Source organism: Streptomyces sp. HPF1205 (assembly GCF_020400825.1).
In the GTDB taxonomy this organism is placed as follows: Bacteria; Actinomycetota; Actinomycetes; order Streptomycetales; family Streptomycetaceae; genus Actinacidiphila.
This window is the reverse complement of record NZ_JAINVH010000024.1, coordinates 1-115,343: the sequence shown is the minus strand read 5'-3', so window position 1 is coordinate 115,343 and position 115,343 is coordinate 1. Positions and strand designations below refer to the sequence as shown.

Here is a 115,343-nt window from a genome sequence, read left to right as displayed (position 1 = left end):
GTGCAGGCTGCGGGTGTGGTCGACCTCGCGCACCTGCCCGGTCAGCGTGCAGTTCACCACCAGACGCGGGTCGGCCGACGAGGCGCCCAGCCGCAGTTCCAGGTCGCCCGGTTCGACGACGCGCCGCCCGTCGCGGCCGGTGAACGACGCCAGATCGGCGGGCACGGTCAACAGGACCCGCGCCGCCTCACCCGCGGCCAGCGGCAGCCGGTGGTAGCCGATCAGCCGCTGCACGGGCTGCACCACGGAGGCCACCGGGTCGTGCAGGTACACCTGCACCACCTCGGCGCCCGCCCGGTCGCCGGTGTTGCGGACGGTGAAGGCGGCCCGTATCTCCCCGTCGGTCTCCGCCTGCCCGGCCTCCACGGACAGGTCCGTCCAGTCGAAGGTCGTGTACGTCAGGCCGTGCCCGAAGGGGAACGCCGGCGTCGGGTCGATGCTCGACGACTCGCCGGCCTGGCCGAGCCGCGCGGCCAGATAGGTCGACGGCTGCGCGCCCGGCAGGCGCGGGACGCTGACCGGCAGCCGGCCGGAGGGGTTGACCCGCCCGGACAGGATGCCGGCGACGGCGGTGGTGCCCTCCTCGCCGGGGAAGAACGCCTGCACGACGGCGGCCGCCTCACCGACCGCCCGGCCCAGCGCGTACGGGCGCCCGGCCAGCAGCGTCAGGACCACGGGAGTGCCCGTGTCCAGCAGGGTGTCGAGCAGTTGCTGCTGCACGCCGGGGAGGGAGAGCGACTCGGCGTCGCAGCCCTCGCCGCTGGTGCCGCGGCCGAACAGCCCGGCCCGGTCGCCCAGCGCGAGCACCACCACGTCCGCGTCCCGCGCCAGCGCCGCGGCCTCCGCGATCCCGCTGGTGCTCAGGCCGTCGACACTCACGCCCTGCGCCGTGACGACCTCGCTGTCCGGGAACTCGGCGGCCAGCGCCTCGCGCAAGGTGGGCAGTTCGATGCCGGCCGGCATCTGCGGGTGCTGGCTGCCGACGTGCACGGGGAAGGAGTAGCAGCCCAGCACGGCGGTCGGGGTGTCGGCGTTGGGGCCGATCAGCGCGATCCGGGCGGGCCGGGCCAGCGGAAGGATCCCGTCGTTGCGCAGCAGCACCACGCCCTGCTCGGCGATCTCCCGGGCGACGGCCCGGTTTTCCTCCGAGTCCAGGGTCACGCTGCCGCGCAGCGCCCGCGGGTCCTCCTCGTCGGCGCCGGCCAGCGCCTCGGGCACCGGGTTCCAGTCGGCGTCGAGCAGTCCGAGCTGCGCCTTTTGTGCCAGCACCCGCCGCAGCGCCCGGTCCACCACCTCCTCGGAGACCTCGCCGTCGGCGATCGCCTTCAGCAGCGGTTCGCCGAAGGCCTTCACCGTGGGCAGCTCCACGTCGACGCCCGCCGTGAGCGCGGCGCCCGCTGCCGCGCCCAGCGAACCCGCGACCCCGTGCAGCGTGGACAGGAACGCGACGCCGAAGTAGTCGGCGACCACCGTGCCGGTGAAGCCCCACGTCTCGCGCAGCAGTCCGTGCAGCAGCCCCTCGTCGGCGTGCGAGGGCACGCCGTCGGTGTCGGTGTAGGCGCTCATCACCGACCGGACGCCGCTTTCGCGTACCGCCATCTCGAACGGCGGCAGGATCACGTCCGCCCGCTCGCGCGCGCCCATGCCGACCGGCGCCAGGTTGCGGCCGCCGCGGGAGGCGGAGTAGCCGGCGAAGTGCTTGAGCGTGGCCACGATCCCCGCCGACTCCAGCCCCTGCACGTAGGCGGTGGCCACCGTGCCGACGAGGTACGGGTCCTCGCCGATGGTCTCCTCCACCCGTCCCCAGCGCGCGTCGCGCACCACGTCCAGCACGGGGGCCAGCCCCTGGTGGACGCCGACCGCGCGCATGTCCCGGCCGATCCGGACCGCCATGGCGCGGATCAGGCCGGGGTTGAAGGTGGCGCCCCACGACAGCGGTACGGGGTAGGCGGTCGCGCCCCAGGTGGCGAAGCCGGCCAGGCACTCCTCGTGCGCGACGGCCGGTATGCCGAAACGGTTCGCCGCGGCGATTCTCCGCTGCGTGCGCAGCAGCGACAGCGCCCCCAGCGCGGGGTCCACCGGCGCGGTGCCGAACGACCGGGTGAGCTGTCCCAGGCCCTGCGGCAGCAGGGCCTCCAGGGACACGGCCTCCTCCATCTCGTGCTGGTACGGGGCGACTTCACCGCCCTCGTCCGAGGCCCCCACCCACACGCCGAAGAGCTGGGCGACCTTCTCCTGCAAGGTCATCTCGGCGATCAGGGCGTCGGCCCGGGCCTCGGGCGGCAAGGCGGGGTCACGCCAGGCGGGGGCAGCGGAATGTGTGTCTTCGACCACGGTGTCGGTCACTTTCCTCCGACGCCCATGAGCCCCTGGACCAGGGCACGGCGGGCGAACAGGTAGACGATGAAGATGGGCAGCATCGACAGGACCACCGCGGCCAGCAGGCCGGGGATGTCGATGCCGTGCTCGGTCTGGAAGTTGTAGAGGCCCAAGGTGACGACCTTGGAGGAGTCCGACTGGGTGAGCACCAGCGGGAAGAGGAAGCCGTTCCACGCCTGCAGCGCGGAGAACACCACGATCGTCGACAGGCCGCCGCGGGACAGCGGGAGGACGAGCTGGAAGAACACCCGCCACGGCGACGCGCCGTCCATCGCCATCGCCTCGTACAGGTCGGAGGTGATGTCGCGCATGACGCCGGTCAGCACCAGGGCGCACACCGGCATGGAGAACGCGGCGGTCGGCAGGATCACCCCGATGAGGTTGTCGTACAGGCCGGCCTTGCTGATCACGAAGAACATCGGCACGATCACCGCCTGCGCGGGGATGGCGAGACCCAGCAGGAAGAGCCGGAACACACCGGTGGTGACGCGGCCGCGGCTGCGGACGATGGCGTACGACAGCGGCGGCACCAGCAGCAGCACGATCGCGACGACCGCGACGGTCACCACCAGCGTGTTGAAGAAGAACCGTCCGAAGCCGTTGCTGAAGTCCTGCGTGTAGTTGTGCAGCGTGAAGTGCTTGGGGAAGGACAGCGGGCCGCTCGCCGTGTAGTCGCTGCGGCTCTGCAGGGTCGCGGCCAGCATCACGTACAGCGGCAGGCCGACCAGGAACAGCCAGACCAGGGACCCCAGGCCCGCGAGGTAGTTGGGACGGCGTTTCACAGGCCCTCCACCGAGCTGCGCATCTTGTCGTAGCCGGACACCCGGACGACGATCAGGGAGATGACGGTCGCCGCCAGTACCAGGACGAGGGCGATGGCCGCGCCGCCGCCGTAGTCGTAACTGGTGAACGCCTGCTGGTACATGTAGTAGGCGCTGATGGTGGTGTCGGTGCCGGGACCGCCCTGGGTGAGGATCAGCACCGTGTCGAAGGTGGTCAGTCCGCCGACCACCATCAGGATCATCGACGTGACCATGGTGTTGCGCAGCTGCGGCAGCGTGATGTGCCAGAACTGCCGGATCATGCCCGCGCCGTCCATCTGCGCGGCCTGGTAGAGCACCGGCGGGATGGCGCGCGTCGCCCCCTGGTAGATCAGGGTGTGGAACGGTGTGTACTGCCACGCGCTGACGCAGACCAGTACGCCGATCGCGCTGGTCTGCTTGCCGAGCAGGTTGCCGTCGCCGAACAGCCACTTGGCCTGGGCCGGTACCCCGAAGTTGGGGTCGAGCAGGGCCCGCCACAGCACGGAGACCGCGGTCGCCGACAGCAGCAGCGGAACGAAGTAGACGGCCGACAGCACCGCACGGTTGCGCTGCGGGCCGGCCGCCCACACACCGAGCAGCAGGCTCAGCGGAGTCTGCACGAGGACACCCAGGACCGTGATGATCACACTCAGCCACAGGCTCTGGATCATCGTGTGGTCGTGGATCAGGGCCCGCCAGTTGTCCAGGCCGGCCCACTGCGGGGAGCCCAGGCCGTCCCAGCTGGCGAAGGAGAGCACCGCCACGAGGATCAGCGGCACGACGGCGAAGAGAACGAAGAACAACGTGGCGGGGACCGCCCAGGCGAAGCCCGGGCGGGTCACCCGGGCGCCGGACCGGTTCGCGGACCGGCGCCCTTCCACGGTGGTCACGGTGGTGGTCGCGGTGGTGGTCATGTCGCTTTCCAGGCTCAGGAGTGCGGCAGGGCCTGCATGGCCTTGATGAAGCCGTCGGCGTCGATCTTCCCGTCGAAGAACTCCTGGATCGCCTGGTGCATCGCGGTGCTGGCGGTCTGCGGGTACGCCTGGTCCCACGAGAGCTGGAACGAGGGAGCCTTCTTGACCAGGTCGAACTGGTACTGCGCGTAGGTCGGGTTGGCCGCGGTGTTCAGGAAGTTCGGCGTGTTGGTCGTGGTCGGCAGGTTGCCGATGGCCAGCTGCGCCTTCACGAACTCGTCGGAGTACTGCAGCTTGAGGAACTGGGCGATGGCGTCCGGGTACTTGGTCTTCTTCAGCACCGAGTAGAAGTTGTTGGTGTTGCCCACCACGTCGTTCGGGTCGCCCTTGCCGCCGTTGACGGTCGGGAAGGAGCTGTAGCCCAGGTCGGACTTCGCGAAGGCCGGGTTGGCGTCCTGCTGCGTGGAGTACTCCCACGAGCCCATCAGCTCGAAACCGGCCTTGCCGGTGGCCAGCAGCGCCGGTGAACCGCCGTCGGTGAACTTCACCGAGTCGTAGTTGCTGCCGAACGCGCCCGCGTCCACCAGCTGCTTGAGCATGGCCAGGGCCTTACGGCTGTCGGCGCTGTCCCAGACGCTCTTGTCGCCGGACAGGGCCTTCTCGAACAGGCCGGGGCCCGCCACGCGGTCGTAGGCGTACTCGAACCACATCAGCGTCGGCCACTGGTCGCCGCCGCCGAGCGCGATGGGCGTCTTGCCCTTGTCCTTGAGGGTCTTGACCGCGTTCAGCAGGTCGTCCCAGGTCTGCGGCTGGGACACGCCGGCGTCGGCCAGCACCTTCTTGTTGCTGAACAGCATGACGGGCTGGGTGCCGCGCATCGGGACGCCGTAGGACTTGCCGTCGACCATCGCGCTGTTGAACACCGACGGCAGGAAGTTGTTCTTCAGGCCGGGGTCCTTGGCGATCATGTCGTCCAGCGGCAGGAGCAGGCCCGCCTTGACGAAGGGCTGGATGCTGCCGCCGCCCCAGTTGAAGAAGACGTCCGGGGCCTGCTTGGTGTTGATGATCGTCTGCAGCTTCTGCTGGTAGTCCGCGCCCGGGATGGTCTGCAGGACGGCCTTGACCTTGGAAGTCTTGTTGAACGTGTCGACGATCTGCTTCTCGACCTTGTTGGTCGCGTCCCCGTAGACGAGAACCTTGAACGTACCGGAGCCGCTGCCGCCGGAGGAGCCGCCGCCGCACGCGGCAAGTGTCAGCCCGAGGGCCAGCGTGACACCGCCGGCCGCGGCGCGGGAAAACCAAGCGCGCTTCTTCATCGTCCAGCCTTTCGAAAAGTTTCGGCAACGCCGCCGAAATTTGCTGCGCGCTGTGACGCTAGGCCGCGGCCGAATGGGGGTCAACCCTCGGGCCTCGGGTTATTGAAGCGTTACCTGGAGATGTGCCGTACGCTGCGGGCTCATGGATGCTGAGGAACGACCGGGCAAGGTGACCCTGGCGCAGATCGCCGAAACTGCTGGTGTCTCAGTGCCGACAGTTTCGAAAGTGCTGAACGGCCGACAGGACGTATCGGCCCCCACCCGGCAGAAGGTCGAACGCCTGCTGGAGGCCCACGGCTACCGCCGCTCGACCCGCTCGACCCCGGAAGTGCCGCTGATCGAGATCGTCTTCCACGAACTGGACGCGATCTGGGCGATGGAGCTGATCCTCGGTGTCGAGCAGGTCGCGCGGACCAGCGGGGCAAGCGTGGTGCTCACGCAGAGCGGCACCCGCCACGCGCCCGGCCCCGAGTGGATCGAAGGGGTGCTCAGACGCCGCCCGCTGGGTGTGATCCTGGTCTTCTCCGCACTGCCCAAGGCTTACAAACAGCAGCTCAGATCCCGGTCGATCCCGTTCGTGATCATCGACCCGGCCGGTGACCCCGAGCCGGACGTGCCCTCGGTGGGCTCGGCCAACTGGTCCGGCGGCCTGGCCGCCACCCGCCACCTCATCGAGTGCGGCCACCGCAGGATCGGCATCATCACCGGGCCCGAGGACATGATGTGCTCACTGGCCCGGCTGGACGGCTTCCGTTCCGCGATGGCCACCGCCGGCCTGGAGGCCGATCCGTCCCTGGTCGCCTACGGCGACTTCCACGTCGAGGGCGGCTACGACCGCGCGCTGGCCATGCTGGAGCGCCCCGACCGGCCCACGGCGGTGTTCGCCGGCAGCGACCTGCAGGCCATCGGCGTCCTGGAGGCCGCCGCCGGCCTCGGCCTGCGCATCCCCGAGGACGTCTCGGTGGTCGGTTACGACGACGTCGCCGTCGCGAAATGGTCCCGCCCGGCGCTCACCACCGTCCACCAGCCGCTGCGGAAAATGGCCGAGGCGGCCTGCGAGATGCTGTTGCGGCTCCACGCGGGGGCCAGCGCCACGACCCGGATGGAACTGGCCACCAGCCTCGTCGTGCGCAGGAGTACGGCGGCGCCGCCGCGGTGACCGGGAGCGGGCGGGCCAGGGCCGCGCGGGCGGTCCGCCCGCGGTCAGCCGCCGAGCTCCGGATCGTCGAACGACCAGCCCAGGGCCTGGAACCGGGGAACGAACCGCTCGACGGCCGAGACCGTCTGACCGCGGTCGCCGCCCCCGTCGTGCATGAGGATCACCGAGCCGGGCGCCGCGCCGTCGGTCAGCCGCCGCACCAACTCGTCCGTGCCCGGCGGCTCCCAGTCCCCGATCGCCAGCCGCCATCCCAGCGACCACATGCCCAGGTCCCGGGCGACCTCGGGGCTGCGGCCCCAACTCCCGTACGGGGCACGGAAGTACGGGATGGGAACGCCGGGCACGGCGGCCCGGATCGCGGCGTTGGTCCGCAGCAGGTCGGCGCGGATCCGCTCGGGCGGCCACCCGCTCATGTCGTCGTGGTGCATCGAGTGATTGCCCAGGACGTGGCCGCCGGCCGCGATGGCCCGCACCACCTCCGGGTGGGCCAGCGCGGGGTCGCCGCACAGGAAGAACACCGCGCGGACACCGTGCGCGCGCAGGACCGCGAGCAGCCGGGTGGTGTCCGGCGGGTTCGGGCCGTCGTCGAAGGTCAGCGCCAGACGGCGGCCCGGGTGCCGGGTGGCGTCCAGTACCCGCGCACCCGTGCGGGCGTCGGCCCGCCCCGAACCGTCCCCGGCCGTCCCGGAAGTCGTCACGCCACTCCTCGCGGCCCAATGGGCCCGCCCGCGTGCGCGCCCTGTTGCCGCGCCCTGTTTCCCTCGCCCTGCTGTCCGCGCCCTGCTGTCCGCGCCCTGTCCGAAATGCCGGAGCCGGACGGACAGCAGGCGCGGTCGCGGCAACCGTCAAGCGGCGGACGACGCACCGCCGCAGCCGGCCGACGGTCACCTTACGGCAGGGGACACGGCCTCGGGAAGCGCTTCGAGGACGGGGTCCGCCGCGACCTGCGCCCGGTGCTTCCCGTCGCCGCCCGGTGACCCGCCGTCCGCCCGGGCCCACCGGCCCGCGGCCCCGCGGCCGGCCGCCCGCCCCCGCTGCCGTCGCCTCGATCGCCCCTGCTCCGCCTCCTGACGCCCGCCGTCGGCCGGAACTCCCGCCGCCGGGGGAGAACCACCGGGGGAGAAGTCCCTGCCGCGGCCCTTGTCGAGGCCGGTGGCCCGTGGCTAGTCTCGCCCGCAGCATTGAAGCGCTTCGATATCAGCGCTTCGGTCGCGGTGCGGTGCGCCGCGGTGTCCACCACGTACGAGAGGCACAGCCGTCATGAGCGTCGAGCCCAACCGCGGGGCCGCCGGGGGAGCGGGGGCCGCGGGAACCGCGGCGAGCCAGGGCGCGGACGTCGCAACCGGGGGACTGGTACAGCGGCTCGGCGGGCGGCTCGCGTTCGGCGGGGACTACAACCCCGAGCAGTGGGACGAGGCCGTCTGGCGCGAGGACGACGCGCTCATGGCCAGGGCCGGCGTCAACCTCGTCACGGTCGGGGTGTTCTCGTGGGCGCTGCTGGAGCCGGAGGAGGGGCGCTACGACTTCGGCCGGCTCGACGCCCACCTGGACCGGCTGCACGCGGCGGGCGTCGCGGTCGACCTGGCCACGCCCACCGCCTCACCGCCGCCCTGGTTCACCCTCGCGCACCCCGACGCCATGCCCGTGACCGCCGACGGCGTGCGGCTGGTCCACGGCAGCCGGGACACCTACTGCCTGGCCGCCCCCGCCTACCGGGAAGCCGCCGTACGCATCGCGACCGCGCTCGCCGAGCGGTACGGCGACCATCCCGCCGTCGCCATGTGGCACGTGCACAACGAGTACGCCACCGTCTGTTACTGCGACCACGCGGCCGCGGCCTTCCGTACCTGGCTGCGGCGGCGCCACGGCACGCTCGACAAGCTCAACGACGCCTGGGGAACCGCCTTCTGGAGCCAGCGCTACGCGTCCTGGGACGAGATCCTGCCGCCGCGCGCCACCCAGTGGCACCGCAACCCCGCCCTGACGCTTGACTACCGGCGGTTCTGGTCCGACCAGGCGCTGGCCGGCTACCGCGAGCAGCGCGAAGCCATCCGCGCGCACAGCCCCGGCCGCCCGGTGGTCACCAACCTCATGGTGCCCGAGTACCAGGTCCTGGACCTGTGGGCGTTCGGCCGCGAGGTCGACTTCGTCGGCATCGACCACTACCCGTGCGGGCCCGGCATCGAGGCGGCCGCCGACATCGCGTTCGGCGGGGACCGCGCCCGCTCCTTCGGCGGCGGCCGGCCGTGGCTGCTCATCGAGCAGGGCACCAACACCCTCTACAGCGGCGACCGTGTCCTGCCCAAGGAACCGGGCGACGTGCTGCGGCACTCGGTGGCGCACATCGCCCACGGTTCGGAAGGCGCCCTGTTCTTCCAGTGGCGGCAGTCCAAGGCGGGCGCCGAGATGTGGCACTCGGCGATGGTGCCGCACGCCGGCCCCGACTCCCGGATCTTCCGCGAGGTCACCGGGACCGGCGCGGCCGTGTCCCGGCTGGCGGAGGTGGCCGGTTCGCGGGTACGGGCGAGGGCCGCGGTGCTGCACGACTCGGACGCCTGGTGGGCGCTGGACGTCCAGGGCACGCCCTCGGCCGAACTCGACTACCACGGCGCGCTGCGCCGGGCCCACCGCGCCCTGTGGGACGCCGGCGTCACCGCCGACTTCGCCCACCCCGCGGCCCCCGGCCTCGACCGCTACCCGCTGCTCGTCGCCCCCGCCCTCCACCTGCTGTCCGAGACCGCGGCCGCCGCCGCCCGGGAGTACGTGCGCGGCGGCGGAACGCTGCTGGTGCAGCACTTCAGCGGTGTCGTCGACGAGCACCACCAGGCCTGGCTCGGCGGCTACCCGGCGCCCGCGCTGCGGGAGGCGCTGGGGATACGGGTGGAGGAGTACCGCCCGCTCGCCCAGGGCGAGGTGCTGCGGCTGTCCGACGGCTCCACCGGCACGGCGTGGAGCGAGAGCGTCGAACCGGCGGGCGCGACGCCGGTGACCACCTACACCCACGGGATGCTCGCCGGCCGCCCCGCACTGACCCGCCACTCCTACGGCCGGGGCACCGCCTGGTACCTCTCGACGCGCCTGGACGACACCGCGTACGGCGACCTGATGGTCCGCCTCACGGTCGAGGCAGGCGTGCCGCCCGAGCTGACGCCGCCGCTGCCCGGGGTCGAGGCGGTGCGCCGCTGGTCGCCGGACGGCACCCGCGCCTGGCTGTTCCTGCTCAACCACACCGACGGGCCGCTGCCGGTTCCGCAGGCGCCCGGCGGTCACGAGCTGCTGACGGGACGCCAGGTCGCGCCGGGCGAACTGCGGCTGCCCGCGCGGGGAGCGGCCGTACTGCGCCAGGAGCCGTGACCCGCCCGCGCCCGGCCCGGTCGCCCGGCGGTGTCCCGCGCCCGGTGGCGCCCGCGCGCAAGGCGGCGCGATCCGTCAGCCCCGCCACAGCTCCGGGCGCTCGGCCAGGCGGTCGAGGAAGATGCGCTGGCCCGTGACGAGCTTGTCGCGGGCCTCGGGCAGACCCAGCCAGGCGGCCCGGTCGATCTCGGGGAACTCCTGAAGGCGGCCCGAGCCCCGCGGCCACTCCATGGTGAACGTGCCCGGCACCATCCGGTCCGGGTCGAGGTCGGCCCGCAGCGCCCACACGGTGACGACCTTGCCGCTCGGCTGCCTCGCCTCACCCAGCGGGATCAGCTCGCCGTCCGGCACGGGAAGTCCCAGTTCCTCCTCGAACTCCCGCCGCGCCGCCGCCCGCGGCTCCTCGTCCGGCCCGTACTCGCCCTTGATCACGCTCCACGCGGCCGCGTCCCGCCGGGCCCACAGCGGCCCGCCCATGTGCCCGAGGAGCACCTCCACCTCGTCGCCGTCCGTTCCGCGGAACGGCAGGATCCCGGCGCTGCGTTTGCTCACCACACCCTCCAGTCTGCCCCCGTTTCGCGCTCCCGTCCGGTCCGGGCCGACGGTTGCGTCCGGTCCTTCGGCGGTGCGGTCCGTGCCGCCGTGCGACTCCCGTCCGCCCGGTCGGGGCCGCGCGCCGCGCCGAATCGGGCGTCCGGGTGCGAAAGGTGCGGCCGTGCGAGTGGGCGCAACACCGGTTCCCGCCCGCCTCATTGACACACCGTCGGCATCCGCGTTCTACTCGTCGCTCGTGCGGGTTGGCAACGTTGTCAGATCGCCTTGTCGCCGACAACGTTGTCGATCGGGGACGCCATCCGTCCCCTGGCGACGCCATGCGCGAAGCACGAACTGCGGAGGCAATCTGTGGTCAGACAACGGCGTTCGAGTGCGGGTGGTTCCCGCGGCCGAATCCGTCGGCGACTGGCCGTGGTGTCCGTCCTGGGCATCGCGGCCCTGCCGCTCACTTCCCCCGGCAGTGCCCACGCGGCGGCCGGAACCGGAACGGTCAAGGACCCGGCGTCCTTGGTGAACCCGCTCATCGGGACTTCCGGCGCGGTGAACACCTTCCCCGGTCCCGACATGCCCTTCGGCATGCTCCAGTGGGGCCCGGACACCACTCCCCACCGCACGCAGGGCGGCGGCTACGAGTACAACGACAGCAAGATCTCCGGCTTCAGCCTCACCCACGTCTCCGGCCCCGGCTGCGACGTGGCCGGCGACGTGCCCATCCTCCCCGTCACCGGCGCCCTGTCCGGCAACCTCTCCTCGACCGCGGCGCCGTTCAGCCACGCCGACGAGCAAACGGGTATCGGCTACTACTCGGTCACCGACGCGAACGGTGTGCGGACCGAACTGACCGACACCACACGGGCGGGCCTGGGCCGCTTCACCTTCCCCGCCGGCGCCCGGGCGAACCTGCTGCTCAAGCTGAGCAGCGGCGCGAGCCAGGTCGACGGCACGCGCGTGAAGGCGGTCAGCGACCACGAGGTCAGCGGCTCGGTCGACAGCGGGCACTTCTGCGGCGCCGCCAACCGCTACACGCTGCACTTCGACATCAAGTTCGACCAGGCGTTCACCGGCAGCGGCACCTGGGTCGGCGACACCATCGACCCGGACGCCACCGCGCTGAGCCTGGGCCGGCCGCAGCAGACCCTGACCAGGCCGCCGGCGACCACGCACCACGAGAAGCACTTCACCGTGCCGGGCCGCCCCGCGCCGACCGTGCACGGCACCTCCACCGGCTCCCCGAACACCGGCTCCCCGAACACCGCCTCTCCGAACACCGCCTCCCCGAACGCCTCCGCCCCGGTCACCGGCGCCAACGGCATGTACCTCACCTTCGACACCTCGAAGGAGCGCACCGTCACGGCGGCCGTCGCCGTCTCGTACACCAGCGACGCCGGCGCGTCCGCGAACCTCGCCGCCGAGGCCAGGAGCTGGAACTTCGACGCGATGCGCGAGGCCAACCACGACGCCTGGAACGCCCTGCTCGGCCGGGTGCGGATCGGCGGCGGCAGCCGCGACCAGCAGACGCAGTTCTACACCGCGCTGTACCACGCCCTGCTGCACCCGAACACGTTCTCCGACGTGGACGGCCGGTACATGGGCATGGACAACCAGGTCCACACGCTCGCCAGGGGCCAGCGGGCGCAGTACGCCAACTACTCCGGCTGGGACACCTACCGCTCGCAGACCCAGCTCATGGCCATGGTCGCGCCCAGGCAGGCGAGCGACGTCGTCACCTCGATGCTCAACGGCTACGACCAGACCGGCCTGCTGCCCAAGTGGGCCTCCAACAACGGCGAGAGCTACGTCATGGTCGGCGACCCGGCCGACGGCATCATCGCCGACGCGTACGCCTTCGGCGCCCGGGACTTCGACACCGCCCACGCGCTGGAGGCCATGGAGCACGAGGCCACCGCGCCCAGCCGCAACCGCCCCGGCCAGTCGGTGCGCGACGCCATGGGCTACCTCCCGCTGGACGGGACCGGATGGGGGTGCTGCAACTTCTACGGCCCGGTCTCCACGCAACTGGAGTACGACTCCGCCGACTACGCCCTGGCGTCCTTCGCCAAGGCGCTGGGCAAGGACGCCGACTACCGGAAGTTCGCCACCCGCGCCCAGGACTGGATGAACGCCTTCAACCCGCAGACCGGCTACATGCAGGGCCGCGACAAGGACGGCCGGTTCGCCGGCGGCTTCACCCCCGGCACCTCCAGCGGCTTCGTCGAGGGCACCTCGGCGCAGTACACGCCCATGGTGCCCTTCGACCTCGCCCAGCTGATCACGGCCCGCGGCGGCGCCGCGGCGTACTCCTCGTACCTCGACAGCCTGCTGAGCGACATCACGGACCCCTCCGGGACCAACGCCGACCTGAGCAATGAGCCGAGCGTGGAGATCCCCTGGGAGTACGACTACCTCGCGCAGCCGTGGAAGACGCAGGACGCCGTGCGCCAGGCGCAGCGGAAACTGTACTTCAACGCGCCGGTCGGCTCCTTCGGCAACGACGACCTCGGGGCGATGAGCTCCTGGTACGTGTGGTCGTCGCTCGGCATGTACCCGGAAACCCCCGGCACCGACACGCTCGTGCTGGGCAGCCCCGCCTTCCCCGTCGCGCAGGTCACCCTCGGCAACGGACGGCAGGTGCGGATCGACGCCCCGCAGGCCGCCCCCGACGCGCCCTACGTGCAGTCGCTCGCCGTCGGCGGCGCCGCCTGGGACCGCTCGTGGCTGACCTTCGCCCAACTGGGCCGCGCCGGCACGCTGGACTACACGCTCGGCACCGCGCCGAACACCTCGTGGGCCTCGGCGCCCGACTCGGTCCCGCCGTCCGACACCACGGGCGGCGGCCGGGTGCTCGCCGCCACCGGGCCGTCCAGCGACGGACTGATCATCGCGCCCGGCGGCGCCGGACAGGGCGTGCTGAAGCTGACGAACCTCGGCGACCGGCCCGTCACCGTCGACTGGGCCGCGACCGCCCCCTCGGGGGTGACCCTGGGCGCCTCCTCCGGTTCCGTGGCCGTCCCGGCCGCGGGCAGCGTCCAGGCCCAGGTGCCGGTCACCGCCGGCGACAGCGAGGGCGCGTACCCGGTGTCCTTCACCCTCACCGACCACGCCACCGGCACACGCCTCGGCGAGGCCGACCTGCGCGTGGCGGTCGCCAAGCCCGGCGAGCTGTGGCCGTACCAGAGCAACGAGGGCGTGTACGCCGACGGCGCCCAGTTCACCGGCGGATTCGACGACGGCGGGTGGGCGTACTCGCAGAACGCCCTGGCCGCGGCCGGCGTCACCGGCGGCAGCACCGTCACCGCGGACGGGATCTCGTACACCTGGCCCGAGTCCGCCGCGGGCCGGCCGGACAACATCGAGGTGGCGGGGCAGACCATCGCCCAGCCCGCGGGCAGCTCGGGCGCCTACCTGGGGCTGCTCGGCGCCGCGGCCGACGCCCCCACCGACGGCTCCGGCGTCCCCGGCGAGCTGACCGTCACCTACACCGACGGGACCACGGCGAAGGCCACGGTCACCTTCTCCGACTGGACCCTGAACGGTGGTTCCAGCAAGCCCGTCGCGGGCGACACCGAGGCCGTGACCACCGGCTACCGCGACACGGCGAGCGGCGGCCGCGACACGGTCACGGCGTACGTCTTCGCCGTACGGGTGCCGCTCGATCCCGCGAAGACCGTCGCCTCGCTGACCCTGCCGGTCACCGGCGCCTCGGGCACGGTGCACCTGTTCGCGATCGGCTACGGAAAGTGAGCGGGCGCGCCGCCGGGTGACCGGCCCACCGCAGGGCCGTCCGATGGACCGGAGCCCGCTCCCCGCGACCCACACCGCGCGGGGAGCGGGCTCCTGCCGTGCCGCCAGGGGTTTCCGCACGGGGCCGCGCCGGCCCGCGGACAGGGCCCGGCGCCGCTCCCGGGCCCGGTGCGCCGCTCCGGCGCGCCGGGCAGTCCGGTTACGGTGGAGCGATGAGCCCAGCACGATGGACCAGGACGGCCGAGGCCGGCGAGGCGAGTGAGGCGAGCGAGGAGGCGGACCGGGTGCGGCCCCCGGTCCCCGACCGGCCGCTGCACCCGGTCAAGCGCGTGGCACTCGGCACCGCCGGGGGAGTGCTGGTGCTGGTCGGGGCGGCGCTGCTGGTGCTGCCGGGGCCGGGCCTGCTGCTGGTGCTCGCCGGAGTCGTCCTGCTGTCCCGGGCCGTCCCGGCCGTGCGCCGCTTCGAGGAGCCGCTGCGGGTACGGGCGGTCCAGGCCGCCGAGGCGAGCGTGGCCTCGCCCTGGCGCGTCGCGGGCTCGGCCCTCGCCGGACTCGGGCTGCTCGCCGCGGGCGTCGTCTGGGGTGCCAGGGTGGTGCGGGGCCTGCCGTTCGCCGGCTGGAGCACCGGTTCGAGCCTGATCCTGTCCGGCCTGATCCTGCTCGGCCTGCTGGTGTGGAGCCACCGCCGGGTGCGGTGACGCCCGCCCGCCCACCGGGCGGTGCCCCGCCGCGGGGGTCAGGCCGGCCCGGTGCTTTTGAAAGGCGCGGGCGCGTCAGGCGGGGGCCTGCGCGAGAGTGACGACCGTTCCGCTGGTCCTGGCCCGCTCGGCCGCCCACACGACCCGGTGGCTGGCCAGGCTCGTCGCCGCGTCCGAGGTCAGCGCGGACGGGTCGGACTCCGCCACGGCCCGCAGGAAGGCGGTCGTCAGGCCCTCGTCGCCGCCGCCGTGGCCGCCCGCGGCGGAGGGGCCGCCGGCCGCGGTCGCGTCCAGCGACTCCTCGGTGCCGGTACGGAAGTCGACCAGGCGGATGGTCCTGCCGTCGCTGTCGGCGTAGCCGTGGGTGCCGAACAGACGGGTGCGGCGGTGGTCCATCGGCGTGAACGCGTTCATGGTCAACGAGCAGGTGGCGCCGTCCGCGAACTCCATGGTGACGACCTGGTGGTCGACCACGTCGTTGTCGCAGGCGTAGACGCAGCGGCCGTACGGCCCCGTGCGCAGCGCGTGCAGGACCCCTTCCTCGGTCCGGTCCTCGGTGACCGCCGACAGCGGCCACACCTCGCGCCGCGGGTTGCCGAGGCAGCCCAGGTACAGGCGCTTGGCCGAGTACGGGCAGGAGGACTCCACCGGGCAGTCCAGGCAGCGCCCGGCCGCGCCCGCCGGGGCGTCCTCGGGCCGGAAGTGGGTCAGCCCGCCGAACGAGCTGACCCGGACCGGCGCCTGCCCGAACAGGTACATCAGCCAGTCCACGTCGTGGCAGCACTTGGTCAGCAGCATGGGCGCGGAGGTGTCGCTGCGCCGCCAGTTGCCCCGGACGAACGAGTGCGCCTGGTGCCACCAGCCGACCGGCTCCAGGTGCTGCACGCCGACCAGACGACCGATCCGGCCCTCGTCCAGCAGCGACTTGAGCGTGCGGGTGTGCGGGGTGTACCGCAGCACATGGCAGACGGCCAGCATCACCCCGGCCCGCTCGGCCGCCTCCGTGATCGCCGCCGCCTCCGCCTCGGTCGGCGCCATCGGCTTCTCCAGCAGCAGGTGATAGCCCTGACCGGCCAGGGTGATCGCCGGCGCGGCGTGGTCCCGGTCCTGCGTGGCGACGACGGCCGCGTCGGCAAGCCTGCCGTCCGCGGCCATCTCCGCCCAGCCCGCGTACACCCGCGCCTGGGGTATGCCGAACTCCCGGGCCGCCGCGGCCCGCCGACCCGGGTCGGGCTCGGCGACCGCGACCAGCCGGCCCGCGCCCGAGGCCACCGCGAGACGGGCATACGCCCGCCCCCGGATGCCCGCTCCCACCAGCGCCAATGTCACCTGCGGCATTCGCTTCCCCTCTTCCTCGTCACCGATCCGCTCCGCCACCGGGCCGCCTCGGCGCCGGCCCGCGCGCCCGGACCCTTGCCCGTCGCGCACGTCCCGGACCCGCCCCACCGCCCGTACCACAGGCTCATTCATGCCCGGGATTCGCCCGGTTGAGCGCGGCCGCCCCCGGTGACGGTCCGGCGGCGGGCGATCGACCCCCGACTCGCGCGGGGCGCCGCACGGTTCGCCGCGCGGCCGGTACCGGGCCGCGCGGCGCGGGGCAGTCGTGGTCAGGGCCGGTCGTGGCCCGGGGCGGTCGCCACGCGGTCGCGGCCGGCGGCCGTCAGGAGGGCAGGACCCACTTCTGGTTGGCGGTGCCCCCGCAGTCCCAGATCTGGACCTGGGTGCCCGCGGTGGTGGACCAGTCCGTGTCGTCCAGGCACTTGCCGGACTGCGGGTTGTACAAACTGCCGTCGGACCGTGGGATCCAGACCTGCGCGGCGGTGTTGTTGCAGTCGTACAGGTCCACCTTGGTGCCGTCGGCGGTGCCGCCCGCGTACACGTCCAGGCACTTGCCCAGGACGTGCAGGGTGCTGCCCGCCTCGACCACGGTCCACTCCTGCGCGGCCGTGCCGTTGCACGTGTAGACCTGCACGGGGTTGTAGTTCGCCGTGCTCGCCGACCGGTCGTCCAGGCACAGGCCCGCGTAGCCGGTGATCGGGCCGGTCCCGCTCGGCGGCGGGTTCCCGCCGCCGCCCGTGGTGGTGTAGGCGGCCACGTAGCCGACGCTCATCGTGCCGCCGGAGGTGGTCCCGGAGCCGGGCGAGGTGCAGCCGCACACGCCGTTGGGGAAGCCGCCGCCCATGGCGAGGTCGAAGATGATCATCAGGTTGTGGTCGAACGCCTGCTGCCAGGTCGCGGCGCCGACCTGGCCCTCGCCGACGCTGAAGTACGCGTTGCCGTCGAGGTAGAAGGTGATCGACTCGTTGGAGGTGTCGGTGCGGTCGAGGACCATCGAGTACGTGTGGTACCCGCTCTGGCACCCGGAGCAGGCCCGCAGGCCGCTGCCGATGCCGTTGCCCTCGTTGCACACCCCGCCGGGGTAGGTGCCGCAGTGGATCGTTCCGGCCACCTGCGACAGCGCGTTGACGTCCTCCATGATGTCGATCTCGCCGTTCTCCGGCCACTGCCCCTGGCCGAGCATCCAGAACGCTGGCCAGTAGCCCAGGCCGTTGCCGGGATCCGGCTGCTGGATGGACGCGGTGACCTCCAGCTTGCCGCCGGCCGGGGCGCCGACCACCGCGTTCGGGGTGCGGATCCGGCCCGAGGTCCAGTTGCCGCCGCTGCCCAGGGCGGTGATGTCCAGGTGGCCGCTGCCGTCGAGGTGCACGTTGGCGGTCGAGTTGGTCATCGTCTCGATCTCGCCGGTGCCGAAGTTCGAGCCGGGCCCGGTGTCGTACGTCCACTTCGATCCGTCGGGCGCGCTGCCCGCCGCCCCGGAGAAGTCGTCGCTGAACACCGTGGACCACCCCGAGGGCGGGGCGGGCACGGTCACCGCGTGCGCCGCCGGGGCCCCGCCGGCGAACAGCGCCAGCACCCACAGGGCGGCGAGCGCCGCGGCCGATCCGATACGTCTCATGTGCGGCTCCAATGACAGGTGGGGGACGGCCCGCGCGGTGATCCCTCGCGGGCGGGGCAGGGGGCGTGACCAGATTGAAGATGTGTCCATGCCAATCGTCAAGGCTTTGAGAGCGCTTTCCGGTCACATTGGTCCGGACCTGATCGCCGGGGTTTCGTGCCCGGGTGCCCGGCAAGGCGCCCATATGGAGACAAAACCCCCGAGCTTCCCCGCTTCCTCGCGGACGCGGGGCACCCGGCGGCGGACGGGGGCCGTCACGGGAGAAAGGAGCGATCATGGCCACGCAGAGCAGGATGACCGCGCGCGACCTGATGTCCGAGGGCGGCGTGCAGTGCGTGGGCGAGCACCAGTCGATCCTGGACGCGTCGAGGATGATGCGCGACATGGCGGTCGGCGCGCTGCCCATCTGCGGTGACGACGAGCGGCTGAAGGGCATGATCACCGACCGGGACATCGTGGTGAAGTGCGTCGCGGCGGGCGAGGACCCCTCGCGGATCACGGCGGGCCGGTTCGCCGGGGAGCTGTACTGGATCGACGCCAAGGCGGACGCGACGCGGGCCCTGGAGACGATGGAGCGCCACCGCGTCAAGCGGCTGCCGGTGATCGACGTCGACAACGGCCACCGGCTGTGCGGCATGATCACCGAGGCGGACCTCGCCAGGAGCCTGACCGACCAGCAGGTCGCCGAGTTCGCCAGCCAGGTGTACGCGGCAGCCTGAGGCAGGTGCGGGCGGCAGCCCGAGCCGGTGCATACGGCGGCCCGAGCCGTGCCGAGGGCAGCCCGATCCCGGGCGCCGCCCCGTCGCCGGCCGTTCGGCGGCCGGCGACCGCTCACAGCCGGTAGGCGCGCAGCGCGTTCTCCCGGCCGACCATGGCGATCACCCGCCGCGCGTCCGGCTCCGACCAGTCGCCGGCCGCCACCCAGGCACGGGCGGCCGCCGCGGCGGCCCGCCGCCACAGGGCCGCGCCGAGGAAGTGCAGTTCGGGCGGACCGAAGGCGTCCGAGGAGTAGAGCAGCTTCGCGAACGGGGCGAGCTCCAGCGACTCGGCGACGACGGCCGGGGCGCGGGCGCCGACCTGATTCACCGCCAGGCCGACGTCGCAGTACACGTTCTCGAAGGCCTGGGCCAGCCAGCCCGCCCCGCGGTGGTACGGGTAGCAGTGCAGCAGCATCACCGGTACCGCCATGACGTCGGGCCGGCGCAGCAGGCCGAGCAGCAGCAGCGGGTCGGCCCGGCGCAGGTCCAGGTCCCGGTCGCCGAGGCCCGTGTGGATCTGCAGCGGCAGCCCGAGCCCGACCGCGCAGTGCACCCCGAACCGCACCAGCACCGGGTCGGCCAGTCTCGGCGCGGGCCCGGCCGCCGCCAGCCAGCGCCGCGCCGCTTCCCGTACGTCGGCGTCCCGCGGCCGGCTCCAGTCCAGGTCGAGACCGGTGCGGTAGGCGGCGATCGTCTTCACGCCCACCGCGTCGCGGCAGGCCGCGCGCAGCAGGTCCCGGTAGTCGTCCGCGTACGAGGCGGCGCTCGTGCCCGCAGCCGCCAGCGTCTCGGCGAGCGCCTCCAGCCGCACGATCCGGTGGGCCGCGCCGCCGCCCGTCCGTGCCAGCTCGGCGGGGGACAGCAGCCGTTCGCCCTGGTGCTCGGTGTCCACCAGCCAGTGGTCGACCCCTGCCGCGGGCAGCAGCCGCGCGGCCACCGCGAGGTCGCCCAGCTCGGCCCGCCGGGCCCAGTACGCGTCGGCGCTCGCGTGGGCCGGCAGGTCCAGCAGCGGCGCGCACCTGGCGCGCACCGCGAATCCCACCTGGGAGTCGAGCTGGGTGGTGCCGGGTGGGACGGGCCCGGGCGAGCCCTCGTTGAGCGCCTCCTCGAACTCCTGCCGGGTCAACGTCTCGGCGAAGGCGCCGTGCACGTGGTGGTCGACCAGCGCCAGGCCGGCGGTGAACTCCTCCAGGGGCACGCCGCACCACCGGGGCCCCGCGCCCGTGCCCGGCGGGCCTACGACGACCACGCGAACCGGAAGCGTTCGGCCAGGACCGCCGGGCCCAGGTCGCCGTATGCCTCCGCCTCGTGGCGGCGGACGGCCAGCAGCGCGGCCACGATGTCCTCGCCGAGCAGGGCCCGGGCGGTCGCGGAGGCCTCCAGCGCGTCCAGGGCCTCGGTCTGCCCGGCGGGCAGCCGCCGCGCCGCGGGGTCGTCCGCCGGGTCGACCGTGGTCTCCGGGGGCAGGACGGCATCGCGCGCGATGCCGTCCAGGGCGAGCCCGAGCACCACGGCCGAGGCCAGGTACGGGTTCGCCGACGGGTCGCCGCTCTTGACCTCCACGCTGGCGCCGTGCGGGCTGCCGGGCGTGGCCGCGACCAGCCGCACGGCCGCCTCGCGGTTCTCCAGGCCCCAGCAGGCGAAGGCGCCGGACCAGCGGCCTGGGGCCAGCCGCCCGGCCGACAGCAGCGAACCGCTCAGCACGCCGGTGACCTCCGGCAGCCCCTCCACGATCCCGGCGATCGCCGCCCGCCCCTCGGCGGTCAGCCCGTGCGGCCCGTCCCCGCCCGACAGCAGCGGCCGGCCGCCGCGCTCCAGCGACAGGTGCAGGTGGGCGCCGTTGCCGGGGCCGTCGTGGAAGGGCAGCGGGGAGAACGAGGCGAGCAGCCCGTGGTCGCGGGCCACCCGCCCGGTCAGCAGCCGGGCCAGCACGACCTCGTCGGCCGCCCGCAGCGGGTCGCGGGGGGCCAGGGACAGCTCGAACTGCCCGGTGCCGTACTCCGCGTGCAGCTGCTCGACGCCGAGCCCCGCCTCCTCCAGGGCGCGGGACAGGTCCACGAGGAAGCCGCCCTCCCGCAGCACCGAGCCCAGGCCGTACGCCTGCCAGTGCCGGTCGGACAGGGCGGGATCCTCGCCGTCGGTGAGGACGAACTCCAGCTCGTGGCCGGCCCGCACGGTCAGTCCCGACGCCTCGGCCCCCGCCTGGAGGCTCCGCAGCCTCCCGCGGGCGCAGTTGGGCGACGGCTCGCCGTACTGGTCGAAGAACTCGGCCGGGGCCCACGCCCAGCCCTCGCCGATCACCCGCGCCGCCGCCAGGTCGGCCCGCAGCCGCAGGTCGCCGACGACGCCGAGTCGGTCGGTGAAGGCGATCGCGTTGTCGGCGCAGAAGACGTTCCAGGTCGGCGAGGCGCCCATGCCCGCGGTGTGGAAGACCCCGGCCCGGCGCAGCGGGACCGTCTTGGCCCGGGCCACGCCGGCCATGTCCACCACGGAGCCGGCCAGCAGCCGCACCCCGCTCTCGGTGAGTCGTTCCAGGCGCGTGGCCAGTTCGGCGTCGGTCAGCACGGGCATCGGGTCGGCGATCGGCACGAGGTCTCCTTCCGGCGCGCCCCACGGGTGCACACGCGGCACACTAGCCAATCCCACCCGTCCCGGCGGCGCAGGCGCCCCCGCCCCGTCCCGGACCCGCGCCGTCGGACGTCTCGCGTGGCCAGGAGCGGGCCGTAACCCTCCCTCACGAGAACCGGCATGCTCGCGCGGACGTCAACCATGAACCTGGTCGCTCGTGATTGCCTGTGAGTGAACGAGGCTGACGCCCCGCCAGTCGCATGATCGGGCGTACGACACGCACGACGAGGTGGACGCCGGTAGGCCGACTCACCGGTCGCGCCGAGGAGTCGACCGGCGTACGCCCGGGTGCGCGGCGGGTACCGGGCGCCCGGCGCGTCCCCCGGGCGCCCCGGGACGGCGCCCGAGGCGGTCTGTGCCGACGACCGCGGACGTCCTACGCTTCGGCCATGGCGACTTCGCGGAGCGTGAGCGCGGACGGACAGGGTGTGGCCGTGGTGATCGGCGGCGGGCTGGCCGGGCTGCTGGCCGCCTGGGCGCTGCGCGGGAGCGCGGAGCGGATCGTGGTGGTGGAACGCGACCGGTACCCGGCGCGCCCCGACTTCCGGCCGGGCACACCGCAGGGCCGGCACGCCCACCTGGTGCACGAGGGCGGCCGCCGGGCGCTGGAGGAGCTGATGCCGGGGATCGGCGCGGAACTCACCGCCCGCGGCGCCCGGCCGGTGGGCATGCCCGGCGAGCTGACCTGGCTCAGCCCCGTCGGCTGGATGCCCGCCTTCGACTCCGGCATGGCCTTCCTCGCCTGCACCCGCCCCGTCCTGGACCACGCCGTGCTCGACCGCGTCCGCGCCGAGCCGTCCATCGAGATCCGCGAGGGCGCGACGGTCGAGGGCCTGCTCGGCGGTCCGGCCGGGGTGACCGGCGTACGGCTGCGCGCCGGGGACGACGCCGCCTCCGGGACCGACATCGCCGCCGACCTGGTCGTGGACGCCTCCGGACGCACCTCCCGAGTCCCGGACTGGCTGTCCGGGATCGGCTGCGAACCGCCCCCCGAGGAGCGGGTGGACGCCGGCGTCGCCTACGCCAGCAGGCTCTACCGCAGGCCGCCCGAAGCGCCCGGGCGGCCTGCCCCGGCCGGCGCCCCCGGGCCCGGCCGGATCCTGCCGGCCGTCTACGTGCAGACCAGCGCGCCGCACGACCCCACGTTCGGCGTCCTGCTGCCGGTCGAGGGCGACCGCTGGATGGTCACCGTCGGCGGCCTGCGCGGCGCCGAACCCGCGCCCGGGGAAGAGGGGTTCGCCGCCCAGCTCGCCAAGCTGCGCGACCCCACCCTGCGGGAGCTGGTGGCGTCGGCGGAACCCGCGGGCGAGGTGCGCGGGTTCCGGCCCGGGCCGTGCGTACGGCGCCACTACGAACGCCGCTGCCCGCCGGGGCTGGTGGCGATCGGCGACGCCGCCTGCACCTTCAACCCGGTGTACGGGCAGGGCATCTCCACCGTGGCGGCCGGCGCCCTGGCGCTGCGCCGCGCGGTACGCCGGCACGGCACCGGCCCGGCCGGCGCCCGGCGGGCCCGCCGGGGCATCGCCGCGGCGGCCGCAAATGCCTGGCTCATGGCCGGCAGCGAGGACGTGCGCTTCCCCGCCACCACCGGCGGCCCCGGCGGGTCGGTGGTGCGCCTGCAGCACAAGTACCTCGACCGGGTCCTGGCCCGGGCCGCCGTGGACCCCGCCGTCTGCGCCGCCTTCGTCGCCGTGATGTCACTGACCCGGCCGCCCGCCCACCTGTTCCACCCCAAGGTGCTGTGGCCGGTGCTGCGCGGCCCCCGGTCATGACGGCCGCGCGCGCCGCGCGGCGGCTGCCGGCAAGCCCTAGGAACGGGCGCCCAGCGACCTGACGCCCAGGTCGAACAGGCCGTCCAGGACGAGATCGACCCCGACGGCCGCCAGCAGCAGGCCGATCAGGCGGGCCAGCAGTTCGATGACGGTGTGGTGGGTGCGCCGCAGGAGGGCGCCCAGCGCGAACACGCAGACCAGATCGACCGCGATGACCGTGACGTACGCCCCCACGACGGTGGAACGCCAGCTCCAGGCGTCCCGCTCGGTCGCCTCGATCAGCACCGCGGTCAGGGCCAGCGGGCTCACCACGTACGGCATCAGCAGCTCGCGCACCCCGCTGCTCAGAGCCGGGGTCTCCTCCTCCTCCGTCCCGGGGCCGATCCGGACGCCGAGCACCAGCCCCACCGCGTACAGGAAGAAGATCACCCCGCCGGCCAGCGCCAGCGCGGGCGTCGAGAGGTGGAACAGCTTCAGCAGCCACGGCGACGCGAACCCGGCCACCACCCCGACGAGCACGGCTCCCGCCGACGAGACCAGCGCGATGGCATAGAGCTCGCGCTGCGAATGGAGCCGGGCGAGCCCCGCGAACGCGAGCAGCACCTTCGGCGGGCCGATCACGGAGAAGAACGTGATGAACGCGGCGGAGTACGTCAGGGTGATCATAAGGGGCATCATGGCCACCGCCGGTGGCCGCGCGCGGCATTTGCGGCTCCGGGCCGAGCGAGCCGCCCGCCGCCGCAAACGCCGCGGCCGGCGCCGGCCGATCGCCGGGAGCGCGCGCGGGGCGCGCTCCCGGCGGGCGCAGGCCCGCGCGCCCCCCGGCGTCGCGGCGAACCCCGCCGCGTCAGCTCAGCGTGGCCGCGCTCGGGTCCCAGTCCGCCGGGAGGGGCGCCACCGCCGGGGCGCCCGTATCGAGGCCGACGAATCCGTGCTGTTCGCTGGAGACGATCACCGACGACATCAGCTCCAGGACGTGCTGGGCGAGCTCGCCCGACGCGCGGTGCGGGACGCCGCCGCGTATCGCCCTGGCCATGTCGAGGACGCCGATGCCGCGCCCGGCGGTCGTACCGGTCACCGGCAGGTCGCGCCAGTCCTCGGCCGTGAACTCCCTGACCCGCAGCGGTCCGTCGAAGGTGTTGGGATCGGGCAGCGACAGCGTCCCCAGCGTGCCGGTGATCTCGATCATCCGGCGCGGCACCGAGGAGTCGAAGCTGAACGTCGCCGACGCGCTCGGGCCGCTCGCGAAGTCCAGCAGGGCGTGCACGTGCGTGGGCACCTCCACCGCGAACTCGGTCCCCGCCCTGGGGCCGGAACCGATCACCCGCCGCTCCCGGGCCCGGCGGGCCGTGGCGGCGACCCGCGTCGCCGGGCCGAACAGCGCGGTCAGCGCGGTCAGGTAGTACGGGCCGATGTCGAACAGCGGCCCGGCGCCGTACTGGAAGAGGAACTCCGGACTCGGGTGCCAGCTCTCCGGGCCCGGCCCCTGGGTCACCGCGGTCACGCTCACCGGTTCGCCGACGACCCCCTCGCGCACCGCGCGTATCGCCGACTGCAGGCCCGCGCCGAGGAACGTGTCGGGCGCGCTGCCGACCCTGAGCCCGCGCGACAGCGCCTCGGCGAGGATCTTCGCCCCGTCGGAGGGCGCCAGCGCCAGCGGCTTCTCGCCGTAGACGTGCTTGCCGGCCCGCAGCGCGGCGACGGCCACCTCGGCGTGCGCGGCGGGGACGGTCAGGTTGACCACGATCTCCACCTCGGGGACCGCCAGCACCGACTCCAGGTCGCCGGCCACGGGTATCCCGAACGCCGCCGCCTGGGCGCGGGCCCGCTCGGTGTCGAGGTCGGCCACCGCCAGCACTCTCACGTCGGGGAAGGTGCTCAGCGCCGTCAGGTACGCGGTGCTGATCACACCGGCCCCGACCAGCGCCACCCCCACAGGTCCCGAACCCGTGCCCGCGGTCATCGCGCGCCCTCCAGAGCGGTCAGGTAGGCGTGGCTGTCGGCGACGGCCTCGAAGACGTCGCCGGCGCAGTCGTCCAGCTCCACGATGCGTACCGCCTCCGGCGCGGCCGCCAGGATCGACGGCACGTCGAGGACGCCCTTGCCGACCGCGGTGTGCGGCGCGTCCTTGACACCGGGACCGTCCTTGACGTGCAGGGACAGCACCCGGTCGCCCAACGCGCGCAGCAGCCGCGGCACATCGGCGCCGCCCACGTGCGCCCAGTAGGTGTCGACCTCCAGGAACACCTCGGGCGCGAGCAGCTCCGCCAGCACCTCCAGCGCCGTGCGTCCCTCGAACCGCGGCTCGATCTCCCACCAGTGGTTGTGGTAGCCGATCCGGACACCGCGCGGGGCCGCCTTCTCGGCGAACCCGTTGAGCAGGTCGGCGGTGCGCCGCAGGCCGTCGAGGGTGGTGAACTCCTCGTGGGCGATGCCGCCCGGGATGATCGCCAGGTCGGTGCCGACGGTGGCGACCGCGTCGAAGACCTCGCCGGCGTCCTTGTCGAACAGCGCGTAGGCGTGCGTGCCGGTGACGGTGATGCCCAGGTCGTCGGCGACCTTGCGGAAGCCCGCCGGGTCGGTCGTCGGGTCGTACGGCTCGACCGCCCGGTAGCCGATCCGGGCGAGCCGGGCAAGGGTGCCGTCGCGATCGGCGGCTATCCGTTCCCGCAGGGTGTAGAGCTGGATGCTGAGGGGTGTGGCCATCGAAGCGGTGCCTCCTGGATACGGCATGGCGGTGGGAGCCCGGAGCCCGGAGCCGGGAGCCCCGGGAGGGGACGCGGGCGCGGGTGGACGGTGGCGGGGGCGGTGGCGCCCGCGGCGGACAGGGGCGGTGCTCAGCCGACGATCAGTGGGCTCAGGGTGCGGTGGGCGATCTCCAGGCCCTGGGTGACCCGGTGCACGTCGCCGCTCCACACCGGGTCCTCGTGCTCCACGGACAGCACCCCGGTGAAACCGCCCTCGTACAGGGCGTCGACGATCCGGCGCCAGTCCACGTCGCCCAGGCCCGGCACGCGGTAGCGCCACCAGCCGCTGTCCCAGCCGTCCTCGCGGGCCACCGCGCGGCCGAAGAAGCCGTAGCGGTCCCGGGCCCGCGGGTCGAGCTGGGCGTCCTTGGCCTGGGCGTGCGGGATGCGGTCGACGTACGGCCTGAGGGCCGCGACCGGGTCGATGCCGAGCCACATCAGGTGCGAGGGGTCGTAGTTGAGGTAGAGGCCCAGGTCGAACATCCACTCCCACAGCTCGGGGGAGTAGGCCAGGTTGCCGGGGTAGCCGTCGGGGTGCCAGCCCTCCATCACGCAGTTCTCGATGATGATCTTCACCCCGAGCTCGCCGGCGTACTCCACCAGCGGCGGCAGCACCCGCTCGCCCAGCGCCAGGTTCTCCTTGACGCTCAGCCCGGGATGGCGGCCGATGAAGGTGCCCACCGTCTCCACGCCGAGCAGCGCCGCCACGTCGACGCAGGCGCGCACGTGCGCGGCGATCTCGCCCCTGCGGGCCTCGTCCGGGTGCAGGTTGTTCTCGTAGTACGCCACCGAGGACAGCGTCAGCGCGTGCTTGTCGAACAGGGCGCGCACGTCCTCGGCCGCGCGCGCGTCGAAGCCCGCCACGTCCAGGTGGCTCGCCTCGAAGTCGCGGGAGCCGGTGGACGGCCAGGCCGCGACCTCCAGCGCCTGGTAGCCGTGCCCGGCGGCCCAGGCGGCGATCTCGTCCAGCGTGAGCCGCGGAAGGCAGGCGGTCAGGAAGCCCAGCTTCATCTCAGGAGACCTCTTTCCAGGTCCGGTCGGCCGCCGAGTCCAGGACGGCCTCGGTGAGGCGCACCATGCGGGCGGCGTCGTCGAAAGTGGGATGGCGTACCGGGCTCCCCCCGCCGATGGCGGCGTGGACGTCCCGGACGAACGCGGCGAAGCAGTCGAGGTAGCCCATCGGATGGCCGCCCGGGACCACCGACAGCCGGGCCGCGTCGGGCGACAGGACCGCGGGGTCGCGCAGCACCGCCGCGTTCTCGCCGCGGCCGCCCACGAACAGCGACTCCGGGTTCTCCTGGTCGAAGGCCAGCGAGGCGCGCGTGCCGTCCACCTCGAACCACAGCCGGTTCTTGCGGCCGGGCGAGATCTGGGACACCGTCACCGAGCCGGTGGCGCCGCGGTCGGTGCGCAGCAGGAGCTGCACCACGTCCTCGGTGCCGGGGGTGCCGCCGTCCCGGGGCACGGCCCGGGTGAGCGCGGTGACCTCGGCGATACGGTGGCCGGTCACCCACTCCACCAGGTCGCACCAGTGCGAGCCGATGTCGGCGAACGCCCGCGACGGGCCGCCGGCCGCCCGGTCCACCCGCCAGTTGGTGTCGCCGGGCAGCGAGAGCCAGTCCTGCAGGTAGTGGCCGTGCACCAGCCGGATCTCACCGGTCCTGCCGTCGGCCACCCGCGCCCGCGCCTCGGCCGCCATCGGGTGGTAGCGGTAGACGAACGGCACGGCGGCCACCCGCCCGCTCGCCGCGGCCAGCGCGGCCAGCGCGTCGGCGTCCGCCGCCGAGGTGGTCAGCGGCTTCTCGCACACCACGTGCTTGCCCGCCCGCAGCGCGAGTTCGGCCAGGCGCGCGTGGGAGTCGTTGGGCGTGCAGATGTGCACCACGTCCACCTCGTCGCTGGTGACCAGCTCCTCCGAGGACGCGAACGCCCGCGCCACGCCGAGGGTGGCCGCGGCTTGCCTCGCCCGCGCCGGAGTCGACGCGCTGATCCCCGCCACGGGCGCGCCCGTCCGGCGGACCGCGTCGAGGTGGACGCGCCCGATCATGCCGACCCCGGCGATGCCGGTGCGCGGCGGCCCTGCTGTCCGGTCCACAACCGCCCTCCATTTCTGCTGCCTGAAACGCTAGCCAGCAGGGATTCGGTTGACAATGGCGGGAATTACGCTAACTTCTGTCATAAATATGGGGCTCGGACCGGTCGCGGAACACGCGCCGGGCGGCGCCGCGTCAGGGAGGCGGAGACGGGTGGGCGTGACGGACCAGCGGGACCGGCCGGGCTGGGCCGACGGGCCGTACGCGGACACCCGGGCCGACCGCGCGGACCCCGCGGAGCGTGCCGACAGGGCGGGGGGCAACAGGGCCGACAGGGGCGACCGGCAGTTGACCGCGCTCAGCGAACTGGCCCGCCTGGTCGCGGACGGCGCCACCCGGCGCAGCCAACTCGTCACCGCCACCGGCCTGTCCAGGGCCGCCGTCGCCCAGCGGGTGGACCTGCTGATCGGCAAGGGCCTGCTGGTGGAGACCGGTACGGCCGCCACCGGGCGCGGCCGGCCGCCGCTGACCCTGCGGCTCGCGTCGGACAGCGCCGTGGTGTGCGCGGTCGACCTGGGCGCCACCCACAGCACGGTCGCCGTCGCCGAACTCGGCGGCGAGGTGCTGGCCGAGGCCACGCAGGAACTCGACATCGACGACGGCCCCGAGGCCGTCCTGACCCGCCTGCACGAGCAGCTCGGCCGGCTGCTGGCCGCGAGCGGCCGTCCCGCCGGCCACGTCCGCGCGATCGGCATCGGCGTCCCCGGCCCGGTCGAGGCCAGCACGGGCACGGTCGTCCGCCCGCCCATCATGCGCGGCTGGGACGGCTACCGGGTGCCCGACTTCTTCGCCGGCCGGTACGACGCCCCCGTACTGGTCGACAACGACGTCAACATGATGGCGCTCGGCGAGTACGGACACCGGCCCTCGGCCGCCCACCTGCTCTACGTCAAGGTCGGCACCGGGATCGGCTGCGGCATCGTCTCCGGCGGAGTGGTGCACCGCGGGGCCAGCGGCGCGGCCGGCGACATCGGGCACATACGGCTGCCCGGGCATGACGACGTGCTGTGCCACTGCGGCAACACCGGCTGCGTGGAGGCCGTCGCCTCCGGCGCCGCCATCGCCGCGACGCTGCGCGAGGCCGGGCTGCCGGTGGCGCACGTCGCCGACGTGGTCCGGCTCGTCGCGGCCGGCGATCCGCTGGCCCGCCGTCAGGTACGGCTGGCGGCCCAGCGGATCGGCGACGTGCTGGCCTCGCTGGTCAGCTTCTACAACCCCGACACGATCGTCCTGGGCGGCTCCATCGCCAGCCTCCACGACGACCTGCTCGCCGACATCCGGGCCGCCGTCTACCGCCGCGCCCTTCCGCTGGCCACCCGCACCGTCGCCATCGAGACCACCCTCCTCGGCCGCCGCGCCGGCATCGAAGGCGCCCGCCGCCTGGCCGTGCGCCACCTGCTCTCGCCCGAGGGGCTGTCCCGCTTCCTGAGCTGACCGTCTTCCCGCGCCGGCTGTCTTCCCGCGCCGGCCGTGCGGCGCCGCCCGGCCGGCCGCCTCAGCCGGGCAGGAGCAGGTGCGTGGCGTACGAACTCCAGGGGCGCCACAGGGAGGCGCTCGCCTGCGTGGGGTCGAGCAGGACGTCGGGGTCGCCGAGCGCGCGCATGCGGATGTACGCCGCGGCCCACGGGCTCACCCCGGGAAGGGCGAGGAGCAGCCGCTCGGCCTCCGCGCGGTCGGCCCCCGGGTCGAGCCGGACGGCGCCGTCGGCGAGGGCCCTCGCCAGGGCGCGCACGGCGGACGCGCGGGCGGGCGACAGGCCCAGGTCTTCGAGGCCGGCCGCCGTGAGGGCGCCGGCGTCCGGGAAGAGGTGGGTGAGCGCGCCGCTCGGACGCGGCAGCGGTTCACCGTACCCGGCCACCAGATCCGCGGCGAGCCGCACGGCCCGCGGCGCGGGCAGGCCCTCGGTCAGCACGACCCGCAGCGCCAGCTCCTGCGGATCGGCCGCGCCCGGCGCCCGGAGCCCCGGATGCGCCGCCACGAGCGGCGCCAGGCCCGGGTCCGCGGACAGCCGCTCGGCCACCGCGTACGGGTCCGCGTCCAGGTCGAACAGCCGCCGCATCCGCTGGCTCGCCGTGGTCAGGTCCCGCAGGTCGCCCAGGTGCAGCGAGCACTCCAGCCAGCCGCCCGCGCCCGGCCGTTCCGCGACCTCCGCGATGCCCGGCGCGTGCGGCAGCCGCAGCGTGCGCCGGTAGGTGCGCCGCCCGGGCTCGCCCGTGACCTCCTCGACCCCGGGCACCGCCCGCGCCGCGAGGAAGCCGAAGACCCGCGCGCCGTCGTACGGTCCCCGGTGGGCCAGCCGCAGCGGCACGCCCGCCGCCCCGTCCGGCCCGGCCCGCAGCGCGCGCCCGGGCCGCGCGGCGCGCAGCTCGGTGGGGGTGGCCGCGTAGATCTCCCGGATCGTCTCGTTGAACTGCCGGACGCTCGCGAAGCCCGCCGCGAAGGCGATCTCCGCGGCCTGCATGGACGTGGTCTGCAGCAGCACCCGCGCGGTGTGCCCGCGCTGCGCCCTGGCCAGCGCGATCGGGCCGGCGCCGAGTTCGGCGTTGAGCTGCCGCTGCACCTGCCGGGCGCTGTACCCCAGCCGGGAGGCCAGGCCAGCGACGCCCTCGCGGTCCACCACCCCGTCCCCGATCAGCCGGACCGCCCGGCCCACCACGTCGGCCCGCGCGTTCCAGTCCGCGGAGCCGGGAACGGCGTCGGGCCGGCACCGCCTGCAGGCCCGGAAACCGGCGCCCTGGGCGGCCGCGGCCGTGGGGTAGAAGCTGACGTTCTGCCGCTTCGGGGTGATCGCCGGGCAGCTCGGACGGCAGTAGATCCCGGTCGTCGAAACACCGAAGAAGAACACCCCGTCGAACCGCGCGTCCCGGCTGCGCACGGCCTCGTACCTGCTGTCCTCGGTCGTCATGCTCCCAGTATGGGACGGTCCGGGACCAGGCTCTAGCGGATTTCGGACGCCGGGTCCGCCGGCGGCAGGGCCGCGTCGGGGCCCGGCCGGCGCACCCGTACCGCCGGCGGGCCCGGCTACCGCGGCCGCACCGCCCGCGGGCCGACCACCGCGGCACCGGACGCGGTGACGCGGGCGCGCAGCTCGCGGTCGGCGGTGGCGACCAGGCAGGGGCGGCCTGGCGCGGCCGACCCCGCGGCGGCGGCCAGCGCGGCGATCAGGTCGTCCCCGCTTCCCGCGGCCGACTCCACGCGCACGCCCGGGACGGACGCGATCCCGCGGGCCGCGCCCTCCACCACCAGGACCACCTCCAGCGGGGTTCCGACGGCCCACCCCGGAACGCCGCCCGCGGGCAGCCCCGAGGTGGCGAACCCCGCCAGGGCGTCCCGCAGGCGTTCCGCGGCGGCCCGCCGGTCCCGCCACCAGCCGTCCGGCACGGAGCCGACCACGTTGGCGCCGTCCACGACGAGCAGCGGCCGCCCGGTCACCGCGCCACCGCGCCCGGGCGACGGCCCCCGTGACGCACGGTCATGAGGCGCCCCCGGCCGGCAGGTGCGGGAAGACCCACTCGGTACGGGTACGGAAGACCTCGCCCGGCCGCAGCGTCGTCGACGGGTACTCCGGGCGGTTCGGCGAGTCCGGCAGGTGCTGGGTCTCCAGGCACACCCCGCCGTACCGCGTGTGCGGGCGGCCGTCGGCGCCGCTCAGCGAGCCGTCCAGGAAGTTGCCCGTGTAGAGCTGCAGGCCCGGCTCCGTGGTGCGGACCTCCATCGTCCGCCCGCTGCCGGGGTCGCGCAGCACCGCGGCCGTGCGCGGGGCGGCCCCGGCGGCCGGACGCAGCACGTAGCAGTGGTCGTAGCCGCCGGCCGCCGCGATCTGCGGGTCCGGGTCGGTCAGCCCCGGTCCGATCACCCGGGACGAGGTGAAGTCGAAGGCGGTGCCGGCGACGTCCCGCTCCGGCCCCAGGGGGATGGACTCGTCCGTGACCGGCAGGAACCGGTCGGCGTCGATCCGCAGCTCGTGCCGCGCTATGCCGTCCGTGCCGTCCCCGTGGCCCGCGCCCGCGAGGTTGAAGTAGGCGTGGTTGGTGAGGTTGACGATCGTCGGCCGGTTCGTACGCGCCTCGAAGTCCAGGGCCAGGGTGCCGTCGGCGGCGAGCGTGTACGTCGCGGTGACCAGCACCTCGCCCGGGAATCCCATGTCGCCGTCCGGGCTGCGCAGCGTCAGCCGCAGCGCCCCGGGGAGCGGCTCGGCCGCCCACACCCGGCGGTGGAAGCCCTCCGGGCCGCCGTGCAGGGTGTGGCCGCGGTCGTTGACGGGCAGCTCGTACCGCGTGCCGTCCAGGACGAAACGGCCCTCCGCGATCCGGTTCGCGTACCGCCCGATCAGCGCCCCGAAGTAGGGGCTGCGGTCCTCGTACTCCTTGACCTCGGACAGCGCCAGCACCACCGACGCGGGCCGTCCCTCCCGGTCGGGGACGTCCAGGGCGTGCAGGATGCCGCCGAGGGTGAGGACCCGGGCGGTCACCCCCGAGGGGGAGGTGAGCCGCCAGACCTCCACCGGCTCGCCGGCGGAGGTCCGGCCGAAGGACTCGGCGGTCGGGAGCGGGGCGGTGAGCGGCATCGGCGTTTCCTCGGTGTCGTGGCCGGCGGAGTGGACGGCCCCTGCGCACCGGGCCGGTCCCCGCGTAGCATGCCCGGTCCGGGCACCGTTCGGCGAGAGCGCCCGACCGGGCCTTCGGCGGCGACCGCCGCCGGCTCGCACGGTGAGCGGGGCGGTCGCCTCCCCGGTCGCGGGGGTGCGCCCCGGCCGCCCCCCGCTCGGGCGCCGCGGCCCTGCACTCGGCACGCGCAAGCGGTCGGGGGTGGTCCACGGCGGGGTGCGGCGCCCGCAGGCCTCATCCGCCGCACCGCGCGCACCCCCGTCCAGTGGTGAAACCGAGGTCGCCACCGGCGACTGCGCTCGGCACGCGGCGCTCAGCACTCGGCCGGGGTCCTCCACGGGAACCTTCCCGGCCGCCCGGCTCAGGTCAGCGGACCGGGGGAGGGCACGGGGTTCGGCTCCGGGGAGGGCGGCACGGGGCTGGGGCCGGGCGGCGGCGGCACCGGAGGCGGCTCGGGAGACGGCGGTACGGGGTGCGGCTCGGGACTGGGCGGTACCGGATCGGGCGCCGGTCCCGGCGGCACCGGGTCGGGGCCCGGGGAGGGCGGCACGGGGCCGGGCGCGGGCGGGGTGGGCGCCGGATGCGGCTCGGGGGCCGGCCCGGGATCCGGCCCCGGTGCGGGTTCGCCAGGGTGTCCCCGCGGGGCCGGTGCGGGGAACGGCTCGGGACGCGGCTCGGTCATCGCTTCTCCCCTGAGGCTCTCGTGCGGGCGCGGACTCGCCCACGCGGCACCCTCGCGTGTACCCGCCGCCCACCCGCCCATGCCGCGTCCGTACGGGTGAGCCGCGCCCGCCGACCGCACCGTCCGCCCACCTGCCCGTATCGACCCCTGCCCGCCCGTACGGCCTCTACCGCCCCGTACCGCCCCGTACCGCCCTGCCCCGTGCCGCACGCGCGCCCGCGGCCCGGCCCCTCCCGCCGCACGCCGGTCCGCGTGCGGCGGGGCCCGTGCTCCTCGCGCGCGCTCCTCGTGCGGGTGAACCACTCCACGCCCCGCAACCGCTCCCTCGCACGCCGGGGTCCCATCCGGCAGCCGGACCGAGGGACGACGGAAGGAGCCGGTGGTGGCGGACGTACGGGACGAGTGGGCGCAGCGGCGGGCCACGCGGCGGCGAGGGCCCGCGCACGTCCTCATCACCGCCAGGGACGAGGGCAGCCCTACCGCGTGTTCGGCGCCCTCGTGGAGTGCTTCAGCCGGATCGAACCGCCCTGCCCGCGACCGGCGGGCCCGGGCCCGGTGGCGTCCGCCGCGGTCGCGCCGACGCTCGGTACGGGCCCGGCCGCTCCGGCCCCCGACCTGCCGGAACATTCGGTGCATAATGGCGCTGATGCCAGGAGAACGGCCCAAAGCTATCCTGGGGATTCGTCCCGCGGACATCGCGGTCCCGGACCGCAGGCCCGCCCCCGGAGCAGGCGCATGAGTGCTGAGAACCGGTCCACGCCGCCCGTGCGGTCGACCCGGCCGACCCGCCCGGGATACGACCCCCGCGTCGGCCCGTCGCCCGACAGGCGCCGGCCCGAAACCGAACTCGGACCGTCGCAGCGCCTGGCGCTGAGCGGTATGGGCAGCTTCGACTGGGACCTCGACCGGGGGATCTTCGACCTCGACGAAGCCGGCCTCGACGTGTTCGACCTGCGGCCGGAGGAGTTCGACCGGCGGCCGGACTCGCTCGTACTGCGGGTCACCCCGGAGGAGGGCGCCCGGCTCGACCGGGCGCTGCGCAGCGCCCTGCGGTCGGGCGGGCGCAGCTACGGCGGCTACTTCCAGATCACCCGCCGCGACGGCGTCAAGCAGTGGGTGCACACCCAGGGCACGATCCTGCGCGACGAGACGGGCAACGCCCACCGGCTCGTGGGCATCGTCAGGGACGCCACCGACGAACTCGCCCGGACCTCCGCCGGACTGCCGGCCAGGGACGACGAGGGCGACGGGCCCGGCCTGTCGTCGCTGGTCCGCCGCACCACGGAGGCGCTGTCGCACGCCGTCACCGTCGAGGACGTCACCGCCGTGCTCACCGGGGCCGGCGGACTGGAGCGGTTCGGCGCCGACGGCATGGTCCTGGCCCTGGCAGAAGGCGGCAGTCTGCGGGTCGTCGCCGTCAGCGGCGAGCCCATGATGGGCTTTCGCGGGCTGGCGATGCGGCGGCTGGACGAGTCGCTGCCGCTCGCCCACGCCGTGATCACCCAGCAGCCCCTGTTCGTGACGTCGTTCGCCGACCTCGCCGAGCGGTTTCCGCTGCTGCGCCCCTACCTCGACAAGGTCGACCTCGACGCGGCCGCCTTCGTGCCGCTGATCGCCCAGGCCCGGGCCATCGGCGCCATGGGCCTGTTCTACCGCAAGCGCGACGAGTTCACCCCCGAGCAGCGGGCGCTCATCGGGACGCTGGCCGGCATCCTCGCCCAGTCCCTGCAACGGGCGATCCTCTTCGACCAGGAACGCGAGTTCGCCACCGGCCTGCAGGCGTCGATGCTGCCCCGGCACATCCCGCGGTTCGAGGGCGCCGAGATCGCCGTGCGCTACCACGCCGCCCGCAGCGGACGCGAGGTCGGCGGCGACTGGTACGACGTGGTGGCCCTCCCGCAGCACCGCGTCGGCCTCGTGGTCGGCGACGTCCAGGGCCACGACACCCATGCCGCCGCCGTGATGGGACAGCTGCGGATCGCGCTGCGGGCGTACGCCGCCGAGGGCCACCCGCCCTCCACGGTGCTCGCCCGCGCCTCCCGCTTCCTGGCCGAACTCGACACCGAGCGCTTCGCCACCTGCGGCTACGCCCAGCTCGACCTGGCCTCCGGCACCATCAGGGCGGCGCGCGCCGGGCACCTGGGCCCGCTGATCCGGCACGCCGACGGCCGCACCGGCTGGCCGGGCGTCCGCGGCGGCCTGCCGCTGGGCCTGGCCACCTCCCTGGACCTGCAGGAGTTCCCCGAGACGCAGCTCGACCTGATGCCCGGCGAGACCCTGGTGTTCTGCACCGACGGCCTGGTGGAGGAACGCGGCGCGGACATCACCATCGGCATGGAGGCCCTCGCCGACGCCGTCCACCACGGGCCGCAGCGCGTCGAGGAACTCGCCGACCACATCGCCGACAGCCTCTGGCAGCGCTGGGGCTCGGAGGACGACGTCGCCCTGCTCCTCCTGCGCCGCGCCCCCGACCCCGGCGCCACCCGGGCCCCCCGTATGCACGCCTACGTCCACCAGGCCGATCCGGAGGGCCTGGCGGAGACCCGCGAGGCCCTGCGGCAGGCGCTGTCGGCCTGGGCGCTCGGCCATCTCGCCGACGACGTGGAACTCGCCGCCGGCGAACTGCTCGGCAACGTGCTGCTGCACACCGAGGGCGGCGCCGTCCTCACCCTGGAGGTGCTGCCCGAGCCGGTGCGCAGGCTGCGGCTGTCGGTCCAGGACCGCTCCAGCGTGTGGCCGCGCCGCAGGTCGCCCGGAGAGTCGGCCACGTCCGGCCGCGGGCTGCTGATGATCGACGCACTGGCCGCGCGGTGGGGTGTCGAGCCGCGCGGCGACGGCAAGGCGGTCTGGTGCGAGTTCGCCCTCGCGGCGGCGACCCGACCCAGGGCCGGCCGCCGCCGCGAGTCCTGACCTGACGCCGGCGCGTCAGCTCACGTCGAGCGCCGTGTCGTCCACGACGAAGGACGTCTGCAGCTTCGAGCCCTCCGTCCCGGTGAACTTCACCGTGACGGTCTGCCCGGCGTACGCGCTCAGGTCGAACGAGTGCTGGGCGTAACCGGTGCCGGCGTCGGCGTTGGAGTACGTCGCCAAGGTGCTCAAGATGGTGCCGGAGGAGTTGAGCACCTGCACCTTGAGCGTGTCGTAGGCCGTGCTGCCGGTCTCGGCGGTGTCGATGTGCAGCCAGAACGAGAACACGGCCTTGCAGCCCGCCGGGATCGCCGCCGGCTGGGAGAGCGTGTCCGTGGTCGCCGTGCCGTACCCGTCCAGCCACGCCTTGTACGAGCCGCTGTGCGCGGGCTCACCGGAGCTGTTGGTGATCACGCCGGAGCTGGCCGACCAGGAGACGGCGCCCGACTCGAAGCCGGGGTTGAGGAGCACCTGTGCGGGCGTGCACGTCCCGGTGGTGGGGGGAGTGGTCGGCGGGGTGGTCACGCCGCTGCCCCCGCTGGCCAGCCACGCGGTGGCGTTGAGGGCGAGGGCGGCGTCGGTGCCGGCCGGGTCGTTCCAGCCGTCGTAGAGGGTGTTGCCCGACTGGCCCGTGCCGTCGTCCGCCGGCGAGGAGTCGCCCCAGATCGCCACCCGGCCGCTGCCGAACGAACTGGTGACGAAGAAGGCGCCCGTGTTGCCCGAGTACCCCGTCCGGTACAGCAGCCCCTTGACGGCGGGGTTGTCGGCCGGCTTGAGCGTGAAAGTGGTGCCGTCGCGCAGGATGCTGCCGGTCACCGTGCCGAACGGCCCGTGCAGCACCGGATCGGAACTGTCGCTGACGGCACGGGGGTTGTCGGTGCTGATGTCGAGCAGGTCCACCGAGAAGCCGAACGGGTCGGTGTTGTCGACACCGTTGCTGGTCAGCAGGTCGTTGATCACGCACGGCGAGTCGCAGCCGTCGTTGTTGCGGTCGCTGCCGTTGTGGTCGGAGATCAGGAACAGCCCGCCGCCGTTCTGCACGAACTTCATCACCGCGGTCTTCTCGGCGGCGCTGAGCTTCACGTTCGGCTCGTCCACCACGAAGGTGTCGAACTTGCTGAGGTCCTGCGCGTTGGACGAGTCGCCGTAGGTGATGGTGCGGCCGGAGGGCAGCGTGTCCAGGACGTAGCCCCCGGACTTCTGCAGGGCCACGCCCCACGAGGACAGCGCGCCGGTCCAGTCCGTCTCCGCACTGGGCGACGGGTTCTGGGCGAGCGGGTCCGGCTGGCTGGTGCTGATGATCCAGTCGGCGTTGCCGGCCGTCTCGGCCTTGGTGTTGTCGAACAGCACGTGGTGCGTCGTCGCGGCGGCCGGCGCCATGGCGCCCGCGGTGCCCGGCGACGCCTGGGCGCTGCCGGCGGCGATGCCCGCGGCTCCCAGCGCGAGTGCGCCGAACACCGCGCTCGCGCCGATCAGGGCGCGGCCGCGAACGGTACGGAGACCAAGCATCCGTTTACCTCCAGGTGGGGCGGTGGGTGAGGGTTCGGGGAACGATTCTGCGCGCGTAGAACCTGTCATGTATGTGCCAGGCGTTACCGAAGAGTGAACGCTGCGGGGCGGGCCGAGTCCAGAGGCCGGTTGCGCCGGGCGGGTGCCCGGGCGCCGCGGGGCCGCGCAGGGTCGGCGCGCACCGGCCCGTACCGGGGCAGGATGGACGAGGCCGGGGACCGGGGCGGGTATGGACCCGCCGCGCCCCGGGTACGTGCACAGCGCCCGGTCGTCCCTCGGTCACCAGGAGGTAGCCGTCATGCCCATCGCCACCGTGAACCCCGCGACCGGGGAGACCGTCAAGACCTTCGAGCCGCTGGACGAGCAGGGCGTGCGCGAGCGCATCGCCAAGGCGGAGAGCGCCTTCCGGGCCTACCGCACCACCGACTTCGCCTCCCGGGCCGCGCTGCTCACCTCGGCCGCCGACCTGCTGGACAAGGAACGCGACGAGATCGCCCGCACCGTGACCACGGAGATGGGCAAGACCCTCGCCGCCGCCCGTGCGGAGGCCGCCAAGTGCGCCAAGGCGATGCGCTGGTACGCCGCCAACGCCGAGCGCCTCCTGGCCGACGAGCATCCCGCACCCGCGGACGTCGAGGACAGCGGCGCCCACCGCGCCTACGTCCGCTACCGCCCGCTGGGCGTCGTACTCGCCGTCATGCCGTGGAACTTCCCGCTCTGGCAGGTGATCAGGTTCGCCGCCCCGGCCCTGATGGCCGGCAACACCGGACTGCTCAAGCACGCCTCCAACGTCCCGCAGACCGCCCTCTACCTCGGCGAACTCTTCCACCGCGCCGGATTCCCCGAGGGCTGCTTCCAGACGCTGCTGGTCGGCTCCGGCGCCATCGAGGGCATCCTGCGCGACCCCCGGGTCGCCGCCGCCACCCTCACCGGCAGCGAGGGCGCCGGGCGCGCGGTGGCCTCCGTCGCGGGCGACGAGGTCAAGAAGACCGTCCTGGAACTCGGCGGAAGCGACCCCTTCGTCGTCATGCCCTCCGCGGCCGCCGAACTCGACCACGCCGTCCACACCGCCGTCACCGCCCGCGTGCAGAACAACGGCCAGTCGTGCATCGCGGCCAAGCGGTTCATCGTCCACGAGGACATCCACGACGAGTTCGCCGAGCGCTTCTCCCGCGCCATGAGCGCCCTGGTGGTCGGCGACCCCACCTCCGACTCGACCGACATCGGTCCGCTGTCCACCGAGCAGGGCCGCGCGGACCTGGAGGAACTCGTCGCGGACGCGCTCTCCCAGGGCGCCCGGGCGCTGTGCGGGGCCCGCCGCCCGAAGGCACTGCCGCCCGGCTGGTACTACGAGCCCACCGTGCTGACCGGCATCACGGAACGGATGCGGATCCACCACGAGGAGGCGTTCGGCCCCGTCGCCACGCTCTACAAGGTGCCCGACCTGGACAGCGCGATCCGGCTCGCCAACGACACCCCCTTCGGCCTCAGCTCCAACGTCTGGACCCGCGACGAGGACGAGCAGCGCCGCTTCGTCCGCGACCTGGAGGCCGGCGCGGTCTACTTCAACGGCATGACCGCCTCCCACCCCGCCATGCCCTTCGGCGGGGTCAAGCGCTCCGGCTACGGCCGCGAACTGTCCGGCCACGGCATCCGCGAGTTCTGCAACGTCACCACCGTGTGGTACGGGCGCTGACCCGCGCGCCGTACCCCGCCCGGCCGGCGCTCCCGGCAGGGCCCGGGCGCCCGGGCCGTGAACACCGGGCGCCCGGACGGCCGGGCGGTCAACACCGGGCGCCCGGCGGACCGGGCCGCCGGTTCGGGCCGCCCGCCCGGCCGGGGCCGCGGTGCCCGCGCCGGCCGTACCCCGCATCCGTGTGCCTCCCGCCCGTACCTCAGCCCGCCGGCTCCCCGGCGGGCCCGCGCGCGGACAGGCTCCGCACCAGGGGCCCCGCGTCGTCCGGCCGCGGCCGGCCCGCCCCCGGCCCGGCCGGTCCCCCGGGGGACGCGGGGTCGGGCCCGGCGCCGGAGATCTGCGCGAGCAGGGCCGCCGTGTCGAAGACGTTCCAGTCCCGCACGACCCTGCCGTCCTCGATCCGCCAGATCACGATGCCGGTCGCGGTCACCGGCCGCCCGGACGCCGGCACCCCGCGGAACGTCCCGGTGTGCCGCGCCGTCGTCGTGTAGTGGATCACCGCGTACGGTCCGTCCGACAGCACCAGGTCCAGCGTGACCCCGATGCCGGAGAACGCGCGGTGCACCGCGGCCACGCTGCGGCGCGGCCCGTCCGGCCCGACGACGCGGCCGTTGAGGACGAAGTCCCCGGCGAAGACCTCCTCCGCGATGCCGGTGTCGCCGCCCGCCCACGCGCGGCCGAACCACCGCTCGGCCAGCTCCCGGTGCCCGGCCGCGTCACGTCCGCCCGGGCGCGGCGCGCCACCCGCCGCCGTGTCCTGATCCGCCATCCGCGCCGCCCTACTTGTTCCCGGTCACGACGACGAAGGCGCCGAACATCAGGAACCGGCCCTCCGCGTCGCGCCGCAGGATCTCCTGGCCCCACTCCCGGGCCCGCCCGGCCGGCACCACGCCCTGCGCCTCGGCCGCGCCCGCGGCCTTGCCGATCCAGGTCAGCGCGTCCGCCGCGGCCAGCGAGGTGAGCACCACCGGCTGGAGCGTCACCGCCACGTCGCGGGCCCCGGCGCGAACGAACAGGTCGCGCAGCCGGCGCGCGACCCACGGGTTCGGCACGTGGTCGCTCCACCAGGTCATGATCCGCCGGGTCAGCTCCCGGTCGTCCAGGTCGGGCGCCCACATCCCGTGGTCCGGGTCGGTGACCAGCACCTGCCCGCCGGGCCTGACCACCCGCAGCATCTCGGCGACGGCCGCCGCCGGGTCCGGCACGTGCTGCACCACCCGCTCGGAGCGCACCACGTCGAAGGTGCCGTCCTCGAACGGCAGGTCGCCCGCCTCGCCGAGCACGAACTCCACCGGCGCGGCGTCCGGACCCCCCGGCTCGCCGCGCGCGATCAGCTGCTCGCTGGAGTCCAGGCCCACCACCCTGCCGGAAGGCCCCACCCGTGCGGCCAGCGCCCGCACGTCGTTCCCGGTGCCGCAGCCCACGTCCAGCACGTGGCTGCCCGGCCGCACCCTGAGCATCGCGTCCAACTGCTCCTTGGCCGCGGCCAGTTCCGCGGCCGCCTGATCGAGGAAGTCCTTGGCGGCGTCGGCGTCGCGCCAGATGTCGGCGGGCTTGACCACGGCGGTTGCTGCGTTCATCAATCGGCTCCAGGAGGTGAGTCACGACGTCGTCCGACGGCTCGACGGTACGGAGCGCGGATAAAGCCGGGAGAAAACACACCGGCACGGGACGGACGCACACCGTGATGGAAGGCCGTGCGGGGAGGGCGGTCGGCCGGGGGTGCCGCGCCGGGCCGTTTCGCGTTGACACCCGGGCATGCCGTCGCCCTATGATTTGATAGTTCGCTAGGTAAGCAACTCGGAAGCAACTGCCCCGGAGGGCGGCGGGACCGGACGGGTGTCCGGCGGCCGGGCTCCCGCCGGCCGGGGGGAAGAGTCACGATGCGCGCACAGACCCCGTCCGCGGGCGGCGAGTCAGGACCGCCCGCCTCCATCCTGGTGGCGGGCGGCAGCTTCATCGGCCGCGGGACGCTGGTGGCGGCCCTGGAGCAGGAGAGCGGGTTCACCGTGGCGGCGGAGAGCGCCCACCCGGCCGACCTGGGACCCCTCGTGGCGGAGCACCGGCCCGATGTCGCCGTCGTCCTGGGCGACCCCGACCCGCTGCCCTCGCTGCGCGCGCTGGCTTCCTGCGAGCCCGCGCCCAGAATCCTCGTGGTCTCGCCGTTCGCGCAGCGCCTTCCCGGCACCGGCCACGGCCGCCCCGGCGACCCGGCCGGGGCCGCGGTGCCCGCCCCCGTCCCGGGCGTCACGGTCAACCTCACCGACCGCACCACCCTGGTCCCCGCCATCCGCCTGCTGCGGTCGGGGTACCAGGTGGGCCAGGCCCTGCCCGCCGCCGTCGGCGGCATGCCCGGCGCGCTGCGGCCGCCGCACGCCTGGGACCGGTTCGACAAGCTGACCGGCCGGGAGATCGAAGTCGTCCACCTGATGCTCCGCGGCTGGAGCAACGCCGAGATCGCCGAGGCGCTCACCCTCAGCGGAGCCACCGTCAAGAGCCACGTGCACAGCCTCATGGGCAAGCTGGAGCTGCGCAGCCGCATCGACGTGATCACCACCGCCTACACCACGGGCTTCGTCCGGCCGCGGTGACGGCCCCGCAATGGCCCAGCCCGCAGCCCGCCCAGCCCCCCCGTTCGCCCAGCGCACAGAGAGCCGAGCCGGAACCATGTCCACCACCACCGCACGACCCGAGATCACCACGGCCCTGAAGGTCCGCAACAAGATCATGGCGCTCTTCCACAACGTCGGGATCCCGGTGGGACCGGTCCACCTGCTGCGCGTCAGGGGCCGCGTCTCCGGGAAGGAGTACACCAATCCGGTCGCCCCGGTCCGCGTCGACGGCACCCAGTACGTGCTGCAGGCCTTCCCGCGCTCCGACTGGGTGAAGAACGTACGGGCGGCCGGTGAGGGTGTCCTCGTGCGCGGCCGCAAGCAGTGGCATGTGCGCCTGGTCGAGGTGCCGGCGCCCGAGCGCGGGCCCATCGTCCGCGAGCTGCCCCGCCAGGTGCCGATGGGTGTGAGCATCTTCGTCAAGAACGGGCTGGTCGAGAACGGCTCCCCGGAAAGCTTCGAGCGCGCCGCCCCGGACATCCCGGTCTTCCGCGTCGTCCCGGACTGACCGCACGCGGGCGGGGTGTTCCCGGCGGCCCGGCCGCCGGGAACACCCCGCCCACATCTGTGTCCCCCTTCCGTCCGGGCCGCGCGCCCGGCTCGCCGACCGGTCACATCAGCGCCGCCCCGGTGGTCGCGGCCGTGAAGGCCGCCGCGGCGACGAGGGTCCGGTGGCGGTTGGCACGGGCCCAGTGCTCGCGGGTACGCGCCCAGGTCCCCGGCAGCCGGTCCGGGTCCCACGTGTCGATGAACCGGTTGAGGCGCACGTTGGACAGCTCGGAGACCAGCGCGACACCGATCAGCCCCGCCTCGGCGGCGGCGAAGGCGGCACGCGCGCCCCAGCCGGGCGCGAACACGGTGAGGAACAGGTCCGCCCCCATCGCGATCCTCGCGAGGACGGGCATCAGCGGGTCGAACCGCCGGTCGAGCAGCCGGTGCACCTGCACATAGCGGTCACCGCTCAGGGCGCCCATCATCGGCACCACGGCGACCTCGACCGCCAGCAGCACGCCGGCCAGGGCACCGCACAGCACCACGACGACACCCGCCAAGGCGTCCATCAGCATCGCTCAGCGCTCCAGCGGTCGGTGGCCGACGTCCATCATCAGCCGGTACGTGCCCTTCTTGGCGAAGGTGCCGAAGAACGCCCACATGAAGGCGTCCCGCGTCCGGCACGCCAACGCACCGCGCAGTTTGCCCAGTTCGCCGATCCGGTAGGCGCCGCGCACCATCGCGTCGACCCGCGGCCGGCGCAGCCGCTCGTACCCGGCGACCGCCGCCGCGACGTCGTCCTCCCCGGCCAGCAGCCCGGACAGCACGACCCCGTCCTCGATGGCCTGACCGGCGCCCTGGCTGAGGTTGAGCGTCATGGGGTGCGCCGCGTCGCCCACCAGGACCACCCGGCCGTACCCCCAGGCGGGCTCCCGGTCCGGCGGCCGGTCGCAGATGTCGATGGGGAGGATCGCCTCGTCCCCGGTGGCGGCGAGGATACGGGGCACCGGCTGCGGCCAGTCCCGGTACGCCTCGCCCAGCACCGCCCGCTTGTCCTTGCGGAACATGTCGAACGACGCGCTGACCCGGTCGGAGGTGATGGCGTCCCAGTAGACCTCGCGCTCGTTCAGCCGGCAGTACAGGAACCGCAGGCCGCCGCGTCCCCACAGGTTGAAGAACGTGCCGGTGGGCACCACGTCCTCGCCGGGCAGTTCGGCGATCGCCTGCCACGCGGTGTAGCCGGCGTAGCGCGGCGCCATGTCGTGCCCGCGGCGCAGCGAACCGCGCACCGCCGACCGGATGCCGTCCGCGCCGATCAGCACGTCCGCGCGGTCTCGCGTCCCGTCCGCCAGGCGCACCGTCACCCCGTCCGCGTCCTGCTCGAAACCGGTGAACCGCGCGCCCATCACCACCGCGTCCCCCGCCTCCTGCAGCAGCAGCGCGTTGAGGGCGGAGCGGCGCAGCGCGACCGCGGGGGCGCCGATCCGCGCGGACTCCGGCGCGATGGCCCACCGGGCCAGCCGGCGCCCCCGGTCGGAGCGGAACTCGTGGAAGTCGATCCGCGAACCGACCTTCTCCACCCGCTCGTCGAGCGCGAGCCGGCGCAGCGCCACGAACACGTTGTGCCACAGCATGAAGCCGCCGCCGGTCAGCAGCCGGCCAGGTTCGGTCCTGCGCTCGTACACCGTGACGTCGATTCCGGCCTGCCGCAGGCCGATGGCCGTGGTCAGACCGCCGATCCCGGCGCCGACCACCACCGCTTTGCGCACCCGCACCGCCGGCCCCCTACTCGGCCGGCACGGCGCCGGGCCCCGAGGGACCGGCGCCGTGGGAGTCGAGGGACGCCCGCACCTGGTAGATGCTGCGGCGGAAGCTGTCGGCCCAGTACGGGTACATCGCCGCCGACTGCCGCATGTGCTCCGGGTCGTCGGCCCACGCCCGGAAGAGCCCCTCGGACTCCCACTCGGCGATCAGCGAGTACCGCGTCGCGTCCTCGCTGTCGCGCAGCAGCACGTCCCGCACGTGCCCGGGAGTGCCGCGAACCTTGCCGGTCACCTCCAGGTACGCCTTCTCGAAGGCCTCGGCGTCCTCCGGCTTGATGGTGGCGGTCATGACGACACGGATGCTCATGCGTGCACCGAACCTTCCTGGGCATCGACGGTGACGGGTTCGCGAGCAGGGGCGCCCGCGGTCGTGGACACGTCCTCGCCGACGGGCGCCGGCGCCGGGGCCACCTGGGCCACCACTTCCAGCAGCGTCTTGGACGCGGCCTCGCGCAGCCGCTCCAGCACCTCGGACAGCTCCTGGCGGTCCCGGCTGCTCTGGTAGCGGCCCAGGTCCTCGCGGGTGGCCCAGTCCGCGGTGATGGTGTACGCCAGCGGGTCGACGGGGTCGCGCAGCATGGTCTGCCGGCCCGCCCCCCGGTAGCGGGCGGCCACCGCCGCCGCGGTCCGCCACACCTGCTCGAACTCGGCGGTCCGCCCCTCGCGGACCCTCATCTCCAGCACGGTCCGGATCACGGCCGCCTCCATCCGCTGCCGCCGCGGCCGGGGGGGACGGCGGGGAACGGGCCGGTGTACGCCCGCCAGGCCGGGCGGGCCTGCGGCGCGCCGGACCCGCCCCCGGGCCGGCGGCCCCGGGCGCGGGCCCGGGCCGTCACCGCGGCGAGCACCGCGGTGACGGCCGCGGTCTCCAGGACGTCCGGGGCGCCGCGCACCACCGTCACACTCACGCGCTCCACGAGTAGAACTCCTTCGCCATGGCGTCGGCCGGCCCCCGCCACGTGCCGGGGTCGTAGGCCGCGATGTGCGGCCGCAGCCGCTCGTTGACGTCCCTGAAGAGCGGGTGGCCGCGCATGTCCTCGATGCGCGGGCCCAGTTCGCCCCGCGAGCCGATCAACTGGAAGTACAGGCCGTGGAACCGGAACAGCCTGCGCTGCTCGACGCCGATGAGGTGCGGCAGTTCGGTCGCGTCGGACTCGGCCCAGATCCCGGCGACCCGCTGCTCGTCCTCGGGCGCCATGCGGGCGACGATCAGGGTGTAATGCATGCATGCTCCTCGCGGTGTGCGGCGGACGCTCCTTGTGGATGTCAGCTGGCTTCGGCGCGGGCGCCGGCCCGCTCCTGGACGCGGTCGCGGATCAGCGCGAGCTGCACGGCCGAGTTGACGGTGATGTTCGCCGTCATCCAGGCGGTGTCCACCGGCGCCTGCGGCTTCATGGCGAACTCCTGCTGCCAGCGCAGCTCCACCCCGCCGTCCAGCTCGGTGTAGGTCCACAGGATGTCCATGAACGCAAACGGCCCCGTCTCCACCCGGCGGGCCCGCACCGTCCCGGCGGCGCGGTCGGCGGTCCGCCGGGACACCCAGGACCACGCCGTCCCGTTCGCGTCGGGGTGCATCGTCAGCCGGAACGTCGTCGTGTCGCCGTCGGTGTCGAGGATCTCCGCCGCCGCGTACTCGCTGAACAGGTTCGGCCAGGCGGCCACGTCGTTGGTCTGCTCCCACACCTCGGCGAAGGGCGCGGCGATGACGATGGCCTGCTCGGTGCGGCCCGAGGGGAGCCGGCCGGCCGCGATCAGCCGCTCGTACACCGAGAACAGCAGCTCGCCGGGCGTGCGGCCCGGCTGGGTGTCGACGTCCGGCTCCAGGCCGAACCGCAACTCCAGCGCGGACAGGATGCCCAGCACGCCGAGCGAGTCGATGGCCAGGGAGTCGAAGGCGGCCGTGGGATCGAGCCTTCCCGCGGGGCCGATCCCCGCGCCCGAGGCGCTGTCGATCAGCCGTGTGTACTCGTCGAGCGTGAGCACGTCGAGGGTGGTCGTCATGGGCGGTACCTCTTCCTGGAGTGCCTGGCATACGTGAAGTGACGAAAGGTGCCCGGAGGCGGAGGGCCCGACGTGCCCGGGGTACGAGAGGCCGGAGCCGGCGGGGGAGGTCACGAGGGCCGCAGGGCGCGGACCACGGCGGCCGCGTTGAACCCCTCGTGGCCGCGGGCCAGGACCAGCGCGGTGCGCACCGGTGCCTGCCGGGTCTCGCGGACGACGTCCAGGTCGCAGCCCGGGGCGAGGTCGGTGAGGGCCGGCGTACCGGGCAGCACGCCGTCGCGGATCGCCAGCAGGGCCATGGCCACGTCCAGTGGGGCACCGCCCGACTGCAGCCTGCCGACCAGGCACTTGGGCACCGTCACCGGCACCCCGTACGGTCCGAAGACCGCGCTGATCGCCTCGGCCTCGGCGCGGTCGGCCTCGGGGACGGCGAGGCCGTCGGCGAAGACCACGTCGATCCCGGACGGCCCGACGCCCGCGTCGGCCAGGGCCAGGTCGATCGCCCGCCGCAGCCCCGGCTCGCGGGCCGACCCCGGCCGCGGGTCGAACGTGGCCGCGTACCCGGCCAGTTCGCCCCAGCCCGGGCCGCCGCCGCGGGCCCGCCAGGTGTCCTCGCGCTCCAGCACGAACAGCGCCCCGCCCTCGCCCGCCACATAGCCGCCGGCGCCGGCGTCGAACGGCCGGTAGGCGGTGGCCGGATCGTCGGCCGCGGTCATCAGCCCGGCCGACAGGTGGCAGGCCAGCGCGTACGGCCCCAGCGGCGCGTCCGTACCGCCGCTGATCACCACCGAGGCGTCGTCCACCAGCGCCCGGCGGCTGTGGCCCAGCGCGTCCAGCCCGCCGGCCTGCTCGCTCACCAGCACCCCGCACGCGCCCTTCATGCCGTGCCGGATGGAGATCTGACCGGTGGTCGCTGCGTAGAACCAGGCGATCGACTGGTACGGGCCGACGAACCGCGGACCCCTGCTCCACAGCTTCTCGATCTCGCGCTGCCCGAACTCGTTGCCGCCCGACGACGTCGCCGTGATCACCGACATGGCGTACGGATCCAGGCGCGCCGGGTCCAGCGCGGCGTCCGCCAGCGCCCGCTCGGCCGCCACCAGGCCCAGTTGCGTCCACCGGTCGGTCTGCACCGCCAGCCTGCTCCCGAGCAGAGCGGGCCCCGCGATGTCGCGGACCTGGCCGGCCAGCCGCACCGGATACCCCGACGTGTCGAACCGGTCCAGTGGCCCGATGCCGCTCACCCCGGCCAGGGTCGCCCGCCAGAACCGGTCGGTGGTGGAGCCGTTCGGGGCTATCACCGACAGGCCGCTGAAGACCGTGCGCGCACGTGGCTCCACCGGCCTCACTCCCCGCCCGTCAGCCCGGGCCGGGCCAGCAGCATCGCCGACTGGAAGCCGCCGAACCCGCTGCCGACGCTCAGCACCACGTCGTTGACGTTCTTGCGCGCCGTGACCGGCACGTAGTCCAGGTCCAGCGCCGGGTCCGGGTGCCGCAGATTGGCCGTGGGCGGCACCACGTCGTACTCCACGGCCAGCGCGCACGCCGCCACTTCCAGGGCGCCGATCGCGCCCAGCGAGTGGCCGATCATCGACTTGATCGAGCTGACCGGGACGCCGTACGCGGCCCGGCCCAGCGACGCCTTGATCGCGGCCGTCTCGTGACGGTCGTTCTGCACCGTGCCCGAGCCGTGCGCGTTGACGTATCCGATCATCTCCGGGGTCACCCCGGCCCGGCGCATCGCGGCCTTGATCGCCTCGGCCATGTCCAGGCCGTCCGGCTTCAGGCCGGTCATGTGGAAGGCGTTGCTGCGCTGGGCGAAGCCGACGATGTCGGCATAGGCGTGCGCGCCCCGCCGGGCCGCGTGCCGCCTGCTCTCCAGGACGAGCACCGCCGCGCCCTCGCCGAGCACGAAACCGTCCCGGTCCCGGTCGAACGGGCGGGAGGCGGTGCCCGCGTCGGCGTTGTTGCGGGACGTCGCCCCGATCGCGTCGAAGCAGGCCACGGTGATCGGGGAGATCGGGGCGTCGGTCGCGCCCGCGATCACCACGTCGGCCGAGCCCTCGCAGATGAGCCGCACCCCGTGCGCCACGGCGTCCAGCCCCGAGGTGCACCCGGTGGACACCACCGCCGCCGGGCCCTCGGCGCCCGCCGTCCACGCCAGCTCCACCGCCAGCGTGCTGGGCACCAGCGCCCGGTACAGGTGCTCCGACGCCGCCCCCGGGTCGACCTCCCACCGGGCGCCGGCGCCGCTGGCCACCACGTACTCGTCCTCCAGCCGCATGGTGCAGCCCACCGCGCTGCCCACGGACACCCCCATCCGCTCCGGCGGCACCCGGTCCGGCTCCAGACCCGCGTCGGCCAGCGCCTCACGCCCGGCCACCACCGCGAACTGGGCGCTGCGGTCCATGCGGGCCACCTCCTCGGGCGACAGCCCCGCCGCGACCGGGTCGAAGTCCACCTCGGCGGCGATCCGCGACCGGAAGCCCGCCGGGTCGAACAGGGTGATGCCGCGCGTCGCGGTGCGGCCCGAGGTGAGCGCGTCCCAGTACGCCTCCCGGCCGATGCCGCCCGGCGCGACCACGCCGACGCCCGTGACGACCGCTCCCCACCGGCTCACCGCCGCCCTCCGGCGGCGGCCGGCGCCAGCTCGGGGTGGGGGAGCTCCTCGGTGTCCACGTGCCCCAGGTCCGGGCGCGGCGCCAGCGGGCCCAGGTGGTACACCAGCTCGGCGGGCTCGGTGCCGGTGTTCTCCAGCCGGTGCCGGACGTCGACCGGGATCAGCAGCCCCTGCCGCGTGGCCAGTTCCACCGGCTCCCCGTCGAGGCGCACGGTGATCCGCCCCGAGATCAGCAGGACGAACTCCTCGGAGTACGGGTGGTAGTGCTCGTTGACGAACTCGCCCGGCTCCAGCCGGGCCAGCCCCATGAAGCCGCTGGTGGCCCCGGCGTTGGCCGGCCCCAGCACGGTGCGCAGGGCCCCGCCGCGGTGCCGCAGCACCGGCACGTCGTCGACGGCGACCTTGCGGATCTGCGGCCGGGCGCGGCCGGCGGTGTTGTCGTTCATGAACGGGTGAACTCCTCACATGGTTCGGTTGCGGACGCCGGGCGCGGGCGCCGCGGCCGGTTCCGTACGCGTCGCCGCGCGCCGCCCCGGGACAGGGCGGCTCACAGCGGCGGGTTGCCGTGCTTGCGCTCGGGCAGGAGGGCGCGTTTGGAGCGGAGCATCTCCAGCCCGGCGTGCAGCGCCGACCTGGTGTCGCGAGGGTCGATCACGTCGTCCACCAGGCCCAGTTCGGCCCCGTGGTAGGGGTGCATCAGCGCCTGCCGGTACTCCTCGACCAGCGCCCTGCGGGTCCCCACCGGGTCGTCGGCGTCCCGGATCCGGCGGCGGTGGATCACATTGGCCGCGGCCTCGGCGCCCATCACCGCCACCTCGTTGCCCGGCCAGGCGAAGGACAGGTCGGCGCCGATCGAGCGGGAGTCCATGACGATGTACGCGCCCCCGTACGCCTTGCGCATCAGCACCTGGATACGGGGGACGGTCGCCTCGCAGTAGGCGTACAGCAGCTTGGCGCCGTCCCGGATGATGCCGCCGCGCTCCTGGCCGACCCCGGGCAGGAAGCCCGGCACGTCGACCAGCGTCACCAGCGGGATGTTGAAGCTGTCGCAGAACCTGATGAAACGGGCCGCCTTCCGCGCGGCCTCGATGTCCAGCACCCCGGCCAGCACCATCGGCTGGTTGGCGACCAGCCCCACGCTGTGGCCGCCGATCCTGGCCAGACCGATCACCACATTGGCCGCCCACAGCGCCTGCAGCTCCAGGAACTCCCCGTGGTCCACCACCTCCTCGACCACCCGGCGCACGTCGTAGGGCCGGTTCGGGGAGGCGGGCACGAGGTCGAGCAGCGCCTCGCAGGACCGGTCCACCGGGTCGTCCGCGGGCCCCGGCGGCGGGAACTCGCGATTGTTGGAGGGCAGGTACGACAGCAGCGCGCGCAGCGTGTCGAAGGCGTCGTCCTCGTCGTCGTGCACGAACGCCGCCTGGCCCGACCGGGCGTGCACGTCGGCGCCGCCGAGCCCCTCGACGTCGATGTCCTCACCGGTGACCGCCTTGATCACGTCCGGTCCCGTGACGTACATGCTCGCCGTCCCGCGCACCATCAGCACGAAGTCGGTCAGCGCGGGCGAGTAGGCGGCGCCTCCCGCGCACGGTCCGAGCATCACGCTGATCTGGGGGATCACCCCGGAGGCCCGGACGTTGCGGCGGAAGATCCCGCCGTAGCCGGCCAGCGCGGCGGCCCCTTCCTGGATCCGGGCCCCCGCGCCGTCGTTGAGCCCGATCAGGGGGGCGCCGGCGCTCTCGGCCAGGTCCATCACCTCGTGGATCTTCGCCGCGTGGGCCTCGCCCAGGGAGCCGCCGAAGATGCCGAAGTCGTGCGCGTGGACGAAGACCTCGCGGCCGTCCACGGTGCCCCAGCCCGTGACCACCCCGTCGGTCCAGGGCCGCCGCCCGGCCATGCCGAAGTCCGTCACACGGTGCCGGCGCAGCATCCCCAGCTCGGTGAACGACCCCGGGTCCAGCAGCCGCGCCAGCCGCTCACGCGCCGTCAGCTTGCCCAGCCGGTGCTGCCGGGCCGCAGCCCGCTTGTCGAGGTCCTCCACCGCCTGCTGCCTGACCACGGCGAGTTCCGCCGTACGGTCGCGCAGTCCCCGGTCCGCCACGTCGCTCACGCTCCTCCTTCCGCCGGATCCCTCGTGCGCACCGCCGTCCCGCTCGCCGCGCCGCGCTCGTGCCGGACATCCGGCCGCGATCCCTTTCGAAGTCTGCGAGGCGGCGGAAAAGCGGGGATGAGGCCGCCGCAAAGCCGCGGAAAACGCGACCGCGGCTTTGTCGCGGCCGACGCGCGTTATGAGTCCTTATCGGCCGCTTTATCGGTGCGTCCGATGCTGGTCGCCAGTCGAGAAGGAGGAGCGGACATGACGGTGACGCGAGGGCGGGTCGTCGCACTGGACGGGGTCAGGCCCGTCACGTGGGCCGGGGAGAGCGGGCGCTGGCTGCTGCGCGGCGAGCAGACCGGCGGCCTCTACTCCTTTTTCGAGGTGACCACGCCGCCCGGCGGCGGCCCGCCCCTCCACATTCACCACGACGTCGACGAATCCTTTTACGTCGTCGACGGCGAATACGAAATCGAGCTCGACGGCGAGAAGCACAAAGCGCCCCCCGGAACTCTCGTCTACGGACCGCGCGGAATCGGTCACGCCTTTGTGAACACCTGGCACAAGCCCAGCACCATGCTGTGCATCGCCACTCCCGGCGGCGTCGAGGACTGGTTCGAGGAACTCGGGGCGCTGCTGGACCGGCCCGGCCCGCCCGAGTGGGAGGCCATGCAGGCGCTCGCCGCCAAGCACCGCATCACCGGCTTCCGGCCGCAGGCGGGCCCGCCCGGCGCGCGGCCCGGCGGCCGCCCCGGCGGACGACCGGCCGACGCGTGAGGAGGGCGGCGGCCATGGCCTACCCGTACCGCACCGCGCTGGTCACCGGGGCGTCGAGCGGCATCGGCGCGCAGTTCGCGGAACAACTCGCCCGCAACGGCACCGACCTGGTCCTGGTGGCACGCCGCCTCGGCCGCCTGAAGGAGCTCGCCGACCGGCTGACCGAACGCCACGGCGTGCGGGCGGACCCCCTGGCACTCGACCTCGCCAGCGACATCGACCTGCAGACGGCCGCCGAGCGGCTGGCCGACACCGGCAGACCCGTGGAACTGCTCGTCAACTGCGCCGGTTTCGCGTCCGCCCGGCCCTTCGGCGAACTCCCGCAGGAGCACGAGGTACGGCAGATCGGGGTCAACGTCGTGGCCCCGGTGGTGCTCACGCACGCCGCGCTGGGCGCGATGCGCGAGCGCCGGCACGGCGGCATCGTCAACGTCTCCTCCATCGCCGCCGGACTGCCGATGCCCAAGTCGGCCGTCTACGGAGCCTCCAAGGCGTTCCTCGGCTCCTTCGGCGAGAGCCTGCACATGGAGGCGCGGGGGAGCGGGGTGCACATCACCACGGTGCGGACCGGGCTGGTGCACACCGAGTTCCACCGGGCCGCCGGGCTGGACACGGAGGGGCTGCCGCGCCTGGCCTGGATGGAGCCCCACCAGGTCGTCACCCCGGCGCTGCGGGCCGTCGCCCGCGGCCGCCCCTTCGTCACCCCGGGCGCGATGAACCGCCCGCAGCCGTTCCTGCTCGGCCTGTTCCCCCGCCCCCTGCTACAGGCGCTGGTGCGGCGCGTGTACCGGGTCTGACCCCGCCGCCACCCGACGGCGCACGCTCCCGGCCGGGACGCCGGCCGGGAAGCCGTCGCCCGGGCCGCCTGCCCGTACGTCCGCGGCAGGCGCGTCCGCGGCCGCCGCGGCGGGGATCATCAGCCGCACCTCATGGGCGAGGATGACCAGGCACAGACGGTTGCGCACCTCCAGCTTCCGCATCAGACGCTGCACATGGGACCGCACCGTGTTGCTGCTCAGCCACAGCAGCCGGGCGATCTCGGCGTTGCTCCGGCCGGCCCCCACCAGCGCGAGCACCTCCAGCTCCCGCGTCGAGAGCCGGGCCAGGGCCTCGCGCGGGTCCTGGCCCGGCGCCTTCCGGCACGGGCAGCTTCCACCGCGCAACCGCTCTCCTTCCAGCACCTGTTCGGGTACGACGGTGCCGCGGCGGGCGACGAGGGCGGCGCAGTCCGCCAGCTCCCGGTCGGGCGCCGAGCCGAGCACGATACCGCCGGCGCCCAGCCCCACCACGCTCAGCAGCTCCTCGAACGGCTCGTCCACCACGATCAGCGCCGCCGTTCGAGCCGCCGCGGCCCGCACGGCGATCCTGCGGGTCTCCGTAAAGCCCTCGCGGTCCGCGGCCACCAGCAGCACATCGGCGGCGGGCGGACGCCGGTTGTCGTCCGGAAGGAGGACGAACTCCCCGATCCGGGCGGCCCGTCGCTCCAGCTCCCGCCGACCGGCGTCGTACGGGCCCGTGACGAGTACGGAAAGCACTCTCTCCCCCTGGAGCTCTGCCGCCGCTGGGGCGGCTTCCGACGGCGGGTGCGCGCAGGCCCTCAGGCGGGCCTGCGGCCCACGACCGCGGTGGCGTGCGCGGGCAGCGCGAACACATCCTCGACACGCAGCCCCGCCTCCTCCATCCAGCTCCGGCACTGCGCCGGCGGGTACTCGTTGCCCGCGGGGGACTGCATCATCATCACCAGGCTGAGCACCAGGTTGTCGATCGCGGTGCGGTCGTCGTCGAGCATCGGGTCGTAGACCAGCACGGTGCCGCCGGGTGGGACGCGCCGGGCCGCCCGGGCGATGAGGCCGCGCCGGGCGCCGACCGGCAGGTCGTGCAGGACGTTGCCGAAGATCAGCACGTCGGCCGCCGGCAGGGCGTCCACGTGGAAGTCGCCGCCGTGGAAGGCGAGCCGGTCCGCGACCCCCCGCTCGCGGGCGAGTTCGTCCAGGAACGGCTCCATCACCGGGCGGTCGAAGACGCCCCCCGTCAGGTGCGGGTGGGCGAGCAGCAAGGTGCCCGCCAGGTTGCCGCGGGCGCCGCCGACGTCCACGAAGGTGCTGTGCCGCGACCAGTCGTACCGCTTCGCCAGCTCCGGGCCGATCGCCCCGCCCAGGCTGTCCATGGCCGACAGGAACAGCTGCAGCCGCCGCCGATCGCGGAAGACCTCGTCGAAGGGGACCGATCCCGCGTCGTGGCCGTGCGGCTCGCCGGTGCGCAGCATGCCGGTCAGGGCGTTCCAGCCGGCCCCGCCCATGAACTGAGTGGTCATGGCGAGGAATCCGCCGACGAAGTCCTGCCGGCCGGGGATCAGGTGGTGCTCGGCGGCCGGGCTGTTGCGGTAGACCTCCCCGTCGCGGCGCAGTACGCCGAGGGCGGCCAGCGCGTCCAGGAAGTCGCGGGTGCCCCGCTCGTGGAGCCCCAGCCGCAAGGTGAGCTGCTCCGCGGTGCCGGGCTCCTTGGCGAGCGCCTCGAACAGGCCCAGCTCCACCGCGCTCATCAGAAGGTTGCCGCGCACGAACGACCAGCCGACCATCAGCAGGTCGTAGGCGTCGGTGATCGGCTCGGTGCGGGGGGCCGGGCGGCGGTCGGCGAGGGTCATGGGGTCCTTTTCCAGGCGTTGACGAAGGGGTGGACAGGGGTCGGTGGTGAGGGCGGGGGTGCGTCGGCGCCGGTTCCCCGCACGTCCGGGGCCGGGGCCGGGGCCGGGGCCGCGGGTGGGGTGTGGGGGCAGGAACCGGTGCCGTCGGGCGGTCGAGGCACCCGCGGTGGCCGGGCCGCCCCGTACCGGGACCGCTTGAGGACCGGGGCCGCGGGCCGGGCGGGCCGCGGCCCCGGCGTCAGGCCGTCCACATGCGGACGTTCGCCAGGGCGGCAGGATTCGAGTCGAGGACGACCTGGTGGACCAGGCGGAGCTCCTCGCCCGGCTCGATGCCGAGTTCGTCGATGAGGCACTCCCGGGTGCTGCGGTAGACCTGGAGCGCGTCCCCGCTCCGGCCGGACAGGAACAGACCGATCATCAGCAGCGCGTGCAGGCGCTCGTTGAACGGGTGTCTCGCGACCAGCTCGCGCAGCCGGGCGATGGCCTCGCCGCGGCTGCCGGCCAGCCGGACCTCCAGTGATATGCGGCCCTCCTCGACCGCCATCCAGGACTCCTCCAGCCGGGAGGTCACGCTCCGTATCAGCATTCCCTCGCGCAGGTCGACCAGTGGGGCGCCGCGCCACAGACCGGCCGCCGCCCGGTAGTGGGAAAGCGCCGTGTCGAAGTCGTGGCGCTCATGCGCGGCCCGGGCGAGTTCCCGATGCCGGTCGAATTCGCGGACGTCCAGTATTCCGTCCTCGACGACCAGGCAATAGCCGGGCGCCTGGCCGGTCAGTGCCGGACCGCCCGGGCCGCCGCCGCTCTGCAGTATCTTGCGCAGTTGTGAGATATAGACCCGCAATGCCTGCAGGGCGGTGCGCGGCGGCCCCTCGGGCCACAGCTCGTCGATGAGTGATTCGACGGACAGTACGGTGTGGTGGTGCAGCAGGAGGGCGGCGAGCAGAACGCGCTGCTTGTGCGCCTGCGGAGTGAGGATGCGCCCCCCGTCGTGCACCTGGAGCTGCCCCAGCAATGTGAAGCGCACTGGCTACGACCCCCCGGGCTGCTGCGGGAAGGCCGGGCGCGAACCGCTGTCCGCGGTCACCGGGGACGGCCCCGCCGGGCGCCGGAGGGTGAGGAGCCGGGCTCCGGCCGCCCGGCACCCGGCGGTCGAGCGTGATGTCTGCTGGTCCGTCGCTGTGCATCCGGTCCCGACTTTCCGAGTGGTTTTGCCTTCCACCACGTCCCCCCTGGTCGTAGGCCAAGAAACATCAGGCACGCGTCACAGTGAAAGTCATATTTATGGCCTCGTTTGCGTCGCAATGCCGTGGATTTCAAAAGTACCAGGGTGGCGGCTTGCGTATATCAACCCCTGGGATGAATTCCTCCGCCATCCGCCCCGGCGCGGGCGTCGCACCGGTATTGCGCGGCGCGCGGCCGGAGCGCGGGGCGCGTGCGCACGCCCACCGCATTGCGCGGATCCGATGGGCGTGACCGTGAAGGCCCCCGGCGGGCGGTCGCCGTGGGCCCTCGCGGACACGGTGTGTGACGATGGTCGGGCTGTGCCCGGCGGGCTCAGTGGGCGGTCCCCGCCTGCAGGCCGCGCCGCAGCGGCAGCAGGAAGACCAGCAGGAACACCAGTCCCAGCACGGCGATCTCGTAAGTGAGGCTGGTCCGCATCGAGTTCGAGAAGTGCTGCTGCCGCGTGTCGGTCAGGGTCCGGCCGACGATTCCGACGGCCGCCGGGTCGCCGGTGCGACGCGCCTGGTCCATCAGGGCCCCGCAACTGGGCTGCAGCTTGCCCGGGTCGTCCGCCGACGCCTGGTCGGAGAAACAGGTGACCAGCGAGCGCTCCAGCGTCGCCGCGGCCGGCGCCGAGACGGACGCGCTCCGCAACTCCTCGCGCAGCCGCGGCACGGAGTGCTGGGCCGCCGACGTCGCGTTCCCGCTCAGCAGGCCGAAGAAGACCGCGCCCAGCACGGCCACGCCCACCGCGTTGCCCGCCTGGCCGACCGTGGTCTGCACCCCGGCCGCGGACCCCGCGCTGGGGCCCGACGCCTCCGCCAGCACCACGTCGTTCACCGTCGTGACGATCATGCCGAGGCCCACGCCGATCGCCAGGCCCGCGGGCGCGAGGCTCCACAGCGTCAGGTCGTGCGGACGGGCGTGCAGGGTCAGCATCAGCCCGGCCATGCCGCCCGCCATCACGACCGCGCCGATCTGCAGCACCCGCTTGCCCAGTTTGGGCAGCAGCGGGATCGCGACACCCGACGCCAGACCGGTGCCCACCGCGATCGGCAGGAACGCCGCCCCGGTCCGCAGCGGCGACCACGCGTACCCGGCCTGCAGCGAGACCGCGAGCACCAGGAAGAACGCGGACACCCCGGTGAAGCAGACGAACTCCACCAGCAGGCCCACCCCGAACGAGCCGCCCCGGAACAGCGCCAGGTCCACCATCGGCGAGCCGCCGAGCCGCTCCAGACGGCGCTGGTGGCGCCAGAACAGGTACAGCGCCGGCGCCGACAGGCCCAGCAGTGTCCAGATCCACCACGCCCAGCCGGCGTCCCGCCCCTGCACCAGCGGGAAGATCACCAGCGCCACCGTCGCCGTGCCCAGCGCGGTGCCCCACAGGTCCAGCCCGGGGCGCTGCTGCGACTTCCACTCCGTCACCAGCAGCCGGGCGCCGATCGCGGCCACCACGCCGATCGGGATGTTGATCAGGAAGACCGCGCGCCAGTCCGTCCCGAACAGGTCGAAGTGGATCAGCGCCCCGCCGACCAGCGGACCGGCGATGCCCGCGAGCCCGATGGTGCCGCCCAGCGCCCCGAAGGCCGCCGCACGGTACCGCCCGGTGAAGGTGACGTGGATGATCGACAGCACCTGCGGGAACATCACCGCGGCGGCGAGCCCCTGCAGGAGGCGGAACAGCACGATCGTGGTGCCGCTGCCCGCCGCCGCGCACAGGACCGAGGCCGCCGAGAACAGCAGCACGCCCCAGATGAACACCCGGCGGCACCCGTAGATGTCACCGAGCCTGCCGCCGGCCACGAGCCCGGCCGCGAACGCGAGCTGGTAGCCGGCCAGGATCCACTGCACCTGGGCGTAACTGGCCTGCAGCGAGGACTGGATCGTCGGGGACGCGACGGTCACCACGGTGACGTCCAGCAGCTCCATGAACGCGGCGAGCAGGATCACCGCCAGCCCCAGCCAGGCCCGGCGCGAGGGCGCCCGCGGATCGGACACGGCCGCGGCGGAGGCCACGGCCTCCTCGAAACTGGCATCACTCATCGGGGACTCCCATGATTCAGAATTACTTCGCAACCTAACGAACTAATTCTGCCCCCGCAACCGGTCCGGACCGGCTCGGATCACGTCACGGGATACCCTTTTGAGTGATGAACGCGGGAGCGGAGGTAGTGGTGCGCGGTCAGGAGCACAGTCCGTCGGGGCGGTCGGCGCCGTCGGAGGCGGGGCCCACCTGGCTGCACCGGAGCATCGCGCCCAAGCTGCGGCAGGCCGCGAAGGAGAGCCGGACGTTCTTCGAGGCCGAGCTCGGCAGGGCCGGCGCGACCTTCACCACCTGGACGATGCTGGCCACCCTCAAGCTGGAGGGCCCGATGATCCAGCGGGCGCTGGCCCGCTACCTGAACATCGAGGGCCCCACCCTCTCCCGCCACCTGGAGACCATGGAGCGGCGCGGACTGGTGGCGCGCACCCGCGACGGCGCCGACCGCCGGGCCGCCACCGTGGCGCTGACCGCGGACGGCGAGCGGATGTACGCCGACATCGAGGCGGTCGCCCTCAAGAGCCAGCAGCGGATGCTGGAGGGGCTCAGCGACGAGGAGGTCGAGCAGCTCGGCTCGCTGCTCGACCGGATCCTCAGAAACGTTACTTCCGGCTGACGGCGGGACCCGCGGCCCCGGCCGGCTGCCACGCCCTCCGGCCGGAGCGCCCGCTGCCGAGCCGCCGCCGCAGCCGCCGCTCCATCGGGTGCTCCACGAAACGGTGGAAGAACGCCGAAACGGCCAGGGTGAGTACCAGTGCGAGCACCGCGTACCCCAGGTGGCCGACGCTCGGCGGGACCGGGTCGGTGAAGAAGTCCGCGACCTGGCGGCCGGGACTGGAGGCCAGCGCGACCGGCAGCAGCACCGTGAACTGGAACAGGTAGAAGGCGTACGACCACTGCCCGAGCCGCACCAGCGGCGCGCTGCGCAGGAACGACCGGCCGCCGTCCAGGTCGCGGCGGGCGAGCGCGGCGATCAGCAGCGCGAGGAACGGCGTGGTGGCCGTGTCACCCGCGTCGAACAGCACCGCGCCGCGGAACGGGTACCCCCGCAGCAGCCACAGCGCCACCACCGGGACCAGCAGCGCCGCGGCCGCCGTGCGAACCGGCACCGCCCGCCGGCCGCGGCGCACCCAGATCGCCGCCGCCATCCCGATCAGGAACTGCGGCAGCCGGGCGAGCGGCGAGTACACGCAGAACACCGCGGGGCCGTATCCGTCCAGGCCGGACACGTGGCGCACCGGCGGATACGCGCACCACAGCCCGACGCGTACGCCCCACAGCGCCACCACCGCGGCGCACACCAGGGCGACGAGCCGGCCCGCGGACGCCGCGTGCAACCGCCGCATGAGGCCGGGGAACAGGCCGTAGAAGAACGCCTCGCACGACAGCGACCAGGTCACCGGGCTCGCCCCCAGCAGGATCCAGCCCGGTACCCACGCCTGCACCAGCAGCACCGCCGAGGCCGAGATCAGCAGCAGGTGCGTCACCGCGGGGCCGCCCTCGGAGGTCGCGGCGAAGACCGTCGGGAGGGCGACCGCCACCACCAGCAGCGGCCACACCCGGGCGAAGCGGCGCCCGTAGAAGGCGCGCGCGGGCAGATCGGGCGACCAGTTCCAGGCCAGTACGAAGCCGGACAGCACGAAGAACAGCGAGACTCCCGTCTCGCCCAGCGAGAACAGCCCGCGGGTGCGCGGCAGCGGAAGGAGGATGTTGACGTGCGACAGGAACACACCGAAGGTGGCGAACCAGCGCAGGCCGGTCAGCGACTCCAGCCGGGCGCCCCCGCCCCCGCCCCGGTCTCCGCCCCCGTCGCCGCGGACCCGGCCCGCGTGCTCCTCGACCCCACCGCCTTGGACCGGCGTCTTCCTCATACGAACCTGCCTCACGCGAGCGAGAACCGACTGCGCGGTGCGCAGGCCCATCCCACCGGCAGCGGGTGAAGCGGCCGTCAAGCGTCCGCAAAGCCGCGGCCGCCGCTCGCGCCGTACGGCGGGGCCTCGCCGCTACACCGGCTGGCCCTCGCCGCCGGACTGCCGGCCGGCGCCCGGTCCCGCTCCCGTACCCGTACCCGGTCCCGGGCCGTTCCCCGGTCCGGTGCCGCGTGCGGCCGGCGCCCGCATGGAGACGCCGCGCACGGTCTGCACGAGGACGACGAGGGCGCCCGCGGTGACGCACTGGTCGGCGAGGTTGAAGATGCCCGAGTGGCCGACCTGGATGAAGTCCAGGACGGCGCCCCGGCCGAGTCCCGGGCTGCGGAAGAGGCGGTCGGTGAGGTTGCCGCCCGCGCCGGCGAAGAGCAGGCCGAGCCCGACCGCCCAGCCGCGGTCGCGCACCCGCGGCGACACCCGGGCGATGAAGACGAGCACCGCCACGGCTATGAGCGTGAAGACCACCGTCGCGTGGGGCGCGAACGAACCGGCGGCGCCCGGGTTGCGGATCGCGGTGAGGGTCACCGTCCCGCCGAGCGCGTGCCTCGGCTCGCGGCCCTCGAGGGCTGCCGCGGCGATCGCCTTCGTGCCCTGGTCCACCGCGAGCCCGGCCGCCGCCGTCGCCCACAGCGCGTACGTCCGCCGCACCGCCCACCTCCCGTTCACCGGCCGCCCCCGCACCGAGCGTACGCGCGCCGCCCGCCGGCCGGGCCCGCGGTGGCGGCGCACCTCCGCGGTGCGGGACGCCTCCCGTTCGTCCGGCCTGCCCGGCCCGCGTGTGTTCGTGCAGGAACTGGGGGCTCCCGGCCGGACGTTGGACGGGGAGCGCGCCGTCACGGGCGGGCCGGGCAAGGTCGTACGACGCGGGCGCGCACCACTGTGCCGCGGAGGGCGGCGGACGGAGGGCGAGGATGGGCGCACCGCGGAACACGGCGGTCTACCGCCGGTACGAGGCCGTGCTCAAGGCGCCTCGCGCCCTGCCCCTGATCGTGGGCGGCTTCGTGGCCAGGACCGAGGTCGGCGGCATGAGCCTGGCGCTCGTCCTGCTGATCCACCACGAGACCGGCTCCTACCGGGCCGGCGGCCTGTCGGTCGCGGTCTACCTCGTCACCGCCTCGGCCAACCGGCCGGTGCAGGGGCGGCTGATGGACCGTTACGGGCGCGCGGGACTGCTGCGGCTGCTGACCGGCGCGCACCTGGTGCTCCTGGTGGCCCTCGCCTCGTCGGCCGCGGGCGGCGCCCCCGCCGGCGCCGTCCTGGTGCTCTGCGGGGCGGCGGGTCTCACCCTCCCGTCGCTGTCGGCGTTCATCAGGGTCGCGTGGGCCGGGCTTCCCGTGTCGAAGGACCTGCTGGGCACGGCGTACGCCCTCGACTCGGTGCTCTACGAACTCGCCCTGGTCAGCGGGCCCTTGCTGGTCGGCGTGCTGGTCGCCCTGACGCCCCCGGCGGTGCCCGTGGTGGTCCTTGGCGTCCTCGCCTTCGCGGGCACGCTGCTGGCCGCGAGCGTGCCGGCCGGCGCCTCCGCCGGCGCGAGCGCCCCGCCCGGCCGGACACGGTCCGGCTCCCTGACCGGCGTCGTGCGACCGGTCGCCGCCCTGGTCTCGGTGGGGGTGGCACTCGGGGCCGTCGCGGTCGTCGTCCCGGCCACCGCACAGGCTTCCGGGGCGATCGCGCTGAGCGGTCCCGTCCAGGCGACATGGTCGGTCGGCAGTCTCGCCGGCGGGCTGTGGTACGGAAGCCGCGGCTGGGCCGGACCGCCGGCCCGCCGGGCCGCGATCGCCCTGACATGGTTCGCCGCCTTCCTGACCCTGTTCGCGGTGTGGTCCGACCTGCTGTGGCGGGCCCTGACCCTGCTGACGGCGGGGCTGGCGCTCGCCCCCGCGCTCACGACCGTCCTCTCCCTCGTGCCGGAGCTGGTCCCGGCGTCGCGGCTGACCGAGGCGTTCGCGTGGATCAGCGCGGCCGAGCCCGCGGGGGCCGCGCTGGGCAGCTGGGCGGCGGGATCGCTGGTCGCGGCCGGGCGGCCGACGCTTGCGGGCTGGCTGCCCTGCGTGGGCGCGGTCTGCGCCGTGGCGGTCGCGGGCCGCCGGTGGCCCGCCGCGCCGGACGCCGGGGCCGGGCAGGAGGGTTCCGGTGTGCGCCCCGTACCCGTCGGCCGGCCGGCGCCCCAGCGGGCCCGGATCCCCGACGCTCCGGCGACGGCGCGCCCTTGCGCAGGCCGTCGGCGGACCGGTAGGAACGGCGCGTCAGCGCCCACCGAACCATCGCGCGAGCCGCGCCGGCACCGTCCCTGACGGCCGCCACGCGTGAGGCCCCTCGCGCCATGGGCGACCGTCCGACGAGGGGTTCTTCCGCATGCCCAGGTTCTCCGGCGCGACTCTCACCGGGCTCGCCGTGGCGGCACTCATGGCGCTGGGGACGCTGACCGCGGTGCCCGCGGCTGCGGACGACGGCCCGGGGGCGCCGCCGGGGACGCCCACCGCGACCCGGTTCGACGGGATCGCCACCGTGGGCCCGCTGTTCCGCGGCGGCCTGGACCACGACCACTCCTGCACGGCCAGTGTCGTCGCCGCGCCCGGTCACGACCTGATCCTGGCCGCCGCCCACTGCGTGCGAGGAACCGCGGCCGGCTGGCTGTTCGCCCCGGGCTACGACGCGGGCCGCACCCCGTACGGCGTCTGGACCGTGACCGGCGCCTACGTGGACCCGAAGTGGAGTCGGGACCAGGATCCGCGGTACGACTACGCGATCCTGCGGGTCGCCGACCAGGAGCGCGACGGCCGAGAGGTCGGCGTACAGGACGTGACCGGCGCGAACGTGCTCGGGCTCGCCCCGCCCGCCGGCCAGGAGGTGACCGACGTCGCGTACAACTCCGGCATCGGCGACCAGCCGGTCCGCTGCACCGTCCCGGTGTACTACACCGGCGGCTTCCCCTCCTTCGACTGCCACGGCTACGTGGGCGGCAGCAGCGGCAGCCCCTGGCTGGCCACCGTGCCCGGCACCCGCCGCACCGCCGTGGTGGGCCTCATCGGCGGCCTCCACCAGGGCGGCTGCTACGAGTACACCTCCTACTCCCCGGCGTTCCGGCTCCAGGTCTACGCGCTGGTGCTGCGCGCCACGCTCGGCGTGCCCCCCGACACCGTGCCGGCCGCGGGAGGCGACGGCTGCTGAACGCCGGCCGGGCCGCGGGGCCCGCCGGGCGCGGCGGCGGGACGGGCCGGCCGAGGGCGCGGCCGAGGGGGCCGGTCACCGGCGCAGGTCAGGCCGTTAGCATGCTCCGACCGGGCCGGACGTCGCCGCGCGGCCCGCGGACGAGAGGACGCACCACGCCATGCCCCTGCAGATCACGGCGCACGATGCCGAACACCCGTCCGCGCTGCTCGACCTGGCGTGGAACCTCCCGCTGGAGCAGTGGCCGGCCGAGTCGCTGGTGGCGCTGCCCCGCGGCATCTCCCGGCACGTGGTGCGCTTCGCCCGCGCGGGCGCCGAGGTCGTCGCGATCAAGGAGGTCAGCCAGTGGGCGGCCGAGCGCGAGTACGAGCTGCTGCGCGACCTGGACCGGCTGGCGATACCCGCCGTCGACCCGATGGCCGTGGTCACCGGCCGCGTCGCCGCGGACGGCACGCCGCTGGAACCCGCGCTGGTCACAAGGCACTTGAACGGCTCCCTGCCGTACCGGTCGATGTTCGAGACGACGATGCGCCCCGGGACGGTGAACAGGCTGCTGGACGCGCTGGCGGTGCTGCTGGTGCGGCTGCACCTGGCCAGCTTCGCCTGGGGCGACTGCTCGCTGTCCAACACCCTGTTCCGGCGTGACGCGGGCGCCTACGCGGCCTACCTCGTCGACGCCGAGACCGGGCAGCTCCAGCCCCGGCTCAGCGACGGGCAGCGCGAGTACGACATCGACCTCGCCCGGGTGAACATCGCCGGCGAGCTGATGGACCTGGAGGCCGGCGGATCGCTGCACCCCTCCGTCGACCCGGTGACCACCGGCGAGGCCATCGTGGCGCGCTACGGCGACCTGTGGAACGAGCTGACCCGCGAGTCGGTGTACCCGGCGAGCAAGCGGCACTACATCGACCGGCGCGTGCGCCGCCTGAACGACCTCGGCTTCGACGTCGCCGAGATGCAGATCCAGCGCTCGCCCGAGGGCGACACCGTCACCTTCCTGCCGAAGGTCGTGGACGCCGGCCACCACCAGCGCCAACTGCTGCGGCTGACCGGCATGGACACCGAGGAGAACCAGGCCCGCAGCCTGCTCAACGACCTGGAGCAGTGGATGGCCACCCAGGACGACTACGCCCCCGGGGACCCCCTCGGAGCGCGCCCCGAAGTGCTCGCCCACCGCTGGGTCCGCCAGGTCTTCCGGCCCGCCGTACGCACCGTGCCGGTGGAGCTGCGCCGCGGCATGGACCCGGCGCAGGTCTACCACGAACTGCTGGAGCACCGCTGGTACCTCTCGGAGCGGGCGCAGCACGACGTGGGCCTGGAGGCGACCGTGGCCAGCTACATCGCCGACGTCCTGCCGCACGTCCCGGACCCCACCGCCGAAGTGCCGCAGGACGACTGAGCGGGCCCCGGCGCGCAGGTGCGGACGCCCCACCGGTCCGCGCAGGGCGGTGGGAGGTCGGTCGTCCGGCGGTCGGGTGGTCGGGTGGTCGCGCGGGCGGTCCGGCGGTCCGCGCGGGCGGGCGAGGCGTTGACAACACCATGCGGGCGCGTAGGATTCAACACGTAATGAAGTCATCGTGTGGTGAGGGCCGATTCCCCCGTCGATGCTCGAGTCGGTTCCGACCCCGCCGTCCGGCCGATGGCGACCTGCGGCGCGCGGACCCCGCCCGGCCTCCGCGCGCCGCGAGTACGTTGCTCATCGCAGTTCATCGCATGTTGAACGCATCCAGGATTCCGGGCTTCTCGTGTGCGGCCGGTCGCGCGGCCCGACGCCCCCCGGGCGGTGGCGTGCCGGCGGCGCCGCGCACCAATCGGCAAGTGTTGCTGGGGTGTTGCACGGGTGGTAGATTCCGATCCTGTGACGGCTAACAATCTTGGATTGCTTGATGACGCAGGAGCCGCTTTCGAGGCTGTCCTGCGAGGAGTGGAGCCCGGCCGGCTGGCCGAGGCCTCATCGTGCGACGGATGGACCGTGCGGGAGCTGATCGCCCACGTCGTGTCGGGGAACCTGATGTTCACCGCCATGGTCTCCGGCGGCGGCGCGCCGGCCGGCGGGGACGTGCTGGGCGACGACCCCGTGCAGGCGTTCCGCGACTCGCTGGCCGGGCTGAAGGAGGCGTTCGCCGCCGACGGCGTGATGGACAAGGTGTTCCAGACCCCGATGGGCGAGCGTCCGGCGCCGCGCCTGGTGACCACGCGGGTCATCGAGATGAGCGTGCACGGCTGGGACCTGGCCGACTCGACGGGGCAGACGATCGAGCTGACCGAGCCGGTGGTCGAGGCCGCGGAGGCACAGCTGCGGATGATGCTCCCCGGTGACCGCGCGGGCCTGCCCTTCGGGGCCGAGCAGACCGCTCCCGAGGGTGCCTCGCCGGCCGACCGGCTGGCCGCGTTCGCGGGCCGCAAGGTCGCCTGACGGGCCATCGGCGCCCGCGCCCCGCGAAGGGCGCGGGCGCGTGGCCTTCAATTCTCGTGGCGGGGCCGGCCGGTCGGGCGGCCCCGCCGTTCTTCGCCCGCCCCGCTCCCGCCCGCGGCAGGACCCCCAAGTCCGTTGACAGTCGAGCGCAGTCGCGTATTCTTCAACGGGTAGTGAAGTCATCAAGTGAAGAATAGTCAGTGGGCTGGTTTCTGAGGCCGCGCCACCGGCCGCGCCCCGGCCGCCGCTCCCGTTCGACTCGTGTGCTGCGAGTGTCTGTTTCCTAGTGGCTTGTTGACTGTCTGTCTGTCTTGTCGGGTCCGCTGAGGTCCGCGCGTGCCGTGTCGGGGTCCCGGAAGCGGCCGATCGACTGGAGGTCTGAATGTCTGCTGAAGGCGTGTCGGTGGGTACGGACGAGGAGCCGATGAGCGTGGCCGAGGCGGCCGCGGCCGCCGGCTGCCCGGTCCACTTGGGCGACGAGTTCGGCAACATGCCGTACGACGTCTACAAGGAGATCCAGGAGGCGGGACCCGTCCGGCCGATCACGCTCAGGGACGGCTCCGAGGCGTTCATCATCACCCGTTACGACGACGTCAAGGCGTGCTACGGCGACCTGCGGCTGAGCAGCAGCCTGGACGAGGCGCCCAAGCCCCGCGGGGCCGGCTCGATGGCGGCCCCGCCGGTCGGCGGCCTGGTGCTGCGGCGCGACGAGGTCTCCGGCCACATGATGATCAACCAGGACCCGCCGAACCACACCCGGTTGCGCAAGCTGGTGGTGCCCTCCTTCGCGGCCAAGCGGATCAACGCCATGGAACCGCACATGAAGCGCATCGCCGACGAGCTGATAGCGGGCTTCGCCGGCAAGGACCGGGTGGACCTGGTACTGGACTACGCCAAGCCGTACCCGGTGAAGGTGCAGTCCCAACTGCTGGGCGTGTCCGCCGACAAGCATGACGACTTCACCTTCGGCATGGACGAACTGACCGGCGGCAAGGACGTGGAGGCCGCCCAGAAGGGCCTGGACCTCATCAAGGAACTGCTGGCCGAGCAGATCGAGATGAAGCGCCGTCGGCCGGCCGAGGACCTGCTCACCACGCTCGTCGAGGTCGCCGAGGAAGAAGGCCGGATGGAGGAGGTCGAACTCCTCGCCGCCGCCATCCAGGTCATGCTGGCCGGCTACTTCGGCATCCAGAGCATGATCGGCAACTGCGTGTACTGGCTGCTGAAGTACCCCGAGAAGAAGAGCGAACTGCTCGCCGACCCGGCCGTGATGCCGGCGGCCATGGACGAGATCTTCCGCTTCGACGGCCCCCAGCAGCCCGGCTCCAACCGGTACGCCACCCAGGACATCGAGGTCGGCGGCGGCCTCATCCCCAAGGGCTCGCTGGTCATCCTGTGCCCGTCGGCCGCGAACCGCGATCCGCGCAAGTTCCCCGACCCCGATGTGCTGGACTTCGAGCGGGAGAACGCCGCCGACCACATCGCCTTCGGCTCCGGCGTGCACTACTGCGTCGGCTCCCGGCTGGCGCTGAAGGCGGTGGGCGTGGCGACCCTCGCCGTCCTCCAGGCCTTCCCCGCGCTGCGGCTTGCCGTGCCGGAGCAGGAGCTCAACTGGGAGCTGCGCACGCCGTTCCGCGGCCTGGACGCGATGCCGGTCTTCCTGCGCTGAGGGCCGCCCGCCCGGAAGCCGGGCGCTGAGGTCCGCCCGCCCGGGACTTGGGCGCCGAGGGCCCGCCTGTCCCGGAGCCGGGTGCTGAGCGAGGGTCCTCGCCCGCCCGGGACCCGGGTGCTGAGCGTGCGCCCCCGCGTGCCGGTTCGCGCCCGTTCCCCGGCGTACCCGCCCGTCCCCCGTCGTCCTCCCCGTCCCCGCGTCCCCGCTCACTCCCTTCCCGGCCGGCCCGTCCGGCCGCCCCGTACCAACCGCACACCCCGCAGTGCCTCCGCGTCCCGGCCCCCCCACCGGACGCGGAGGCCTGTGGCATGCCCCGCCCCCGGGCCGGTGGCCGAATCCGCTTCCGCTTTCCCCGAAACTCCGTTGACACGGCACTCGTGCATCGTCGAGCATCGTTCATCAAGTGTTGAAGTCGTCAACTGTGGGTTCCGTCTTCCTGGAGGTCCAGAGTTCATGGCACGCGACAGTGGTCCCGCGCAGAGCCCGGGGCGTCCGGCCGCACCGGAGGCCGGGCCCGGCGGCGGCGCGGGCAGCGACCGGAGGCTGCTGGTCGAGGCGCTCCGGCGGATCGAGCAGTTGAACGCCGCGGCGGCGGCCGGCGCCGCACGACGCGCCGCGGAACCGATCGCCGTGATCGGCCTGGGCTGCCGGATGCCCGGCGGCGTCACCGACCCGGAGGGCTTCTGGGAGCTGCTGCGCGACGGCGTGGACGCCACCGGCGAGTTCCCCGCCTCCCGCGCCGACGCCGCGAAGCTCTACGACCCGGACCCCGAGGCGCCCGGCAAGGCGTACGTGATCCGCGGCGGATTCCTCGACGAGGTCGACCGGTTCGAGCCGGGCGTGTTCAACATCTCGCCGCGCGAGGCGGTCGGCATGGACCCCCAGCAGCGCATGACGCTCCAGGTCGTGTGGGAGGCACTGGAGCGCGCCGGATACGCGCCCGACAGCCTCGAAGGCAGCAGGACCGGCGTGTTCATCGGGGTGTCCACCACCGACTACGTCCGCGCCCGCCAGGAGTACGGCGACATCCGCGACGTGGACGGCTACCAGCTCATCGGCGAACCGTCGTTCGTCGCCGGCCGGGTGTCCTACACCTTCGGCCTGATGGGCCCGAGCAAGGTCGTCGACACCACCTGCTCCTCCTCGCTGGTCGCCCTGCACGACGCGTGCCAGGCGCTGCGCCTGGGGGAGTGCGACATGGCACTGGCCGGCGGCGTCAACCTGATGCTGACCCCGTACAGCTTCGTGCTGCTCAGCAAGTTCCGCGCGCTGTCACCCGACGGGCGCTGCAAGACCTTCGACGCGGGCGCCGACGGGTACGCCCGCGGGGAGGGCGCCGGTGTCGTGGTGCTCAAGCGGCTGTCGGACGCCCTTGAGGCCGGCGACAACATCCTGGCCGTGGTCCGCGGCACCGCCGTCAACCACGACGGCCGCTCCAGCGGCATCTCGGTGCCCAACCCGGCGGCCCAGCAGGCGGTGATCCGCGCGGCCCTGGAACAGGCCGGCACGGACCCGGCCGAGGTCGGCTACGTCGAGGCGCACGGCACCGGCACCGCGCTCGGCGACCCGATCGAACTGCGCGCCCTGCAGCAGGTGGTGGGCAGGCACCACGCCGGCGGCAGCCCGCTGCTGATCGGCTCGGTGAAGACCAACATCGGCCACCTGGAGCCCGCGGCCGGCGTGGCCGGGCTGCTCAAACTGGTCCTGTCGCTGCAGCACGAGGAGATCCCCCCGCACCTGCACATGACCGCGCCCAACCCCAACGTGGACTGGGACGCGCTGGACATCGAGGTCGTCACCGACCGCCGCCCCTGGCCCGCGGACAAGCCCGCCAGGATCGGCGCCATCAGCAGCTTCGGCGCCTCAGGCACCAACGCGCACGCGATCGTCTCGCAGCCGCCGCCCCGCGCCGCGTCCGCCGGCGGGGCGACCCGCGGGCCCGCGGCCGGCGCCGCCCGCGGGACGCACGTCCTGACCCTCTCGGCCCGCAGCACGACCGCCCTGAACGCGCTGGCCCGCCGCTACGCCGCCGCCCTGCGCGAGGACCCGGCCCTGTCGCTCGCCGACGTCTGCCTGACCTCGCACGTCGGCCGCTCCCGGCTGCCGACGGGTGTCGCGGTGGCCGCTTCCGGCACCGCCGAACTCGCCGACGCCCTCGACGCCTTCGCCGACGGCCGCCGCGAGGACCGCACCGTCACCGCGAACCTCGCCCTGCACACCCAGCGCAAGGTCGCCTGGCTGTTCACCGGCCAGGGCTCGCAGTACCCGCGGATGGGCGAACTCCTGCGCGCCGAACCGGCCTACGCCGCCGCGATCGAGGAAGTGGCCGGCCACCTCGACCCGCTGCTGGACCGCCCCCTCGCCGACCTGCTCGCCCTGCCGCCGTCCGACCCCGCCGAGCCCGGCGACCCGTCCTCGCCGCTGCACCGGACGGGATACACCCAGCCCGCGCTGTTCGCCGTCGAATACGCGCTGGCCCGGCTGTGGCAGTCCTGGGGCGTCGTACCCGCCGCCCTGATGGGCCACAGCGTCGGCGAGATCGTCGCGGCCACGGTGGCCGGCGTGATGGACCTGGCGGACGCCTGCAGGCTGATCGCCGCACGCGGCCGGCTGATGCAGGCCCTGCCGGACGGCGGCGTCATGGCGACCGTCGTCTGCGACGAGGCCAGGGCGCTGGAGGCGATCGCCGGCCACCGCGCCACCGTCGCCGTCGCCGCGGTCAACGGACCGGCCGACACGGTGATCTCCGGCCCCGCCGCCGACGTCGCCGCCATCACCGCCGCGCTGGAGAAGGACGGCATCAAGCACCGTCTGCTGACGGTCTCGCACGCCTTCCACTCCCCGCTGATGGACCCCGCCCTCGACGACCTGCGCGCCGTCGCCCGGACGATCACGTACCGCGCCCCGCGGATCCCGCTGATCTCCAACGTGACCGGCAAGGCCGTGTCCCCCGGCGAGATCGACGCCGAGTACTGGGTACGGCACGCCGCCGGCACGGTCCGCTTCGCCGACGGCATCCGCACGCTGTACGACGACTCCTTCCGCACCTTCCTGGAGATCGGGCCGCAGCCGGTGCTGTCGGGCCTGGGCTCGCGCGGCCTGGACGACGCCGCCTGCCGCTTCGTCCCCGCGCTGCGCCGCGGCCTGGACGACCGGCAGTCGGTCGCCACCGCCCTGGGCGCGCTGCACCTGCGCGGCGCCACGGTCGACTGGGCCGCCTACCACGAGGGCGACGGCGCCCGCCGGGTCCCGCTGCCCACCTACGTGTGGGAGGGCGAGTCGTACTGGTTCCCCACCGCCCCCGCCGCGCAGGCCGCCCCCGTCGGCGAGGCGGTCCCCGGCCTCGGGCGCAGGCTGCGCTCCGCGCGGCCCGCGTACCAGCTCGACCTGGCCGATCCCCGCCTGCGCCAGGAGGCGGACGAGTCGACCGAGGGGCGCCCGCGGATCACGGTCGGCGCCCTCGTCGAGGCGGCCCTGACCGCCGCGGCCGACGGCCTCGGCGGCGCCTGGGCAGGGGCCGGCGACGTGGTGGCCGCCGAGCCGCTGTGGCTGGAGGACGAGCGCACCGTGCACCTGACCCTCTCCGACGAGGGAACGGCCGCCACGTTCGAGGTGCGCAGCACCTCGCCCGCCGAGGAGGCCTCGGCCGCGCCCTGGCGGCTGCACCTGAGCGGCCGGGTCCGCCGCCGCCCCGGCGCGGCGGTCCGCCGGCCCGTGCCGTTCGCCGCCGAGGACGCCGGCCCCGGACAGGACGCGGAGCCCGCCGGGCCGCCGGCCGGCCTGCCGCCCGCGCTCGCCGGGATCGCGGCGGGTGCCGAACGCGGCGCCGGCGCCGCCCTGCTCCGGCTCGCGGACGCGGCGCCGAGCCGCGGCGCCCTGCTGGACACGGCCGTCGCCGCGGTGGCCTGGGCCGCGGCCGGCGACGAGGCCGCGCCCGCCGCCCGCCCGGGCACGATCGCCGACGCGGTCTGCCCCGAGCCCGGCGCCGTACGGTACCTGCGGGCCGCCGCCGAGGCCGGCGCGGACGGCACGGTCCGCGGCCGCGCCGACTTCTACGACGAGGCCCGCCGCTGGCTCGGCGCGGTGGACGGCGTGGAGATCCCGGTCCCGCCGCCCGGCCCGGCACCCGAGCCGTGGCGGGACCCGGACGAGCTGCTCTACCGCATGGAGTGGCAGCCGGCCGACACCGAGAACGTGCCCCCGCGGGCCGAACTGCGCGACAGCGACGTCCTGCTGATCGCCGACGCGGGCGGGATGGCCGAGGCGCTCGCGGCGGCCCTGGACGAGGCAGGCGCGTCCGCGACGGTCGTACCGGCCCCCACCGGCGGGCCGGGCGACGAGCCCGACGGCGCCCTCCACCGCGAGGCGCTGACCGAACTGCTCGGCCGCTGGCGCCGCGAGCGCACCGCGCGCGCCGCCGCCGACGCCCACGCCGCCCAGGGCGCGCCCCTCGACGCCCTGCCCGGCCGCGTGGTGCTGCTGACCGGTCTGGACGCCCCGGACCCCGACGCCACCGACGCCGAGGCGCTGCTGGCCTTCCGCGACCGGGCCGAACTCCTCGCGGTCGGCCTGGCCCAGGCGCTCCAGGCCGAGCCGGCCGACGAGCGGGTCAAGCTCACCCTCGTCACCCGCGGTGCCGTCGCCACCGGAGACGACCAGGCCCGGCACACCCCGGCCGCCACACCGCTGTGGGGCCTGGGCCGCGTCGTCGCCCTGGAGCACCCGCAGCACTGGGGCGGCGCCATCGACCTCGACCCGGACGCCGAGGACGGCCCGGCCGCGCTGGCCGAGGCGCTGGCGTGGACCGAGGCCGAGGACCAGCAGGCGCTGCGCGGCGGGGCCCGGCTCGCGGCGCGGATCGTCGCCAGTCACCCAGGCGGCGACGAACTGCGGCGCGAGGTCGCCGTCCGCCCCGACGGCAGCTACCTGATCACCGGCGCCTTCGGCGGCATCGGCCAGGAGGTGGCCCGCTGGCTGGCGCTGCGCGGCGCCGGACGGCTGGTGCTGCTGGGCCGCACCGAACTGCCCGACCGACGCAAGTGGAACAACTCCCGCCTCAAGGAAGGCGTCAAGCAGCGGATCCAGGTGGTGCGCGAACTGGAGGGCATCGGCACGGAGGTCGAGGTCGTCGCCGCCGACGTCGCCGACCAGGAGGCCGTCACCGCGCTGGTGCGCCGGCTCGCCGCCGACCCCGACACCCCGCTGGCCGGCGTGGTGCACGCCGCCGGCGTCTCGGGCCCGCAATTCGTCCGCGAGGTCTCCCGCCCCGAGTACGACAAGGTGTGGCGGCCCAAGGTGCTCGGCGGCTGGGCACTGCACCAGGCGACCGAACACGTGCCCCTGGACTTCTTCCTGGGCCTGTCCTCCATCGCCGCGACCTGGGGCTCGCAGCACCTGACCAGTTACGCGGCCGGCAACGCCTTCCTCGACGGCCTGGCCTACCACCGCAGGTCCCGGGGCCTTTCGGCGCTCACCATCGCCTGGTCGTCCTGGGAACTGGAATCGGCCCTGTTCGACGGCGAGATCGCCGCGTTCCTGGCCGCCACGGGACTGCGGCCGCTGTCGGCGCCCCAGTCGCTGCGGCTGATGAGCGCGCTGCTGGACAGCGAGGAGACGCACCACGTCGTGTGTTCGGCCGACTGGCCGACGTACAAGTCGATCCTGGAGGCCCGCGCCGAGCGCCCGGTGCTGCGGCGGATCGAGATCAGTCCCCCGGAGGGCGCGGCGGGCGGCGAGGCCGCCGCGATCCTGGGCGAACTGCTGGCCGCGGCGCCCGGCGACCGGCTCGCGCTGCTCGACACCTACGTCCGCGAGCAGCTCGCCCAACTGCTGCGGGTACCGGTGTCCGACCTGGACGGGCCGTTCCACCTGCTGGACTTCGGCCTGGACTCGCTGATGGTGATGGAGCTGATCAGCCGCTGCCGCAAGGACCTCGGGGTGGAGATCAAGAGCCCGGAGTTCTTCGCCACCGACGCCAACTTCTGGGCCGCCTTCCTTCTCACCCGCGTCGAGGAACGCCACCTCGACACGGAACCCGCCCACTCCGCGGACGGTACCGCGGCCGATCAAGGCTGGTGAAGTTTATGAGCAACCCCATCGACGCCCCTGCCGGCGGGCAGCGGTACGACGTGGCGATCCTGGGCGCGGGAATCGCCGGGTCCATGCTCGCGGCGGTGCTCGCCCGCAACGGCGTACGCACCCTGCTGGTGGACGCCGGCCTGCATCCGCGGTTCGCGGTGGGCGAGTCGACCATCCCGTACACCTCGGCGCTCGTCCGGCTGATCTCGGCGCGTTACGACGTGCCGGAGATCGCGAACATGTCCACCTACAAGGACATCCGCAACAACATCTCCCGCAACTGCGGCTGGAAGAAGAACTTCGGGTTCGTCTACCACCGGCCGGGCCTCGCCCAGAACCCGGTCGAGGCCAATCAGCTGGTCCTCCCGGTCGCGCTGCAGACCGAGACGCACCTGTTCCGCCAGGACGTGGACGCCTACATGTTCAACGTGGCGCTGAAGTACGGCGCCGACGCGCGGACCGGGGTGAAGATCGCCGACGTCGACATCGACGGCGGCACCGGAGTGGTGCTGCACGCCGACTCCGGCGAGCAGTTCCACGCCGAGTACATCGTGGACGCCTCCGGGTTCCGCTCGCCGCTGGCCGAGCGGCTCAGCCTGCGCGAGGAGCCCACCCGGGCCCGCACCCACTCGCGCTCGGTGTTCACGCACATGCTGGGCGTCAAGCCGTTCGACCAGACCGACTCGGGCAGCAGGCACGGCCAGCCCAGCCGGTGGCACGACGGCACCTTGCACCACGTCTTCGACGGCGGCTGGCTGTGGGTGATCCCCTTCGACAACAGCAAGGGTTCCCTCAACCCGCTGTGCAGCGTGGGCCTCACGCTCGACCCGCGGGTGCACCCGGCCGGCGCCATGGGACCGCAGGAGGAGTTCGACACCTTCCTGCGGCGCTTCCCGGCGGTGGCCGAGCAGTTCAAGGAGGCCAGGGCGGCCCGGCCGTGGGTGGCCACCGGCCGGCTGCAGTACTCCTCCAAGCAGGTCATCGGCGACCGCTTCTGCCTGACCTCGCACGCGGCCGGGTTCATCGACCCGCTCTACTCCCGCGGCCTGACCAACTCCTTCGAGGTGGTCAACGCCCTGGCGTGGCGGCTGATCGAGGCCTCCCGCGACGGCGACTGGGCGATGGAGCGGTTCCAGTACGTCGAGGACCTGCAGCAGGGCCTGTTCGACGTGCACGACGACCTCGTCTACACCTCGTTCGTCTCCTTCCGCGACTACGACCTGTGGAACGCGGTCTTCCGCACCTGGGCGATGGGCACCATGCTGGCCGCCCTGAACCTGGAGAACGCCTACTTCGAGTTCGCCGGCCACGGCCGCGACGAGGTCTTCCGCAACCTGGAGCAGACCCGCTACCCCGGCTCCCCGTTCCCCATCAGCGACGGCTTCAACGACATGTGCGGCACCGCGGTGAAGCTGTGCCAGCAGGTCGAGACCGGCGCGCTGGACCCCAAAACCGCCGCGGACCGCCTGTTCGCCGTGCTCCAGCAGGCCGACTACATGCCCTCGGCCTTCAAGATGGGCGATCCCAAGGAACGGTACGTCTACGTCACCCCGCCCAAGATGGTCCAGGCCGCCAAATGGGCGGGCTCCGAAGCCCCCGAGGAAGTCGGCCACGTGCTGCACGGCGCCATGGGCGGCCTGGTCCAGGAGCGACTGCGCAACCTGCTCCCGCGGCTGCGCCGGTGACCCGCCGGCCCGCGACCGCGGCGGCCCCCGCTACCCCCGTGAGCACCACCGAACACGACGCAAAGAATCGACGAGGAGAGGGCGACGTGACCACAGCTACGGAACTCGGCATGGACACCGGACCGTCGGAGGCTGTCACCTACGACGTGGCGATCCTGGGTTCGGGCATGGCGGGCTCGATGCTCGCCGCCATCCTGGCCCGGCAGGGCGTCAACACCCTGCTCCTGGACGGCGGCCAGCACCCCAGGTTCTCGATCGGCGAGTCGACGATCCCGTACACCCTGCTCACGCTGCGCACGCTGGCTGAGCGCTACGACGTACCCGAGATCGCCGCCCTCGCCTCGTTCACCGACACCACCAAGGCGCTCGGCCCGCGGTTCGGCATCAAGCGGCACTTCGGCTTCCTGCTGCACCACGAGGGGGCCCCGCAGAACCCGCTGGAGGTCAACGAGTTCGGCACCCCGCCGCAGGTGCTCCACGAGGCGGCGCACTACTTCCGCCAGGACGTCGACTACTACCTGTTCCAGGTCGCGGCCAAGTACGGGGCCAAGATCCGGCAGAACTTCATCGTCGACGACGTCGACTTCGACGGCTCCGGCGTCACCCTCAGCGGCAAGCGCGGCCAGTTCCGGGCCCGCTACATCGTGGACGCCTCCGGCTTCCGCTCGCCGCTGGCGACGAAGCTGGACCTGCGCGAGGACCCGGTCCGCTTCAAGCACCACTCGCGGTCCATGTGGAACCACGCCCTCAACGTCAAGCGCACCGACGAGCTGTTCACCCACATCAACGACGACCTCAAGCCCCCGACGCCGTGGTACGAGGGCACCGTCCACCACATGTTCGAGCGCGGCTGGGCGTGGGTCATCGCCTTCGACAACAACAAGTGGTCCACGAACCCGCTGTGCAGCATCGGTATGACCGTGGACCCGCGCAAGTACCCCAAGATCCCCGGCATGAGCCCGGAGGAGGACTTCGCCCGCCTGTGCGCGCCCTTCCCGGACATCGCCCGGCAGTACGAGGGCTGCGTCCCGGTGCGCGAGTGGATCTCCACCGACCGGCTGCAGTACTCCTCGAAGGCCACCGCGGGCGACCGCTGGTGCCTGCTGTCCCACGCGGCCGGGTTCATCGACCCGCTGTTCTCGCGCGGCCTGTCCAACACCGCCGAGGCGGTCAACGTGCTGGCCTGGCGGCTGATGCGGGCCGTGAAGGACGACGACTTCTCGGGCGAGCGGTTCCAGCACGTCGACCGCCTGCAGCAGACGATGCTCGACTGCAACGACGAGCTGGTCAACGCGGCCTTCATCTCCTGGCAGGACTACGGCCTGTGGTCCGCGGTCTTCCGCATCTGGGGCTGGGGCGCCAACGCCGGCACCTACCGCATGCAGGAGGCGCTGACCAAATTCCGCGAGGACGGCCGCGACGACCACTTCACCGCGCTGGAGGACGTGCCGCACGTCGGCCTGTACTGGCCCGACAACGACGGCTTCGCCGAGCTGCACAACCTGATGGTCAAGCAGACCGACGCGGTCGAGGCGGGCGCCACCACCGCGGCCGACGCCACCGACCTGCTGTACGAGGAGATCCAGCGGGCCGACTACTTCCCCAAGGGCTTCGGCCTGGCCGAGCGCGACGTGAAGTTCATCATCCCCTCGCCCCGCAACATGCTCAACCTGGTGCGGTGGGCGGCGAAGGAGGGCGACCCGCAGGTGGCCCGCATGCTCACCGCGAACATGCGCGCGGCGATCAAGTCCCGGCTGCGCGGCAAGAAGCTGTTCTGACCGGCGCGGCGGGGCAGTGGCGGCGGTACCGGCCGGCCGAGCGCGGCCGGTCCCGCCGGTCCCGCCCGCCCGCACCCCCGGCCGGCCGCCCGCACAGCGGGACGGCCGGCCCGGTCATCCCAAGTCAGCTCGTCAGCGACTCACCACTGGAGGAGCACGATGGACGACGGCCGGCAGCAATTCGCCGACCCCGAGGAGAAGTACGACGTCGCCCTCGTCGGCGCTCATCTCGCGTCGAACCTGCTGGCCGCCGTCCTGGCCCGGCACGGGCTGCGCGTCCTGCTGGTGGACAGCGAGGCCGACGGCGCCGTCCCGGCGGGGGAGACCACCGTTCCCTACACGGCCGAGGTGTTCTTCACCCTGGCCCGGCGGTTCGACATGCCCGAGCTCGCCGCATTCGGCCTGACCTGCGACCTGCCCGACCGGGTCCGGCGCACCAGCGGTGTCAAGCGCAGCCTCAGCTTCCTGTACCACCGGGCCGGGCGCGCGCAGAACCCCGAGCACAGCGTCCAGTTCAACGTGCCCGGCGAGCACTCCGAGTGGCACATGTTCCGCCCGGACGTCGACGCGTACGCCCATGAGGTGGCCCGCGCCTACGGCGCCAAGGTGCCCAGGCACCGCCGGGTGATGAGCCGGATGGCCCCGCTGCCCGGCGGGGACGGCGTCAGCGTCACCACCGCGGACGGGGCGAGCTACCGGGCCCGCTACCTGGTGGACTCGATCGGCATGGACTCGCCCATCATCGCCAAGCTCGGCGGCCCCGACCCGGTGGCGCGCCTGCGCACCCGCTCCAGGGTGATGACGGCCCACTTCAGCGGTGTCCAGCAGTTCGAGGACCGGGTCCCGCTGTCCGACTACCCCAAGGCGGCCCCCTGGTCGCAGGGCACCATCAGCCACCTGTTCGACGGCGGCTGGATCCAGGTCGTCCACTTCGACAACCACGCCGAGGCGGGCACCGCGCGGGCCTCGGTCACCGTCAGCGTCGACCCCGATGCCTTCAGCGACCTGCCGAAGGACCCCGAGGCCGGTTTCCGCGCGCTGATCGACCGGTTCCCGCAGCTGCGGGAGACGTTCTCCGGCGCCGTGGCCACGACGCCGTGGACCGAGGACATCCTCTGGCAGCGCACGGTCGCCGAGACCGTCGGCAACCGGCACTTCCTGTTCGAGCGCTCGGCCAGCCGCAACGACTTCTTCCTGTCGCGGGACGTCACGATGGCCGGCGAGATGGTCTACGCCCTCGCGCCGGTGCTGGTGGAGGCGGCGCGCACCGACGACTGGTCGCCGCAGCGGTTCGCGCAGGTGGCCGCCTTCCAGTCCGAGCTGATCGCCTTCAACGACCGCATCATCGCCGCGGCCCGGGTCGCCACCCGCGACTTCCGGCTGTGGAACGCCTTCAGCCGGGTGTGGCTGCTGTGGTCGATGCTGGGCGCGCTGTCGCTGAAGAGCAACCGCAACCACGCGCTCGGCGACGGCGACTGGAGCCGCACGGAGCGGCGGCACGACGGCGCGTTCTGGTTCGCCCTGCCGGGCGGCCTGCCGGAGCTGCTGGAGCAGACCTTCGCGTGGACCGAGGAGGTGCGTGAGGGCCGGCTCACCACGGGCGCGGCCGCCGACCGGATCTGGAAGGCCCTGGAAGAGGCGCCGTTCACCCCGCCGCTGTACGGCTTCGCCGACCCCGACGACCGCTTCTACCACTTCACCCTCAGCAAGCGGCTCAAGGCGCTCGCCTGGACCAAGACCATCGCCCCGGCCGAGTTCCGCACCATGCTCACCAAGGAGAACCTGACCAACGTGCCGCCGCCGGCCGTCCACTGACGGTCTCGGCGACCCACAGCAGCGTGCCCCGGGCGGTCCCAGCGCCCGGGGCACGCTTCGTGTCCGGCCCGGCCCGGCCCGGCCCCGTCCGGCCGGTGCCGCGCCGGTCAGCCGGTGGCCGACAGGTCGTTGCTGCGGCCGGTGGCGCCCGGGGAGCCCGCCGCCGTACGGGCGCCGGGCGCGGTGGCGTCGCGGTCGCCGGGCGGCCGGGGCAGCAGCACCGGGAGCAGCGGTCCGGCCAGCGCGGTCGTCAGCAGCGCCACCAGGACCATCACGGTGAACAGCCGGTCGTCCAGGACGTGCAGGCTCAGCCCGATGTTGAGGATGATCAGTTCGGTCAGGCCGCGCACGTTCATCAGCACGCCGACGCCCACCGAGTCGCGGCGGGACATGCCCAGCCGCCGGGCCGGCACACCGGCGCCGAGCACCTTGCCGACGCAGGCCACCGCGACCAGCAGCGCCAGGTCGCTCCAGTCCCGGCCGCGCAGCCCGCTGATGTCCACCGCGAGCCCCGTCACCACGAAGTACACCGGCATCAGCACCCGGCTGATCCCCTGGAAGGGGCGGAACATGTACTGCTCCAGTTCGCGGCGCGGCTCGCGCGGCATGACCAGGCCGAAGGCGAAGGCACCGAAGACCGGGTGGATGCCGATGCGCGTGGTGGCGTACGAGGAGAAGAAGATCCCGGCCGCGACCAGGCCCGCGGTGTACAGCGCGGGGCCCTGGGCGCCGCCCCCGCGGCGCAGCGCCCGGTCCACACCCAGGCGCAGCAGCGGGCGCACCACGCCGGCCAGCACGACCACGTAGACCGCCGCGCCGCCGGTGGTGGTGGCGAACTGGCCCATGCCGCTGGAGGTGGTGGCGCCGACGATGACGGCGAGCGCGCACCACGCCAGCACGTCGCCGACGGCGGCGCTGGCCAGTGCGAGGGCGCCGATGCGGGTGCCGCCCAGGTGGTGGTCGGCCAGGATGCGGGCCAGCACGGGGAAGGCCGTGATGGCCATGGAGATGCCGACGTACACGCCGAACACGCCGAAGCTCACATGGCGGCCGTCGACCGTGCTGTGCTCGTGGTAGATGACGGCGGCGGCCCCGAGGCCGAGCGCGAACGGGAGCGCCATGCTGCCCAGCGTCACCGCGGCCACGGAGCTCTTGGACCGGCCCAGGTTGGCGGGCTCCAGTTCCCAGCCCAGCAGGAACATGAACAGCAGCAGCCCCACCTGGGCGATCGCCGACAGGTACGGCCGTCCGTCCGCCGGGAACAGCCGGGAGGTCGGATGGCCCGGCAGCAGACCGAGCAGGCTGGGTCCCAGCGCGATCCCGGCCACGATCTCGCCCACGACCACCGGCTGCCGGCCCCAGCGGCAGAGCTTCAGTAGTAACGCCCCGACCACCAGTACGAGGCCGATGTCGGCGAGCACGGTCGCCTGGAGTATGTCCGCCTGATGATTGCTCATCCCCGCTCACTCTCGTGATGGAAATCAACGATTGTTGAGGCTCGCATGTGAAAGCGTCTCATCGGCGGTGACGGTATGACAAGCAGACGTGCGATATGGACGAGTCATATGTCCGGTAATGCCCGACAGGGAAACTCATCGAATGTGGAGTGAAATCGGGCCGGAAAAACCCAACGGCCCCGCTTCCCGGACGGGGGTGACCGGGGAAGCGGGGCCGGGCCGTGCTCCGGCACCGGGGGTGTGCCGGGGTTCGGCCCTGTCATCGGACGGGGGACTCGAGAACAGGGCCGAGCTCGGTGCGGGACGGGGCCGGAGCCGCGGGGAAGAACGGTTCCCCGGCGCCGTCCTCGCGGAGGCAGTGCTACTTGCCGTCGGCGGTGGCGCCGGAGGCGGCGCCGGCCGGTGCGGCCGCGGCCGGAGCGCCGGCCGGCGGGCGGGCTCCCGGCGGCGGGCCCATCGGACCGCGCGGCAGCAGGAAGGTGGCCGCCAGGGTGACCAGGCTCAGCCCGATCCCGGTACCGCCCACGACCTCCAGGGCGTGCACGTAGTGGGCCTTGCTCGGGGTGCTGCCCAGGGCGTTGAAGAAGATCACGCCGAAGACCGCGACACCGATGGTGTTGGCGAACTGCTGCGCGGTGGACAGCAGGCCCGAGGCGACACCCGCCTGCTGCGGCGGCACCTTGGACATCACCACACCGGTCAGCGCGGGCAGCGTGACACCGGTGCCCATGCCGCCGAGGACCATGGGAATGACCATCTCCCACGCCTTGGTGTCCGTACCCGAGGCCTTCAGTTCGACCAGCAGGACCACGGTGCTCAGCACCAGCAGCACCTGGCCGAGGTTGATCACCTTGACGCCGTACTTCATCAGCATCGGGCGGGCCATGAAGGAGCTGAACGCGAAGCCCAGACCCATCGGGCCGAAGGTCAGACCGGCCTTGGCCGGCGACAGCCCGAGGCCGAACTGCAGGAACATCGTCATGCCGAAGATGAACCCGGCGTAGAAGGTCATCACGCCGACGATGGTGAGCACGCCCACGCTGTACGAGCGGTTGGTGAACAGCCGCAGGTCCAGCATCGGCTCGCCGCCCCTGGCCGGCAGCCCCTTCTCGTAGATCACCGTGGCGACCGCGATGGGCGCCGAGGCGGCCAGCATGATCCAGCCCCAGACGGGCCAATGCTCGGAGCGGCCGATGACGATCGGCAGGATGGCCAGGCCCAGGGTCAGCGCGATGCCGAGGTTGCCGACCACGTCCTGCTTGGGCTTGCGCGCTGCCTTGGTGTCGGGCAGCAGGCGGGCCGCGAGCAGCAGGGTGACCGCGCCGATCGGGATGTTGATCAGGAAGATGACCCGCCAGCCGAGGCTGGCCACGTTGGCGGACAGCAGAGCCCCGCCGAGGATCTGCGCGGCGACGACGGCCAGGCCGACCGTGGCGCCGAACCAGGACAGCGCCTTGGGCCGCTCCGGCGGCGGGAAGGTCACCGTGATGAAGGCGACCACCTGCGGCACCATGAGTGCCGCGCCGATGCCCTGGATCAGCCGGACGATGACGAGCTGAGTGCCGTTCTGCGCGACGCCGCAGCCGAGCGAGGCGACCGTGAACAGGCCCATGCCGAGCATGAACAGCCGCTTGTAGCTGAAGATGTCGCCCCAGCGCCCGCTGGTCACCAGCAGGCTGGCGTACGTGAAGGTGTAGCCGCCGATGATCAGTTCGAGGGTGGCCTCGCCGATGTGGAGCTGCGACTGCAAGGAGGGAGTGGCGATGTTGATGACGTAGAAGTCAAAGATCGCCATGAACATGGCCACCAGGGCGACTATCAGCATGGTCCAGCGACGTGGATCCAGGCCGGCCGCCGGGGCCCCCGGTGGCGCGCTGGGTGAGCTCATTACGTTGCCTCCTGGCTGGGGACGAGAGAACATCAGTTGCCGGCTAGCGTCGAAACCGACTCTAGGGTGCCGATCGATAGCCGTCAAGTTATTCGCTGGCTAGTGACGTGTCGTCCCGCGGATTAGGATGAGGTGGCGGGTGCGGCCGCCCCTGCCGATGACCGGAGGTAGTAGCGTGAGCGAGTTCATGGACGTGTACACGCGGGCCTCCAAGGCCTTCCGCGGCGTCACCGACACCACGCTGCGCCGGCACGGCCTGCACCTGGGCCAGAACCTGGTGCTCGCGGCGCTGTGGGAGGAGGACGGACAGACCCCCGGCGCGATCGCCACCGCGGTCCACGTCACCACCCCGACCATCGTGAAGATGGCCAACCGCATGACCGCCGCGGGTCTGCTCACCCGCCGCCGCGACGACCGCGACAACCGCCTGGTGCGGCTCTACCTCACCGATGCCGGACGGGCCCTGCGTGAGCCCGTCGAGGAGGAACTGCGGCTGCTGGAGAAGCAGTTGACCGCCGGAATGGGCGAGGAGGAGATCCGCGACCTGATGGCCGCGCTCACCCGCATCGCCGACAACGCGCAGTCGCTGGGCGGGGACCAGGCCGAGGCCGTCTGACCCCGCCGCCGGTCGGCTGCCGCGCCCGGCCGCCGCCCCCGATCGTCCCGGTCCGCACCGCGTCCGGCGGTGGACGCGGTGGATCCGCCGCGAACAGCCGCCCGCCACCTCCCGCTCGCCGCGCGCCCGTTCCGCCCCGCCGCGCTCGTCCGGCTCCCCGCTCCTTGCTCCCTGATTCCTGCGTGTCCGCCCCGCCTGCCGCCCCGGGCCCGCCCTCCCGGCCGCGCGTGCCCGGTGCGGCCGGTTCCTTCCGGCGGTCCCGCCCGTGCGGCCCGCTGTGGCGTCCCTCGCACGGGCCGGGGGTTGACCCGGATCTCATCGATTGTAGAATTCAACGCGAGGAGAACGCTGCGCACCGGGGAGGTCAGCCCACGGTTTCCACCGGCTGGGGCTCGAGGCCCCCGGGCCGACCCGAGGAGGAACCGTGACGACCGCCGTGAGTGAGGGAGAGATTCTCCTGAAGATCACCGAGTACGTGCGCCAGAACTTCCTGGACGACATCGACGGCGACTCCCAGCTCGACGGGACCACGCCGCTGCTGCAGCTGGGGATTCTCAACTCCCGCAACACCGGACGGCTCCTGGCGTACATCCACGAGGAGTTCGGGGTCTCCGTGCCGCCGACCCGCATCACCGGCAAGTACTTCGGAGACCTGGAGAGCATCAGTGGCCTCGTCGCCGAACTGCTGGCCGCCTGAATGCCGGTGACATCCGGCCGACCCGCGACGTCCAGGCGCCCCCGACCGGACCGGCGACGCCGGTCGTGCCGTTTCAGACCCGCACCCCCTTCACGGAGTAGGAGATCGTCGTGACGACAGACTTCGATGTAGCGGTCATCGGTGGTGGGCCGGCCGGCTCCACCACGGCCTCCTACCTCGCCAAGGCCGGCCTGTCGGTCGCGGTCTTCGAGGCCGAGAACTTCCCCCGTGAGCACGTGGGCGAGTCCCTGGTCACGGCCACCACTCCGGTCCTGCTGGAGATCGGCGCCATGCCGGCCGTCGAGGCCGCCGGCTTTCCCAAGAAGTACGGCGCCGCGTGGACCTCCGGCGAGACCCGCGAGATCAACCCGCTGGGCTACAACGTCGGCCCGCACAGCTTCGGCACCGCCGAGATCCGCTTCCAGGAGCGCGACCAGCCCGGGGTGGACCGCGACTTCACCTACCACGTGGACCGCGGGAAGTTCGACCTGATCCTGCTCAAGCACGCGGAGAGCCTGGGGGCCGTCGTCCACCAGGGCGTGCGGATCAGCAAGATCGACTTCGACGGCGAGTTCCCGGTGCTGAAGGCCAGGATCGGCGGCCGCACGACCGACGTGACGGCCCGCATGGTGGTGGACGCCAGCGGGCGCCGCACCCTGCTCGGCAACCAGCTCAAGGTGAAGGTCAACGACCCGGTCTTCAACCAGTACGCGATCCACACCTGGTTCGACAACTTCGACCGGGACTCGCTCAACCCCAACAAGGGCCAGGCCGACTTCATCTTCATCCACTTCCTGCCGATCACCGACACCTGGGTGTGGCAGATCCCGATCACCGACACCATCACCTCGATCGGCGTCGTCACCCAGAAGAAGCGGTTCCAGGAGGTCGCCTCCAACCGCGAGGAGTTCTTCTGGGACACCGTGGCCAGCCGCCCCGAGCTGCTGGACGCCCTCAAGCGCGCCGACCAGGTCAGGCCGTTCAAGACCGAGGGCGACTACAGCTACGGCATGAGCCGGATCGCCGGCGACAACTTCCTGCTGGTCGGCGACGCGGCCCGGTTCGTGGACCCGATCTTCTCCAGCGGGGTGAGCGTCGCCCTCAACAGCGCCCGGCTCGCGGCCGCCGACATCATCGCCGCGCACCAGGCGGGCGACTTCTCCAAGGCCCGGTTCGCCACCTATGAGAACAAGCTGCGCAAGGCGGTGAACAACTGGTACGAGTTCATCTCCATCTACTACCGGCTGAACATCCTGTTCACCGCCTTCGTCCAGGATCCGCGCTACCGGCTGGACGTCCTGAAGATGCTCCAGGGCGACGTGTACGACGACGAGGAGCCCAAGGCCCTGGCCGCCATGCGGGAGGTCGTCGCCGCGGTGGAGCAGGACGAGACGCACCTGTGGCGCCCGTTCCTCGGTGAACTCAAGGCACCGACGGCGAAGGCGAGCTTCTGACTCTCGCCGGCGAGGCGGCGGCCACGGGAGCGCCGGCGAGTGCGCGCGGGCGGACCCGACGACGACGTCGGGTTCCGCCCCCGCGGCATTGTGTCCGCGCCCGGGGGTTTACCGTACGATGAGCCCGGACCCAGCAGCCCGCGGCCTTCAGGGGGTGTCATTCGGTTGGTCGGAGAGGACGAGATGCGCCCCCCGCCGAAGAAGCACAGCGGACGCAGGGCCGGGCCGACGAGCAGCCAGCACGTGATCCTGGACGCCGCTCGAACCGAATTCAGCGCGCATGGATTCGAGGGCACCACGATGCGGGCGATCGCCCGGTCCGCCGGGGTGGACGCCGCGCTGATCCACCACTTCTTCCTGTCCAAGGGCGGCCTGTTCTCGGCGGCCGTGCAGGACGTGTTCACCGTGCCCGACCTGATGACCGTCGTCGCCGACGGCGATCCGCAGGCCGTCGGCGAACGGCTCGCCTGGGCGTACGTGCGGCACTGGGAGAGTCCCGACATGCTGCCCCGGCTGGTGGCCCTGATGCGCTCGGCGACCGCCTTCGACGGCGCGTCGCTGGCCATCCGCCAGTTCTTCGCGCAGACGCTGCTCCCGGTCGCCGCGAGGGTCGGACAGGGACGCCACGAACTGCGCGCCTCGCTGTGCGGCTCCTTCCTGCTGGGCATCGCCGCGCTGCGCTACGTCTCGCACACCGAGCCGACCGCCTCGCTCAGCCGGCGGCAACTGGTCGGCGTCATGAGCGGGACCTGCCAGGCGTACATGTGCGACCGCATGTAGCCCGCCCGGGGCGGCGGGGCGGTCGGACCGCCTGAGCGGCGGCGCATCCCTTGCGGCGGGCGGAACGTCCCGTTGCCGTCGTGCGCCGTCGTCGGCCGTCGTGCCCCGCGTACCCCGCCTGCGGCTCGCCGCCGCCCCGCTCGCGGGCCGGGCGTCACACGGTGAGGGGATACGCCAGGCGCGCCACGCGTTCGGTCAGCGCGCTCGCGAACTGCGGGCGGTCCAGGAAGAAGTGGCCGCCCTCCAGGAAGACCAGCTCGCAGGTGCCGGTCGTCTCCCGCTTCCACGCCAGCATGCCCAGGTCGTCGGTCATGGGGTCGTCGCCGCCGGCGAAGGCCACCACGGGCACCGGCAGCGGCGGGACCTCGGGCCGCACGTACCGCTCGGCCAGCCGCAGGTCGGCGCGCAGCAGCGGCAGGAACACCTGAAGGAGTTCCGGCTGGCGCAGCAGGGCGTCGGGCATGCCGCCCAGCCTGCGCAGCGCGCTGACGAACTGCGCGTCGGGCAACTGGTGGACCGGCGGGTACGCGGGCTTCGCGCTCGGCCCGTTGCGGCCCGCGGCCACCAGCAGCGCGGGCGGCAGCCCCCGGGCGAGCATGCGGTGGCTGATGTCGAAGGCCAGCAGCGAGCCCAGGCTGTGGCCGACGAGCGCGTAAGGGCCGTCCACCTGGGCGGCGATGGTGTCGGTGAGCCCGGCCACCAGGAGGTCCCAGTCCTCCGCCAGGGGTTCGCCGAGCCTGCTGCCGTGTCCCGGCAGGTCCATCGGCACCACCCGGGCGTACGGGGCCAGCCAGCGCCAGCTCCGGAAGACCACGCTGTTGCCGCCCGCGTGCGGCAGGCAGAAGAGCTGCAGCCCGGCCGGCGGCAGGGCGTCGTCCGGCGCCGCCGGGTCGTGGGCGAAGGGCGTGGCGGTCATGGGGCGTTCTCCTCGTGGTCGCGGGGTTCGCGGTGGTCGCGGGGGGCGCGGAGCTCGCGCCGGTCGGGGCCGTCGCACTCGTCGCTGCGGCCGGGACGGCCGGGGCTCGGCCCAGGGGAGCGGGTCGCCGTCCTGGCGCGGCTGCCGGGCGGCCCGCAGCAGCTCGGCGATCGTCGTACGGTGCTCGTGCACGACGGCCCGCGGGCACTGCACGGCGACGGCCCCCCGCAGGCCCGGCGGGACTCCGGCCAGGTCGGCCAGCGACCATACGCCGGCCGGGCCCGCCTCCCGGGGCAGTCCCCGCACCCGGACCCGGCCGGCGGAGCGCAGGTCGGTGGCCACCTGGCGCAGGTCCCCGGCCAGCCCGGTGCCCAGGGCCTTGAGTACGGCCTCCTTGCGGGTGAAGGCACGGGCGACGGCGGCGTCGCGGACGGACTCCGGGACGGTCCGCCAGTCGGCGCGCTCGGCGTCGGACAGGATGCCGCGGGCGAACCGCTCCCGGTCCGGCAGCGGGGCGCACTCCTCGATGTCCACACCGACCGGGCCCGCCCAGCTCAGCGCGATCGCGGCGTAGGCGCCGGCGTGCGACAGGCTCAGCCGCAGCGCGAGCGGGGGAGCGGCTCCGGTGACGTCCGCGCGGCCCGGCCACTGCCCGCCGCCGGGCCCGCCCGGCGGCGGGCACCGGCCGTCGCCGGGCGCCTCGTCCACCTCGTCCACCTCGTCCACCTCGTCCACCTCGTCCACCTCGTCCACCTCGTCCGCCTCGCGCGGCACGTGCGTCCACGCGGCCAGGAACGGCTTTCCGCGCGGGTCGTGGGCGAGTTCGGGCAGGGGCAGGATTCCGGTGGAGGCGCCCGCCGCCAGGATCCGCAGCGCCGCGTTGGCGGACAGCGCCCGCCGCCGGTGCGGCTGGACGCGCGCCGCGAGCCGGTCCCGCTCGGCGGGCGGAAGACAGGCCGCGGCCGCGTGGGAAGCGGCTTCGTCGTCGACGTCCACGAGCCAGACGTGCACCTCGGGCCGGGCCACGGCATCCCCTCGTCGGCTCGTCACTCCGGGTTAATCGTCGTTGACCGGACGACCACATCATACATAGACTCCCCACTCGATGAAATCATCGCGTGGTGAGTCGATCGTGGCCGGTCCGAGCACCAGGCCCCGCGGGAACCCCGCGGGGCACCCGGCCGACCCGGCTCCGCGGACACGTCGAGCGAGGGGAATGACGGTGCGGGACAACCGCGAACACCCTGATTTCGAAGACCCGGCCTCCACTTCCACCGACCCGGCCGGCCGCGGCGACATCGCGGTCGTCGGCATCGGGTGCCAGTACGCGGGCGGAGTGCACGACCTGGACAGCCTCTGGCGGGCGATCCTCGACGGCCGGGACCTGACCTCCCCGGTTCCCGCGGACCGCTGGGACGCCCGCTTCCTGGACAAGGACCGCGCCGAGGGAACCATGTACTGCGGGCGGGGCGGCTTCCTGGACGACATCGACCGCTTCGACGCCCGTTTCTTCGGCGTCACCCCGCGCGAGGCGGCCGAGATCGACCCCCAGCACCGGCTGCTGCTGACCGTCGCCTGGGAGGCGATGGAGGACAGCGGCATACCCCGCGACCGCTGGGAAGGCAGCAGGACCGGTGTCTTCACCGGGATCCTCGGCATGGACTACTCCCTCCTGCTGGCCAAGACCAGGGGGGAGCGGGGCGTGGGGCCGTACTACGCCAGCGGCAAGGAGGCCAGCTTCGGCGCGGGCCGCATCGCGTACACCTTCGGCCTGCACGGCCCCTGCATGATGGTCAACTCCGCCTGCTCCTCCTCCCTGCTCGCGGTGCACCTGGCCTGCCAGGCGCTGCGCGCGGGCGAGTGCGACGCCGCGCTGGCCGGCGGGGTCAACCTGATCCTCTCGCCGGAACTGCAGATCTTCATGAGCCGCATCGAGGCGCTGTCCCCGACCGAGATCTGCCGCCCGCTGGACGCCGCCGCGGACGGCGTGGTCCGCGGCGAGGGCTCCGGCATGGTGGTGCTCAAGCGGTACGCCGACGCGGTCGCCGACGGCGACCGGATCTACGCGGTGCTCAAGGGCAGCGCCACCGTCCACGACGGCCACAGCGCCGGCCTGATCGCCCCCAGCGCCGAGGCCCAGGAGATGCTGCTGCGCTCCGCCCTTTCGGCCGCCGCGGTCGACCCCCGGGACGTCGACTACGTCGAGACCCACTGCACCGGCACCCCGCTCGGCGACCGCCTGGAGGTCTCGGCCCTCACCTCGGTGTTCGCCGACGGCCGCGATCCGGTGCGGCCGCTGCACATCGGCTCGCACAAGGCGAACTTCGGGCACTGCGACTCCGCCGCCGGGGTGCTCGGCCTGCTCAAGGGCATCGCGGTGGCACGCCACGGCGTCGTGCCCCCGCAGATCAACATCGAGAACCCGATAGACCCGCTGACCGACGGCGCGGTCCGGGTCGCGACCACGCCGACCCCGCTCCCCGGCGACGGGCCGCGGCTGGTCGGCGTGAGCGCCTTCGGCCTGTCCGGCACCAACGTGCACGTCGTCCTGCAGTCCCCGCCCGCCGCCCCCGGTACGGAACCCGCCCGGGACGCCGAGCCGGCGGATGAATCCGGGGCCGGCCGGCGTCCCGAGCCGCTGCCCGTACTGCTGGTCTCCGCGCCGACCCCGGCCGCGCTGTCCGCACAGGCCGCCGCCTACCGGGACGTGCTCGCACGGACCGCTCCCGACGAACTGCCGGCCCTGCTGCACAGCGCCTCGGCCCGCCGTACCCACCACGACCACCGGCTCGCGGTGACCGGCACCACCGGCCCCGCCCTGGCCGGCGCGCTGGAGGCGTACCTCGCCGGCGAGGCCGACGGCGCCGCGCACGGCGACGTGCTCGGCGGACGGCCGCCGCGGATCGTGTACGCCTTCTCCGGCCAGGGCTCCCAGTGGCCCGGCATGGCGATGGACCTGCACCGCGACCAGCCGGTCGTACGCGCGGCGCTCGACGAGTGCGACGCCCTGGTACGGCATTTCGCCGGCTGGTCCGTGCTGGAGGAGATCGCCCGCACCCGCGACAGCCGGCTGGCCCGCACCGAGATCGCCCAGCCCGCCGTCTTCGCCGTCCAGGTCGCGCTCAGCCGCCTGTGGTCCTCCTGGGGCCTGACGCCCACCGCGGTGGTCGGGCACAGCGTCGGCGAGATCGCCGCCGCCCACACCGCGGGCACGATCGGCCTGCGCGACGCCGTGCGCCTCGTGGTCGACCGCGGCCGGATCATGCAGGAGGCGACCGGCTCCGGCCGGATGACCCAGGTCGAACTGCCGCCCGAGCAGGTGCGCACCGCGCTGCGCCCGCTCGGCGGCGACGTCGTCATCGCCGGCGTCAACGGACCGCATTCCGTGGTGATCGCCGGGCCCACCGCCGCGATGGACCGCGCGGTGGCGCACCTCAAGCGCACCGGCGCCCACTGCATGCCCCTCGGTGTCGACTACGCCTTCCACAGCCCGGCCGTCCACGCCCACGGCGACCGGCTGGAGGAGCGTCTGGCCGGCCTGGCCCCCGAACCCGCCCGCATCCCCATGCTGTCCAGCGTCGCCCCCGGGACCACGGCGCCCGTCACCGACGCCGCCTACTGGGGCCGCAACGTCCGCGACGCCGTGCAGTTCTGGCCCGCCGTCGACCGGCGGCTGGCCGAGCGCGACGCCCTGTTCATCGAGATCGGCCCCCACCCGGTGCTCACCAGGCCGCTGCGCGACGCGCTGGCCCACCGCGGCCGCTCGGGACCGGTCGTCTCCTCGCTGGCCCGCGGCAAGTCGGCGGCGCTGACGCTCGCCGCGTCGCTCGCCGCGCTGTACCCCACCGGCGTGGCCGTCGACTGGGCCGCCGTCCACCCGGCGCGCGGCCGGCATGTCGCGCTGCCGCCGGTGCCGCTGGCGGGGGACCGCTACTGGCTGCCGGGCGTCACCCGCGGCGACCAGGGCGGCTCCGCCGCGTGGGCGCCGCGCGAACTGCGCGCGGAGATCCGCCTGTTCGACGCCGACCGCCGGCTCGTGGCGGCGTTCGAGGACCTGCCGGTGCCGGTGACACCGGCGGGGGAGGCGCCGGTACGGCAGCCCATGCCCGTACCGGCGCCCACGCCCCCCTCCCGGCCCGTGCCCGCACCGACGCCCGTGCCGCCCGGTGAGGCGTCCGCCGAATCCGTGCGGCCCGGTGAGGTGCTCGCCCCGCAACTCGCCCCGCAACTCGCCACGGAACGAGCTCCCGAGCTCGCCCCGGAGCAGGCCGCGCGGACCGTCGGCCGCATCGCGGCCGAGGTGCTGGGCGTGCCGGGGCAGCGGCTCTCGCGCGTGCGCGGCTTCTACGAGCTCGGCTTCGACTCCTTCTCCATCGTGGAGCTGGTCAACCGGCTGAGCGAGCGGTTCGGCGTCGAACTGCCCGCCGGCGTGGGCCTGGAGCACCCCAGCATCGAGGCGCTGACCGAGCGGATCCTCGGCGAGGTCGCGGCCGTCGCGACCGCACCCGCCCCGCATCCCGTCGCCGAGGACGCACCCGCATCGGCCCCGGCCGAAGCCGCGCCGGCCCGGGTTCCGGCCGAAACCGTGCCCGCGCCGGAAGCGCCCGTACCGGTGGCCGCGCCCGTACCGGAAGCGGCGCCCGTACCGGAAGCCGTCCCCGCCTCCGCGGCCGTACCGCGACTCGTCCCCGACCCCGCCCCCCGGTCCGTGCCCGGCCGGCCGTCCGGGGGCGCCGCGTCGGCCGCTCCGGTTCCCGAGCCCATCGCCATCGTCGGCATGAGCTGCCGCCTGCCGGGCGCTCCCGGTCTCGACGCCTACTGGTCGCTGCTGTCGCAGGGCGTCGACGCGACAAGTGACGTGCCGGCCGACCGGTGGGACGCGGCGGGGCTGCTGGACGACGGGCAGGCCGGGCCGGGCAGGACCGCCACCGGCCGCGGGGCGTTCATCGAGGGCATCGACCGGTTCGACAACGCCTTCTTCCGCGTCTCGGCCCGCGAGGCCCGCAGCATGGACCCGCAGCAGCGGATCTTCCTCGAAGTCGCCTGGGAGGCGCTGGAGGACGCCGGGCTGGACGCGCAGGCGCTGCGCGACGGCCGCACCGGCCTGTTCGTCGGCCTCAACACCGTGGACTACGGGCAGATGCTGGCCGGCGCCCCGGACCAGGTCGACCTCTACTACGGCACCGGCAACACCTTCTCCGGCAGCGCCGGCCGCATGTCGTACTTCCTCGGCGTGCGCGGGCCCAGCGTCGCCGTCGACACCGCCTGCGCCTCGTCGCTGACCGCCGTGCACCTGGGCTGCCAGAGCCTGCGCTCCGGCGAGAGCGACATCGCCGTGGTCGGCGGGGCCAACGCGCTGCTGACGCCGACGGTCTACATGGCGATGTCGGCGGGCGGGGCGCTCGCCCCGGACGGGCGCTGCAAGACCTTCGACGCGAGCGCCGACGGCTACGGCCGCGGTGAGGGCGCCGGCGCGCTGATCCTCAAAAGGCTCTCGCAGGCCCGGGCCGACGGCGACCGGATCCACGCGGTGATCCGCGGCAGCGCCGTCAACCACAACGGCGCCTCAGGCGGCCTGACCGTGCCCAGCGCGCTGGCCCAGGCCGAGGTGATCGGCGCCGCGCTCGCCCAGGGCGGCGTGCACCCCGCCGAGGTGGACTACGTCGAGGCGCACGGCACCGGCACCCCCCTCGGCGACCCCGTCGAACTCACCGCCCTGGACCGGGCGATCGGCGCGCACCGGCCGGACGGACGGCCGCTGCTGGTCGGCTCGGTGAAGACCAACATCGCGCACCTGGAGGCCGCGGCCGGCGTGGCCGGCCTGATCAAGACGGTCCTGGCGATGCGCAACGGCGAGATCCCGGCACACCTGCACTTCACCGAGCCCAGCCCGAAGATCCCCTGGGACCGGCTCCGGCTGAGGGTGACGGGCCGGGCCACGCCCTGGCCGCGGACCGGCCGGCCGCGCACCGCCGGCGTCAGCGCCTTCGGCTTCACCGGCACCAACGCGCACGTGGTGCTCAGCGAGCCGCCCGCCGAAACCGCGTCCCGATCCGGGTCCGGGGCCGCGGCGCGTGACAGCTCCCGGCCGTACGCGCTGGCCGTCTCCGCGGCCGGCCCGGCCGCACTGGACGAGGCCGCGCGCCGGGTCGCGGCCCTCCTGGAGGACCCCGCGGGCCCCGCGCCGGCGGACCTCGCCCACACCCTCGGCGTGCGCCGTACCCACCTGGAACACCGGCTGGTCGCGACCGGCGCCGACCGCGCCGAACTGCTGGCCTCCTTGCGTTCCGCGCCGGTCACCGCGACCGCCAGGCCCGGCGAACCGGCCCGCCTGGCCGCCGTGTTCGGCCCGGACGTGGCCGATCTGCCGTGGCGGACGCTGTACGAGCGGGAAGGCGCCTTCCGGGCCGCCCTGGACGCGGTGGAGGCCGCGGCCCTGGCCGTGCTGGGCACCTCGGTCCGTACCGAGCTCACCCGGCGCGGGCCCGCCGACCGGACGGCGTCCGCCATGACACCGGTCGCCGCGGTCGGCGCGCAGATCGCCCTGGCCGCGCTGTGGGCCGACCACGGCGTACGTCCGGACGCGCTGGCCGCGCGCGGGACCGGCGAGATCGCCGCCGCCCACGTCGCCGGAGTGCTGGGGCTGCGCGACGCGATGGCCGTGGCCGGCGGGCTGAAGGGCGCGCGGCTGTCCGGCGAGCCCGCCGTGCCGCTGCACCTGGCCTCGCGGCCGCCCGCCCTGGCGGCGTGGACACCCGGTTCACCCGCCGACGCCTCCGCCTTCGCACCCGCCACGGCCGAGCGGCTGCTGGACGAAGGCGTGGAACTGCTCCTGGACGCCGGACTCGCCTCCGCCGCCGCCGAACTCGCCGCGCACGCCGAGGAGCTGACGGCCCTCCGGCCGGCCGGCCCGGCGGACGAGGGCGCGCTCGTACGGGCCGCGGCCGCCCTGCACGCGCACGGCGCCCCGGTGGACTGGGACGTGCTGCTCGCCGGACGCGGCAGGCAGGTCTCGCTGCCCGCGTACCCCTGGCAGCACCGCAGGCACTGGATCGACGTCCCGGCGGCGACGGCGGCGGGACGCGCGCCGGAGCCCGCGTCCGATCCGGCGCGGGACACTTCCGAGGCGCTCGGCGCGCCCGTCGTCCCGTACGACACGCCCGGCGCCCGCTACTACCCGGTGCGGCGGGCCGTGGGCGGGGGCGGCCCGGTCGGCGCCGCCGCCGTGACCGGGCTCCTGCTCGCCGCCGGACGCGACCTGCTGGGCGGTGACGCGGTGGAGCTGCGGGAGGTCGCCTTCGACGCCCCGCTTATCGCCGCGACCGCCCTGGCACCCGCGGCGGGCGCGCAGATCGCGGCACGCAGGACCGGCACCGCCTGGTCCCTGTCCCTCGTCTCCGGCCGCCACGGCGGCCGCGACGCCGCACCGGCCGCGACCGCGGACCTCACCCGACCCTCCGGCCGGCCGGACCCGGTCGACCCGGCCGCCCTGCGCGCGCGTCTCGCGCTGCCCGTCCCCGGGGACCAGGCACCGTGGCGCGGGGACCGGCAGGCGACGGGCGGCTCCCCGGGCGCCTTCGAGGTCGCCGCGCTGACGCAGGGATCCGGCGGGACCGAACGGCTCGCCGCGCTGCGCCTGACCGCCGCACCCGGCGGCGCCGGAGCACGCCCCCGTACCGCCCCGCTCCCGGACGCGGTGCTCGACGCGGCCGTGGACCTGCTGTCCTCCTGCCTGACGGGACCCGGCCTGCCGGCGACCGCCGCTCGATCGGTGCGGTCGTACGGCGCTGCCGCCGGCGAAGAGGTGCTGCTGCACGCCGTGGCCGACGCGGACGACACGGGCCGGGTGCGGGTACTCGCCGCCGACGGCCGGGTGCTGGCCGAGCTGAGCGGCGTGCGGTACGCGCCCGCGGCCGACCCCGAGGTCCCGGGCGGGGTACGGCGCCGGGTCGAGGAGCGGCTTTGGACCGTGCGGTGGCAGCCGGCCGAACCGCCCGGGCCCGCCGGGCGCGCGCGGGGGCAGCAGTGGCTGGTGGCCGCGGCCACGCCGCGGGACACCACGGCGGCCGAGGGGATCGCGGCGGCACTGGTCCGCGCCGGAGCCGACGCGCGCGCGGTCGCCACGGCCCCCGACAGGTCCGGTCCCGGCAGCGACCTGACAGGCATCGTGCTGGCCGCGACCGCCCCCACCGGCGAGAGCGGGTCCGACGGCCCCGAAGGCGATGCCGCGGTCGCGCTCCTGACCGCCGCACGGGCGGCGGCGGCCGCCGGGACCGCGCCCAGGCTGTGGCTGGTCACCCGCGGCGCGCAGGAACCGGCGGGCGCGGCGCCGCCCGACCGCGGCCAGGCCGCGGCCTGGGGCCTGGCCCGTGTGATGGCGATGGAGGCGCCGGACGCGTGGGGCGGCTGCCTCGACCTGCCGGCCGCGACCGAGGCGGAGTTCGACGCCGCCGCGGCCGTCCTGACCGCGGACCGGGCCCCGGACCGCGCGGTGGAGGACGAACTGGTCCTGCGGGACGGCACCTGGTGGGCGCCGCGCCTGCTCGCGGCCGACCCCCCGTCCGGCCCGCTGCCGTCGCTGCGTTTCGGCCGGGAGGGCTGGTACGTGATCGCCGGCGCGCTGACCGCGGCGGTCCGTCCCGTCGTCGACCGGCTGGTGGCCGCGGGCGCCCGGCGCCTGCTGGTGGTCCGGCCCGCCGACGGCGACGGCCCGGCCGAGCCCGACGCGGACTGGGCCGAGGACATGTCGCTGGCCGGGGTGGACGTCAAGGTCGCCGAACTGTCCGCCCGCGACGTCGCCGCCGGCCACGACGGGGCGAGCGACGCCCACGTCCTGGCCGCGGTGACGGGCGGCGAGCCGGTCGCCGGGGTGGTCGTCGCCCCGCCCGCGCCCCCCGTACGCAACCTGGCGGACACCGAACCGGAGCACCTGGCCGCCGGCCGGGCGCTCGCCGGCCTCGTCGCCCGCCTGGAGGCCGCCCTGCGCGGCGTGCCGCTGGACTTCTTCTACGTCCTCGGCTCCGCCGCGGCGTCCTGGGGATCGGCCGGCATGGCCGCCGCGGGAGCGCTGGAAGGGGCGCTGTCCGCGGTGGCCGCCGCCCGTACCGCCGCGGGACAGGCGGCCGCGGTGATCCGCTGGATGCCGCGGGCCGACACCGGCGAGCTGAGCCGCAGGGACCGGCTGATGATGGAGAACAGCGGGCTGACGGCGCTCACCGCCGGCGACATCGCCGAGGCAGCGGACCTCCTGCTGCGCGGCGGCCACGCGGACGTGGCGGTCGCCCGGGTGGACACGCTCCGGTACGCCGACGCCTGCCGGCGGCAGACCGCCCGCGGCTTCCTCGACCTGCTCGCCCGCCCCTCGGACGGCTCACCGGCCGCGGGGACCGCGCAGGACCCGGACCGGGACCCGGGCCGGGACCGGCCACCGTTGGTGGCCGAACTGCTCGCCCTGAGCCCGCAGTTGCGCGGCGACGTCCTGCTGGAACGGGTGCTGCGGACGGTGACCGAGGTGCTGGGGGAGGACTCCGGCGGCGAGGTCGACCCGGAACGGGGCTTCTTCGAACTCGGCATGGACTCGGTGATGGCGGTCGCCCTCAAGACCCGGCTGGACGAGCAGTTGGGCGTGGACCTGCCGGCCACGCTCACCTTCGAGTTCCCCACCGCCCGGGCGCTGGCCCGCCATCTGCTCGACGGCCTGTCCGGGGACGACGACCCCGGGCAGGAGGCCGCGGCGGCGGAGGCGGCCGGGGCGGCGGCAACCGGCGCGAGCGGCGCGGCGTCCGGCGGCGACGAGGACCTGGACAGCCTGTCGGACGACGAGCTCATGGAGCGTTTGATGGCCGGGCTGGCCGCCTCCGAGCACCTGCTCGGAGGGGAGGGCTGACATGCGGCCCGCCGTGCGGCCCGGCCCTGCCGGGCGCCGGCCGACGGTACCGCGCCGGGGGACCACCCCCGGCGCGGGCCGCGGCCCGGCCGAAGACGTGACGGACAGGGTCCCGGGCCGGCCGCCGGGCGGCTCAGGAAGCGACGAAGTGCTGGCCCGCACCCAGGCCCGCGGCATCGCCGCCCGACGCCCCCGGAGCGTCGTCGCCGTCCTCCTCCGGGAGCGGGCCGGTCAGGAACTCCTGGACGCTGCGGCCCACGATCCGGATCAGGTCCTGCTGGCCGACGCCGGCCATCACCGGGTCGTGCACCAGGTAGCGCCCGATGATCAGCGCCATCATCTGGGCGGTGACCAGCGAGGCCCGCAACTCCGGCCGGTCCGGGCTGACCTGCGCCGCGATCTGCCCGAACAGCCCGCCCAGATAGGCGGCGTCACCGAAGTCGGTGTGCTCCGGGCTGCTCAGCGGCGCGGAGAAGCCGACCAGCGTGCGGGCCGAGGTGCCGGGGCTGTCGCACAGCGCCAGCAGCATCTTGACGGTCCGCCGCCCCACCCCGGCCGGGGTGCCGCGCAGCGCCTCGGCGACCAGCTCATCGGTGTCCAGCGACACGCTCATGGCCTGCATCAGCAGGTTCTGCTTCGACCCGAAGTAGTGCCTGACCAGGCTGGGGTCGACATTGGCGCGGGCGGTGATGCTGCGCATGCTCACCCCGGTGAAACCCCGCTCGGAGATCTCCCGCCGTGCCACCTCGATCAGCCACTGACGAGTGGAGGGCACGGGCTGCTGGGACTCCGCGCTGTGCTCCGTGGAGTCTCCGGTCTGCATGTATCCACCTCGTCCCACTCGGAAGCGCCGGCCGGTGAACGCTCGCCGGCGCCGACCCTCACCGGCCCGTCCCAACGATGCCGCGACCGGCCGGTGCTCGCCTCGGTACGTGATCACGTGTCACGTGGCACAGGTCCATGGTGCACCACTCAATCGCTTGCCGACACCGGTGGGGCAACACTGCGACCCGATTGAGACCCCTTGGCCATGGCTTTGGCCGTGGCTTCCCGGCTTTCGCCCGAACAACCGGCCGACCGGCCGGATCCGGATCCGTGTGACAGGAGGAACCGTGGACTTCAGTTGGAGCACGCAGCAGCGGGCCGCGCAGAGCGCGGTGCTGGAGGCGGTGCGCGAGGCGTTCGACGGCCGCCCCGGGACCGACTTCTTCACCCGCGGGCAGTGGCGCACGCTCGGTGATCTCGGTCTGCTCGGCCTGTGCGTGCCCACCGAGTACGGGGGCCAGGGCCTGGGCGCGCTGGAGACCGCCGGCATGGTCGAGGCGTTCGGCCGCGGCTGCGCCGACACGGGCCTGGTCTTCGCCGCCTCCGCCCACCTGTTCGCCTGCACCGTACCCATCGCCGACTTCGGCACCGACACGGTCCGTACCAAACTGCTGCCCGGCCTGTGCTCCGGCGACCTCGTCGCGGGCAACGCCATGACCGAGGCCGAGGCCGGGTCCGACGTCTCCCGGCTCGCCGTGACCGCGGAGCGGACGGACGGCGGCTGGCTGCTCAGCGGCGAGAAGAGCTTCGTCAGCAACGGCCCGGTCGCCGACGTCTACGTCACGTACGCCACCACCGACCCCTGGGCCGGCCACCTGGGCGTCACCGGTTTCGTCGTCGAGCGCGACACGCCCGGGGTCACCGCGAGCGAACCCTTCGACAAACTCGGCCTGCTGGCCTGCCCCGCCGGCACCGTCACCTTCGACCGCTGCTTCGTGCCCGACGAGCAGGTGCTGGGCGGCGAGGGCATGGGCGGCGCGATCTTCCAGCACTCCATGGGCTGGGAGCGGGCCTGCCTGTTCGCCGGCTACCTCGGCCTGATGGACCGGCTGATCGAGCGCTGCGTCGAGCACGCCCGCTCCCGCCGCCAGTTCGGGCACCGCATCGGCGACTTCCAGGCCGTCGCTCACCGCGTCGTCGAGATGAAGCTGCGCCTGGACAGCGCCCGGCTGCTGCTGCACCGGGCCTGCTGGCAGATGGACCAGGGCGAGGACAGCGTGCTGAGCGTGGCGCTGTCCAAACTCGCCGTCTCCGAAGGCGCCCTGGCCAGCGCCGTGGACGCCGTGCAGATCTTCGGCGGTCGCGGCTACCGGCGAGACCAGGGCATCGAGGCGTACCTGCGCGACACCGTCCCCAGCACGATCTTCTCCGGCACCTCCGACATCCAGCGGCTGCTCATCGCGAAGGAACTGGGACTGTGATCCTCCACGAACTCGTCACCGACTCCGCCCGCCGCGACCCCGGCGCCCTCGCCGTGGCCTGCGGCGACGACACCCTCACGTACGGACAACTGGACACCGCGGCCGACCGGTACGCCGCCGCCCTGCGCGCCCGCGGGGTGCGGCCCGGCGACCGCGTCCTCGTCTGGGGCGGCAAGAGCACCGCCGCGGTGGCCCTGATGCAGGGCGCGCTGCGGGCCGGCGCGCTCTACGTGCCCGTCACCTCCTCCAACCCCACCACCCGGGTCGCCACCATCGCCCGCGACTGCGACGCCGTCCTCGTCGCCGTCGACGACTCGGCCGCCGCCCGGGCCGCGCAGGACCCGGACGCCCTCGGCCCCGGCAGCGCGCCGCTGGTGCCGCTGGACGACCTGCTGGCCGAAGGCGCCGGACAGCCCGCCGAGCCGCCCCACCGGGCCGACCCGGACGCGCCGGCCTACATCCTCTACACCTCGGGCTCCACCGGGACGCCAAAGGGCGTGAGCATCAGCCACACCAACGCGCTGGCCTTCGTCACCTGGGCGGCGCGCCTGCTGGACCTGCGACCCGAGGACCGGCTGTCCAACCACGCGCCCTTCAACTTCGACCTGTCCGTCTTCGACCTGTACGGCGCCTTCCTGGCCGGCGCCTCGGTGCACCTGGTCTCCCCGGAGATGGCCTACACGCCGCTGCACCTGGCCGAGTTCATCACCAGCGAGCGCATCACCGTGTGGTACTCGGTGCCCTCCGCGCTGGTGCTGATGATGCGGGACGGCAAGCTGCTGGACCGGCCCCAGCCGCCCGCGCTGCGCGCCTGCGTGTTCGCCGGCGAGCCGTTCGCCCTCGCCCAGGCCCAGACCCTGCGCAAACACTGGTCCGGGGTGCGGCTGCTGAACTGGTACGGGCCCACCGAGACCAACGTGTGCACCTCCTACGAGGTCACCGACGCCGACCTGGCCCGTACCCGGCCGCTGCCCATCGGCTCGGCCGCCAGCGGCGACACCGTCACCCTCGACCCGCCCGGCGAGGGCGAGATCGTCGTCAGCGGGCCCACGGTGATGCTGGGCTACTGGGGGCGGCCCGCGCACCGGGGCCCCTACCGCACCGGCGACATCGGCCGGATCGGCGCCGACGGCGAACTGGAGTACGTCGGCCGCATCGACCACATGGTCAAGATCCGCGGCCAGCGGATAGAACTCGGCGAGATCGAGGCCGTGCTGGGGGCCCACGAGGCCGTCGCGGCGGCCGCCGTGGTCGTCGTCGGCTCCGGCCTGGAGTCCGAGCTCCACGCGATCGCCGTGCCCGCCGAGGGCGCCCGGCCCCGGCTGCTGGACCTGAAGGGCTTCAGCGCCGCCCGGCTGCCCACCTACATGGTCCTGGACGCCCTGCACCTGACCGACGCCCTGCCCCTGACCCCGAACGGCAAGACCGACAGGCCGGCCCTGCTGGCCGCCATCGAGCGAGGCGAGCTGTGACGACGAACCAGGTATCCACCCCCACCTCCGGATCCCCCCTCCCCGCCACCCCCGGCTCCACCACCATGACCGCCGTACCGCCGGCCGGTCAGGCCGCCGGCCTGGACTACGAGTCGTTCCGCGACATCATGGGCTCGTTCGCCAGCGGCATCAGCGTGGTCACCACGATGACCGAGGACGGCGAGCCGTACGGACTGACCTGCTCCGCGGTGTGCAGCGTCTCCGCCGACCCGCCCCTGCTGCTGTCCTGCGTGCGCACCCCGTCCAGCACCCTGGACGCGATCCGGGCCCGCGGGCGCTTCGCGGTGAACTTCCTCGACGCGCACGCCCGGGAGGTCTCCCAGCTGTTCGCGAGGCCGGGCCAGGACAAGTTCGAGAAGGTGGGCTGGCATCCCGGCGCGGCTGCCGGGATGCCCATCCTGGACCGCACCCTGGCCCACGCCGAGTGCTCGGTCCACCAGTTGATCGACGCCGGGGACCACGTGATCGTCCTCGGCCACCTGATCGGCGGCCGGGTGGACCAGTCGCGCTTCCCGCTGGGCTACTGGCGCGGCAACTACGTGCAGATGTTCCGCATGGGGCCCAACGCCCGGTGGTGAGGTCTGCTCCGCTGGACGGCACGGGGCCGGGCCGAGTACGGGCAGCACGGCTCGGCCCCGCTGCCGTCGGCCTGGTCCCAGTCCATCACGGGCTGGGACCGCACCCCCTCGGGCAGGGGCTCGCGGGTCGCCTGGGCCAAGGTGGTGGCGGTCAGCAGCGGCAGCCTGCCGCTGATCTCCGTCACCAGCTCGCCGCGCAGGTGGTCGTCGGCCTCGGCCGGCTGCCCCGAGACCGTGTACCGGTACGCCACCTCCCGCTCCGGCACCGTCGCGTAGGTCAGCCAGACACCCGGTATTCGGCGGTGCGCCGACTCGCCGTCCTCGTCCTCGTCGTCGGCGTCGGTACCGCGCAGGAGGGCGGTGGTGTTCTTCGGGCTGCTCAGCGCGCCGGTGTCGCCCTCCAGGGCGATGTGCACGGTGATCTCCCCGGGGCCGAGGTAGCCGAGCTGGAACGTGAGCAGATGTTCACCGTGGCGCGAGCTGACCGGGATCAGGCAACTGCGCAGCAGCAGCCCGTCCGGCTCGTAGAACAGCGTTCCGGCACGACCACAGCCAAGACGGATGGTGGACACGGAGCCTCCAGTTCCCTTACCGCGACATACCCGGGCATGAATCGTCAGGGCCGTGCAACTGCGGCGGAGGACCGCACGGGGCGACAGGCTCGGCGCGTGTGCGATGTCCCGGAATCGTGCGAGGACCGGCACTCCCCGCGGGCCGGCGCCGGCAGTCGGCACGCCCGACGCCGGTGGTGCCTTTCGTGACGTCCAACCGGCGGAACTCGCCGACCGGTTGTGTGACGGATGCTCCGGCGCTGACCGGTACCGGCCGAAGCCGGCGATTCCGGATGACTGATGAATGCGTCTGCTCTGCGCTCACGCCAAGCCTTCCCCGTGTCCCCCGTAGGCACTGCTTCGTCGGCGGCGAACGCGAGGTCTCGGCGTCCGCAGTCGCACTGCAGTACAGCGGCATTCAACCCTTGCCCCGCGTAGAACACCACTGGCGCCACACCGATGGCTTGAATCACTCGCCTAACGCCCCAGATCCGGCTGATAGGACGGTCATTAGCCTGCCAATGTTGTCCGAAACCTTATCTCCCGCGGCTGCCGCCCGTCCGGAGAGGCGTGAGGCGGTCCGCGCGCCGCACGCCTGGTCCCGCCCGCGCGGCGCCGGGCACGCGGCGCGGATCCGCGACGGAAGACACAGGCCGATGGGGAAGCGGAGCACAAGGATACCAGTTGGTCACCGACCGTCGCCGGCGCGCGATTGGCGGAAGATACGTCATCTCTCGTCCCATTGCTGTACTCACGCGGGACCAGTGCGGCGAACCGGTTTTGGCTTGAATTACATCCGGGCCCCGTTTCCCGGCCCGCCCGGCGGCCCGAAAGGAGTCGCGGGACCGGTGGTCTTCGGCCGTGAACTGCGGGGTTCTCCGCGATTTTCGCCCCGCCGCACGCCGTTCGCGGCACCGCTCCGGCTTTGCCGGGATGACGGCGATTCGCCTGTGGGGCATGCGGGTCAAGAGGGCGGCACCGCGACGCAGATCACGCGCCCGGCGAGGGCGCCGGGGTTTCGCCGCCGCGAGCCGGCCGGTGGCGGGCGCCGGCCGCCCCGCCGCCGGCCGCTCCCGGTTCCGCTTTCGCCACCGATTCCGATTCCCGTCCCCGTCCCGCTCACGGCGGGCACGTTCCGCCCCGGGACCGGAGTCCTCGTCGTCCCCGACGGCCCGGCCGCCGCCCGGGCGAGTACCGCCGGGCGCCCACCGCCTGCGTACCGCGCTCGCGGCGGGCATCTCGGACCGACCGGGGCCCGCGGGCGGAGCGTTCCCTGGCGCGGTGGACGGTCCCGTCCGACCGTCAGGCCGCGCTGTGGTGGGCGAGCGGCGCGTGCGGATCGGCGCCGTGCGGCGGGTGATCGGTGTGGACGGTGGCGGCGGTCAGCCGCGGGACGGCGTGGACGAGAGCGTGTTCCGCGGCCACCGCGAGCTGGTGGGCGGCGACCACCGTCAGGCCGGCGTCGACGACGATGTCCGCCTCGGCGCGCAGGGTGTGGCCGATCCAGCGCAGGCGGACCTGCCCGACACCCAGGACGCCGTCGACGCCGAGCAGCGCGCGCTCCGCGGCGTCGACGAGGGCCGGGTCGACGCAGTCCATCAGCCGGCGGTAGACCTCGCGGGCGGCGCCGCGCAGGACGCTCAGGATCGCGACGGTGATCAGCAGGCCCGTGACGGGATCCGCCCACCGCAGGCCGAGGGCACTGCCGCCCGCGCCGAGGAGGACGGCCAGGGAGGTGAGGGCGTCGGCGCGCGCGTGCAGGCCGTCGGCCACCAGCGCCGCGGAACCGATGCGGCGGCCGGTGCGGACGCGGTGGCGGGCCACCCACTCGTTGCCCGCGCACCCGGCGAGGGCCGCGAGGGCCACCGCCCACAGATGCGTGACGCCGCGCGGGTGCAGCAGCCTGGCGACGGCCTCGTAGCCGGCCAGAGCCGAGGACGCGGCCACGACCAGCACGATGGCGATGCCGGCCAGGTCCTCGGCGCGGCCGTAGCCGTACGTGTACCGGCGGTTCGCGGCCCGCCGTCCGAGGACGAACGCCACCGCCAGCGGAAGGGCCGTCAGGGCGTCGGCGGCGTTGTGGACGCTGTCCCCCAGCAGTGCCACCGAACCGGACAGCGCCGCGATCACGGCCTGGACGGCGGCGGTCGCCCCGAGGACGCCAAGCGACAGCCACAGGGCGCGCATCCCCTCGCGGGAGGCCTCCATGGCGGAATCGACCTTGTCCTTCGTGTCGTGGCTGTGCGCGGTGAAGAGGTGCGCGAGCTCGTGCCGCGCCTTCCCCCACCGGCCGCCGGTCACCGGGCCGTGTCCGCCCCCGTGGTCGTGGTCGTGTTCGTGTTCGTGTCCCGGCGCGTGGCCGTCGTGCCCGTGCCCCTCGTGCCCGTGCCCGTGGTCGTGGTCGTGGTCGTGCGCGTGGTCGTGGTGGGTGCCGCGGGTCGCCATGGGACCACCGTGCCAGCCGGATCCCGTTGCAGCCACCAGCGAAGAACATGCCGTGACCAGGTGCGACGGAGCCCCAACTGCAAGGGATGCGCATCTGCGCCCGCGCGCCCACCGCCGCCTGCCCGGGGCTCCGCGCTGCGTACCGGACACCACCCGGCCGGACCCGCTTGCCGTCACCGGCCCGCCGGTTAGAGTCGACGTGGACCGACCGGCGGGAGAGTGTTCATGGTGGCCGAGCCGATGGCGTACCCCTGCGGCCTGGCTCGCCTCACGGTGGTCCGCCACGGACAGAGCACCGCCAACGCGGTCTTCGCCCGGGCCGAGGAGGCGGACGACCCGGCGGTCGCGGTACCCGAGCCGACCGACGCGCGCGTCCCGTTGTCGCCGCGCGGGCTGCGGCAGGGGCGGGCCGTGGGCCGGTGGTTCGCCCGGCTGGGCCCGGCGGACCGCCCGCACGTCGTGGTCTGCTCCCCGTACCTGAGGGCCGTGCAGACGTGGGACGCCATCGCGCAGAGCGCCCGCGATGCGAACGTCCCCGCGCCGCACGCGCTGATCGACGAGCGCCTGCGCGACCGGGAGACGGGCTCGCTGGAGCTGATGACCGGGCCCGCCGTCCGCGCGCGGGCGGCCGCGGAGGCGGCCAGGGCCGAGCGCGTGGGGGAGTGGTTCCACCGCCCGCCGGGCGGGGAGTCCCTGGCGGACGTGACGCTGCGGGTCAGGGACTTCGTCAACGAGCTGCGCGGCGCCGCCGCCGGCCGCCACGTCCTCCTCGTCACCCACGACTCGGTCACGGCGGCGGTCCGCCAGGTGCTCGCCGGCATCGGCGCGCCGCCGCCCGATCCCACGCCGGTGCCCAACGCCTCCCTGTCCGCGTGGGACGGCGACGGCACCCGCATGCGCCTGTCCCGCTACGGCGCCGTGGACCACCTCGGGGACCTCGCCGGCCACTGACGAAGCCCCTCGGCCCGTGGCCCCGCCGTCGATCGAGCCGCCCACCGCGGTGACCACGCGCACCGCCGCCCCGGCCCTTGACCTTGACCCCGAGGACAAGGTTTACGCTGCGACGGGCTGCCAAGGAGGTGGGGTCGGTGCGCATCGGTGACGTGGCCAGACAGGCCGGCGTGAGTACGAAGGCCATCCGGCGGTACGAGGCGTTGGGACTGATCAGGCCACGCCGGCTCGCGAACGGCTACCGCGCGTTCAGCGAGCACGACGTGCGCGCCGTGCGCGAACTGCGCACGCTGCGCGAGCTGGGCATCCCGGCCGGGCGGACCCGGCCGTTCCTGGACTGCCTGGCGTCCGGGGCCGAGACGGCGGACGACTGCCCGTCCTCGATGGCCGAGTACCGGACGGCGATCGACGGGCTGACCGCGCGTATCGAGGAGCTGACGGCACTGCGGGAGCGGCTGGCCGACCGGCTGGAGACGGCCGCGTACCGCAACAGTTGCGCGTCCCGTCCGGCACGCGCGGACGCCGTCCCGGCCGCGATTGCGGCGCCGCCGCCCGGCGGCGCCGGCCATGTGCGCGGCCGGCGCGTCCCGGCCATCGACCTCCCCGCCACCAGCGGCGGTTCCGTGGCCCTGGACGGACTGGGAGCAGGGCGGTCGGTGCTCTACGTGTACCCCCTGACCGGCCGGCCGGACGTGGACCTTCCGGCGGGTTGGGACTCCATCCCCGGCGCGCGCGGCTGCACCGCCGAGGCATGCGGTTTCCGCGACCACCACCGGGACCTGCTCGCGGCCGGCGCCACCGCCGTCTACGGCGTGTCCAGCCAGGACACCGCGTACCAGCGCGAGGTGGTCGAGCGGCTGCGGCTGCCGTTCGCGATGCTGTCCGATCCCGGTCTGCGGCTGGCGGCCGTGCTCGGACTGCCGACGTTCGAGGCGGGTGGGGACCGGCTGTACTCGCGGCTCACGCTGATCGTCCGCGACGGCCTGATCGAGCACGTTTTCCACCCCGTCGACGAGCCCGGCGCGCACGCCGGGCAGGTACTGGAATGGATGAAGGCGACCGCATGATGCGCAGAACAGCGGACGGCAGCGCGGGCGACGCGGACTACGGGGCGATCGGCGGCGCGTACGGCGCGTACCGGCAGCCGGAACCGCGGATCGCCGCGCTGATCGAGCAGGCCCTGGCGGGCGCCCGCACGGTGGTCAACGTGGGCGCGGGCGCCGGATCGTACGAGTCGGCGGCTTTCGACACCACCGCCGTGGAGCCGTCCGCGTCGATGCGGGCGCAGCGGCCACCGCACCTGCCCGCCGCCGTCGACGCGGTGGCCGAGCACCTGCCCTTCGCGGACGACGCCTTCGACGCCGCGATGACGACGTTCAGCGTGCACCAGTGGAGCGACCTGAGGGCCGGACTGCGGGAGATGCGCCGGGTCGCCCGCGGGCCGGTCGTCGTCCTCACCTGCGACCCCCTCCTCGTACGCGACTTCTGGCTGTACGAGTACGCGCCGCTGGTGCTCGACGCCGAGGCACGCCGCTACCCGTCGATCGACGACATCACCGCGACCCTGGGTGGCCGCGCCGAGGTCACCACGGTGCCGATTCCGGCCGACTGCCGGGACGGCTTCAACGAGGCGTACTACGCCCGCCCCGAGTGCCTGCTGGATCCGGCCGCCCGCCAGTCCTGCTCGGCGTGGAGCTTCGTCGAACCCGACGTGGCTCTGGGGTACACCGAGCACCTCAGGACGGACCTGGCCGACGGCACATGGGACGAGCGCCACGGCCATCTGCGCCGGCAGCCCTTCCTGCACGGCTCACTCGTACTGATCCGCGCCACCTGACCGCAACGGCCGGCCCGTTGCGGCGGACCCCACCGCGGCACGGGCCGCCGCCGGCCCGCGGCGCGGCGGGCGGCCTCCACCCCCCTTCCACCCGCCGCCTTCCCCGCCGTTCCCACCCGCGCTCCACCCGCCGCCTTCCACGCGCGCTCCACCTGCCTTCCACCCGCGTTCCACCCCGGGGCTGAAGGAATCAGGGGTGGCCGAGCGCGACAGTCGTTCGCATGACGACTTCCGACTGGCTCATCGACATCGCCCTGCTGCTCGTGGTCTTCCGCCAGATGCGCGAGGAGCGGCTCACCGCCCGGACGATCCTGCTGCCGCTGGCCCTGGTGGGCTGGGCGGCCGGCCACTACCTCCACGGCGTGCCGACCGCCGGTCACGACCTGGCGCTCGTCGCCCTGTTCACCGCCGCCGGCGTCGCCTTCGGCGTGGCCGGCGGCCTGCTGACCCGGGTGCGGTACGCCGACGGGCACGTCCGTATCAGGGCCGGTCTCGGCGCGGCGGCGCTGTGGGTGATCAGCATGGGTTTCCGGCTCGGCTTCGCCGTGTGGTCCTCCCACCCCTCCGGCGAGCGGCACCTCGCGCACTTCTCCGCGGCCCACGACATCACCAGCGGACAGGCGTGGGTGTCCTCACTGCTGCTGATGGCCTTCGGCGAGGTGGTCTTCCGGCTGGGCACGATCGTGGTCCGCGGCCAGCTGCTCGCCGCCCGCGGCGCCCGGGGCGGGCAGTCCGCGCCCCGCGCCGACCTGTACGCATGACCACGACCACGATCACGGCAGGGGCCCGCTGTCGGGGTGACGGCGGGCCGCGCCGCGAGGCCCGTGGCCCGTGGTCCGCGGCCCTTCCGGGCCGCCGCATCATCCACACTGGTGGGCGGGCGCGGCGCAGGCGGGCGACACGCGCGAGCGGAGGAGGCGCGGTGACACACGGCGACATTCCGGTGACCGGGCCGTGCGTATGGTGAGCGTGCGCCGGGTACCCGTGAGCCGACGGGAGCTGGCCGGGGCGGTGACGGTGCTCGCCTGCGGCGTGGTCTCGGTGGGCTCGGCCTCCGGGACGGCCGCCACGGCGGTCGTGGCGGCGCTCGTCCTGGCCGGCGAGCTCGGCATGGTCCTGAGGCGCCGCGTCCTGCCGGCCTCCGCCGCCGTGGTGCCCGTGGCGGTCGCGATCGGCACCGGCCTGGTCATCACGGTGATCGCGCCACAGGGGCTGGGCCTGGTGCCGGTGCTGGCCGGTGCTTCCGTGCTGCCCCTGCACGTGCCGGCCGGCCCGGTGCGCAACGCGTCCATCGCGGTGGTCGCCGTCGCCTTCGGCGTCACGATCACCGTGGTCTCCGGCGACTACTCCGGGCTGCTCGCCGGGACCGGAGCGTGGTTCATCGCCGACCGCACCGTGGAGCACGAGGCCGTCCAGGTGCAGCGGGACCGGGCGGTCGCGCTGCTGGCGGAGGTCGAGGCGTCCCGGCACGCGCTGCGTGAGGCGGCCGCCGCCGAGGAACGCAACCGCATCGCCGGGGAGATGCACGACGTTCTCGCGCACAGCCTCGCGGGACTGTCGGTGCAACTGCAGGCGATCCGGGCGGTGGCCGCCAGGGAAGGCGCCCCACCGGCGCTGACCGGCCCGATCGACCGGGCCGCACGTCTGGCCAGGGACGGTGTGCAGGAGGCGCGGGCCGCGGTCGGCGCGCTGCGCGCGTCCACCCCGTACGACGTCGACGCCCTCCGCGCACTGGTCCACGCCTTCCCCGGCGACGCGCGGCTGGAGGTCACCGGTCGGCCCGCACCACTGGGTCCCGAGGCCGCGCACGCCGTGTACCGTGCGGTGCAGGAGGCCATGACGAACGCGGCGCGCTACGCGACAGGAAGCGCCATCGAGGTGCGGGTGGCCTGGGACGAACAGGAGCTGCGGGTCGGCGTGCGCGACAACGGACTGCCCGCCGGCGGCAGCCCCTCGGGCGTCGAGGGCGGCGGCACGGGGCTGCGGAGCATGGCGGAGCGGATCGAGGCGGTCCGCGGCGAGCTGACCGCGGGACCCGAGCCGGGTGGCCCGGGCTGGCGGATCGAGCTGCGGGTGCCGGTGGCCCGGCGCGGCGCGGCCGGGACCACCTTCCCGGCCGGGGAGCTCGAACGCCCCGAAAGGGCCGGCGGGAAGGCGGAGGGGTGACGATTCGGGTGCTGGTCGCCGACGACCAGGCGGTGGTGCGCGACGGGGTGGTGCTGCTGCTGTCGTCGGCCGACGACATGGAAGTCGTCGGCGAGGCGGGCGACGGGCGTACCGCCCTGCGGCTGGCCGCGGAGCTGCGGCCGGACGTGGCCCTGGTCGACCTGCGGATGCCCGAGCTGGACGGCGCCGGGCTGACGGCCGAGGTGGCCGCCGCGGGACTGGGGGTGCCGGTGCTGGTCTTGACCACGTACGCGGACGACGACGCGGTTCTGCCCGCGCTGCGGGCCGGGGCGGTCGGCTACCTGACGAAGGATGTCACCGGCGAGGCACTCCTGGCCGCGGTGCGCGACGTGGCGGCCGGGCGCACGGTGCTCGACCCCGCCGTCCAGCGGCGCCTGGTGCAACTGGTCGTCAGCGAACCGGATCCGGCCGCGGGGCAGGCCCCGGGCGCCGCCCCGCCGCCCTCCTCACCCCCGGCGTTCCCGGCCGAACCGCCGCCCGAGGCGGGAGGACTGACGCGCCGTGAGGTCGACGTGGTGCGCCTTGTCGCCCAGGGCCTGAACAACCGGCAGGTGGCCAAGGAGATGGTCGTCGGCGAGGCGACGGTCAAGACGCACCTGAACCACATCCTCGCCAAGCTCGCGATGGAGGACAGGTCCGCGCTCATCGCCTGGGCCTGGCGGCACGGCCTCGCCGACCCCACCGGCCGCTGAACGCGGCGCACCTTCGCCAAGCCCGCCGTCCGGCCGGCCGACGCGCGGCAGGAACCGCGGCCGCCCGGCGTACCGGCTCGGCAGACGCGGACGGCCCGAGCGGACCTGAACAGGCCCGAGCGGACCGGAACAGGCGCGAACAGAGCGGAACAGGCCCGAGCAGACCGGAACAGGACCCGAACGGGCCCGGGACCCGGCCCACCGCACGGGACGCTCACGTTCGCCCTCGGCCGGCGCTTCGGCCCCGGCCCGGCGGGCCGGGCTAGTTGCTGCGGATCGCGAAGATCACGCCGATCAGGAAGATCGCCGCGATGACCGAATACCAGATGATGTCGTCCCGCGCGTCCGTGGACAAAGCGATCTGCACGAGCCCGTTGTGCACGACGCAACCCCTTTCACCCGCTGACGGTCTTCGGCGGGGACACTACCCAGCACGGCTTCCGCCACTCGCCCCCGATCGGGTGGGGCCCCGCCCGGGCGCCACCAGGGGGCGTATCCAGGGGGCGAAGAGAAGGCGGAAGAGGGCGCCATCGGTACCGGCGCCCTCGGCTGCCGCCCTGGACCCGGCGTACGCGGGAATCAATAAGGCATGTTTTGTCCGGTGTTGGGTCGGCAAGACGCCCTGCGAAGGCCGTTGCGTACGGGTGAGCCGGGCGCGGGCCGTCCGCGCACGGGGTGAGGAGGCGACGGTGACCACGACGGGTACCTCGCGTACCTTTCGCGCCGCGGCGCCGGCGGCCGCGCGGGAGGCACTGACGCGGGAGGGGGCGTACGAGATGGGGGCCGGGACGGTGCGCAAGTGGGTGGGGGCGGACCGGGCCGGCGCTTGGGAGCGGTTCGCGAGGCACTGGGAGGACCTGGTCCCGGACGCCTACGCCGCTGCGGCAGGAACCCGGCGGCTGCGCCGGTACGGGCACTTCCTGCTCGACCGGAACGGGGAGATCACCGCGTCGACGCACGAGGTGTTCCGGCAGCCGCAGGACACCAATCCCCTGTACGTCGACGTGGAGCGGCACTTCGAACCCCTCACCGACGCCTTCGCCGCCGACCCGGTGCCGGCCGCCCTGCTGCGGTTGCTGGCGAACGTCGCGTCGTGCCTGGACGACACCGACGGCTGGAGCGCCAAGGTCCACCCCTTCCGGGTCGTCGCCGCGCCCGGACAGGCGGGCGAACCGGCTCCCGAGGGACGCCACCGGGACGGCGTGACGCTGGTGTCCACCCTGCTCGTCGGGCGGCGCAACGCGGACGGCGGCGAGAGCGCCGTCTTCCGACCCGACGGCGAGCCGCTGCTGACCACCACACTCCGCACCCCCGGGGCCCTGCTCCTCGGCGACGACCGGCGCACCCGGCACGACGTGACCCCCGTCCGCCCGGCCGACCCGTCCGCCGGACCCGCCCGCCGCGACGTCCTGGTGGTCACCCTGACGGCCCGGTGAGCGGTGCCCCGCGGCCGGACCGTCGACCGCGCCCGCGGGCACGCCGCCCGGCGGGCGCCTCAGCCGAACGAACTGATCTGCAGGACCGTCACGGTCCTGAGGGCGTCCCCGACGAGGACGACGGCGAAGACCTGGTCGGTGACGACCATGCGCACGACGCCGTCGTTGTCGTCGTACGGGATGCTGTGCCCGAACGGGTCCCGGCAGACGTCGGCGAGCGCGAGGGTGAACTGCCGGCCGGCGTCGGCGGGAAGGGCGTCGTAGGCGGCCTCCGCTGCCGGGTCGTACTTCAGGCGGTACATGCCGGTTGCCCCTTTTCGTCGGGGCCCGCTGGTGTGCGTGCGCGGCGTCTCTCCGCCCCAGGTGAACTACGGCATGCAGCGTAGCGACAGCGCGCGGGCGCGGCCCGGCTTTCCGGAGAACCGGGGCCGGCCGGGGACCGCGGTCAGGCGACGCCCCGCCGCCGCAGCGCGGCCGCCCGCCGCAGGACGCGGTCGGTGGCGTCGACCCACTCACCGGGGGCCGCCTCGCCGCGCCTGTCGTAGGCGGCGAGGTCGTGGCCGCGGGCCACCGCCGAGGTGGTGTCCTGGGCGATGCGCTGCCACTTGGCGAACACGGTGAGCAACTCGTGGGCGGGCGCCCGGTTGATCTCGCCCAGGAAGCGCTGGGCGAGCCGCGGGTGACCGAGGGCATCGCGGATGCGCTCGATCGTCCACGCCTGCTCGCTCATGGGGCCGCCTCCAACGTTCCTCGGTGCTTCGAAGGTACCGGCGCGGCCCGGCCGTCTTCCACAAGCGGACACGCTGGCATATGCCAAAATCCGCCGCCGCGGCCGTACCAGGCCGCACTCCGGGACCTCGCCGCCGTCCGGAACGTCCCCCCATCGGCGCCCCGCCCGCCCCGAAAGCACCGCAGCGGGCCGCTCAGGGCCGGTCCGCCGACTCCACGAAGAGCGCGACGTCCGCCGGATCCGCCGCGCGGCCCCGGCCGGACGTGCCGGCCGGGGCCGCGCGGACGTCTTGACCGCGGTGGTCAGGCGATCGCTTCGGCGAGGAGCTCGACCTGATCGAGCCCGGAACCGGTGGGAACGAGGATCAGCTCGTCGCAGCCGCCGGCCTCGAAAGCCGCGATGCAGGACTTGACCATGTCGGCGGTCACGGCGGCGCTGTCCGCGATCCGGCGCGCGAAGTCGCCGGCGAACCCGTAGTAGTCCAGGAGGTAGGAGTCCGCTTGGCCGCGCGCGTCGGGGCCGAGTGCGAAGTAGGCCAGCGACAGCTTGCGGGGACGGCCCGAACGGCCCGCCTCCTGCCAGGCACTGTCCACGGCGGTGGCCGCCTTGACGAACATGTCGGGGCCGCCGCCGCCCATGATCCAGCCGTCGGCCAGCCGGGCCACGCGCCGGAAACCGGCCGCCGTCGCGCCACCCAGAATGAGCTCGGGGCCGCCCTTGCGGGCCGGCTCCGGGCCGATCGCGCCGGCCAGGCCGCGCTCCTCGCCGGACCAGACCTGCTTCATCTGCGTGAGCTGCTCCTCCAGGCGGCGCCCGCGGCCCTTGGTGGACAGCCCGCTCGCGCTGTAGTCGTCGTCGCGCCCGCCGAGGCCCACGCCCAGGACCAGGCGTCCGCCGGACAGCCGGTCGAGCGACGCCGCCTGCTTGGCCAGCAGCGGGGCGTTCGTGTACAGCGGCCCGAGAAGCACGCCGGTGGTCAGCCTGATCCGGCTCGTGACCGCCGCGGCGGCCGAGAGGGCGATCAGCTCCTCGTACCCCCCGTAGACCAGCCGGCCGATCGTGCCGAGGGTGGTGAATCCTGCGGCCTCCGCCTTTCGCGCCCATGCGAGAAGGTCGGGTCCCTCGGTTCCGGGCACGGTGTTGGGAAGGCCTATACCGATGTCCATGCGTCACTCCAGCCACGGGGGTAGGTTCCGTCCGGGCCATCATGCCCTGCCCGGGGTCCGCGGTCGTTCGGGTGGTGGGGCGTTGCAGCCGCCCGGGGGCGGCGAGTTGATGCGGCGTCAGCGACCGCAGGCCGTGGACACCGCCGAGGCGGTCGAAGAGCGGCACGGCGTCGGTGCATGACCGCTCGGCAACGGGTAGGGAAGAGAACACGGCCGTGCGCGCCGGGGGACGGAAGGACGGTCGGTCATGACGATGGAGCCCGCCGAGGGCGTGGTGCAGGCGGTCGTGCTCTACGACGGACAGCTGCTGCTGGTCGCGCGGGGCGACCAGTGGGTCCTGCCGTCGGGCACCGCGGAACCCGCCGAGTCGGCCGAGGCCACCGCGGCGCGCGTGGTCTACGAACTGACCGGCTACCTCGTCGACGGCACCGAACCGCTGACGCGGCGCGACACGGCGCCCGCGGACGGCCCGCCGTCGGTGCTGTGCCAGTTGCTGAGCCACACCCCGTCCGACGAGGCGGCCCTCGCGCCGGCGCAGGTGCGCTGGACGCCGATCCCCGAGACCGCCGGCGCCCTGCTCCCGGCAGCCGTACGCGACTACCTCCAGGGACACAAGCCCGTCTGACCGCGGACGTCCGGTCCGCTCCCGTGCGTACGGCGACGGCCGGCGCGCGGCCCGCCGGCCCGCCCTCCCGGCCCCAGGGGCCCCACCGGCCCGCCCGCCCGGCCGCAGATCGCCGCCGTGGCGGCTGCGCGGGGGAACGTGCGGCGGTTTTTGCCTGGTGGCGGGGCATACGGGAAGGTGAATGGGTGGGAGCGTGCGGCGTGGGCCGCCGCGGAAACGGCGGTCAGGCGGCGCCGGCGCGGACGCCCGATCCGGGAGGTGAGGCAGGTGGGAGGGCTTCAGCGGGCCGAGGGCGGTCCGCAGGCGGGCGCAGTGCCGGGCGACCCGTTCGCGGTCGCGCTGGAGGCCATCGGGACCGGCGCCTACGTGGTGGAGGAGTCGGGCCGGATCGTCGCGGTCAACTCGCGCGCCGGGCATCTGCTGGGCAGGGCGGCGCCGGACATGATCGGGCACGACGCCCACGAGTTGCTGCACCGCGGGCCGCAGGGCCAGCGGCTGCCGGCCACGCAGTGCAGGATGCGGCAGGCGTTCCACGACGGGCACCCGGCGCAGGGCGACGACGAGTACTTCGCCCGTGCCGACGACTCCGTGGTGCCCGTCTCGTGGCTGATCGCCCCGTACGACCTCGGCGGTCGGGGGGCCGGGACGCTGGTGGTCTTCCACGCCTCCGGGCGTGAGCGGCCCGCCGCGAACCGGCGTGACCGGCCCGCGGAACGGCTGACGGAGGTGGAGCGCCTGGCCCTGCTGGCCGAGACCACCACCAGGGTCACCGCCACCCTGGACGTCGAGGGGGCGGTGCGCCGGCTGGTCGACCTGATCCTGCCGCGGCTGGCGGACTGGGCCGTGGTCGACCTGATCACCGAACGCGACGAAGTGTGGCGCAGTGTCGTGGTCCAGGCCGACGGAGGCACGCTGGTCGATCACGAGGAGCTCCAGGGGCCGATGCCGCCGGTGCCGGAGGAGTCCATGATGCCGCTGTCCCGGGCGCTGCGCGGGGTCGCCTCCGCCCTGGCCGGCCCCGAGACCTACCAGGGCCGGCCGGACTCGGGCATCGCGGTCGAACAGCGCCGGCTTTTCGACGCCACCGGTATCCGCTCCGCGGCCATCGTCCCCCTGCGCGGCACCCGGGAAGTGCTCGGAGCCCTCACCGTGGGCCGGGCCGGGAGCCGCGGCCCCTTCACCACCGCCGATCTCCCGCTGTTCGAGGACATCGCCCGCCGCGCCGCCCTGGCCCTGGACAACGCCCGCCTCTACCAGCGCCAGCGCGCGGTCGCCGAGACCATGCAGAACCACCTGCTGCCCCAGATGCCGCACGTCCCCGGCCTGCGGATGACCGTCCGCTACCTGCCCGCTCCCGACGCCTCCCAGGTCGGCGGGGACTGGTACGACGCCTTCACCCTCCCCGACGGCGCCACGGCCCTGGTCATCGGGGACGTCGTCGGCCACGACCTGGAGGCGGCGGCCGGCATGGCCCAGTTGCGCAACGTCCTGCGCGCCTACGCCTGGTCCCAGCAGCAGCCCCCGAGCCGGATCCTGGAGCGGCTGGACGAGGCGGTCACGCCGCTCACCGACGTCACCATGGCCACCTTGATCTTCGCCCGACTGACCCGCGGGGACGACGGCGGCTGGCGCCTGTGCTGGACGAACGCGGGCCACCCCCCGCCCTTGCTGGTCACCGGCAACGGCCTGGCCCGCTATCTCACCGACGGCCACGGCCTCCTGCTCGGTACGGGACTGCGCGGGCACGCCTCCCGTCCCGACGCGTCCGTCGACCTGCCCCCGGACTCCACCCTCCTGCTCTACACCGACGGACTCGTCGAGGCTCCCGGCCGCACCCTGGACGAGGGCCTGGACCGGCTGCGCCAGCACGCGGCCGCCCTCGCCCACCGCCCCCTGACGTCCTTCACCGACCGGCTCCTGCACCGCGTCCACCCGCCCGGCCACGACGACGTCGCCCTGCTCGCCCTGCGCACGCCCCCGCCGGAGGGATGATCGCGGCTCCCGCCGACGCACCGGGACGGACGAGTGCCCGGGCGCGCTCGCGCCCGGGCACTCGGTGCTCAGGTGCTCAGGTGTTCAGGAGGCGCTGCAGGCCGACCCGTTGAGGGTGAAGGCCGTGGGCGGGCTGTAGCTGCCGGTGTCAGTGCCCTGGAAGCCGAAGGACTGGCTGCCGCCGGGCAAGATCTGGGCGTTGTACGAGACGTTGGTGGCGGTCACCGAGCCCGACGAGGGGCTGATGGTGGCGTTCCAGGCGTTCGTGATCGTCTGCCCTGAGGGGAGCGTGAAGCCGAGCTTCCAGCCGTTGACGGTGTCGGAGCCGGTGTTGGCCACGGTCACGTTGGCGGTGTAGCCGCCGGTCCAGGTCTGCGGGGTGAGGATGACCTTGCAGGACCCGGAACCGGTCCCGCCGGTGGTCGTGCCGCCCGTCGTCGTCCCGCCCGTCGTCGTCCCGCCCGTCGTCGTGCCGCCGGTGGTCGTGCCGCCGGTGGTGGTGCCGCCCGTCGTGGTTCCGCCTGTCGTGGTTCCGCCGGTCGTCGTTCCTCCGGTGGTGGTTCCGCCTGTC

At 74.1% G+C, this 115,343-nt stretch carries 88 protein-coding genes (1 of these 88 running past the window's edge); 40 read left to right on the top strand and 48 right to left on the bottom strand.

Annotation, left to right across the window (positions count from 1 at the left end):
* From K7G61_RS24925 to K7G61_RS24910, 4 genes are all read right to left on the bottom strand, one after another.
* On the bottom strand, window positions 1-2,247 hold the 5' portion of the coding sequence (locus tag K7G61_RS24925) for a glycoside hydrolase family 3 N-terminal domain-containing protein (RefSeq protein WP_225849213.1). It extends 33 nt beyond the left edge of the window; 2,247 of the gene's 2,280 nt are visible here — the first part of the coding sequence; the start codon lies at window positions 2,245-2,247; its stop codon lies beyond the left edge, outside the window.
* Window positions 2,248-2,342: 95 nt separating this feature from the next.
* Entirely contained in the window at window positions 2,343-3,161 is an 819-nt protein-coding gene (locus K7G61_RS24920; protein ID WP_225849203.1) for a carbohydrate ABC transporter permease, read from the bottom strand.
* The gene (locus K7G61_RS24915; RefSeq protein WP_225849202.1) at window positions 3,158-4,096 is read right to left on the bottom strand and encodes a carbohydrate ABC transporter permease; all 939 of its coding nucleotides are present in this window, start codon (window positions 4,094-4,096) and stop codon (window positions 3,158-3,160) included. Before K7G61_RS24915 ends, K7G61_RS24920 begins: the two co-directional genes overlap by 4 nt.
* Window positions 4,097-4,110: 14 nt before the next feature.
* A complete protein-coding gene (locus K7G61_RS24910; RefSeq protein ID WP_225849201.1) occupies window positions 4,111-5,412 on the bottom strand; it encodes an ABC transporter substrate-binding protein in 1,302 nt (433 codons plus the stop codon).
* A 142-nt stretch (window positions 5,413-5,554) separates the two neighbouring features.
* Between K7G61_RS24910 and K7G61_RS24905 the strand changes: the two genes are divergently transcribed.
* Window positions 5,555-6,571, top strand: a complete 1,017-nt coding sequence (locus tag K7G61_RS24905; protein WP_225849200.1) for a LacI family DNA-binding transcriptional regulator — start codon at window positions 5,555-5,557, stop codon at window positions 6,569-6,571.
* Window positions 6,572-6,615: 44 nt separating this feature from the next.
* Here K7G61_RS24905 and K7G61_RS24900 read toward each other — a convergent pair whose 3' ends face one another.
* Entirely contained in the window at window positions 6,616-7,269 is a 654-nt protein-coding gene (locus tag K7G61_RS24900; RefSeq protein ID WP_225849199.1) for a polysaccharide deacetylase family protein, read from the bottom strand.
* Window positions 7,270-7,831: 562 nt separating this feature from the next.
* Between K7G61_RS24900 and K7G61_RS24895 the strand changes: the two genes are divergently transcribed.
* Window positions 7,832-9,925, top strand: a complete 2,094-nt coding sequence (locus K7G61_RS24895) for a beta-galactosidase (RefSeq protein ID WP_225849198.1) — start codon at window positions 7,832-7,834, stop codon at window positions 9,923-9,925.
* Window positions 9,926-10,000: 75 nt separating this feature from the next.
* On the opposite strand, the gene K7G61_RS24890 is transcribed toward K7G61_RS24895, so the two are convergent.
* Entirely contained in the window at window positions 10,001-10,480 is a 480-nt protein-coding gene (locus K7G61_RS24890; RefSeq protein WP_225849197.1) for an NUDIX domain-containing protein, read from the bottom strand.
* Window positions 10,481-10,891: 411 nt separating this feature from the next.
* On the opposite strand from K7G61_RS24890, the gene K7G61_RS24885 reads away from it, so the two are divergent.
* Complete coding sequence (locus K7G61_RS24885) at window positions 10,892-14,221, top strand: lectin (RefSeq protein WP_308190693.1); 3,330 nt, start codon at window positions 10,892-10,894, stop codon at window positions 14,219-14,221.
* A gap of 212 nt (window positions 14,222-14,433) precedes the next feature.
* Window positions 14,434-14,919 (top strand): PGPGW domain-containing protein, encoded by a 486-nt coding sequence (locus K7G61_RS24880; RefSeq protein WP_225849195.1) that lies wholly within the window; start codon window positions 14,434-14,436, stop codon window positions 14,917-14,919.
* Between the two features lie 75 nt (window positions 14,920-14,994).
* On the opposite strand, the gene K7G61_RS24875 is transcribed toward K7G61_RS24880, so the two are convergent.
* Both K7G61_RS24875 and K7G61_RS24870 read right to left on the bottom strand, forming a co-directional pair.
* Window positions 14,995-16,257, bottom strand: coding sequence for a Gfo/Idh/MocA family protein (locus K7G61_RS24875; RefSeq protein ID WP_225849194.1), 1,263 nt, complete (start codon window positions 16,255-16,257; stop codon window positions 14,995-14,997).
* Between the two features lie 322 nt (window positions 16,258-16,579).
* Window positions 16,580-17,875 carry a ricin-type beta-trefoil lectin domain protein gene (locus K7G61_RS24870; protein WP_225849193.1) on the bottom strand — a complete coding sequence of 432 codons (1,296 nt, stop codon included), beginning with the start codon at window positions 17,873-17,875 and terminating at the stop codon, window positions 16,580-16,582.
* A 275-nt stretch (window positions 17,876-18,150) separates the two neighbouring features.
* On the opposite strand from K7G61_RS24870, the gene K7G61_RS24865 reads away from it, so the two are divergent.
* Window positions 18,151-18,594, top strand: coding sequence for a CBS domain-containing protein (locus K7G61_RS24865; protein ID WP_225849192.1), 444 nt, complete (start codon window positions 18,151-18,153; stop codon window positions 18,592-18,594).
* A 112-nt stretch (window positions 18,595-18,706) separates the two neighbouring features.
* On the opposite strand, the gene K7G61_RS24860 is transcribed toward K7G61_RS24865, so the two are convergent.
* Window positions 18,707-19,831: an amidohydrolase family protein gene (locus K7G61_RS24860; RefSeq protein ID WP_225849191.1), complete on the bottom strand. Its 1,125-nt coding sequence runs from the start codon at window positions 19,829-19,831 to the stop codon at window positions 18,707-18,709.
* A 38-nt stretch (window positions 19,832-19,869) separates the two neighbouring features.
* Window positions 19,870-21,222 carry a glutamine synthetase family protein gene (locus K7G61_RS24855; RefSeq protein WP_225849190.1) on the bottom strand — a complete coding sequence of 451 codons (1,353 nt, stop codon included), beginning with the start codon at window positions 21,220-21,222 and terminating at the stop codon, window positions 19,870-19,872.
* Window positions 21,223-21,650: 428 nt separating this feature from the next.
* Here K7G61_RS24855 and K7G61_RS24850 point away from each other — a divergent pair, with 428 nt between their 5' ends.
* Window positions 21,651-23,033, top strand: coding sequence for an NAD(P)/FAD-dependent oxidoreductase (locus K7G61_RS24850; RefSeq protein ID WP_225849189.1), 1,383 nt, complete (start codon window positions 21,651-21,653; stop codon window positions 23,031-23,033).
* Between the two features lie 36 nt (window positions 23,034-23,069).
* On the opposite strand, the gene K7G61_RS24845 is transcribed toward K7G61_RS24850, so the two are convergent.
* The 5 genes from K7G61_RS24845 to K7G61_RS37040 form a co-directional block, all read right to left on the bottom strand.
* On the bottom strand, window positions 23,070-23,699 hold the full coding sequence (locus tag K7G61_RS24845) for a MarC family protein (protein WP_225849188.1): 630 nt from the start codon (window positions 23,697-23,699) through the stop codon (window positions 23,070-23,072).
* A 181-nt stretch (window positions 23,700-23,880) separates the two neighbouring features.
* Window positions 23,881-24,996 (bottom strand): Gfo/Idh/MocA family protein, encoded by a 1,116-nt coding sequence (locus K7G61_RS24840; RefSeq protein ID WP_225849187.1) that lies wholly within the window; start codon window positions 24,994-24,996, stop codon window positions 23,881-23,883.
* Entirely contained in the window at window positions 24,993-25,739 is a 747-nt protein-coding gene (locus tag K7G61_RS24835) for a sugar phosphate isomerase/epimerase (protein ID WP_225849186.1), read from the bottom strand. Before K7G61_RS24835 ends, K7G61_RS24840 begins: the two co-directional genes overlap by 4 nt.
* A 131-nt stretch (window positions 25,740-25,870) precedes the next feature.
* On the bottom strand, window positions 25,871-26,791 hold the full coding sequence (locus K7G61_RS24830; protein WP_225849185.1) for a sugar phosphate isomerase/epimerase: 921 nt from the start codon (window positions 26,789-26,791) through the stop codon (window positions 25,871-25,873).
* A 1-nt stretch (window position 26,792) separates the two neighbouring features.
* Window positions 26,793-27,875: a Gfo/Idh/MocA family protein gene (locus tag K7G61_RS37040; RefSeq protein WP_225849184.1), complete on the bottom strand. Its 1,083-nt coding sequence runs from the start codon at window positions 27,873-27,875 to the stop codon at window positions 26,793-26,795.
* Window positions 27,876-28,032: 157 nt separating this feature from the next.
* Between K7G61_RS37040 and K7G61_RS24820 the strand changes: the two genes are divergently transcribed.
* Window positions 28,033-29,307, top strand: a complete 1,275-nt coding sequence (locus K7G61_RS24820) for an ROK family protein (RefSeq protein ID WP_308190692.1) — start codon at window positions 28,033-28,035, stop codon at window positions 29,305-29,307.
* 61 nt (window positions 29,308-29,368) lie between these two features.
* Here K7G61_RS24820 and K7G61_RS24815 read toward each other — a convergent pair whose 3' ends face one another.
* The 3 genes from K7G61_RS24815 to K7G61_RS24805 form a co-directional block, all read right to left on the bottom strand.
* The gene (locus K7G61_RS24815; protein WP_225849183.1) at window positions 29,369-30,778 is read right to left on the bottom strand and encodes a bifunctional transcriptional activator/DNA repair enzyme AdaA; all 1,410 of its coding nucleotides are present in this window, start codon (window positions 30,776-30,778) and stop codon (window positions 29,369-29,371) included.
* 116 nt (window positions 30,779-30,894) lie between these two features.
* Window positions 30,895-31,305, bottom strand: a complete 411-nt coding sequence (locus tag K7G61_RS24810; RefSeq protein ID WP_225849182.1) for an NTP pyrophosphohydrolase — start codon at window positions 31,303-31,305, stop codon at window positions 30,895-30,897.
* A 40-nt stretch (window positions 31,306-31,345) separates the two neighbouring features.
* The gene (locus K7G61_RS24805; protein ID WP_225849181.1) at window positions 31,346-32,440 is read right to left on the bottom strand and encodes an aldose epimerase family protein; all 1,095 of its coding nucleotides are present in this window, start codon (window positions 32,438-32,440) and stop codon (window positions 31,346-31,348) included.
* Between the two features lie 1,457 nt (window positions 32,441-33,897).
* Between K7G61_RS24805 and K7G61_RS24800 the strand changes: the two genes are divergently transcribed.
* The gene (locus K7G61_RS24800; protein WP_225849180.1) at window positions 33,898-36,072 is read left to right on the top strand and encodes a SpoIIE family protein phosphatase; all 2,175 of its coding nucleotides are present in this window, start codon (window positions 33,898-33,900) and stop codon (window positions 36,070-36,072) included.
* Between the two features lie 15 nt (window positions 36,073-36,087).
* Here K7G61_RS24800 and K7G61_RS24795 read toward each other — a convergent pair whose 3' ends face one another.
* Window positions 36,088-37,578 (bottom strand): immune inhibitor A, encoded by a 1,491-nt coding sequence (locus K7G61_RS24795; RefSeq protein ID WP_225849179.1) that lies wholly within the window; start codon window positions 37,576-37,578, stop codon window positions 36,088-36,090.
* Window positions 37,579-37,876: 298 nt separating this feature from the next.
* Between K7G61_RS24795 and K7G61_RS24790 the strand changes: the two genes are divergently transcribed.
* The gene (locus tag K7G61_RS24790; protein WP_225849178.1) at window positions 37,877-39,274 is read left to right on the top strand and encodes an NADP-dependent succinic semialdehyde dehydrogenase; all 1,398 of its coding nucleotides are present in this window, start codon (window positions 37,877-37,879) and stop codon (window positions 39,272-39,274) included.
* A gap of 199 nt (window positions 39,275-39,473) precedes the next feature.
* Here K7G61_RS24790 and K7G61_RS24785 read toward each other — a convergent pair whose 3' ends face one another.
* Complete coding sequence (locus tag K7G61_RS24785; RefSeq protein WP_225849177.1) at window positions 39,474-40,043, bottom strand: ester cyclase; 570 nt, start codon at window positions 40,041-40,043, stop codon at window positions 39,474-39,476.
* 10 nt (window positions 40,044-40,053) lie between these two features.
* Window positions 40,054-40,854: a methyltransferase domain-containing protein gene (locus tag K7G61_RS24780; RefSeq protein ID WP_225849176.1), complete on the bottom strand. Its 801-nt coding sequence runs from the start codon at window positions 40,852-40,854 to the stop codon at window positions 40,054-40,056.
* 303 nt (window positions 40,855-41,157) lie between these two features.
* On the opposite strand from K7G61_RS24780, the gene K7G61_RS24775 reads away from it, so the two are divergent.
* Window positions 41,158-41,865: a response regulator transcription factor gene (locus tag K7G61_RS24775; RefSeq protein WP_225849175.1), complete on the top strand. Its 708-nt coding sequence runs from the start codon at window positions 41,158-41,160 to the stop codon at window positions 41,863-41,865.
* 76 nt (window positions 41,866-41,941) lie between these two features.
* Entirely contained in the window at window positions 41,942-42,394 is a 453-nt protein-coding gene (locus K7G61_RS24770; RefSeq protein ID WP_225849174.1) for a nitroreductase/quinone reductase family protein, read from the top strand.
* A 103-nt stretch (window positions 42,395-42,497) separates the two neighbouring features.
* Here the strand turns inward: K7G61_RS24770 and K7G61_RS24765 are convergent, their stop codons facing one another.
* The 11 genes from K7G61_RS24765 to K7G61_RS24715 form a co-directional block, all read right to left on the bottom strand.
* Window positions 42,498-42,953, bottom strand: coding sequence for a DUF1772 domain-containing protein (locus K7G61_RS24765; protein WP_225849173.1), 456 nt, complete (start codon window positions 42,951-42,953; stop codon window positions 42,498-42,500).
* Window positions 42,954-42,956: 3 nt separating this feature from the next.
* Complete coding sequence (locus tag K7G61_RS24760; RefSeq protein ID WP_225849172.1) at window positions 42,957-44,153, bottom strand: FAD-dependent oxidoreductase; 1,197 nt, start codon at window positions 44,151-44,153, stop codon at window positions 42,957-42,959.
* A 10-nt stretch (window positions 44,154-44,163) separates the two neighbouring features.
* Window positions 44,164-44,508 (bottom strand): antibiotic biosynthesis monooxygenase, encoded by a 345-nt coding sequence (locus K7G61_RS24755; protein ID WP_225849171.1) that lies wholly within the window; start codon window positions 44,506-44,508, stop codon window positions 44,164-44,166.
* Window positions 44,505-44,897 carry an antibiotic biosynthesis monooxygenase gene (locus K7G61_RS24750; protein WP_225849170.1) on the bottom strand — a complete coding sequence of 131 codons (393 nt, stop codon included), beginning with the start codon at window positions 44,895-44,897 and terminating at the stop codon, window positions 44,505-44,507. The genes K7G61_RS24755 and K7G61_RS24750 overlap by 4 nt, the downstream gene beginning before the upstream one ends.
* Complete coding sequence (locus K7G61_RS24745; RefSeq protein WP_225849169.1) at window positions 44,894-45,118, bottom strand: acyl-CoA carboxylase epsilon subunit; 225 nt, start codon at window positions 45,116-45,118, stop codon at window positions 44,894-44,896. Before K7G61_RS24745 ends, K7G61_RS24750 begins: the two co-directional genes overlap by 4 nt.
* Window positions 45,106-45,426 carry a TcmI family type II polyketide cyclase gene (locus K7G61_RS24740; protein WP_225849168.1) on the bottom strand — a complete coding sequence of 107 codons (321 nt, stop codon included), beginning with the start codon at window positions 45,424-45,426 and terminating at the stop codon, window positions 45,106-45,108. The genes K7G61_RS24745 and K7G61_RS24740 overlap by 13 nt, the downstream gene beginning before the upstream one ends.
* A 41-nt stretch (window positions 45,427-45,467) precedes the next feature.
* Window positions 45,468-45,953 (bottom strand): SRPBCC family protein, encoded by a 486-nt coding sequence (locus K7G61_RS24735; protein WP_225849211.1) that lies wholly within the window; start codon window positions 45,951-45,953, stop codon window positions 45,468-45,470.
* 359 nt (window positions 45,954-46,312) lie between these two features.
* The gene (locus tag K7G61_RS24730; protein ID WP_225849167.1) at window positions 46,313-47,542 is read right to left on the bottom strand and encodes a ketosynthase chain-length factor; all 1,230 of its coding nucleotides are present in this window, start codon (window positions 47,540-47,542) and stop codon (window positions 46,313-46,315) included.
* Window positions 47,543-47,547: 5 nt separating this feature from the next.
* Window positions 47,548-48,822 carry a beta-ketoacyl synthase gene (locus K7G61_RS24725; RefSeq protein ID WP_225849166.1) on the bottom strand — a complete coding sequence of 425 codons (1,275 nt, stop codon included), beginning with the start codon at window positions 48,820-48,822 and terminating at the stop codon, window positions 47,548-47,550.
* Window positions 48,819-49,268, bottom strand: a complete 450-nt coding sequence (locus K7G61_RS24720) for a cupin domain-containing protein (RefSeq protein ID WP_225849165.1) — start codon at window positions 49,266-49,268, stop codon at window positions 48,819-48,821. Before K7G61_RS24720 ends, K7G61_RS24725 begins: the two co-directional genes overlap by 4 nt.
* A 101-nt stretch (window positions 49,269-49,369) precedes the next feature.
* On the bottom strand, window positions 49,370-50,935 hold the full coding sequence (locus K7G61_RS24715; RefSeq protein ID WP_225849164.1) for an acyl-CoA carboxylase subunit beta: 1,566 nt from the start codon (window positions 50,933-50,935) through the stop codon (window positions 49,370-49,372).
* Between the two features lie 246 nt (window positions 50,936-51,181).
* Between K7G61_RS24715 and K7G61_RS24710 the strand changes: the two genes are divergently transcribed.
* Together K7G61_RS24710 and K7G61_RS24705 are read left to right on the top strand one after the other, a co-directional pair.
* A complete protein-coding gene (locus K7G61_RS24710) occupies window positions 51,182-51,697 on the top strand; it encodes a cupin domain-containing protein (protein ID WP_225849163.1) in 516 nt (171 codons plus the stop codon).
* A 14-nt stretch (window positions 51,698-51,711) separates the two neighbouring features.
* The gene (locus K7G61_RS24705; protein WP_225849162.1) at window positions 51,712-52,494 is read left to right on the top strand and encodes an SDR family oxidoreductase; all 783 of its coding nucleotides are present in this window, start codon (window positions 51,712-51,714) and stop codon (window positions 52,492-52,494) included.
* On the opposite strand, the gene K7G61_RS37035 is transcribed toward K7G61_RS24705, so the two are convergent.
* The 4 genes from K7G61_RS37035 to K7G61_RS24685 all read right to left on the bottom strand — a co-directional run bounded on the left by K7G61_RS37035 (window position 52,459) and on the right by K7G61_RS24685 (window position 57,608).
* Window positions 52,459-53,232: a response regulator transcription factor gene (locus K7G61_RS37035; RefSeq protein ID WP_225849161.1), complete on the bottom strand. Its 774-nt coding sequence runs from the start codon at window positions 53,230-53,232 to the stop codon at window positions 52,459-52,461. The genes K7G61_RS24705 and K7G61_RS37035 overlap by 36 nt on opposite strands.
* Window positions 53,233-53,294: 62 nt before the next feature.
* A complete protein-coding gene (locus tag K7G61_RS24695; RefSeq protein ID WP_225849160.1) occupies window positions 53,295-54,341 on the bottom strand; it encodes an acetylserotonin O-methyltransferase in 1,047 nt (348 codons plus the stop codon).
* A gap of 238 nt (window positions 54,342-54,579) precedes the next feature.
* Window positions 54,580-55,365 carry an AfsR/SARP family transcriptional regulator gene (locus K7G61_RS24690; RefSeq protein ID WP_225849159.1) on the bottom strand — a complete coding sequence of 262 codons (786 nt, stop codon included), beginning with the start codon at window positions 55,363-55,365 and terminating at the stop codon, window positions 54,580-54,582.
* Window positions 55,366-55,895: 530 nt separating this feature from the next.
* A complete protein-coding gene (locus K7G61_RS24685; RefSeq protein WP_225849158.1) occupies window positions 55,896-57,608 on the bottom strand; it encodes an MFS transporter in 1,713 nt (570 codons plus the stop codon).
* Between the two features lie 107 nt (window positions 57,609-57,715).
* Here K7G61_RS24685 and K7G61_RS24680 point away from each other — a divergent pair, with 107 nt between their 5' ends.
* Complete coding sequence (locus K7G61_RS24680; RefSeq protein ID WP_225849157.1) at window positions 57,716-58,222, top strand: MarR family winged helix-turn-helix transcriptional regulator; 507 nt, start codon at window positions 57,716-57,718, stop codon at window positions 58,220-58,222.
* On the opposite strand, the gene K7G61_RS24675 is transcribed toward K7G61_RS24680, so the two are convergent.
* A complete protein-coding gene (locus K7G61_RS24675) occupies window positions 58,209-59,477 on the bottom strand; it encodes an acyltransferase (RefSeq protein WP_225849156.1) in 1,269 nt (422 codons plus the stop codon). The two genes, K7G61_RS24680 and K7G61_RS24675, sit on opposite strands and share 14 nt — an antisense overlap.
* Before the next feature lie 132 nt (window positions 59,478-59,609).
* A complete protein-coding gene (locus K7G61_RS24670) occupies window positions 59,610-60,182 on the bottom strand; it encodes a signal peptidase II (protein ID WP_225849155.1) in 573 nt (190 codons plus the stop codon).
* A gap of 263 nt (window positions 60,183-60,445) precedes the next feature.
* Here K7G61_RS24670 and K7G61_RS24665 point away from each other — a divergent pair, with 263 nt between their 5' ends.
* From K7G61_RS24665 to K7G61_RS24625, 9 genes are all read left to right on the top strand, one after another.
* Window positions 60,446-61,828, top strand: a complete 1,383-nt coding sequence (locus tag K7G61_RS24665; protein ID WP_225849154.1) for a hypothetical protein — start codon at window positions 60,446-60,448, stop codon at window positions 61,826-61,828.
* 61 nt (window positions 61,829-61,889) lie between these two features.
* Window positions 61,890-62,705, top strand: a complete 816-nt coding sequence (locus tag K7G61_RS24660) for a serine protease (RefSeq protein ID WP_225849153.1) — start codon at window positions 61,890-61,892, stop codon at window positions 62,703-62,705.
* A 160-nt stretch (window positions 62,706-62,865) separates the two neighbouring features.
* Window positions 62,866-64,104, top strand: a complete 1,239-nt coding sequence (locus K7G61_RS24655; RefSeq protein ID WP_225849152.1) for a DUF4032 domain-containing protein — start codon at window positions 62,866-62,868, stop codon at window positions 64,102-64,104.
* Between the two features lie 480 nt (window positions 64,105-64,584).
* Entirely contained in the window at window positions 64,585-65,121 is a 537-nt protein-coding gene (locus K7G61_RS24650) for a TIGR03086 family metal-binding protein (protein WP_225849151.1), read from the top strand.
* Between the two features lie 382 nt (window positions 65,122-65,503).
* Window positions 65,504-66,790: a cytochrome P450 gene (locus tag K7G61_RS24645; protein ID WP_225849150.1), complete on the top strand. Its 1,287-nt coding sequence runs from the start codon at window positions 65,504-65,506 to the stop codon at window positions 66,788-66,790.
* Window positions 66,791-67,246: 456 nt separating this feature from the next.
* Window positions 67,247-72,871: a type I polyketide synthase gene (locus tag K7G61_RS24640; RefSeq protein ID WP_225849149.1), complete on the top strand. Its 5,625-nt coding sequence runs from the start codon at window positions 67,247-67,249 to the stop codon at window positions 72,869-72,871.
* Between the two features lie 5 nt (window positions 72,872-72,876).
* The gene (locus K7G61_RS24635; protein WP_225849148.1) at window positions 72,877-74,556 is read left to right on the top strand and encodes an NAD(P)/FAD-dependent oxidoreductase; all 1,680 of its coding nucleotides are present in this window, start codon (window positions 72,877-72,879) and stop codon (window positions 74,554-74,556) included.
* A gap of 86 nt (window positions 74,557-74,642) precedes the next feature.
* Entirely contained in the window at window positions 74,643-76,334 is a 1,692-nt protein-coding gene (locus tag K7G61_RS24630; protein WP_225849147.1) for an NAD(P)/FAD-dependent oxidoreductase, read from the top strand.
* Between the two features lie 159 nt (window positions 76,335-76,493).
* A complete protein-coding gene (locus tag K7G61_RS24625) occupies window positions 76,494-78,149 on the top strand; it encodes an NAD(P)/FAD-dependent oxidoreductase (RefSeq protein ID WP_225849146.1) in 1,656 nt (551 codons plus the stop codon).
* A 107-nt stretch (window positions 78,150-78,256) separates the two neighbouring features.
* Here the strand turns inward: K7G61_RS24625 and K7G61_RS24620 are convergent, their stop codons facing one another.
* Together K7G61_RS24620 and K7G61_RS24615 are read right to left on the bottom strand one after the other, a co-directional pair.
* On the bottom strand, window positions 78,257-79,606 hold the full coding sequence (locus K7G61_RS24620; protein WP_225849145.1) for a cation:proton antiporter: 1,350 nt from the start codon (window positions 79,604-79,606) through the stop codon (window positions 78,257-78,259).
* A gap of 361 nt (window positions 79,607-79,967) precedes the next feature.
* Window positions 79,968-81,494, bottom strand: coding sequence for an MFS transporter (locus K7G61_RS24615; protein WP_225849144.1), 1,527 nt, complete (start codon window positions 81,492-81,494; stop codon window positions 79,968-79,970).
* Window positions 81,495-81,669: 175 nt separating this feature from the next.
* On the opposite strand from K7G61_RS24615, the gene K7G61_RS24610 reads away from it, so the two are divergent.
* From K7G61_RS24610 to K7G61_RS24595, 4 genes are all read left to right on the top strand, one after another.
* The gene (locus K7G61_RS24610; RefSeq protein WP_225849143.1) at window positions 81,670-82,110 is read left to right on the top strand and encodes a MarR family winged helix-turn-helix transcriptional regulator; all 441 of its coding nucleotides are present in this window, start codon (window positions 81,670-81,672) and stop codon (window positions 82,108-82,110) included.
* A gap of 424 nt (window positions 82,111-82,534) precedes the next feature.
* The gene (locus K7G61_RS24605) at window positions 82,535-82,807 is read left to right on the top strand and encodes a phosphopantetheine-binding protein (RefSeq protein WP_225849142.1); all 273 of its coding nucleotides are present in this window, start codon (window positions 82,535-82,537) and stop codon (window positions 82,805-82,807) included.
* 110 nt (window positions 82,808-82,917) lie between these two features.
* Window positions 82,918-84,261: an NAD(P)/FAD-dependent oxidoreductase gene (locus K7G61_RS24600; RefSeq protein ID WP_225849141.1), complete on the top strand. Its 1,344-nt coding sequence runs from the start codon at window positions 82,918-82,920 to the stop codon at window positions 84,259-84,261.
* Between the two features lie 183 nt (window positions 84,262-84,444).
* On the top strand, window positions 84,445-85,041 hold the full coding sequence (locus tag K7G61_RS24595; protein WP_225849140.1) for a TetR/AcrR family transcriptional regulator: 597 nt from the start codon (window positions 84,445-84,447) through the stop codon (window positions 85,039-85,041).
* Window positions 85,042-85,195: 154 nt separating this feature from the next.
* On the opposite strand, the gene K7G61_RS36585 is transcribed toward K7G61_RS24595, so the two are convergent.
* Window positions 85,196-86,983 (bottom strand): thioesterase domain-containing protein, encoded by a 1,788-nt coding sequence (locus K7G61_RS36585; protein WP_308190691.1) that lies wholly within the window; start codon window positions 86,981-86,983, stop codon window positions 85,196-85,198.
* Window positions 86,984-87,179: 196 nt separating this feature from the next.
* Here K7G61_RS36585 and K7G61_RS24575 point away from each other — a divergent pair, with 196 nt between their 5' ends.
* Window positions 87,180-95,843 carry a type I polyketide synthase gene (locus tag K7G61_RS24575; protein WP_225849139.1) on the top strand — a complete coding sequence of 2,888 codons (8,664 nt, stop codon included), beginning with the start codon at window positions 87,180-87,182 and terminating at the stop codon, window positions 95,841-95,843.
* Between the two features lie 133 nt (window positions 95,844-95,976).
* On the opposite strand, the gene K7G61_RS24570 is transcribed toward K7G61_RS24575, so the two are convergent.
* Complete coding sequence (locus K7G61_RS24570; protein ID WP_225849138.1) at window positions 95,977-96,666, bottom strand: TetR/AcrR family transcriptional regulator; 690 nt, start codon at window positions 96,664-96,666, stop codon at window positions 95,977-95,979.
* A gap of 289 nt (window positions 96,667-96,955) precedes the next feature.
* On the opposite strand from K7G61_RS24570, the gene K7G61_RS24565 reads away from it, so the two are divergent.
* The 3 genes from K7G61_RS24565 to K7G61_RS24555 are packed head-to-tail and all read left to right on the top strand — an operon-like array spanning window position 96,956 to window position 100,160.
* Window positions 96,956-98,089, top strand: a complete 1,134-nt coding sequence (locus K7G61_RS24565; protein ID WP_225849137.1) for an acyl-CoA dehydrogenase family protein — start codon at window positions 96,956-96,958, stop codon at window positions 98,087-98,089.
* The gene (locus tag K7G61_RS24560; RefSeq protein ID WP_225849136.1) at window positions 98,086-99,561 is read left to right on the top strand and encodes an amino acid adenylation domain-containing protein; all 1,476 of its coding nucleotides are present in this window, start codon (window positions 98,086-98,088) and stop codon (window positions 99,559-99,561) included. Before K7G61_RS24565 ends, K7G61_RS24560 begins: the two co-directional genes overlap by 4 nt.
* Window positions 99,558-100,160 carry a flavin reductase family protein gene (locus K7G61_RS24555; protein WP_225849135.1) on the top strand — a complete coding sequence of 201 codons (603 nt, stop codon included), beginning with the start codon at window positions 99,558-99,560 and terminating at the stop codon, window positions 100,158-100,160. The genes K7G61_RS24560 and K7G61_RS24555 overlap by 4 nt, the downstream gene beginning before the upstream one ends.
* Here K7G61_RS24555 and K7G61_RS24550 read toward each other — a convergent pair.
* Window positions 100,118-100,732, bottom strand: a complete 615-nt coding sequence (locus K7G61_RS24550) for a hypothetical protein (protein WP_225849134.1) — start codon at window positions 100,730-100,732, stop codon at window positions 100,118-100,120. The two genes, K7G61_RS24555 and K7G61_RS24550, sit on opposite strands and share 43 nt — an antisense overlap.
* Window positions 100,733-102,013: 1,281 nt before the next feature.
* Window positions 102,014-103,156 (bottom strand): cation diffusion facilitator family transporter, encoded by a 1,143-nt coding sequence (locus K7G61_RS24545; RefSeq protein WP_225849133.1) that lies wholly within the window; start codon window positions 103,154-103,156, stop codon window positions 102,014-102,016.
* A gap of 225 nt (window positions 103,157-103,381) precedes the next feature.
* Between K7G61_RS24545 and K7G61_RS24540 the strand changes: the two genes are divergently transcribed.
* The 7 genes from K7G61_RS24540 (at window position 103,382) to K7G61_RS24510 (ending at window position 110,259) form a co-directional block, all read left to right on the top strand.
* Window positions 103,382-104,107, top strand: a complete 726-nt coding sequence (locus K7G61_RS24540) for a histidine phosphatase family protein (protein ID WP_225849132.1) — start codon at window positions 103,382-103,384, stop codon at window positions 104,105-104,107.
* A 137-nt stretch (window positions 104,108-104,244) separates the two neighbouring features.
* Window positions 104,245-105,174 (top strand): MerR family transcriptional regulator, encoded by a 930-nt coding sequence (locus K7G61_RS24535; protein ID WP_225849131.1) that lies wholly within the window; start codon window positions 104,245-104,247, stop codon window positions 105,172-105,174.
* Window positions 105,171-105,944, top strand: a complete 774-nt coding sequence (locus K7G61_RS24530; protein ID WP_225849130.1) for a class I SAM-dependent methyltransferase — start codon at window positions 105,171-105,173, stop codon at window positions 105,942-105,944. Before K7G61_RS24535 ends, K7G61_RS24530 begins: the two co-directional genes overlap by 4 nt.
* A 221-nt stretch (window positions 105,945-106,165) precedes the next feature.
* Window positions 106,166-106,705, top strand: a complete 540-nt coding sequence (locus tag K7G61_RS24525; RefSeq protein WP_225849129.1) for a hypothetical protein — start codon at window positions 106,166-106,168, stop codon at window positions 106,703-106,705.
* A 223-nt stretch (window positions 106,706-106,928) separates the two neighbouring features.
* Window positions 106,929-108,110: a histidine kinase gene (locus K7G61_RS24520; protein ID WP_225849128.1), complete on the top strand. Its 1,182-nt coding sequence runs from the start codon at window positions 106,929-106,931 to the stop codon at window positions 108,108-108,110.
* On the top strand, window positions 108,107-108,823 hold the full coding sequence (locus K7G61_RS24515) for a response regulator transcription factor (RefSeq protein WP_225849127.1): 717 nt from the start codon (window positions 108,107-108,109) through the stop codon (window positions 108,821-108,823). Before K7G61_RS24520 ends, K7G61_RS24515 begins: the two co-directional genes overlap by 4 nt.
* 689 nt (window positions 108,824-109,512) lie before the next feature.
* Window positions 109,513-110,259: a 2OG-Fe dioxygenase family protein gene (locus tag K7G61_RS24510; RefSeq protein ID WP_225849126.1), complete on the top strand. Its 747-nt coding sequence runs from the start codon at window positions 109,513-109,515 to the stop codon at window positions 110,257-110,259.
* A gap of 59 nt (window positions 110,260-110,318) precedes the next feature.
* On the opposite strand, the gene K7G61_RS24505 is transcribed toward K7G61_RS24510, so the two are convergent.
* The 3 genes from K7G61_RS24505 to K7G61_RS24495 all read right to left on the bottom strand — a co-directional run bounded on the left by K7G61_RS24505 (window position 110,319) and on the right by K7G61_RS24495 (window position 112,155).
* Window positions 110,319-110,561 (bottom strand): type II toxin-antitoxin system RelE/ParE family toxin, encoded by a 243-nt coding sequence (locus tag K7G61_RS24505; RefSeq protein ID WP_225849125.1) that lies wholly within the window; start codon window positions 110,559-110,561, stop codon window positions 110,319-110,321.
* A 143-nt stretch (window positions 110,562-110,704) separates the two neighbouring features.
* Window positions 110,705-110,989, bottom strand: coding sequence for a hypothetical protein (locus tag K7G61_RS24500; protein WP_225849124.1), 285 nt, complete (start codon window positions 110,987-110,989; stop codon window positions 110,705-110,707).
* A 302-nt stretch (window positions 110,990-111,291) separates the two neighbouring features.
* Window positions 111,292-112,155: an LLM class flavin-dependent oxidoreductase gene (locus tag K7G61_RS24495; protein WP_225849123.1), complete on the bottom strand. Its 864-nt coding sequence runs from the start codon at window positions 112,153-112,155 to the stop codon at window positions 111,292-111,294.
* Between the two features lie 247 nt (window positions 112,156-112,402).
* Between K7G61_RS24495 and K7G61_RS24490 the strand changes: the two genes are divergently transcribed.
* Both K7G61_RS24490 and K7G61_RS24485 read left to right on the top strand, forming a co-directional pair.
* Window positions 112,403-112,780, top strand: coding sequence for an NUDIX domain-containing protein (locus K7G61_RS24490; protein WP_225849122.1), 378 nt, complete (start codon window positions 112,403-112,405; stop codon window positions 112,778-112,780).
* 312 nt (window positions 112,781-113,092) lie between these two features.
* Window positions 113,093-114,772, top strand: a complete 1,680-nt coding sequence (locus K7G61_RS24485; protein ID WP_225849209.1) for a SpoIIE family protein phosphatase — start codon at window positions 113,093-113,095, stop codon at window positions 114,770-114,772.
* Between the two features lie 84 nt (window positions 114,773-114,856).
* Here K7G61_RS24485 and K7G61_RS24480 read toward each other — a convergent pair.
* Window positions 114,857-115,343: cellulose binding domain-containing protein (locus K7G61_RS24480; RefSeq protein ID WP_225849121.1), on the bottom strand; the 487-nt coding region annotated here is incomplete at its 5' end.

Coding starts and splice junctions, on each gene's coding strand:
- K7G61_RS24865 (WP_225849192.1), top strand. CDS start 18,151: ATGGCCACGCAGAGCAGGATGACCGCGCGCGACCTGATGTCCGAGGGC.
- K7G61_RS24895 (WP_225849198.1), top strand. CDS start 7,832: ATGAGCGTCGAGCCCAACCGCGGGGCCGCCGGGGGAGCGGGGGCCGCG.
- K7G61_RS24775 (WP_225849175.1), top strand. CDS start 41,158: ATGCGCGCACAGACCCCGTCCGCGGGCGGCGAGTCAGGACCGCCCGCC.
- K7G61_RS24635 (WP_225849148.1), top strand. CDS start 72,877: ATGAGCAACCCCATCGACGCCCCTGCCGGCGGGCAGCGGTACGACGTG.
- K7G61_RS24910 (WP_225849201.1), bottom strand. CDS start 5,412: ATGAAGAAGCGCGCTTGGTTTTCCCGCGCCGCGGCCGGCGGTGTCACG.
- K7G61_RS24615 (WP_225849144.1), bottom strand. CDS start 81,494: ATGAGCTCACCCAGCGCGCCACCGGGGGCCCCGGCGGCCGGCCTGGAT.
- K7G61_RS24720 (WP_225849165.1), bottom strand. CDS start 49,268: ATGAACGACAACACCGCCGGCCGCGCCCGGCCGCAGATCCGCAAGGTC.
- K7G61_RS24705 (WP_225849162.1), top strand. CDS start 51,712: ATGGCCTACCCGTACCGCACCGCGCTGGTCACCGGGGCGTCGAGCGGC.
- K7G61_RS24785 (WP_225849177.1), bottom strand. CDS start 40,043: ATGGCGGATCAGGACACGGCGGCGGGTGGCGCGCCGCGCCCGGGCGGA.
- K7G61_RS24915 (WP_225849202.1), bottom strand. CDS start 4,096: ATGACCACCACCGCGACCACCACCGTGACCACCGTGGAAGGGCGCCGG.
- K7G61_RS24645 (WP_225849150.1), top strand. CDS start 65,504: ATGTCTGCTGAAGGCGTGTCGGTGGGTACGGACGAGGAGCCGATGAGC.
- K7G61_RS24770 (WP_225849174.1), top strand. CDS start 41,942: ATGTCCACCACCACCGCACGACCCGAGATCACCACGGCCCTGAAGGTC.
- K7G61_RS24840 (WP_225849187.1), bottom strand. CDS start 24,996: ATGACCGCGGGCACGGGTTCGGGACCTGTGGGGGTGGCGCTGGTCGGG.
- K7G61_RS24845 (WP_225849188.1), bottom strand. CDS start 23,699: ATGATCACCCTGACGTACTCCGCCGCGTTCATCACGTTCTTCTCCGTG.
- K7G61_RS24675 (WP_225849156.1), bottom strand. CDS start 59,477: ATGAGGAAGACGCCGGTCCAAGGCGGTGGGGTCGAGGAGCACGCGGGC.
- K7G61_RS24505 (WP_225849125.1), bottom strand. CDS start 110,561: ATGTACCGCCTGAAGTACGACCCGGCAGCGGAGGCCGCCTACGACGCC.
- K7G61_RS24595 (WP_225849140.1), top strand. CDS start 84,445: ATGCGCCCCCCGCCGAAGAAGCACAGCGGACGCAGGGCCGGGCCGACG.
- K7G61_RS24660 (WP_225849153.1), top strand. CDS start 61,890: ATGCCCAGGTTCTCCGGCGCGACTCTCACCGGGCTCGCCGTGGCGGCA.
- K7G61_RS24490 (WP_225849122.1), top strand. CDS start 112,403: ATGACGATGGAGCCCGCCGAGGGCGTGGTGCAGGCGGTCGTGCTCTAC.
- K7G61_RS24665 (WP_225849154.1), top strand. CDS start 60,446: ATGGGCGCACCGCGGAACACGGCGGTCTACCGCCGGTACGAGGCCGTG.
- K7G61_RS24500 (WP_225849124.1), bottom strand. CDS start 110,989: ATGAGCGAGCAGGCGTGGACGATCGAGCGCATCCGCGATGCCCTCGGT.
- K7G61_RS24850 (WP_225849189.1), top strand. CDS start 21,651: ATGGCGACTTCGCGGAGCGTGAGCGCGGACGGACAGGGTGTGGCCGTG.
- K7G61_RS24755 (WP_225849171.1), bottom strand. CDS start 44,508: ATGAGCATCCGTGTCGTCATGACCGCCACCATCAAGCCGGAGGACGCC.
- K7G61_RS24685 (WP_225849158.1), bottom strand. CDS start 57,608: ATGAGTGATGCCAGTTTCGAGGAGGCCGTGGCCTCCGCCGCGGCCGTG.
- K7G61_RS24875 (WP_225849194.1), bottom strand. CDS start 16,257: ATGCCGCAGGTGACATTGGCGCTGGTGGGAGCGGGCATCCGGGGGCGG.
- K7G61_RS24545 (WP_225849133.1), bottom strand. CDS start 103,156: ATGGCGACCCGCGGCACCCACCACGACCACGCGCACGACCACGACCAC.
- K7G61_RS24795 (WP_225849179.1), bottom strand. CDS start 37,578: ATGCTTGGTCTCCGTACCGTTCGCGGCCGCGCCCTGATCGGCGCGAGC.
- K7G61_RS24870 (WP_225849193.1), bottom strand. CDS start 17,875: ATGAGACGTATCGGATCGGCCGCGGCGCTCGCCGCCCTGTGGGTGCTG.
- K7G61_RS24695 (WP_225849160.1), bottom strand. CDS start 54,341: ATGACCCTCGCCGACCGCCGCCCGGCCCCCCGCACCGAGCCGATCACC.
- K7G61_RS24905 (WP_225849200.1), top strand. CDS start 5,555: ATGGATGCTGAGGAACGACCGGGCAAGGTGACCCTGGCGCAGATCGCC.
- K7G61_RS24805 (WP_225849181.1), bottom strand. CDS start 32,440: ATGCCGCTCACCGCCCCGCTCCCGACCGCCGAGTCCTTCGGCCGGACC.
- K7G61_RS24740 (WP_225849168.1), bottom strand. CDS start 45,426: ATGCATTACACCCTGATCGTCGCCCGCATGGCGCCCGAGGACGAGCAG.
- K7G61_RS24680 (WP_225849157.1), top strand. CDS start 57,716: ATGAACGCGGGAGCGGAGGTAGTGGTGCGCGGTCAGGAGCACAGTCCG.
- K7G61_RS24530 (WP_225849130.1), top strand. CDS start 105,171: ATGATGCGCAGAACAGCGGACGGCAGCGCGGGCGACGCGGACTACGGG.
- K7G61_RS24765 (WP_225849173.1), bottom strand. CDS start 42,953: ATGCTGATGGACGCCTTGGCGGGTGTCGTCGTGGTGCTGTGCGGTGCC.
- K7G61_RS24800 (WP_225849180.1), top strand. CDS start 33,898: ATGAGTGCTGAGAACCGGTCCACGCCGCCCGTGCGGTCGACCCGGCCG.
- K7G61_RS24640 (WP_225849149.1), top strand. CDS start 67,247: ATGGCACGCGACAGTGGTCCCGCGCAGAGCCCGGGGCGTCCGGCCGCA.
- K7G61_RS24525 (WP_225849129.1), top strand. CDS start 106,166: ATGACGACTTCCGACTGGCTCATCGACATCGCCCTGCTGCTCGTGGTC.
- K7G61_RS24495 (WP_225849123.1), bottom strand. CDS start 112,155: ATGGACATCGGTATAGGCCTTCCCAACACCGTGCCCGGAACCGAGGGA.
- K7G61_RS24655 (WP_225849152.1), top strand. CDS start 62,866: ATGCCCCTGCAGATCACGGCGCACGATGCCGAACACCCGTCCGCGCTG.
- K7G61_RS24540 (WP_225849132.1), top strand. CDS start 103,382: ATGGTGGCCGAGCCGATGGCGTACCCCTGCGGCCTGGCTCGCCTCACG.
- K7G61_RS24835 (WP_225849186.1), bottom strand. CDS start 25,739: ATGGCCACACCCCTCAGCATCCAGCTCTACACCCTGCGGGAACGGATA.
- K7G61_RS24790 (WP_225849178.1), top strand. CDS start 37,877: ATGCCCATCGCCACCGTGAACCCCGCGACCGGGGAGACCGTCAAGACC.
- K7G61_RS24880 (WP_225849195.1), top strand. CDS start 14,434: ATGAGCCCAGCACGATGGACCAGGACGGCCGAGGCCGGCGAGGCGAGT.
- K7G61_RS24570 (WP_225849138.1), bottom strand. CDS start 96,666: ATGCAGACCGGAGACTCCACGGAGCACAGCGCGGAGTCCCAGCAGCCC.
- K7G61_RS24625 (WP_225849146.1), top strand. CDS start 76,494: ATGGACGACGGCCGGCAGCAATTCGCCGACCCCGAGGAGAAGTACGAC.
- K7G61_RS24830 (WP_225849185.1), bottom strand. CDS start 26,791: ATGAAGCTGGGCTTCCTGACCGCCTGCCTTCCGCGGCTCACGCTGGAC.
- K7G61_RS24780 (WP_225849176.1), bottom strand. CDS start 40,854: ATGAACGCAGCAACCGCCGTGGTCAAGCCCGCCGACATCTGGCGCGAC.
- K7G61_RS24815 (WP_225849183.1), bottom strand. CDS start 30,778: ATGACGACCGAGGACAGCAGGTACGAGGCCGTGCGCAGCCGGGACGCG.
- K7G61_RS24620 (WP_225849145.1), bottom strand. CDS start 79,606: ATGAGCAATCATCAGGCGGACATACTCCAGGCGACCGTGCTCGCCGAC.
- K7G61_RS24710 (WP_225849163.1), top strand. CDS start 51,182: ATGACGGTGACGCGAGGGCGGGTCGTCGCACTGGACGGGGTCAGGCCC.